Below are 114,117 nucleotides of genomic sequence, written 5' to 3' on the forward strand. Positions count from 1 at the left end.
CATCCTGCCCACCTGGTGGTCCCGCTCCGTCGTCGTACCGCTCGACACCGAGGTCCGCGAGCACGTCACCCGCACCTATCGGGACACGTGGATCGACCTGCCCACCCACTTCAACCTGTTCGCCGGCCGTCACCGCTTCCAGGAGGACGGAGCATGAGCGTGGTCGGATATCAGTACGGCGTCGACAACCTGTGCCCTTCGTGCACGGTCGGCAGGATGCGGGCCAACGGAATCACGGTCGCCCGCAGCAGTGACCACGAGGCAGCCATCAGCAGGGCGGCCGAACGGGTCGGGGTCGACTTCTCCGACGAACGCTCGTACGACTCGGACAGCTTCCCGAAGGTGATCACCAGCCAGCAGCCCATCACTGAGCTGACCGAGCTGCCGGGCGGTGAGCACGGCTACATTCAGGACGAGCAGTGCGGCAACTGCGGGAAGTGGCTGAAACTCGGGGAGAAGTCACCCAGCGAGGCCGGGCTGACGCGATACGTCCGTGACAGCTACGAGCTGCCGCACGCCCTGGCCCGCGAGATCGCCGGGGAGCTGCGCAAGTGGGGGCTGACGCACCCGGAGTTCATCGACGAGGGCAACGTGCGCCAGGCCGCCGCGATGTTCCCGCACGACTACGCCACCGTGCACGGGGTGGGCAACCCGCAGCGCATCGTCCTGCTGCCCACGCCGCAGTACGACGACGACCCGTGCTTCTACTGCGAACAGCCGTGGGAGAAGCACATGTTCACCTGCAAGACCTGCGGTGTCGACGTGCCGGCGGACATGCCGCACTCCCACCAGCCCCGGGTCAAGAGGCAGATCAAGTTCCGTGCAGTCAAGCCCACCTCATGAGAGGGACCACGCCCGTGAGCACCGAGGGATACAACACCAACGCCGCCTACCACATTCTGGTTGGCATGCTGGCCACGCTTCGGGGCGCCAAGGCAAAGGGACCGAGACTGTCGGCGACCGAGATCCTGTTCCTGAAGCACTTCGGTGCGATCGACGAGGCGGCCCGCGAAGGCGGCCGGATGCCGGACGCCTGGCACGCCAAACCCGGGATGCAGACCGACCACCCGCACATGACCGTGCGCGGCTGCTCCGGTGACCGTGTCATCTCCGAGGAGAACCGCACCATCCTGAAGGGCAAGGCGGCCGAGCTGCGCAACGCGCTCCAAGCGTGGAAGCAGCTCAAGCGCGAGGGCGACAACCCGCGCGGTCTCCGCGAGGAACTGGAGCGCGTGGCCGATGAGGCATCGAACCTCGCCAAGCATCTCCAGGTCCTGGGCGTAGTCGACGGTCTTTTCGAGGGTTGGGAGATCTGACCTTGATTCTTTTGATGGGCCGCTGGGACCACGGCGGAAATCTCCACATCGAGTCGTCGGACGAATTTCCCGACGACGTCCCGGACGAGACCATCACCGCCCTGGTGGATGGGCAGGATGACCAGTCGTGGTCCGCCTCATTCCTGGCCAACGGCCACGAGCGTGCGTTGCAGGAAGCATACGAAACGTTCGTCAAGGACGAGGGCGGCTCCCTCATCGACGAAGCCTGGGGCTTTCAGGTCGACGAGTAACAGCCGGGCCTGGTCAACGAGCAGCGGATGCCGTCCTCCCCGATGCGGTATTCGGCGGGTTCGATTCCCACACCGGGCACTCAGAGGCCATAAGTATTGAGGAGGGAAATTCATGAGCGGACACGGTAGCAAGCGCGCGGTTCACGACGTGATCATCGCGACCCTCGAAAAGGAAGGACGCAACCCCCACGCGTACAACATCGCCGGAATCATGCGCGACGCCTTCTACGACCGGGGACCTGGAAACGGCTACTCGGCTGAGAGCGAGGAGCATTGGCGCGCAGCCGTCACGAAGCACCGCCGGCCCTTCGGTGTCGGTGACCTGGTGCGCGTGGTCCTGGAGGTCGATGGGCAGACCGAGTTCCACTACGGTCCGATCGCGCAGTTCCGCAAGGCCAACGGGGGCAGCTACCGGGGCACGCCGGTCAAGCCGCACTCCGCGTATATCGAGCTGGAGCACCACCCGAGTTACGGCCGTACGGTTCCGCTCGCCGAAGTCACCCCGATCCAGGACGACTTCGAGTTCATCACGGACCCCGTCGAGGTCCACCGTGGCGCCTTCGGACCGGGCGGAATGCTGTGGTGCATGGGCTGCCCCCGCCCGTTCCCGAATCCCGCGGCCGTGAAGGTGGTCCACAAGGCAACCGGCGAGAAGACGCAGCTGTGCGACACGCACAACGACGACGAGCAGTTGGCCCGGCTCGGCCACCAGCCGCTGTGGAACGCGCGCGGTAGCCGGGACACGATCGAGGAGCTGGCGCAGAACCCCGAGGCCCTCGTCGGCCCGGTCGACGACTGGGACGCACACAAACTCCGCGAGTGGGCCGACCTGTTCCCGTACCTCGTGCCGGAGAAGGCGGCAGAGCTGTACACGCACTGGAAGGAAAACCAGAGTGCACAGGTCGCTGCCTGAAATCCGCGTCCGCATTCAGCACCCGGACGAGCCCGACGCGTACCCGTGGTGGGAATTCGACACCGAGGACGCAGCCGCAGTTCGCGAGTGCCGTCGATTCCCTTACACGGTGCAGGTGTTCAACGATGCTGGTCGCCTCGTGGGTGACCTCTCCAACCTGGTGGCCGGCCCGGGTATCGAGGGCACCTACCGCGTCGGCCCGTGGGCCATTCAGGACGCTGCGGTGGCCTACTACGTCATCGACTGCTGGACGTCCGCGTGCGGTATCGAACCGGGCAGCCTGTTCCGATTCGTCGGAGCCGTCTTCCAAGTACTGGGCGCCGAACACATCTCGCTGGGGTACGGCGATGTCGGCTACGCGACCGGCTACCTGATCTGCCAGGCAACCAGCGGCGGTCCGCTCATTCGGATCTCCCTCCTGCACGCCACGCGCCGGGTGCTGGGGCTGGAAGCGGCCAAGTGCGTCGAATGCGGAGGCTGGGCCACGCACACGCTGCGAACCGAGAACCCGGACCCTGTCCCGTACGAACCTGAGTGGGAGTGCGAGCACTTTTGCGAGCCGTGCGGCACGGTCCACGTCATGACGAACCGAATCAAGCGTCTCAACGGTGTGTTGCTGAAAGGAATTCTCGATGCGGACTGAGGCTCGGGGTAGCGGATCGACCACCCAGAAGCGCACGGAATGGCCGGGGGATACGACAGCGTATTCCTCGGTGAGCCCGACGGCCAGTGGTGGCGGGCCGCATGTTCCGAGGCAAGTGCATGTGCGACGGTTTCGGTGAGAACGGCAAGGTTCCACGCATCCGGATACCGCCCCCGTGTCGCGCTGAGCGCGGTTACAGAGGTGGGCCGCTTTTTCATGCCTGAATTCGAAAGGACACCCTATGGCGACTTCCCGTAACGCGAAGGCTCGGACCGTGAAGCTGGGCGAACGGCGCACCTTGCTGGAGGAGATGCCCGACGGCCGCCCGATCATCAACGGGTCGATCTACCAGATGCAGCACCAGGTGTGTGTGCCCGGTGGCTGGGAGACCGTAGCCGTACAGCAGGTGATTGGGGCGGAGAACCAGGCCGGCGAATACGGACCCGCCGGCCAGATGCTGGAACCCGGCCCGGTGCGCCAGCATGCGGCGGCGCTCTTCGACGAGGCAAGCAAGGCCCTGCGTAAGCACCCCTACGGCCGCCTGTCCGAGCTGGTGTCGAAGGTGCAGCTCCAGGAAGGCACCGGTGAGGTCGGCGGCTGGGACGACAACGGGGTGGTCGTGGAAATGGCTCACCTGCTGCGCGATCTCATCGTCTGACCTCACCGGAACAGCTCATGTAAGGCCCGTGGCTGACCCAGGAATTCGCTCCGGCTAGCCCGGCACGAGCGAGCCCATGCTCATCGACTGGCCCAGCCGGTTCAGCAAGCACGACTACGACATTCTCAGGACCACACTGACCTGGCTGCATGGGGGCGACCGGGTGTTCTCCTACACCTTCCCGCTCACCCGCGAGCAGGCCCTGTCGGTCGTTTACGACGACGCCGGTTCAAAAGGAAAGGGGAATCTCATGTCCGGACGAGACATCATCGACGTCCGCAAACTTCTGCCCTACTACAAGGCCGACCTCAACCATCTGCTGCCAGTGGAGCAGTCGTTGCACGGTCGCCATGAGCTGATCATCGGCGACATCACCCGGTACCGCGCAGGCATTGAGTATTACGCACCGATTGCCCCCGCCGAAGACGGCGGACTCCGGGGCGGCACACTCACCCTGGGCGAGGCGCAGGCCCGCCATATCTACGCTCAGCTCGGTGAGCTGTTCAAGCGTTGGGACCTGGAGAACGAGCGTGAGGCCGAATGGTCAAGCCGCCCACACTTCAGTGCCTGGATGACCTACGGCACCGGTCACCTCTCTCAGCCACACATGGATGTGTCGGTATGGCAGGACAAGCTGACTGGCAAGCACCCGGGGGACGAGCGAGCATGGTCGCCCGACTATGACACGCCTGCTGCGTTCAGCGAGCGCACCACGATCGCCGCCAAGGGCGGAGACCCCGAGGACGGCAGGCGCGAGGCTGAGCGGCTTCTGAGCGCTGCTGGGTGGCGAGTGATCGGCGATTGGCGAGACGCCGACGACATGGCACTGATCGTTAGCGTCGCCCGCACAGAGGCCTGAATCGCCGCATCTGTGGGCGTGTTGCAGCACCGACTAACAACAGTTGCCCACTGGCAGCGGCATCGTCTTCACATCCCCGTCCGCCGGGGCCAGCTCAGGGACCTCCACCATCGAGCTGGCCCGCGTACGGATCGAGCGCAGACGCACCGGATTCGCGTTGCGCCGCGCCTTCGCCCACTCGTATTTCCGTGTACGTTCCGCGTGTCACAGCAACAGGGCCTCACGCAGCTCGGCGAGCTGCACATGGGAGGACTGGACTGGCTGGCGCCGGGGAGTTCGGCGCTGCGCCGTCACGGTGACCTCCTCCTGGTTGCTGCCTATGACGCTACTCGGATCGAGCGCGTTGCAGGGAGAGTCCCCCGACAGCGGCAGCATCGGCCGGATGACGGCTCGGGAGGATTGGCCGTTCCCCTCGAACTGAAGGGTGGCCCGGTAGAGCGTCATCCGTGGGCCTAGCCGGCCGTGTCGCTCTCGTCGGCAAACGGGGAGGGAGAGTGGGCGACGATGTCAGGGTGCAGACCGGGTGCGAGTTCTTCGAGGTCGGGGTGAGTGGCGGCGACATCGCGCAACAGTCGGGTGAAGGTGACGTGGTCCAGGCCCCGCCCGGTGCGTGAGAGTAGCAGCGGGCCTTCGCCCGCGCTGGAGTGCGGCGCTTTATGGGTGCGCACGGGCAGATACTCGTCGAGCGCCCACACCAACGGCCGGGGGATGGGGGTGAGCGGGCCCACGGCGGAGGAGCTGTTGTTCTTCACCGGCAGTCTCCAGGCGGGAGAGGCCTGGTTGTCGCGCTGGAGGTACTGCAGGACGGCCGCGATGCACTGGCCCGGGCGCAGGCCTGCGAGCGCCATGTACGCGGCGAGGCGGGCGCGTTCGGGGTAGGGGCCGCGGTAGCGGTCGGCGGCGGTCCACAGGGCGTCGGTCTGGAAGCGGGTGAGGGTCTCGCGCTGTGCCGGCGGGGTGGGCCCGGCGAGCGCACGCCGGGGCGGCAGGTTCCAGCGGGCGGCGCCGAGGTCGTTCTCGCAGTGGGCATAGTACGAGCGGATGGCGGAGACGGCGCGGCCGCGGGAGGTGGCGGCGAGCGGGGTGCCGTCGAAGGCGGTGAGTCTCGAGGCCCAGTCCTGGATGTGCAGGGGTTCGAAGTGCCAGACGCGGTCGCCGATGTAGGTGAACCAGGCCTGCTTCCAGCCGGGAGGGGCGTCGATCCCGGCGAGGTAGAGGCCGTAGCGGTACTTGGTGTCCTCGTCCCAGACGCGCCCGATGACCTGCTGGCCGTCGGGCCGGACGTACGACCCGGCGAGCCAGCCGTACAGGATCGCGTAGGGGTCCGGGGCCTGGGTCTGGGAGTCCATCCCGTCACTCTACGAATCGGGCGTGCTGTCCCGGTCTGGAAGTCCCGGCTTGTCCTGCTGCAGCAGGTCACCGTCAGGGAGCAGATCGCCCTGCCGCAAGAAGGCGGCCATCCACAGAAATCCCTCCACGAACCCGTCCCGGTGCTCGGGGGACGCGGCGGCCATGTTGCTCGCCTGGTACCGCTTGGCACAATCGTCGGCCCACCGGGCGACTGCCAGATGGTTGCGGTAGATGTCCGCATACGGGCCAGCAAGTGCCGCGGCCGCCCTTTCAGGGCGCCAGTCGATCTCTGTTTTGTCGAAGTCGAGGAGCTGCTCGTCGCTCTTGTCCATGCCTGAAAGCTAGCCGTCATGCAGCCGGCAACGGCTCATCCTCCGGGCGCGGGTCGGAACTGCGCCCGGCCCCGTATCCGTGGAAGCGCTGAACTTTAAGGAACAGACCGGTGACCCTTCTGCTCCTACGACGAGACCAGCGAGCCGGGCAGGAGTGAGCCGGCGACATCGTCACATGCACCGTCGAACCCGCCCTGCCGCCCGAGAACTGGGATCCGGACTGGGGCCAGGGTCCGCTGTACGAGATCGCCTACCTCTCCTGCGGCCACACCCTCGCCGAATCCTGCGAGTCGGCGGCTCCCACGCTCCACTCTCCGAAAGGAACTCCTCCATGAACCCCCTGACGCCATTGCAGAGCCTGGCGTTCCTCTGCATCGTGCTGGCCATCGTCGCCTGCATCCTCTGGATCGCCCGTGAGATCAGCACCCAGAGCCGGTCGCCGGGCACTCAGCGCCCGGCGACCGACGGGTCCACGCCCGTCGTGCGCAGCGAGGTCCACCGGCCGAACGAGCCCTACGACCACGAGAAGCACGGTCTCTGAAGACCATTCAGCGTCTTTCCCCGTGCTAGCGTCCACCGCTGATCTGACCACCCGTGCGCCAGCGTCCCGCGCTCAACTCCCGCTACAGCCGCGCAAACTGGATCTCGCTGAGCTTCGGCCGGCCTGGTGAGCCCAGCGACAACAAGCCGGTTTCGCCGCGCTCGCGCCAGGCCCGGCGCCACCGCTCAACCGACCGCTCGCTCCCGCAACGCGGCCGCCACTCGCGGGTGCGCTCAGGCCACACGAACTCGACGAGGTCGCCGTCGCGCTCGATCCGGAAGTCGGGCAGCTCGGGCGCCTCGGCGCGCTCGAACCTGAGCACGGTCGACGGCACCGTGTCGGCGTTGCGCCGAACCTTGCGAACCTTCGGGGGCGGGCCGTTGCCTGCCATGACGCCTCCAATCCTTGGCCATCGCTCGACATAGCTGCGGCCAGGCGCTGAACTAATGAACTCTGGGGTAGCGCCCGGTCGCACACGGTTACGGGGGATGAATGCGCTGGAGCTTGAGAGTTCGAGTGGCCTGCACGGCACTGTGGCTGTTGGTAGCCATTCCTGCGGCGTTGCTGGTCTGGACCGCTGTTCAGGAAGCGGATATATCGGGCTGGTGGTGGCTCATCGCTTCATTGGTGGCCCTCGATGCGGCCGACGCATTCCGCGAAGTGATGGCACCTGAACCGCCAGAACCGGCCCGGCGACGGCCGTTGCGATCGAGGGACCGCAGTTACTACGAGACCCCGAAAGATGAAACTGGCCCCGGCACCCCGAGTCGCATCTTCTTGGGGGTATCAACCGTCGGCTTAGCGACGACGACGGTCTTCGTTCCGGAACTGCTATGGATTGAGGCATCTCTCGCTGCCGTCGTCGTCCTGTTGTACGGGGCAGCGGTCGTCACAGCGCTCTGGCACCAAGACCCCGTTCGGCGACTCGACGCGCGCTTGGTCATGGCACTTATGACTGGACGCTCCTATCTGCACAAGCGCAATGAGACACAAGCCGACGCTGTCGAACCTCCAGCCGCCGAGCCTGACACAGGAACTGCAACGCCCCCGAGTGGATCAAGCGGGCAGTAGCAGGTCGATCACTGCTGCAGATCGCCGAGGCGCTGCGGCGTGCCGCCGAACGTCCACCCCGTGACCGCGATGTACCGGCCGTCGCCGTACAGCTCGACCGAGACGCCGTCGACCGTGATGCGCCTGCCGTGCTGCAGGCCGCCGTGCCCCCAGACGTGCAGCCCGTCGCCGTCGAGGACGAACCCGAGCCCGACGCCGGCGTCACTCGCCGAGGCGTTCCGCTACCGCGACCAGGACGCCGGGTCGGTGCTGCTCGCGACCGAGCCGTCGACGGCGACGGGAACCTTCCGCGAGGTGCGCCGGATCCACAGCGGCCGGCTCGTGAGCTCGGCCGGGATCGTGCGTGCTTCTCGGTGCGCGGCCGCGCGGCACGCCGGCCGGCAGAACCGTGCGTGCGGCCGAGCGGTGATCGGCATCGGCCCCTCGCAGTGCTCGCAGTCGCGGCTCGTCGTCATGTGTCGGACAGCCGCAGCATCTCCCGAGCCTCAGGTGAGTGAGGAGGGGGAGTCACCCCCCACCCTCCCCGCCGTCACTGAGCCCGAGGACGACTTGTCCGCACCTCGTTGCAAGAAACCACGCCCACATCGCTGCGGCGTAGTCCGGCAGCCCGATCAATAGCGCAACCATGGAGGCAAGGAAAAGCAGAGAGCATCTCGCGCGGTCTGATAGGTCACCAGTAGCTCTCGCTGCGGCTCGCAGACTGTCGACCTGTCGCTGTAGCTCGGCTGCCTCGCCTTCACTCATCCTTTTCAGGTCAGCGATGATGCGATGCACTTTCCTCACGAGTCTGTTCGGCTCGGTCGGGGCGCCATCGAGGCCGTACCGCATAGCTTGCCGTGCCGCTCTGCCAACACGACGCACTAGGTATACCTCGACCTGGTTCAGCGCCTCTGTGCTGGTGAGGTGCAGCCACCCGTTGCGCAGCCTTGCGCCGTACTCCGCAGCTTCGCTCATCTCGTCGGGCTCCAGGCTGCCCCCAAGCCGCCGCGTCCAAAGCGCGTCCCTGCTTAGCACGTCGAATGTGTGAGTTAGCCAGCGCTGCATCGCTGCATTGTTCTCGAACTCGCCCACGCGCGCACTCCTGCCGTCATACCCGTTCTCTCACGGAAGCGTGAAGGGTGGAGCGCGGCGACCCGGAGTACGCCATATGGGTTGTCAGATGAAGCCCGTTTGAGCTGCTTGTTTCCTCTCCTGGAGGACTGTTCTTCGCGGATCGAGGACCCGGAACTGCGGGTTGCGGGGGCGAGTCCGGCGTAGGCGGCGAGGTGGCCGGCGGTCGGGAAGTTGCTGCCGTCGCCGACCTCGATCAGGATGCGGGCTCCGGTCCTGACGCCGACTCCCGGCATCGACGTCAGGACCTTCGAAAGAGGGTGGTCATGCAGCAGTTCCTCGATCCGTCCGGCCAGCAGTTGCGCTGGTCAAGGACGGCCGTCAGTGAGGCGGCGAGGCTCGGGACGATCAGCGCGGCCGCATCGGTCCCCGGGACGGTCACGGTCTGTTCGTCCAGCGCGGCAAAGATCTCCTCGACCAGCCACTCGGCCATCCTTGGCGCCTTCGGCCGCAGGAGGGTGACCAGCCGCCGACGGCCGGCCTTGATCCGTTTGAAGACGGGCCCTAGAACGCTCAGTCACAGCACGTTCCGTTCCAGTCCCGCGAGGGACCACACCCCTCGCGTGTTCGAATGGTAGTTCGATAACATGAGAGGGAGGAGGTGGGTGTGTCATGAGCGCAGGCCAGAGGAGCCCGAGTGCGTCGACGGTGATGCATGTGCGCTGTTCGGACCGGCTGCCGGAAGAGTCCTACCGTCAGGTCCTGGAGCAGATGTCCGAGCTGTCGCCGGTGGTGCAGGCACTGCCGCCCACCGCGGCCCTGGTGGAGTTGAAGGGCGCGCTGCCGTACTACGGCGTGGGCGCGAGCCGGCTGGGTGAGGTGCTGCGCATCCGCACCCTGTCCCGGCTCGGCGTCGACGTCCGGATCGGGATCGGGCCGTCGATCGCGGTCGCGGCCACCGCCTCCGCCCAGGTTCCGCAGCCCGGCGGCGTCCTGGCCATCGCCCCCGATCAGGTCGCGCAGTGGCTGGGGCCGCTGCCGGTCGACGCCCTGCACGGCATCGGCCCCCGCCAGGCAGCGATGCTGCGGGACTGCGGCATCCACTGCGTGGGTCTGCTCGCCGCCGTCCCGCCCGCGACGGTGCAGCGCCTGCTGGGCGGCCGCGCCGGCCGTACGGCAGCAGAACGGGCCCGCGGCATCGACCCGCGCCCCGTCGTCCCCCGCGCCCTGCCCGTCACCGCGAGCGTGCGCTACCGCTTTGATGAGCACACCCTGGACGGCGCCGCCGTCCGCGCCGCTCTCCTCCAGCTGGTCGTGGAGCTCGGGATCCGGCTGCGCAACCGCGGCCAGGCCGCCCGCGCCCTCACCCTGACCCTCACGTTCGCCGGCAACAGCAGCTGGGAGAAGACCCGCCGCCTGGCCGCGCCCTCCGGCCACGAGGACGACCTTCGTGCGACGGCCTACCAGCTGATCGACGCCGCCGCTCTGCAGCGCGGCCGGCTGACTGGACTCGCGCTGAAGGGCGAGGACCTCGTCGACGCCGAACGGGTCGCCCGGCAGCTGTCCCTCGAGGACACGCGCGAGGACCGCCTCGCCGCGGAAGACGCCATCGACCGCGTGCGCGCCAAGTTCGGGCCCCAAGTGATCGGCCCCGCCGCCGTCTTCCGCCGCGCCTCATGACCCCCGCCCCGAACCGCTCCTGCTGGAGGTAGATCAGTGCTGCTTGACCCGCCAGGACTGCGCGGCGCACCCCAGGGGATGCCGCACTGGCCCTACGTCCAGGCCGTCGACGACGCCCTCACCGCCCGCGGCATCCCACCGGGCACCGTCCGGGCCAGCCACCACGGCCTGGAGCGCGGCCTGACCACCTACATGACGCTCGCCTGGGACGTCAGCCGCACCAGCGGCCGCGGCGGCATTCGGCTCGACTGGGAGGAACGCCAGGGCTGGTACTACGCCCTGACCAACCTCAACTCCTTCGACGTGCTGCTCTACACCGTGGTCACGGCCCTGCGCGCGCCGGTCGCGGACCCGGAGCGGGTGGCCGACGTGGCGGAGGAGCTGGTGCGTTTCCGTCGTCTGCCGGATGCGGAGTACCGGGAGGAGTGGGAGGGCGCACAGGACATGCGCGATGCCGCGGACGATTTCCGCCGCAGGCACATGGGTCTTGGCCCGTTCCGGCTGCCGCAGGACGGCGCCGGCTCCGAGGGGACGGCCGGGAGCGGTATGCGCCTGACGATCGACACCCACACCGACACCTACGAGCAGGCCGTAGCGGCGCTTCAGACCGCGTATCAGCACGGATCACAGACATAGGAAGACGCGGTTCTGGTCAACGGGGGACTCCCGCCTCGGAACTCTCCATCAGCTACGCCTCCGGCATTTCGCCGCCTGCGAGGACGTGCCTCAGCTGAGAGCGAGCGTCCGCGCGTTCCGGTTCGGCGATCACACTCCAGAAGTCATGCCCGACGATCCTTGCGGCCAGTTCCCGCTCCCGCGCCCGCAGTTCGGCGACCTGCTGCTGCTCGGAGTCTGTCCAACCGGGAGAGTCCGGGTGGGCGGGGGAGGTAGCAAGCCAGTAGCCCTCGGGCCTCGCCCAGGCATCCATCGGTTCCACGCTGTACGGCAACGCCTTGAACAGGGCGGCCAGGTCGGCGCGCACTGCCAGGAGCTCGCGCTGCGCGGTCCCGGCGCACGTATCGGGTAATCACGCTCGGCCTGTCGCTCATCAGGGTGACCAGTGCCTCCGAAGTGCTGTTACAGGGCCCCTATAGGTACGCACGCGCCACAGCCACACACCTGTCGCCGGCCCATGCGGGCCGAGCCGCTCGCCGTGCCCGAATACGGAGGGCGGCTCCGTTCACTTCGCCCCAGCACAGAGGAGACCGCGTGATCACCATCCGTCGGGTAGCGCTCGTGACCCCCGCCACCCTGGACGCCGACGCCTACCGCGAGTTCTGCTGGGGCGCCGGTCTGGAGCGTACGGACGCCGGCTACGGGCTGCTCCAGGCCTTCGACGATGCCACCTGGGAGGAGGCCATCGCGGTCGTCGAAGATGTCGAGTACGTGCGTCTCCTGACACAGTCCTCCGGAGTCGTCGTGCCTGCCGACAAGGTCACCCACTTCCTGGCCGATTGGCCGGATCTGCGTCCAGAGTTCGACACCGTCTGGCCCTGATGTGCACCACGCCCGGTCAGGCAGCCGTCCCGGACGGCTCGTCGCGTAGCAGGTCGGGGCGAGCGTCGGCCAGGGCGAAGGCCCGCTGGAGAACGGCCACCAGGAAGCCGTCGATGCGGTACCGGCGGGCTCGCCCGTCATGTGGGAGGAGCGGGTCGGCGCCGTCCGGGCCGACGCGGCGCTGAACTGCCTTGACTCTGGTCAAGGTCCCGCCGATCTTCGACGGCGGGATCGGACCGGGCGGATGGTAGGCGAAGTGATGTACGCCGCTGCGACGGCCGTGCTGTCCGGCTGGGCACCGGCACATCAGAGAGCCCCGACGGCGTGGTCGAGGTGGTGAGGGTGCTGTGAACCACCCGCCGCCACCAGGCCCTGGACGCCGAGATCGGCCCGCCGGTCAAGCATGCGGACCCCAGGCTGCCGGAGCTGTTCGGAATCGGCACCGAGACCGTCGGCCAGATGCCTGCCTCAGCCGAAGACAATTCCGAACCCATGTGGTCCGAGATGGCGTTCGTGCACCTCGCCGGTGCCGCTCGGATCCCGACTTCTTCCGGCCGCACTCACTTCTACCGCCTCACCGCGGCGGTGATCGGACCGCTACCAACGCGCTGCACACCATCGCGCTGGTCCCGATGCGCTTCGACGGACGCACCGGCGCCTAAGTCGAACGCCGGGCCAAGGCCGGGCGGTTCAAGAAGGACATCATTCGCTGCCACAAGCGAATCGTCGCCTGCGAAGTCCACCGTGCTCTGACCAGCACACCGGCCACGCACATCATTCAAAACAACCCCGCTCCAGCTGTTTGACAGCTATATGGGCGTCCCGAGAACGGAAATTCCGATGAGCGTCAAGCTGTACGACGGGTTGCGGCTGACCGCGCACGCGCCCGACCTCTTCGAACTCACCCGCCTGATCTCCAAGCGCATGCGCGAGGTCTTCCGCGAGCTGGCTGTACCCATCATCGCCAGGAACATCGTCCGCGTCGTCGACGACACCGAGGTACGCGAACGCGACATGGGCGGCCCCCTGCACAACTATCTCGTCTACAGGGCCCGGAAGCTCTGGCTCGACGAGCAGTCAGGGCTCGATGACCGCATGACGTTCCACGATCCGCTGCGCTTCAGCATCGTCTTCGGTCAGGTCGACGACGGGTACGGCACGCGCCGGCTGGCCTACCCCTTTGCCGGGAACCGCGCGTACGCCGATACGCTCCTGGCCCTCGAAGCCGATGGTCATCCGGTCTTCGCCGACTACCACTACCAGGATCAGGCTGACCGACCGAAGGAGATCCGGAAGGACGAGTGGAAGCGCCGGCGCGACGACTGGAACTATCTGCTCGACGCCGACGACCGCGAGACGGACGGCACCTTCGGGCATCTCCCCGGTTGGCAGCTCCCGGACAGCATCGAGGGCGTCTTCGACGCGGTGCTGCTCGGCTACAAGGACACCACCATCGATCTGAACGCGCACCGCACCATCGAGCACCGCATGCGCCGGGCACTCAACCGGGCGGTGACCCTCGACCTGGACCTCGACGGGGCCAACGGCATCAACAGATTGCTGACTCGTAATCAGCGCATCGAGCGCGCGATCTCGCAGTTCCTCGACACTGCCGAGGGCAAGGCCATGCCGCGGCCCGCGCCAATGCCAGGTGCTCGGGAACTCGACGTCATGATCAGCGAGTTGCCGCCCGTCTATGAGCCTCCAGCTGGAGCCGTTGCCCGGATCGGCGAGCTGTATCGCGAGCAGGCGCTGGCAGGTGACTGATCTGGATCGACGCAGTCGATCCGGGAGTAGATCTGCAGAGGCATCAGCATCCCCTTCGCCCAGGAGCGCAATTGGTTCGTGGGTTCGAATCCCACCGTTGTGCTTGAACCCATGAGGCCGGTTGCGGCGGCGTGCTGGTGGGCGCGGACGATGGTGGAGTCGATCTGGACGAGCCAATCGATGTCGTCGGCCGCGTCGACGTGGGCCTGGATCTGCTGGAGAGCTCGCGTGAACACGCCGTCCAGCGCGTAGCGCCGGAAGCGGGTGTAGACCGTCTGCCATGGCCCGTAGTGTTCCGGCAGGTCACGCCAGGAGATCCCGGTCCGGATCTTGTAGACCATCCCGTTGACGACCTGCCGGTCCTCCACTCGCGGGCGGCCTGTCGCGGCCCGCGGTATGAGCGGAGCAAGTAACTCCCACTCCTGATCGGTGAGTTCATGGCGGCGTATCACCCCACCATGATCCGCCAACTTGATGATCTTTGAAGACGGACCTTAGTTCACCCTGGCAGTCGTCCACCGCGGAAAGAACGCCCATCTCGAACACTCCTACCGGCTCGCCTGCGAGGTCGGCGACACCGCACGAGCGGACCAACCGGAGGCCGAGTTGAGGGGTATCCGGACATCACGCCGGAGGTCTGGTCGGGGAAGTGGCCGGTAACTCACTGAAGAACACGAGCCTGATCGGCGAAGCCGATTCGGGACTCGGAATGACAAGGCATTCGATCGGCACAGCTGATTCGGATGAAGCATTGAAAGAGGACATCATCTGATCAGCGAAGCTGATCCGGATGGTGGCATGACAGACAACTGAACGTCTCAGCTCAGCTCAACCCAACCCAACTGCGTGCGGACGACGACGTCGATCCGGGCGTTGTGCTGTACTCGAGGAGAAGAACTGATGTCGAACCCCCGCAATAACGGACAGCTCATCGGCCGCCTCGCGAACGACCCCAAGGTCTTCGAGAACAAGGACGGTTCCAAGAAGGTCCTCTTTACGGTCTTCACCGACCGCGCTTACACCAACGCGCAGAACCAGCGCGACTCGGACGCCGTGCCGGTCGAGGCCTTCGTCCGGGCCCAGACCCAGGGGCTGGGCCCCTACGCCAACATCCACAGGGGTGACCTTGTCGCCGTGGGCTTCTCGCTCCGCATGGACCGGTACGCCAAGGGTGGCGAGCAGGTCTTCGACCTCAAGGTGATCTCCGAGGACATCACCTTCCTGGAGTCCCGCGCCACCACCCAGGCCCGCCTGGCCGAGCGCGTCACCAAGGCCGAGGCCCAGAACCAGAACATGCAGGCCCAGGCCCCCACCCCGGTCGCCGCTGCTGCGCCCGTCGCCGTCGCGCAGGCCAGCGCCGTACAGGACGAGCAGCTGCCCTTTGGCCCCGGTCCGCGCTAGTCGCTCCGGGGCCACCTGCACCTACCCGGCCCCGCATCGGTGCGGGGCCGGCCCTCGTTTGCCTCAAGACCAGATTCGCCGCGTGACGTCAACTGCACTCATAGCACGCCCTGTTGCGTGTGTTGCACCGCCGGTGGCCAGATACACCCACCATCCCGGGCGGTCAGCCTGCGACCCCGTCAACTCAACAGGAGCATCATGACCTCTCGGGTTCCCCGCAGCACGACTCCCTCGGCCCAGTGCGGCGCCTCTCCGGCCGCCAGAGTCGAAGAAGTCTGGCGTAGCCAAGGCTCCAACGACCCGGACCTGCTCATCGTGTGGCACGAGCCGACACAGCACGACCAGGACCGCAGAATGACCACCGCAGATGTCATCGCACGCTACCCCGAGGCTGAATTCGTCATCGCCGACCTCGCCTGGTTCCCCAGCGAGGCTGAACACCACAGGTTCTACCTCACCGGGCACGGCACATCCGAACCAGTCGCCTTCCCCGAAGACACAACCGCCGTCGCGATGTGGGCACACGGCTACCTCAGCGCCGCGAACGCGATGGGCGGATGGAGTGCGTTCGCGGCGGAAATCGAGGACCGTGACGACCGCGAGGCCGCCGACTGGGCCGACGAGGCCGCCAGCAACCCCCACCTGTAACCGCAGCCCCCGCGAGAAGCGAAGCGTCCCGGCTGGACGGCAGGTCCGGTTCCCGCGCCCGACCCGATCGACCTGATAGGCCCAACCCCTACACCGTCGGCATCATCCGACTGTGGCATCTACCGAGGTACCCGCCAGATCACTCACGACGCGGGCGGCGTGCACGGCACTTTCGGCACCATCCAGGTCGGTAAGACCAGCGGGAAGGTACTGCGCGCCGAGATCATCCACGGCAACGATGGCACCCGCGGCGCGCCCAAGGTACCAACGTCGTCCGCGCGCTCCTCAAGGCCGTGACGCTCACACCTGCCCCGAATGCCGCACGACCTCCATGCTCACCTGCCGCCCGTAGCAGTCCGGAGCGGGACGCGCACGCCGCCCGGGCCGGCCCGGCATGACAGAGCCCCACACCGCAGACTCTGAGCGCGCCTCCGCGACAACGCACCGGCCCGCTGGGGTCAACATTCCAACGGAGCACCGAATGGAAACGCAGTTCTACGCGCACCTCAACTACCCGGCAGCTGCGTGTGTCCTGGTCCGCCTGTTCTACTCGCCGGACACTCCCTACTGCGTCGATGTCACCTTCGACCTGGGCGGCGACCATACCCCAGTGATGTGGACCCTAGGTCGGGAGCTGCTGAGGGACGGACTGAGCGGGCCTGCGGGAATGGGTGATGTGCACATCGACCCCACCGATCTGCCTTCGCACACAGTGTGCCTTCGCCTGGATTCCCCGCACGGGAGCGCCGAGTTGAGCCTGCCTGGTCAGGCGCTCGGCGACTTTCTCCGACGGACCGCGAAGGCCGTCCCCTACGGCCGCGAGGCGGAAGCGCCCGGGTTTCTCACGAACCTGGACCGCGCGCTGGCCAGCATGCTAGCCGACCCACGATAAGCCAGCCGGGACCGACAGCCGGCCGCTGCCGCGGCGGCGAGACGTGCCGTCCGTCCGGTCTGCTGCGTCGACGTTGCCGGCTTCCGGTCAGGGATGCCGCGGCCGCATGGTGCGCGCAGCTCGCCCGGTGTGCCACCTCGCCGAACTGTTTGAAGTGCCACGACCGGCCACTGCGCCCCGCGTGGTGGCGGATCCGTCACCACGCTCAGAACGAAGGGAGCGACCGTGAGCAAGTCCCGCGTTCGCATCAACCTCGGCACAAGGGCCGACGACAAACCCATCTCCCGCGTCCGTATTCACCTGCGCGACGAGAGTCCGAAGGGTGCGGAAGAAAAGGAACCGAGCTCCCGCGTCCGGATTAATCTGAGAGATTAGAAGGGCTGAATGCCTGGCTGCGAAACCGGCCTCTGGCCAGGGGACCCGGCCGGGGCCGGTCTGGCCAACATTGGTTCAGCCGGACAATGCCTCGCACGCCCCCCCCGATGTGCTGTGAGCGACCGGTTCGAACCCGTGGTGCGTCGACTGATCCCCGGCGTACTCCAGTAAGCACACCTGAGGACTGCAGCTGATCCATGCGTTGCGCCCCTGGAGATCTCCGCGGTTCCGGCTTCTGTAGCACCCCGGTGCACGCTCTGTCTTCGGGCAGCAGCTGCGCCGGGGTGCCGTTTTTCTTCTTCGTGGCTCGCCTTGCTCGTCCCGTGACGGCAGTGAGCACAAGGGATCAGCGGAGCTGATCCGGATCTGGCGCTGAAGAACATCCTCGTCATGCCAGGAGCCGGCCATGAACTGCCCGAACTGCGCCATCGACATGGAGTCGAACGCCCACGGCGTCCGCGACGGCAAGAAGACCAAGAAGGTCACGCACACGTGCTCCGAGTGCGGCTACAGCGAGACTCGCTGACCAGTGGCTTCTTCGCCCTGTCTTTTCTCTCCCCCTCCACTGTGGTCTCGAAGGAAACCACGCCGATGAAGATGCTCTAGACCGCTTGCCCATGATTCTCATCGTCTTTGCCGCTGCCCTCGCGACGATGGGACTCGCCTTCCTCCTGCCGGACCTGATCGGACGGAAGCCGAAGGCCAAGAACCACGGCAGCACGACCGAGCAGCGTGTCTGGCCCGCAGTCGGCAACTACGTCCTCCTCGCTGAGACCAGCGGCTACCTCGAATGCGCGTTCGGCGCAGTCCCCCGCCGCATCGGCGTCATCGTCCGGCATTCCTGGAACCGCATTGACGACACCAGGGTGTTCGTCCACTGGCTGACGAAGTCGGACGACCTCGTGGGCCAGGTCCTCGCCGCCTTGGACACACGTCTACGGCGTGCGCTGCGAGCGCGACGGGCTCGTCTTCCTCGAACATGCCGGCGGTCCGAGCCGAGCACAAGCCACTGACCCAGGGAGTACTGACCGCCATGAGCTTCCTCAGCCGCATCGGCTTCATCGAGACCGAAGAACAGGAGCGGGCTCGGCTGGCCCAGGCACCCGATGGCTCGACGAACCACTACCTGTCCACCCTGCCCGTGACCATCGAAGAGTGGCCCAGGGACCTACTCGTCGAGCTGCCCTGGGAGCCGCCGCGCACGAACCAGTCCTATCGCGTCGTCGTAGTGCCGATCGAGTTCCGGAAGGACGCTCTGCCCGACGGCGTCGAGGAGGAGCCCGTGCCCCGTAAGCGCCACTCCGGTTCCTGGATGTGCGCCGTGGTGTTCTCGACCCACCCGAGCTACCCGGTCGGCGGCTACCGCATCGTCGTCCCGGCCGCCGAGCTGGCCCGCGGCCGGAGGATCGACCTCGCCGGAGTACCGGCCCAGGTCTGACGCCACGCCCCTCAACACCACCCAGCAGAAGGCGAGTTCCGCTGTGTCCACCGTCGGTGAAGAGCAGAAGGTCGACGCCGTCTACCGGCTGGGCGTGATGTCCGAGCGGCACCCCGAACTGAAGCGCCGCGTGGCGGACGCCCGGCTCGAACTCGCTGCCGCCATTCTCGCCATGGACGCCGTCGACGAGCGCATCCAGGCGGGGGAGGAGATCCACTCCCTCCAGGAGCAGGCTGCCGTTGAACAAGCGAAGAACGCCCATGCTCAGGCCTTGGCGGACCTCCTGCGAGGCGAGCACTGAGCCTGTAGGGGCTCGTCCCCGCAACCATCTCCGAACCGCACAGAGGCGCCCGGTCATGCCTGATGCACCCGAATACACGCTCCGCAGCGTCTACACGCTGGAACCGCACGCTGATCTTGTGACCGTCGAGAACGGACACATTGCGATCGAGGCCATCGCCGAGCGCGTCTACGGCAAGCAGTACAGCTCGCTGCGCGGATGCCAGCGGGACGACGAGCACATCGGCAATGACAGCGTGAAGCTCTACGAGCTCACCTCCGACGGGGACTACCTGCAGGCACTCGGCGACCTCGATAGCGCCGAGATCTACCTGGGCTGGGACTCCCGCACCGGCGAGAGCGCCTTCAAGACCGGCATGACGGAGCTGGACTACTGACTGAGCATCCGGATCACCGACGAAAACACACCAGCCACCGTCGAGGCGAACCCGCCGTCGACGCAAGACCTTGAGAACGCCGTGTTCGAGGACCGGTTCTTCGCCGATCGTGCCTTCTCGCCGTCGCTGCGGCTGGTCCTGGCCGATCTGATCCGCCGCTGCGAACTGCCGCGCGGTGACTACCTGTTCCGGCACTGGTGGTGACCAGAGCGAGATGACAGGTGAAGCGGTGGCCGAGTCCCTGACATCCGCCTTCGACGTCGCCGAGTACATCCTGCAGAAGCGCGCCGCAGCCGAGCCCGACCGGCCGGCGTGGACCGAGATGAAACTCCAGAAGCTCGTTCACTACTGACAGGCCTGGCACCTCGCCTGGGAGGGCAGAGCCCTCTTCCCGGAAGCGATCCAGGCCTGGGTCTCCGGGCCCGGCTGCCCTGCGCTCTACCAGCTGCATCAGGGCCACTTCGACATCGAGGCCGCTTCTTCGCCAAGCGGCTGCGCGTGCGCAGCGATCTCGGAACTACCTGAGCACCAGCAGAAAGAGAGAGACCACCACCATGTACAACATCCCCCTACGCAGGCGCTCGTTCCTTCGCGGCTGGGCGATCGCGATCGCGGCCATCGCCGTCCTGGTCGCGAGCCTGGTCATCTGGGGCAACCAGTTGAGAAGCCGGGAAACCCAGGACCGTGCCGTCATGGCCAACACGAAGATCGTCTACGCCGCGGACCCCGTTCAGAAGCTCGTCGAGCGTGCCGACGGCAGCTACTACAGGGCCACGACCGCCTCGGAGTATTCGTACGACATCAGCTACGACTACACGACGGTCCAGGACCGGGGCGTCGTCGTGCACGGCATGGTGACCACCCAGGAGCAGAGGCCGACGGGCTTCCTCTGGTCCCAGAAGACCTTCGCCAACGACATCACGGTCCGGATCATCGATCCGCACGAAGCGGACCGGACGCCGCGGCTGGAGCGGCTGCGCTGCACGGTCCAGCCCATCGACCCCTCGAAGCCGAGCTACACCGGCGACCCGCACGACAGGAGTCGGTTGAAGATCGGGCCCGACCAGGAAGGCACGGACGCAGGAAGCCTAAGTGGTCTCTTCTCGAACGGCGGCCAGCAGCTGTGCCAGGACCAGATCACGATTCTCGTGCCGGACGGCAGCATCCAGCCGTAACCGACTGGGGCTCACCTCTGGGCGTCGGCAGGTGAATTCCGCGGAGCCCCCGTCGGCTGAGCATGATGCTCGCCGGGCGGGGGTCTCTCTTTTTCTGCCTGATCAGCGGAGCTGATCCGGTCTGGTCTTCAGGGCATGAGGACCCGTGCACGGCGCGCGGCAAGGCGGCCCGCATCGCGGCGGTCGCCGAGCTGCACGACGGCAACGCCCCGAGGCTCCGGCCCCGTCGGAGTACCGCAACGGCGCGGGCGGCACCCTCGGGCAGACGGAGGCCGCGCCGGTCGAGGTGGAGGCCACCAGGAGCAGGAGACGGCCGAGACCGCGCGCACGGAGGCCACGGCGGAGGCTGCGGCCGGTCGGGCCGCCCCCACCCCAGAGGCACGGCCCCCGCGTGCCCTCAGCGGCGGGTGAGCCCCGAGCGCCGTATGGCGATCAGCGCCGGTCTGATCCCCGCCCCTTTGCACGGACCAGGACGCACCGCTCCTCTGATCCACCCGCGCCGCCCGGTAGGCCGGTTGCCCGGTCGAGCCGGGCCGCACGCACTCAGCCCCACCCACACCCCATCGGTATGAGAGGTACACCATGACTTCCTGGCCCCACGACCTGAGCAAGACCGCCCCCGCCGCTGCCGAGCGCACCGGCGCGATCCTCACGGCCGCGCTGACGGCGCACGGTGTCTCCTTCCGCGTGGTCAAGCCCTGGCGTTCCCTGCCTGGTGCCTCCCTGGTGACCACCGCTGCGGGCCAGCCGGGCGTGTGGATCGACGCGCACTCCTACACTGACCGCCGCGCCGTGTCCGGCTATGACGTGCCGCTGGCCGGACTGTTCGGCATCAGTGCTGTGATCACCGACGATTTCAACACCCGCCACGTGCACGGCGACTTCACCGAGGCGCCCGCCGACATCACCGACCCGGCGGCCGCCGCCGACGCCATGGCATCGGCCGTCGCCGCCCACCTGGCGGCCTATCCGTCCCTGGCCGGCGCGCAGTGGATCACCATCGCATCCCACCCGGCCAGCCGCACCGAATACCGGGAAGTCGTCACCGCACACGGCACGTGGGCCCACACATCCTCCCCCACCGGCTACACCACCGGCCCCAGCCTGGACACCGCAAGCGTCTGGGGCGCCTACCAGCGGCGCGTGGCCGACCTCACCGCCGAGCCCCGCTGACCCCGCGACCGGCCGCCCCACTGGCGGCCGGTCGCCTCCCACACACCCATCACATCAGACAAGGAACCCAGAGAAGATCATGAGCACCGAACGCATCCGGCCCAAGTACCGCAAAGACCGCAACGGCTACGTCTTCAGCCACCAGTACACCGACGCCGACGGAAAATCCGTCAGACGCTCGGTCCGCGTCTCCCGGATCACTCCCACCCGGTGGCAGTCGTTCGACTACTACAGCGACAAGCAGATCGAGGGCACCATCACCACCGGCCGCGACACGTCCGCCTTCGCCGCGATGGACGCCATCGACCGCGAAACCGCGAACGAGCAGCAGGTAACGGCTGGGGAGGGCTCCGGCACGGGCGACACCGTGCTCGCCGCTCCGGACGTCACCGGGCCGCCCCCGCTCGCGTCGTCCTCCCAGGCCGCGCCGGCCGTGGTCGCCGACGTCGAGGTGCGGCCGGTCCCGGCACCACAGGCGAACGTCCTGCCCCACCTGCGCCCTACCGACCAGGGGGCCCAGGACGAGGCGTGGCGCCGGAGCGACGCGGTTGAGGGGGTGGTGGTCGGCCGGTTCGCGAACGGCACGAAAGGCAGCCTGCCCAAGGACTCCGAACACGAGGACGTGAAGGCCGCGCTCCAGGTGCTCGCGGGCACCGAGAAGCACCACATGCGGCTGAAGGTGGCACTCCTGCGGGACGAGTACGACGCAGACGACCCCTCAACGTTCGACGTGGACGAGGCCCGCGGTGCCTGGGTAGTGCCCGGCGAGATGCCGGGCATGGTGAAGATCTACATCCTCCTCGCTGGTCAGTACATCCGCTACGCGCACCGCTACCCGCACGCGACGAAGAGGGCCGCCCAGGTCCAGGAGGACACATGGACGGTCGAGAAGAAGATCTACGCCGACCGCTTCCGCGAAGTCGGCTGGCACGTGGAGGACGGCCACAAGACCGGCCTGGGCGTGATCGTATGGAAGCCTGGCACTCGTCCCGCGCTCCCGGCCGCCCACGCCGCACAGGCAACTGTCGGCAGCGACGGAGAGGCGGCAGACACGGAGCTGCCCGAGCCGCCTAAGCCCCCGGCCCAGACACGCCCCGGAGCGTCACTGAAGGAACACGCCTACTCGGGGCACATGATGCTCTTCGACGCGGCCGTACGGCTGGAGGACTTCCGCCGCCACCGGGACCGGCAGTACCTCGCCCCAGCCGCGCACCTCACCCGCCATGCCGCCGCCACATTCAAGGCTCGCGTCGGCGACGGCAGCGAACTCACGTGGGATCTCGTCACCCGCTACCTCGTCGAGATCCGCTCGTGCTTCTACGCCGTCGACCGTGACATCTCGTTCGACCCGAACCCGCCCGCCGGGGACATGTTCGCCCGTGACCCCGCAACCAGCCTGCCCGACCTGTGCCCCGAAGGCCACATGGCGGTCATGAACGCCGCCCGGCACCTCGACTTCGCCGCCCGAAGGGACGACGGCTCGGCAGCCGACTGGGCGGACCGTCAGGCATGGCTTGCCGCCGACCACTTCCGCGACACACTCGCCAACGGAAACCGGGCAACGTGGGTGATGATCTGTCGCTACGCAGCCGAGCTGCACGCCGCGACCTTGCGCGCCCGCCGCGAACACCGCACCGGCGCCAGCTCCTGAACTCTTCTGGTGGTACCGGCTCGGCTCCACCTGGGACCTGATCCCTGCATATCGCACCGCGCGCGGCCTGACCGGCCAGGGCGCCTGACACCCCAACCCCCTTACGGCGCACTGCAGCTGGGCGGGGCGTCCACGGCCACGGAACCCGAACCAACCCGAGGAGAACCCCGCATGTCCACGTTCACCGCACGCCCCAGCCTCACCAAGACGCGCCCCGCGTACGACAGCCACACCGGCGCCATGCTCCGTGAGGCGCTCGAAGCGCTCGGGATCGTGCACCACGTGGACCAGCCGTGGCGCGGGCTGCCTACGGAGTACCTGGTGTGCAGCGTGCCGGGGCGTGCACGGGTGTGGATCCACTGTGTGGCCGACCCGTCCGCCCGCACCCCGGAGGGCCGCCGGTTCGCCGATCACTACGACCTGCCCACGGTCGCACTGTGGGCCGTGGCCGCCATGGTCACCGACGACGAGTCAACCCGGTTCGTGTTCAACGGGTTTGGTGACGAGCACAAGCCCAGGCCGAGCGCGGGCATGCAGGCCGGGCAGTGCGCTGCCGCCGTGGCCGACCACTTCCGGCTGACGCTGCCGGAGCCGAAGTACACCTGCCTTGATCAGCCTGCACTGCGCGCGCGTTATCGAGTGGATCGAGGCCGACGGGCAGGGCGCTTGGTACGACTCGTCCAACTGGATCGGGTGCGTGGACGGCGAGAGCCTGCACGCCCCGGAGCCGCTGTGCGGCTGGTGCGAGGACTACGGGCTTATCGAGATCTTCGACGACTCCACCGACGCCCTGAAGGGTCACACCACGTGCGACAACGCGCCGTGTGTCGCCCGGCGCATCATGCGCAGCGATCAGGCCGAGCGCGAGCGCCAGGCAGCGCAGGCGCAGGCCGCCGCGCACGAGTGCACCGGCCCCCTGTGCTGTCCCCCGTTCTAACCCTCATGGCGCCCCCGACCCTGCGACGAGTGCGGGCGGGTCGGCCGGTTCGAGACCGGCCGGGGGCACTCAGCACGAACCCGACCACGGCAGCAACCCGAGAGAGGAACCCCCAGCATGACCACGCAGGCCCGCAGCATCGTCCGGGAGATCGGCACCCGCTCGTACCGCCGGTACACCCCGACCAACGGCCGTGCGCCGGAGGGAACCGAGTACGGCGTAGACGGCTGGCTGTTCGACCTGCCCGGCGAGACGCTCAACGGCCTCCGGTTCCCGCAGCGCACCTATGCGGCGTACCAGGTGACCAGGAACACGGAGTTGGTTTGGATGGTGCGCGAAGTCGGTGGCGAGCGGCGGCAGGTCGGCAGCCACAGCACCACCCGTAAGGGCGCGCTCGCGCTGGCGGCCGGCGCGGTTGCCCACGAGCGGGAGAAGACGGCCGCAACCGTGACATCCGCGCCGGCAACTCGTGACCAGGGCACCCGTGCACACGGCGCCGCGCGGCGTATGGCCGCCGAGGGCGGCGAGCGCACCCAGGTGGCGGCCACCATGGACGAGCGGCTAGAGCGGATGCGTGCGGGCCAGCTCGCCGTCCTGCCGACCGTAGCGGAAATCCGGATGGCGTACCCGCTCGCCGGTGGGGGCGCCACTCTGCGGCTGATGACCGCCGAGGGCAGCACGGCGGAACGCCACATGATCCCGCTCACCGAGCGGGGCGCGGCCGGTCGGGAGAACGACCCGGCCGGGATCTACCTGGACGCCATCACCGACGGCGCGAACACGGAAGGGCTGAAGATCGCCGCCGGGTGGCACCTGATGCGGCTTGGCTTCAACTACGCGCGCGGCGCGGCCTGGGCGCCGTACACCGGCAGCGCGAGCAGCGAGGCGCAATGGAAGGAGTGGGCGCCGATGCTGCCCGACGGGCACCGGTGGCCGCACACGGTGCGCGTCGCCATCGTGCCGACCGCCGAACACCTCGCCTACATAGACCGCGCGTACGGTCCCGCGCCGGAACTGCCGGACCTTCCCGCCGGTGTGAGCGCGCACCCGTCCGGCCCGCGTTCCTGGCAGATCAGCTACGCCAACCGCCGGTTCTGGCAGCTCTCCTACTGGCCCCGTATGGGCGGCGACGTGTGGACCCTGTACGCCGACCCCGCCCGAACCAAGTCCCTCGCCAGGGCCGCGAGCCCCGGCGAACTCCTCGCCACCATCCCCGCCCGTGACGCCGAAGCACAGGCCCGCGCGGCGGCCCGCAAAGGCTACTGAGGGGCGGCACGATGACTTTCACGATCACCGCGGCGCGCGGCCGGTTGGTCCGGCGCCACACGGCCAGCATGCGTCCCACGGAGACGCGATCCTCCGCCTCGTCTGGGCCTCGGAGCACTTCAACTCGAAGCAGGAGCTGGAGAGTGAAGGAACTGAGTTCCGGCTGATCGGCTGGAGCGAGTGATCCCGCCCGCATCCCAGTGAAGCCCGCTCCCCCGGCGCACCGGCCCCACCACCCTGAGGAACCCGAGATGACCGAGGCCTGCCAGGAGCCATGATCGCCTTCCCGCGCACTACCAACCCGCCTACTGCCTCGCCGCAGCGGAGCTTGCGCTGGCTGCGTAAGGAGACTTCGATGCGTATCTCTCGAATCGTCCGCCAGACATCCGTGAAGCGCGGCGACGAGTGGACGCTGACCGTGTCCACCATCCAGGTCGACTTCCGCGCCTACGAGACCACCGTCTTCGACGACACCCCCGACAAGCGGCTTGAAGGCTGGCTGCTCGGCGACCGGATCGTCGAGACCACTGTCGACAAGGCCAGCACCCGCGAAGAGGCCATGGCCCAGCACCGCGAAGCCCTGTACGCGGCCCGCACCGAGACGCCGAAACCGCCCGCCAACTAGGAGACCGTCATGACCCGCCAGACCGCCGCCCCGTTCGACCACGTCAGCCTCAACCCCTCGTACCAGTCGGCCCGCTGGCTCGCCCGCCGCGTCGTCGAGGGTGAGATTGACGCCAACCCGCCCTACCAGCGCGGCAGCGTATGGACTGGACCCGCCGGACCTCAACCGATAGGAACAGCATGACCACCACCGACTGGCCGTTCGGCACCGACGCCGACCGCGACGACCCGCTGACCAAGCTGCGCATCCCCGTCGTTACCAGCTTCAACCCTGAGTTGAAGTACATCGCCGCCTGCATCGACGTCGACATCGACCCGTACAGCTGGGGCAGCAAGGAACGGCCCACCGACTGGGGATATCGCGTCGTCACCTGGCAGTGCGGTCCGCTGTTCGTGCCCGGCCCGCCCGGATCCGAATCCCGCCAGACCGTAGGCCCGCTGTCTCTGGAACAGGCCATGGACCGCGACCACGACATCTACCCGAAGCGGCGGCTGGACTGGAAGGCCGCGCACCCGGAGGTATTCCCGACGTGAGCGACCCCGACCCCGTCGGCTTCCTGGCCGCTCAGCTCGGCCCACGGCTCGCCGCCCGCCTCACCACTCCGCAGCAGCAGGCAGACGCCGCTCGCATCCTTCAACAGCTCGCCCAGGTGGAAGGCGAGGCGACCGCCCGCGCGTGGATGGTCGGCATGAACCCACACCTCGACAACATGGCGCCCATCCACGCCATCGCCGATGGGCGGATGCGGGACGTCGAAGCTGCAGCCCGTGCATACCTGAACGGAGACTGGACGTGAGACTCCGCCAAGCCCACGCCATCCTCAAAACCGTCACAGCGCTCGAAGCGGCCGCCCCCGGCATCGACATGGCGCCCTTCGACTGCGGCGAACCCGGCCACACCCCGCCCAGCGACGGCGTTCAGATGGAAGGCAGCTGAGAACTCACCGACCCCGACAATCCAGGCCGCGACGCTCGCCACTACAACTCAGCCTGAACGCCAGCCGTGACGGCCAGGTTATCGAGGCCGCTGGACGCCAACGCTCGTGGTGGTCCATCGACCGCAACCTCCCTTCGGCGCCGAGCAGCCGGCGAAGTCGCTGGAGGGTTGCTACCACTACGCCGCCGGGCCGCAGCGCTGAAGGATCGGGCCATGTCTGAGATCAACGCCAACCAGGGCGACCCGCAGCAGGAAACCGTCGCGTACCTCATGGGCAGTTTCTGGTTCTGCCCGCCCTGCGCACGGGAGCGGGACGACATCGAGACGTTGATGCCCGCGCGACGCGCGGACCTGATGGACGTCTACGCGTACCTCTGCGACCAGGGTGGGAAGCCCATCCGCTGACTGATCGTCACAGCAGAAGCGATGCCCGGGGTTGTGGCGGGTTCTATTGATCCCCGCAACACCCTGGAGTTGAGGTGGAGTGAGCCGCCCCGGTGCCGCGGCTGCAAACGCCAGATGAAGCACCGCACCCCATCCGGCTACGAGCCGGGCTGCGAACGCCGCTTCAACGGCATCCCGGCCCGGATCCGCACAAACAGCCGCGACGACCAAATACCCGGCGAGGAAGAACTTGTCTTCGAATAGTGCGCAGTGACCTTGTGGAGCCTCTGATGACCGACACCGATTCCCGAGCCGTCCAGCTCGCTGAGTCCCGCTACCGCAACGGCTACGGGCCGACCGTCGCCGAATCCTGGGACGAACTCCTCCCGAGCACCCTTCAGTTCCTCGTCAGCGAGGCCGAGTCATGGCTGGGCGCTGCCGTCGCCGCCGGACTCATGCCGCCCGCCGCCCCGACCGCCGATGATCTCGCGGCCGCCGACGACCCGACGCATCTCCGCTGGGGCCTGAACGATGTCCTGTGGGGCGACGACGACACCGTGATCGTCCTCATGTCCGACGAGGAGCGGTGCCCGTACTCGCTGGAGCTCGATACCGAACACGCGACCGTACTTTGCCGAAACCTCGCCGGACCCGACAGGGAACCGACCGATGAGGAGAACGGGCGCCGGCCGTGCGGCCACGACGATTACCACGACCCCCACGAGTGGCACGACCGGCCCGGCGTTTGGTGCCCCGGCATCGGCACCGACTGACCGTGACGACCGAATGATGCAGCCCCGCCGCTGCCGGAAGGAGATCCACCGAAAGGCCCTTCGGGTGACATGGCCTCGAATCGAAAGGTGATCCCAAATGGCCTGACAGGGGGGCGAGCTGGGGGAGAGGGAATCGGATGAGACGCGGGCAGTGCGCTGCAAAGCAGCGCCGGGGCTCTCACTGCCGAATCCATCACATCTTCCCGGGGGAGATCGCCATGCCTGAGCGCGCCGAGCACGCCCTGCTCTATATCAAGTATGTCGACGACGCCCTTGCCGAGCAGGGTGTCGCCGCTGTCGAAGGCGCGATCTCCGGCATCAGTCTGAGGATCCTGGCGCGGGCTCTACCTGACGGCCGGACGTCCGTTGCTGTCTCGCTCTACAGGCGCGTGCACCGCATGCGCGCCTCGGGCAAGGCATTCCACTACTGGACCTCCGAGAAGCTCACGTCGATGGCACGCACCAAGAAGAACCTCGTCGTCCTGCGCGAGATCGACCGCCGCACCGGCAAATCCACCACCCGCCACGTCTTCTCCGAGACCCTGGTCGAGTCCTGGATCCACGGGCTGTCCGAGACGCTGCAGCAGTGGATGCGCAGCAACCCTCTGGCCCGCCGGCTCGAAGGACCGGAGCCCGAGGGAGTCGACAACGCCGTGGACCAGGCGATCACCGCGATCCGCGAACACATCGGCGGGCTACCGAACTGGAACGACCGCTTCCCGCTGCTCAAGGACGGCTGGCAGGGTCGTCCGGCCTCCGCCTACCTGCCCTATCTCGATGCCCACGACCATGCGCAGGTCGCGAAGAACCTCTTCGGCGTGCGCGCCTACCGCCGGCCGCTGGCCCGCGAGGTGGAACGTCTGGACAACAGCACCCTGAGCTGGTTCGCCATGTTCCGCGGACTGGTGCCTGTGGACTGGCTCATCGACGCAATGCGCACCACGAAAACAGCCGACGGCCGCAGCCTGATGCGCGAGCTGTCGCTCACATCCCTGCAGCAGCGAGGCATCCGCTCGATCCTGCGCCGGACTCCGCAGCCGGTGCTGCGACGGATCCTCAACGAGCCCGTCCACCAGGCGCGGCGCACGCTGGCCGATGCAGCCGACTGCACGGCTCACCGTTTGGCCGTCACCCGTGACCTCGACCTCCTTCCGGAGATCATCGCTGCCCGCGGGCAGCGCCGGGTCCGCGGCTCCCGTGACCTCGAGCACCTGGTCCGGGACCTGCCCGCAATCGAGCGCTGGCACAACCCCCGGGGCCGCACGGCCCAGCGTGTCATACAGGAGGAGATCTACGCCCTTCGCGAGATGGAGCACTACAACCGCGAGATCCGGCTGCTTCCCGAGGGCACGGCCCAGGCCGCTGACTGGGACCTCTGGAAGGACGAGGCGTTCCGCGTGCAGGCGTTGGGTCTGATCGAGGACCGTCGGCGCGAGCTGATGGCTGCCCGCGATCGTGAGCGCTACGAACGCGAGACGGCCCGCCGTCTCGAGCGGATCACGAAGCAGGCCCGGCGCCACCAATGGGCACTGCAGACGGCCGCCCTGCTGGACGGTCGGGAAGCAGCCCCTGGTCTGAGCCTTGTCGTCGCCCGTGATGCCGAGACGCTCTCCCGCTGGGGTGCGATGCTCAACAACTGCATCGGCGGGTACGCCGGCGAGCTGGAGCTGGATGTGTTCGCAGCGGTCTGCGAACCTGACGGTCGCGTGCGTCTCAACCTGCAGATCACGCAGGCGCATGGCGTAGAGCAGATCCTCGGGAAGAACAACCGCGACGCCGTGCGCGAGCTCGGCGAAGCGGCCCAGCAGGTCGTCGACGGGTTGGTCGCCATGGAAGTCAGCTTCCACTCGGAGGCTCTGGGCATGGTTGGGCTGCGACTGCCCCAGAGGACTCACTGACGCCCAATCTGTACAAGAACCCCGGCCTGGTGCTCCGGCATCAGGCCGGGGTTCTCCTTCTCTTGCTACCCGGAACTGCTCCCATCTGCCCGGAGCGCGTGGCCGCCGGTCGGTGGCCACGGAGCGCGCGACAGGCGGAGCGCACCCTGCATGCCGCGGAGGTTTTGTGTCCGCCCGTCGGTTACTGGCCGGTAGCCCCAGGGGGAGGCGGAGTCTCTCGCCGGGCGTGCGGGGCTGATTGGCTGCAGGCTCGGAGATGTGGACTGGCCCGTCTCTGTCGCTCTTGCCCAGGCCGTGCAGACTCTGCCGGTCGGCAAGGATCTTCACTACGAACCCAAGCTCGACGGTCACCGGCTTGTGCTGTGGCGCGCCGAGGAGACCGTGCGCCTGCAGAGCCGGTCCGGTCGGGACGTCACCGCGGTCTGGCTGGATCTGGCGCTCGCTGGCATGAGGCTCCCCGCCGGAGTCGTCCTCGACGGCGAGGCAGTCGTCCACATCAACGGCCGCATCAGCTTCAGCGCGGCGCAGTCACGGGCGAACTCGACGCCTGCGCGGGCCCGGCTGCTCGCGGAGCGGCATCCCGCTCACTTCGCCGTCTTCGATGTCCTGCACCATCCAGAACACGGGGACACCCGAGGCTGGTCTTACGTACGTCGCAGGGCGCTCCTCGATCAGCTTCTTGAGGAGTACGGCATGGGCCCGCCGATCCAGTCGGTGCCGACGACGACGGACGCCGACTGGGCCCGGGTCTGGTACGAGGCGCTTCAGGCGCAGGGCGTCGAGGGACTCATGATCAAGGTGGGATCGTCGACGTACAAAGGGGGATCTCGGCAATGGCGCAAGCTCCGCCACGCGGAGACCATGGATGTTGAGGTCGTCGGCTACACCGGGCCGGCCGTCCGGCCGCAGCACCTGGCCGTTCGGCTCCCCGACGGACGTGTCGCACTGTCGCAGACGCTGACGGCTCCGCTGGCCACACAGCTGGCGCCGCTCCTGACGGCCGCGGGGCCGGGCCGGCGGGCGCGCACCGGGAGGGGCGAGCCATACGCCGCGGTCGCGGTGGGCGCGGTGGTGGAAGTCTTGTCGGGTACGACCAGGCACGCGGTGGTCACTGTGACGCGGGCGAAGTAGCCGCAGGCTCTGGGAGCGTGTCATGGTGTAAACGGCTGCATGCAGCCTTTCGGCTCCGGATCCCCTCCGGACGGCCAATCTTTCGGGGATCCGTCGCCTCCTCTCTGGCCGTCAGCAGCCTGGACCTAGTGCCAGGGGCTGACGGCCTGGTGCAGTTCTATCGCTGCCGCAACAACGCGCAGCGTCCAGTAGGTGGCCGCCATCGCGGCCCCCGTGATGACGCAGGCTCCTCGAACCTTTCGCCACCAAGGGCGCTGCTCGTCCTTGCGGTCCCCTTCGTTCCACACCATGCGGTACTTCCCTTCTGCCTGGCGTAGGGGCCAGGTCACCCGGTCCTCGAACTCTCGGGACCGCGGTGTCCGAGAGGGAGTGCCTGGGGCGGGCTGTATCGCTAGCTCTATGGAAGCACTACATGTGGGGATTGCCGTATGCACCGAGCCGCAATGGGCCGCAGCATCGTGACCGGTCGTAACAACATAGCCCTTTCGTAGGGAAACAGCTTTAAGTGTCCTCTGACCTGGGAAGATTCATCGCTGTTGTATTTGCTCAAACAAATCACAATCACTGCTAGTAACTTTGTGATGTGCGTTACTAGCCCTAGATGACTGTCTCTAATTATGATCTTGATTAGGCGAGGGTCGGGAGCTTTTGCAGTCCATCCATCACACTCCCCAGATGTGATCAATCATGAGGTTTTTGCCTGTCCGGCGTCGCGCTCTTTGGTGATTGGTACACCTCTACAGGGACTCCTAAGCCCGATGTGCCGCTCTCCTTGCGGTGGCCACTCGAGCCGGCGCGCGACGAGCTGTAACGGGCGCGCCCTGGACGTCCTCCTCCTTGGTGTAGCGGGCGGCGAGATCGTGCTCCTCGCCGATCGCGTTGATCATCACCACGTCGGGTACGCCCTGCGGGCTTCGCCACTGGGGCGGGCACTCCTCGTCGAGGATGTCGGCGAAGGCGTGGGCCAGGAGAAGGTTGACGTGCGTCTGCCCCTCGCGGGTGCCGCCCCCGAGGCGCAGCGCGGCGTTGACCGCGTCCTCTGGAGCGGCCTCGTCGGCGGAGGCGGCGAGGAAGGCGTGCGCCACTGGCCGGACCTCGTTCATCGTCGGGCGGCGACTCATGAGGCTCCTCTCCGCAGCGGGGCGCGGTCCTCAGAGCTGGTGGGGGTCAGGCGTCGCTGATGCCTTCGGCGGTGCCGGACACTCCGGGTCGAAGATGCTACAGGCCGTGCTGGTCGGGTCCGGCGGACTGCTGGTGTGCGGGGCACCGGGCGATGGGTTGACGGGAGCCGTGACCGACGGGCGGGCGTGGTGTCGGTCGAGGCACCGCGGTCGTGGGCGATGACGACGAGCACGGCGACGGTCAGGGCCAAGGCGAGGCGCCAGCAGACAACCATCACGCACAGTAGGCGTGTGCACCGCGTGCAGGTGTGTTCCTCGAGCAGGGGGAGAGCGGGGGGTAGGGAACGGGGTCGGACACGGGTGATCCTTCGGTACGGGGACTGGATGGCCGGACGGTGCCCGCCCCAGAGCCTTTGCGTCGCGCGGTGCCGATTCGGGTTGCCCGACGGGGGCCAGGCTTGCCGGGTATGGAGCTACACAGCCTGGAGTGAGGCGGGGCAAACCTGCGGGTTGCCACGACTACCGCCTCCGGTGCCACCGAGAGGGTCGAACCCCCGGCGAGCGCCGTGCCTCTTCCTTCAGCCGCGGATCTCGATGTCCGCAGGCAGGAACAGGGCACGGGCCTGGTGCTCGGCACGGAGGAACAGCAGGATGGCCGAGTCGTCGAACGCGTACTGGTCGCACAGTGCACAGTCAAGGTGCGGCTCCGTCGGCACACCCCTGCGGTGCTCCTGCAGAACGTGGCGGGCGAACAGACCAGAGCGCAGGTCGGTCAGCGGCACGTCGAGGGTGAAGCACAGATTCGATAGCTCATAGGCGGCGACCGCGCCCCGGTACATCCGGCAGCATTCGGCGCAGTGCGCCATCCAGTCCGGCACGTCGAGTCCATCCGCATGGGCCGACCGTAGGACCCGGCGCGGGGCGCGAGGGCGACGTTCACCGGCCCGGAGCCCGAATCGCCCGCTCAGGGCCTCCCTCGAACAGATGCAATTGCAGGCCCGTCGGTGTCACTCGGACCAGTGGACGGTGTGGCCTGATCGACCAGAGCGAGCGCCGCCGCGCCGGCCTCGATCCTGACGGGGCGCTCGGTCTCTTCGGCCTTGTCGTCATTGACGGGGTATACGCGCCCGTCAGCGGAGCGGTACAGCGTCCCGGCCTCGATCAGCACCAGCACCCGCTCGGGGCTGACCGTGCGTCCGGCGTGCGCGAACTTGTTGCCGTCGTGCTGCCACAGCAGACCAGCGGCGGCAATCTCGATGATCTCGGCATCGGTGCCCGGGGTTGCGGTGGGGATGAACTCGCGAGAGACATGGAGGAGTTCGCCGCCGTCGGCCTGGTCGTCGTCCTCATCGGAGGTGACATCGTCGCCCACGAACATCACAGCGTCGAGTACCCACGCGCGGGCCTCTGACATCGCCTTGAGTTCGGTTCGGTCCCCCTTTCCGTCGAGCGTGCCGCCCGTGGAGAACTCCCAGCCGTCCGGCGTCCACTCCCAAAGCATCCGCACGACCCGGCCGCGGTCCTCGTTCACGTCGTGGACTTGCACCACGGCTGCACTCGCTGGGTGAACCAGGGTGCGCGACGTCCACCGGCCGGACTTCTCGGCCTCGGAGATGAGCGCGACCGCTTCTGCCGGGAGTCGCTTGGACTCCTCATCAAGGCGGGCCGCCTTCTCCTCGGCCGCCGCCTTCTCGGCCTTCTCAATCTCCTCGTCCACCGGCGTTTCCCCCGGCCAGTACTGACGAGCGGACAGCAGCCGGTACGGCTGTCCCTTCACGCCGTTGTGGGCGGTGTCGGTCTCCGGCTCAGTGACGGCCTCCGCCTTCATCACCCGGGACCACAGGCGGTAAGCCCGCTCCCCGTCCTCCGTGAGGCCGAAGGCGCGCACGCCAGGCGCCACGGCGAACACCTTCACGTACCCGGCCGACCACAGCGCCGGGATACGGTTCCGTTTGATACGGGCCGACACGTCGGCACGGTCCGGGCTGACGTCGTACGCCTTGAACCCCCAGCGCGTCTCCTGGACCTTGCCCTCACGGATCCAGCCCAGCGCCCGCCACTGGTCGCGGGAGAAGCTCAGGGCCGCGGCCTGCTCGATCTCGGCCGGTGTGACCACACCCTCATCACGGCGCGCGTGGTCGTGGGCGTGCAGCTGGGCGGCGAGCTCGGCGTCGACCCGGTTGTCGAACTGCATCGCCGCGCTCTCGTACTCGGTTCCGTCGCCGACCTTGTCCACCCACACCGTCACCGGGGCGTGCCGGGTGCACTCGACACCCCAACGGGTCTGCGCCAGGTCGAACGCGGCGGCTCGGGCGAACGCCTTACCGCTGTACGCCTCACCAACGGCCATCGGCTCGGCCTTGTTGCCGTCGTCGGCCGCGGACGGCTCGGGGGCGGACGCAACGACCGGGACGGCCACCGGCTCACCGTCGGCGTGCCTGCGGACGATGTTCCGGACGTCTTCAACCAGGAACTCGCCGTCGATCACGGACGGGCTGCCGATCGCGTCGTGGCTGCTCTGCTGTGTGTTCGTGCTGCCTGCCGGAAGAGCGGGGAAGTCCTCAATCCCCCGCGCTGCCAGTTCCCGGCACTCCCCGCACCGCCGTTCCATCGGCCACACCCCCCTGCAGCACCGGCGCGGCGCCCTGGCCTCCGCCTCCCGGGCCGCCTCACGCTGGGCCTCCCGGCGGTCCCGGATCCGCGCACGCCTCATCAGCGCCTCGGTGCGCTTGCGCGTCTTCTCCGCCTCGACGGCCGCCCGCTCCGCGCACTTGCGGGCGACGGCCAGGCGGCGGCGTTCCTCACCACCCCCGGGGAGCACCGGCAAGGCGTGCGCGTCCTGCCCGCCGAGGCTGTCCCACTGGCGGGCACGGCGGGCCTTGCGAACGGACGCCATGACGTCGGCCTCATCGCGCAGCACGCCCGGCCCGGCAGCCTCGGCGAGCCTGAGCGCCTCGTATCCGTCCTCTGTCGCCACGACCAAGCCCGACGAGTGACGCGCGAGGTATCCGCAGCGGGCGAGTAGCCACACCCGCTCACTCTTGACCCGCCGGCCCGTACGGCCGTCCGCATCCACCGCGCGAAACCCGGAACCGTCGGCCTTCAAACCACCGGCTGCGGCCAGGCGGACCGTCGCCACGAACGCAGCGCTCCAACCGAGAGCGGCCATGGTCCGCGCGGCGTCGCTGTCCGGACCCTGCGAGCCGGCCGCGACCTGGGGGCTAGGGACCAGCGCCAGCCGGGAGCAGGGGGCCGCCCCGAAGGGGGCGGCCGTCGTCTTGCGGTGCGCCAGAGCGCCCCCCTCGCGCGCAGATTGCCGAATGAGCGTCCGGCCGTCGGCCGTGCCGGGGGCGTGCCCGGTGACCGGCGCGGAGACAGCCGACCCGCGCCAGGCCGGAACGTCGTCGTTCTCGACGTCAGAAATCGTCATCGCTGCACCTCCAGAGCAGCAGCTGGCTTTTCGGTGGTCTCCTGAGGTGACACGATCCTCATCCGCCGTGATCCACTGACGGCCTGGCCCAGCCAGAGCCTCCGACTCCAGCCGCCCAGGACATGGGCTGGAGTGGGCCACGTCTCGAAGATTTCCAGCGTGAGGACGTCGGACCGACGTACCACCGCGGGGATGTGGAGCAGTGTCAGGTGGATATAGATCATGTGCATGGCCTGCGGTGCTATGTCCTCTGCCGTCACATGCAGCTGCGTCTGTGGGTTCAGACCGTGCTCGAGCATCGCCTGCGACAGAGCAACCATGAACGCGCCCGCGCCGCAGGTGGGTTCATAGACATCGGCGAAGCCACCCCGCTGCACCTGCTCGACCACCGTGTCGATCTGCGTCGCGGCCATCAGCTGGGCGATGTCATAGGGCGTGTAGTACTGGCCGAGCCGCTCGTTGCCGAGCTCCAACTCCATGTAGAGGCGGCCGAGTACGTCGCAGGGCTCGCGCTCCATCTCTGTGGTCACCAGAGCCAGGGCGTGCGCGAAGCGGTCCAGCTCGGCGCGGTCGTAACGGCCGGCGATCTGGAGGTACTGAGCCTCGCGCGCCTGCCAGATCTCGCTCCCGCGGACGTCCACGGCGTTACGCATCGCCAGCGCCACCATCTCGACGAAGTTGTCGAAGACCTCACTCATCCGCCTCGCGCCGGTGTTCGCCGCCAACAGCTTCACGATCTCCCGGTAGCCGCTCATGCGCTCGGCACCACAACAGCCGGAGCCTCGGAGTCCGGACGACACGGTGGGCCTCCGGATCGAAAGGAAAGACGTGCAGGTTCCAGGCACCTTGAGCGGCGGGCCCGCAGGAACCCGTACGGGCGTCCGTGAGTCATACCGTGCCCTCGGCTGTCGTGGCTGATTCAGCGGGGGGCTGTGAGTCGTCCTTCTTCGCCTGCTCGGCGAGGATCTGTTTCACCAGCCAGGCCGGTGCCCGTGTTGCGATGGCGATGTCGCGCCTCGTGGTACGGCGCAGGGCCAGGGCGTGCACCGCGGCACGCAGGGCCTGTTCGCGGGCGTCATCGGCGGCCCGGAGCGTCTGCAGCTCCGGTGTCACCGGGGTGAGCGTGACCGCTGCACTCACGCCGACGAGTTCGAGCCCCTCCACGGCGTTCGTCTCCGTCGCCCGTAGCGTCCGCCCGTGTGCGTAAACACCGTGCTCGGCAAGGTGGGTCACCCAGGTCCGGCCGCGCCGGTGGGCCTGGCCCTCAATGGTTTCGCTCACTCCGCGCTCCTCAAGTCCTCGATGACCTGCTGGACGAGCGTGTCCGGCACCGGGGAGGGCAGGACGATCTGCCGGTTCCCGATCCGGTACAGCGTGTGCGTGGCGCTGCTGCTGACCGCAGTGACGGTGACCCCGAGCCGGGAGGCCGCGGCCCGGATCCGCAGCAGCGGTCCGCCTTCGACGCCCACGCGTAGTCCTGCGGTGACCTCCTGGGCCCGCGTCCACTCCTCCAGACTCACCACCGGCTTGTGCACGACCTTCGGCGACCACACCCACTGGGAAATGGGGTTGCGCCGCGAGAACCCGGCGCGGCCGGTGCGGTTCGCCCGCCGGTTGTACACCTGATATCCAGTCAGCTTCGGGTTCGCGACCAGACCCTCGACCCTGTTGTAGGTCCACTCGCCGTCGATCGGGTACCGGTCGGGCTCCGCCTTGAGGATCGCGACGATGTCCGGGCCCTTCAGGTGCTCCTCGCGCCGGAGGCGGCACAGTTCCCGGGCGGCGTCGAACCGGCGTTCGTCGGGATGCGGAACGAGCTTCTTCTTCGGCCGCATCTCACCGAACCGGCCCTGCCCCCGAACCGGGGCATCCTCGTCGATCACCGCGACGTAGGGGTAGGGAGGGTAGCCGTGGTTCCATCCGTTGATGGCGTGCTGGAACTGGCCGCCCATCGACATCTCGATCATCGTCGCGCGGTAGATCTCCGCCTCGGCCTGCCCGTACCTGCGGGTACGCAGCCGGCCCGACTCGGTGCCGCCCGTCGGCTCGTTGGCGTAGATCACCTCTGCCCCGAGGCGCTCCAGCTCGTGTTCCACGGTCAGGCTGGTCAGCATGGCACGTGCCACGCGGTCGGAACGTTCGGCCAGGACGTGCGTGACGCCCATCTGCTCTGCACGGTCCACGAGGTCTTGGAGGCCGCCGTCCCGGGGCGTTGGAACACCGAGCCCGTCGTACATCTCTTGTGGTCCCAGGCCCCTCAAGTGCGTGGGCAACATCCCGGACTCCACATCCCAGAAGTGCGCTACGAATTCTTCACCCGGATCGAGGCGTTCAGCGGCGAGGACGACTTGCCGCGGGATGGACGAGGCGGGAAGCTGCCGGTCCTTGGTGGAGACACGGCCGAGGAACACCGCCCGGCGAGGACGTGTGTCGGCCTGCCGGTAGTTCGGCAGGTGGCTGAGGTCGATGGGCGGGGCGAACGGGTTGGTCATGACGTTCCTACGGACTCGGAGCGGACAGTGGTGCTCTGCTGAGGCCGCGGCGGCCACCATGGGGGGCGTTCACCGTGCGGCGTAGGCGCACGGGTTCCAGGAATCCTGGACATACGGTTGGCGGCTCCGGATCAAACGTCACCCCGTGCGTCCAGTTGGGCGGGACGAGGTCGGAAGTCCTGGACCTCATCCAGGGAACTGCCGGTGTCGGGGACCCGAGGTGAGCACCGGTGGCGGTCGGCCATGAGATCGAGGCGTGCCAGCGTCCACCCCTGCCCCTCGTGTCCAGCCTGGGTAGTGATGGTGCTGCACTTCGTGCACCGCAAGCCCTCGGCCACCTGGCAGTTGTCGCTGAGCGCGGAGTTGACGACCTCGAAGTCATCCCGGGGGAGTGCCTCGGACTCACCCACCGCGGCGGTCTCGGCGCCGCCGGTGAGGAACTCCAGCAGTTCCAGGGGCAGGGCAACCTCGTACCCGCGCTGGTGAACGCTACGGATAGCAGCGCCAACCCCATCGGTGACAGCAGAGCGGAGACAGCCGTTGTTGGCGGCGGGAGCACGCTCCTCGCCCTCCGGTTCGCTGTACCCGTCCCAGGGAGCCGACAAGCACTCGAGGCCACCTGCGGTAAGGATCTCGTCCAAGCGCGCCCAGAGCCTGCGCACCGGGTTCGTCTCGGGCAGTTCGCGGATTGCCTCGGTCATCAAGGCGTGCAGCTCATCCGTGCCCAGTTCGTCAAGGGTGGGTTCCGTGATCACGTCTCTTCTCCTGGACCTGGGTGGTGAATTGGAGCGTGTCGGCGGCAGTCAGTCGGTGACGCGGTAGGGATGACCAACCTGCGGATAGTCCCCGTCTGCGGTGACGTTGTGCGGCCATCGGCATGCGACGGTCTCGATGTGCACGCCGGGATGCTCCTCGCAGCGGACCCGGTTGTTCGGGGCGACATGACCACAGTCGGCACGGATCCGAGTTCGGCTTCGTCGTGCGCGTGCTGCTCCAGGGCGGCAGAGAGCGCGGTGTCGCGGATGTTGAGGTTCTGGGTCTCGCCGTCGTGGTAGGTGACGAGGGCGGTGTCCTCGTAGCTGATCCAGCCCGAGTCACCCCTGGTCGGTTCGACCGTGACGGAGGTGACGGCCTTGCCGGTGAATTCACGGTGCTGGAGGGCTTCAACGGCCGCTGATGTGAGCTTGCCGATCTCCATGCCTAGTTCTCCCGTCTTGCAGTCGGGCGATGCGCTCGACGTGAGTGAAGGTCACGGTCTCGACAGCGTCACGGTCACAACCGCGTTTCACAGCGTGGTGGATGACCTGGTACGTCACGGGCCGAGCCGGCCCAGCGAGCCGGAGCCGCGTGCGATGCGGGCCGGTGGTTCGTGCGTACTCGTGGCAGCCACAGTGGCTTCGCGTCGCTGTCCCGGCCTCGTTGAGCGCCCGGGCTCACCGAGGACGAAGTCGCCGGTCTTCCCGGCCTCGGCCTTCGAGGTCGCATCCAGTGCCTCACACATCAAGCCACCTCGTTAACTGCGCTTGCCCGCGGGCTTCGCAGCGAGGGCCTGCTGCTCGACGTGGCGCGCCGCGATGTACAGGCCCTCGCGGTTCAGGTGCCGCGAGTAGCTCGAGTCGAGGTAGAGCACGGGCACGTCGCCGGCGGCCTTCAGCAGCGCCGGGTGCAGCAGGTGCTTGATCGGGCCCGAGCCGCCGCCGTAGACGTAGACGACTTCGGTCGTCGCGCCGGCCTGGGAGAGGACGTCACCGAAGGAGGAGACGATCTCGTCGACCAGGTAGCTGGCCTCGTCCTCGACGAAGCCAGAGGCGCGCTGGTGACGGTTCTTCACCAGCACCGACGGCTCCGCGTGCAGGAAGTCGGCCAGCTGCTTGCGCGAGGAGAACAGCAGCGTGGCGTCCGACTCGCTCATGCGCTCCATGGCATTCATCAGCGCGGTGCCGTAGCCCTCCTCGAGGGTGTCGGCAGCCTCGGGGTTGAACCGGCCGTCGGTGAAGACCGGGAAGTTCACGGTGCCCTCGCCGACGTCGACGCCGATGGTGTTCTGCACCGCCACCAGATCGGAGGCAGAGACACCTTCCACGAGGGACGCGTCACGGGCGCGCAGATCATCGAGCAAGGCCTGTGCGAGCGGCTCGCCTTTATCGGTGATGGCGAACTGGGCGGAGGCACCCTCGGCCATCACCTGCACGTCGACGAACTGCAGGCGCACCGAGACCGGGGTGCTGAAGTTCTTGATCGTCACCAGGTGTACCGTCGGATCCGCGCTGCCCAGCAGGCCGATGAACTCGGCGGCGTAGGCGTGGCGACGCGCGACGAACTCCGAGATCGGCAACGCCAGGCCGGCGCGCACCTGCACGCGCAGTTCGTGATCGGGCAGCGCGCCGTTCTCGCGGACGTAGTCGCGCAGGGCCTTCGCGGCGAAGACACCCAGGACCAGAACCTTGCTCAACTCCTGATCGGCCTTGGAGTGCTTGCCCAGCACCTCGAACTCGGTGAACTTCGAGCCGCGCACAGACAGCGCTGCGCGGCCGAAGATCCGGCGGTCGCTGGCCGCCACCAGGGGAGTGGTGAGCGAGCAGTCGATCTGATTGTAGAAGTCGCCGGCCAGCACGGAGGCCGCATCCGCGTCGGGGAGCGGCACCTTCGGAGAGGTACGGGAAGTCGAGACGACCGCGCTGGGCAAATCGATCTCGTCGAAAGTCCCCTGCTTCGTGTTCTGGATGACGCCCTTGACGTAGCCATTGCCGACGTCGATGCCGCCGGTGAGAGTGATGAGGTCGTTGCTGTTGGCGCTCATGAATTCGATCCCTCGGTATCTGTGGTGTCTGCCTGGAAAATGAAATTCACCGCGTCACTCAGCGCCGAGTACTCGCCATGATTTCGTCGATGGATGCCTGCTTTGGCGGCTCCGGCGGTGGAGAGCTGGGCGCGCTTGCCGCGGGCTCCTCGGCCGTCTCAACCGGTGCGGGAACCGGCTCGGGCTGGGCTACCGGCGCTGGTGCTGTCTTCTCGGCGATGGCCTCTGGATCGACCTCGACCTCGTCGGCGCCTGCGGGCTGTGGCTGAACCGGCCTGGCGGTCGGACGACGCTCGATGACTGCCTCGTCGTCCTCGCGCTGCTCGATGCTCTCCAGCGGCGGTCGGCCGCGACGCGGTAGCTGATCAACGGGCTTGTAGAAGACGTCGATGTATCCGTCGCGCTGAATGGACTCCCGAATGAGCAGTCGCAGCGACTGCGAGATGTTCTCCTGCTGATCGAGCCACTCGATCACCGAGGTGTCGGCAGCGGGCACGGTCCAGCGGATCTTACGAGGTTCACCCGGCTGATTCGCCATTGCCCTCACCTCGCTCCGACCCTCGTACCTGCGCTTCATCCGGTCGTTCGCCGGATGCCTCTCGCTGTGCCATATGGACTCACCGTCCTACGCGTTTGCTCTCGAATGCGAACCAACGCGAGCTCACTCTAGTGCCCCTATCGAGTCCTATGCAAGCCCTATTTGATACGCAAGGGAGACGCTGTCCGAGTCCCTGTCGAGTACCGGCAGGGGCACTTGTGAGACACCCCCATGCCTCCATCAGGGGAGACCGCACGCAGGCCGCCGGCACCGTACGCCTCAGCGCCCCAACTGCGACGCAGCAGGTGCTCACCCGGGACACCTGCGAGACACCTGAGGTGCCGACACTGATCCAGGAGAGGCGCAGCGAAGTGCGGATGAGGTTCTATTGGCGTCCCTGTGGCGCCTCCCGGGAGACGCCACCCGGCATCCCTGCACAGGTGAGTACTTCGCAGGCTCTGTGTGCGACGCCAGTGTGGCACTGACAGGGCGCGCGCGAGACACCGTGAGGACGTGGGCAGAACTCCAAGAGGTACACCGGCATCAATCGGTGTCCTATGTGTGTCCCAGTCGCGTCCCCCGCGTGTCCCGATGAGTCGCCCCAGAGACACGCGGGGGACGCTGTTCCATGGGTTCGAAAAGCCTGTCTGTGCCCCTCGCGAGAGCCTGTCGGTGGGCATGGCAGCGCAGCCACGGAAGCGCCGGCGGAGCGAGATCAGCACACCGGCCGGTGAGCCGTCGGCACGATGCTGTTGCGGCGGTCTGTACAGGGGTGCCATCGGGCCGTCCTGGTCGAGCAGAGGGTGAAGGTGCGAAGGGGGAATAGGTCCCCGCACGCACCGAGCGAGCGGGGAACGACTTGCTTCCGCAGCAAAGGCTCCTGGAGGAAGACGACAACAGCCCGATGAAGCTGCAGCTGCTCGCTGCGCGATGGTCAGCTGATCGCAGCAGTCCGGCCACTCTTCTTCTGGTGCGTCCACGAAGGACCACCCCGGGCTTGCCGCGCAAGCGCAAGACGGAGCACATCCCGGGGCCGGATCGTGCGACGACAAGGTAGTGCCGAACGCCCACCTCGGACGCGGTGCGTGAGGTGATGGCACTCTGCCGCGGCAGCACCGGAGCAACCACCGGAGCGAGGTGAATCCACGTCGGTGCAGCCAGCACAACGCGACGGGGCGAGGCCGGCTGCGCCGCCGCAGCGAGCGGTGGAGGAGAGCGTTGTCCTGTCGCGGGAGGACGGATCCGTGGTGCGGCGAAGGCGGTGTCGCCGACGGCAGCAGGGCGATGAACCGGGGCTGTGCCCCGTCGGGAGCGGACCCGTACCCCCGCCTCGCTCGTGCCTCACGAGGACGGATCAGCGTGGGGTACGGCCGTATCACGGACGTCGAAAAAGCAGTACAGCCAGAAGCTGCGATGACCAGGCGAAACAGCCGGACCCGTACACCCGCTACGCGGAAAAGGGGGAGGGGTACGGATCAAGAGGGTACGGACCGTTTCCCCTGATGTTCCAGGCTTCCGCTAAGGCTCCAGCCGTGGAACAGCGACAACGACGACAAGAAAGCAAAAGGGCATAAGGGAACCTGATAACACGTGTCCTGCGGACCCTCGCTTCGCTCGGCCTCTCCGCTGCGCTCCGAGGACGTGTTAGTCGGCATAGCCGACGGGTTCCACCGCTCGCTTCGCTCGCCGGTCCGTCGGTCGCTGGCGCTCCCTCCGGCTATGCCCAGCGCTGCGCTTGAGAGACGAAACCCCGCCACTGCCCCGCTGCAGTTGTCCACAGATGTGGACAGCGGCAAAGGGTGCAGCAGTGGTGGATCGCCTGGCGCTGCGCGCCTGGCTCCGGCGGGAAGTGACGACCCGTGCGACGGCTCGGTACGCGATCCATCCGGGAGCAGATCACGCCAGCAAGATCTTCCGGGGCGTCAGCCAGCAAAGCTGGCACGGGAGCTGGGTCGAACATCGAGATCACACGGACCCCACCGGGGTCCGCACTCGATGGTCGCCACCCGCACCCGAGTCCACGAAGAGGCACCACCATGACGCAGTCCCAGCCCGAAATCTCGCCCTACGACACCAGAGCCCGCTGCGAGCCGAAGTTGTGGCAACCGAACAGCGAAGCCGTCGCCGAGGTGATGCGCTCGGGCGAAGCCAGGGACATCGGCAACGTCGACTTCACCAACGGCGAGAACGGCACCGTCGTCGCCGTGCACGTCTCCCACAGCGATGACGGGATGTACACCGTCCACCTCATGCCGATGTGTGATGACGATCAGATCCGTGTCGAGCTCCACCGGGAGAAGGACCTGACCGTCATCGAGCCCAGTACCAGCCGACCGGTATGAGCCAGCGACATGCAGGCCGCCGCCTGTCCAGACATCGTGGCCACAGCTCTCGACTCCAGCTGTGGAGACCGCCGAGTCACAAGGAGAGGAGACTCGAATGATTGCTGAAATGATTCCAGAATCGTTCTCGCATGTCGTCCTCGTCACCGGTTCCCGCAGCTGGAACGACGAGCAGAGCATGCGCTCGGCGTTCAATGACGCCTGGCGCGACTGGGGAGCGGAGAACATCACCCGGCCGGTACTCATCTCGGGGCATTGCCCCGAGGGTGCCGACGCCATGGCCGAGCGCCTGTGGCGGGCCGCCGGCTTCGAGATCCGCACCTTCCCCGCCGCCTGGTCGGCTCATGGGAAGCGAGCCGGCTTCCAGCGCAACCAGGAGATGGTCGACGCCGCCCAGGTCTTCCGCGAGGCCGGGGCTCAGGTGCTGTGCACGGCCTTCCTCGACCTCTGCCGGAAGCCCGGATGCCCGCAGCGAGGCCAGGAGCAGCTCATGCCGCATACGCCGGGGCACTTCTCGCACGGCACGATCCACTGCAGGGCTCGCGCGCGAGCCGCGGGGATCGAGACGGCCACCGTGCTCCATCCGTCGCTGCCGCCGTTCTGAAGACGCACGAAGGGCCCTGCAGTGTGCTGCGGGGCCCTTCAAGGACGGATGGGAGGAGTCGGCCGGGAGGCGAACACCAGGCTCAGCGCTACTTGCTCCGATCGATGTCGTGTGCCTCGTCATAGGCCTTCATGACCTTCTTCGGGATGCGTCCCCGTTCGGCGAACTCATAGCCCTCCTTCTTGGCCCACTCACGGATCTTGTCGCGCTCCTCGGCAGTCGTCTCGGGCACGACTCGCTTCTTGGGCGCCGGCTTCCCGGCTTTCCGGCTGACGTCCAGGTACGACTTCAGCGCATCCTCAAGGCCTTTCTGCTCCTCAGCGGTGAGGTCGACTTCGTACCAGGTGTCACCCAAGCCGAAGGTCACGGTAGCCGCATCCGGCTTACCGCTGAGATCTGACTCGACAATGCTTCGAATGGCCATACCAGCGAGAGTAGCCGATACGCAAGGACCTTGGAAAGTCTGTCGCGGTCATTCGAGATAAGTGTGCCATTTAGAACCCGAATGAGACTCAGGGACACTGCTAAATGAGCAGAAGAAGCGAATGCTACTGCTAAAATCACAGCAATTGAGGGGTGCCACATACCCCCTTCTCCACCGACCAACAACCCCGATCGAGAGGTCCCCGCCATGTCCACGCTCCACACCGTCGACGACCAATCGCTCACCGACGAGGACACCGACCTCTTCGAGCTGCTGTGCCAGCGCAGGGGCTGGTCGGATCAGTACCTGAAGGAGATCGAGTCCACCGAGCACGACGAGCTCCTGGACCTGGCCGAGATGGTCGAGGCCCTTCATGACGCCCGGACCACGGGCAAGAAGATCACCATCGCCCCCGACTTCGACATGGACGGCATCTCCTCCGGTGTCCTCGGCTACGCCGGCCTGTCCGAGCTCGGCTTCGACGTCGAGCTGCACCTGCCCGACTACCGCCGCGGCCACGAGCTCACACCCGAGGACATCGCCGAGATCCACGCAAAGTGGCCCGCCATCCGGGTCCTGCTCACCTGCGACGGGGGAGTGAACTCCCACCGCGGTATCGCCGCCGCGCGTGCCCTTGGCTGGACGACACTGGTGACCGATCACCACGAGGAGCTCGCGCCGGGCTCGACCGCGGACATCACCGTCGACCCGTGCCGGATCGACGAGACCTACGCCCACACCGGGATCTGCGGTGCCCACGTGCTCTACCAGGTGATCGAGGCCTACACCCGCGTGCACCGGCCCGAGAAGCTCTGGGAGATCCACCTGCTGCGCCTGTTCGCCGGCCTGGGCACCGTCTCCGACGTCATGCCCGTGCTGTACGAGAACCGCCAGCTGGTGCGCGACGCCATCTCGATCGCCCGCCTGCTGCGCGTCGCCGCGCCGAAGACGATCCCCAATCCCTGGGGTGGGTTCGACGCTGATCCCGATGCCATCGACGTCGAGCAGTCGATCCTGATGCAGCTGCTGCGCACCGAGCCGCACCACCCGGTCTTCCTCCGGGCCTTCGAGGGCTTCGCGATCGTGCTCAAGGCCTTCGCGCAGATTGGCAAGATCCGAGAGGTCGACGACCTCGACGAGGGCTTCTTCGGCTTCTACCTCGCCCCGGCGATGAACAGCCCGCGCCGTACGGGGGCCTCGCTTGAGCCGTGCTTCGCGGTGTTCACGGCCGCCGGTGCTGACGTCAAGCTCAGGGCCGCCCACCAGGTGATCGGGAGCAACGAGCTGCGCAAGCAGCTGGTCATCGAACACATGGAAGAACTCACCACCGGGGACCAGCCCTTGGCCCCGTGGGTGTACTTCTCGGACGCCTACCCGGGCATGTACGGGCTGCTGGCCAACCGGATGATGGAGCTCAACGGCCACCCGGTCGTCGTCATCAACCGTCCCGTCAGCCCCGACGATTTCGTCAGCGGCTCCGGTCGCGCGCCGGGGTGGTTCGACATCATCACCAGCCTGGAACCGCACGACGGACTCAGCGCCATCGGACACCAGCAGGCCTGCGGCGTCCGCGTCGCGAAAGCCGAGAAGCTGGGCGACCTCGTCGCCGTGCTGCAGGAGGCCACCCAGGTCGCCCTGCTCGCCGTCAGCACCGATGGCCCGAACGGTGATCTCGTGCTCGGCCCGGACGCCGACTGCGACGCCGGCCTCGAGGATCTGCAGCCGTTGTTCGAGCTGGTGCGCCGGACCGAGGGGCTCAAGCCCTTCGGGCACGGTTTCACCGCGCCGGTCGTCGAGATCGCGATCGAGCCCCTGGGCCTGCGTGTGGACCGGATCGGATCCGAATCGCAGCACCTGCGCCTGGTCACCCGGTCCGGCCTGTCCTGCCTGTGGTGGAACGTCGCCGAGGAGAGGTTCGACGTGCTCCGGGGCTTCGTGCAGCGCGCCAGCCGCACCGAGCTCGGGACGCTGCGTTTCACGGCGACGTTGCAGCTGAACACCTTCCGCGGTGACACCCGCGTCCAGGCCGTCATCAACGAGCAGATCACCACGGCTGCTTGAGATCCATGAAGGAGGAGACCTTGACGACGTCACCGATCACCTCGCGTCTGCTCAGCATCGGGTGGTGCGTCCTCGTGCCGTTCGCCGCCGTCGCGGTCTACCTCGGTCTCGGCACCGTCACAGTCTTCCTCATCGGAGAGCCGATCGTCGCGACCGCCGTCCTGGGCATGCTTGTTGTCGTCCTGGTCGGTTCGGTGAGGATCCAGCGGCCCCGGTGGCTCGCGCATGCGCCGGCCCCGCGGCCGAGGCCGGAGATCCCAGGCTTCGGGTGGACCGTCGTCGGCTGCGCGGTCCTGGCCTTCCTCGCCGGGCAGTCGCTGGCCTTGTGGATCTACGTCACGGCCGGGTCCGCAGGCTTCGACGCGTCGAACCAGACCAGGCACGCGGCTGGAGCCCTGGCGACCCTGCTGCTCACCCTGGTCGCGGCTCCCGCGGGGGAGGAGGCCCTGTTCCGAGGGCTGATCTACCCGTTGCTGCGCAAGCGGGTGAGCATCCTCGCCTCGACGCTGGTCACCGCGGTGGTGTTCGGCCTGGTGCACGGCAACGCCGTGCAGTTCGCCTCGACCCTGCCGCTGGCGGTGCTCCTGGCCCTGGTCTACGAGCACACGCGCGTGCTGTGGCCCTGCGTGCTCCTGCACCTGGGCTTCAACCTCGCTGCGGCCCTCGTCCCAGCCCAGGCGCTCGGCGCTCTGGCGAATCCCGCGTCCGCGGTGCTCCTGTGCCTTGCCTTCGCTGGTTGTGCCTTGGGGCTCTACCGGTGGGTCGCCGGCGGGACTGCGCCTGGCGCAGTCCCGGGCGCGGGAGGCGAGTCCGCGATGCGGTGAGCGAGGTACTTAGCCTCTTCTGAAAAACGATGGTGCCCTCCGTGCGGGACCCGGCGGCCTTTCAGCCGCCGGTCCCTCGTGCGGAGGGCATGCTCGTGGTGACCGGGGTGATCCGGTCACCGGGGGTGTGACTGAAAGTAACTATGCAGTCATACTCATCAGGAGAGGAGAGGATCTCATCATGGCTATCGTCAGCACCTGCACGTACGACTCACGAGGACAGCTCGTCCGTCCCGACACGCTCGACATCAGCCGTGCGAAGATCCGTCTGGACCTCGACACTGGTGAGAAGCCCACCTTCGATCGCGGTCACACGCACGTCTTCGTCGTCTCCGACATGGGCATCACGGCCGAACAGGCCCGTGAGCGAGTGAACGCGAGGCTGCGCCGGTTCTTCGATCGCGCTGAGTCCGTTCGCGGCTTCCGCAAGATCACGATGGAGAAGAGCCAGAGCAAGAATCGGCTCAACCTCAACACCACGATTTCCTACGAGATCCTCTACGTCGTCGAAGCAGACGAGCGATCCCGTAGCCGCAGTCCCGAGTCCCCCAATGCGGGATGCCAGCGAGGCTGAGGCACGGTCACCCCTGGGTGATTCGCGCCATCCACGCCTCGCACTCATCAGCACATGCAAAGAGGCCGGAGAGCTCCCTTCCCACGGGGATGCTCTCCGGCCTCTCTGTTTTCACGTTCCAGTGCAACATCGATCACCTGGCATCAACGATAGCAGCTGTCGTGGATCACTCGCAATGAGCAGCGAATGTCAGTCCAATGCCCTCTCGCTTCCAGTGGAGCCTCATGGGCGAACGACTCGGACGGAGTTCTGGCTCGCGCTCGGAGGGCAGGTCAGGAGTCTTCTGCGAGCCTCGGGGCGCCGGGGATGTTCCATGCGGCTTCCAGTCCCGCTGAGGCGCGGCCGCGCCGCCTGGGGCCGCACTGCGGCTCGGCGCGGAAGTCTGCCTCGACTTGGTCGTCAGGGGAGTACGCCAGGCTTCCGGGCTGCCCAGTTGTACCACGAGACGTGGTACACCCCTGAAAACCGTCTGACCTGGGCAAACACCTGTACCGCGAGGCTCTTTCCCACATCGGGTGTACCACGTGGGAGCGCCGACGTGGTACGACGTTTCGCCTGGTCAACCAGCGTTTCCCGCCCATGTACCACGAGTACCACGTCTTTTTGACCGTTTACTTAGGGGACGCGTTCGGGAGCAATCCAGACAGCTCCAGCCCCAGCTCGCCAGTCTGCTCTCATATCCCCCCTGCGCGTGTATCTAGTCTCTGTTTCCTGGTACAAGTGGTACAGGGGGTATGTAAACCTCGCCTGACCTGGGCAAACACCTGTACCGCGTAGAAAATGCCACGTGGTACACCCTGCTCTTGAACTCCGAAATTCCTGCTCTGACCTGGGAAACAGGTGTACCACGTCAAGTGGTACATGTCACACATACCCCTAGAGGGTATGTGACCCTCGGGCCCCTCCTGGACAGCGTCCGGCTGATGCTCAGGTGGCGGCGGGCTCGGCCGGTCAGAAGAACTCCTCCGAACCTCGACCACAGGCCGGGCGGCTCACGCCGCCCGCGGGTGCGTGGTCGAGCACGAGAAGCCAGTGACTCCGTCGGGTGCATGCCCCACGGCGTCACTGGCTTCTCGCATCTCATCCAGGCTCGCGGCGCGTCTGGCATAGCCGCGGTGGTCGTGCGCGCCCTCTCCAGTCCCTGTCGAAGCCCCTTTCGTGGCCCCCTTGACAACCACCCCTGACCTCAGTCGGCTCTCTTGTTGACTGGTAGCTCAATCGTTGCGAAAGGACACTCTGATGACATAGAGTCAAGATCGCGTTCCATTCGATTACGAGTCCAATCGGCTTCCCACTCATCGCCGGCAGGAACTCGATCACGATCGAGAAAGCAGCAACATGACGCCTCTTGATGCCCCCACATCCGTACCTGTCGCCGGTTCCAGCGCCGGACCGCGCACCAACCCCGTCGCCGACGTCCTGGCCAGCGTCATGGGGTACTTCTCGAACCGCGACGACATGGCTCCGCAGAACGAGATTGTCACCTACGTCACCGCCGCCTACCTCGACCAGATCGACCCGACCGATCCTCCGACGCCTCGCGTGCTGGAGAAGGAGCTGCTGGCGATCGTGGGCGGCGTCATCAAGGCCGAGAACTTCAAGGCGTCCATGGCCGCCGAGAAGTACCCCCTGCCGAGATATCTGACGTACTGGCAGGTCGCGCAGATCCTCCTGCGTCTGCACCACGTCATCCGCATCGCGCCCAACGCCAAGGACACCGACCGCGAGTACGACCTGCTGGCGATGTACCAGGCCACGGGCCGCGCGCGTGGGACGTACACCACCAGCGAGGACGACATCCGCACGACGGCGCGCATGTACAACACCCAGCTGACCCTCAAGGAGTTCGCCGAGGTCCTGGCCGTCCTGCGCGAGGACAGCCCGCGCCGGCACCAGAGCACGAACCGCGACTTCATCGCCGCGCGCAACGGCATCGTCTTCTACGGCACCGAGCCGCTGGACGTCACGATCTTCGGCAAGGACTTCCACTTCGAGCCCAAGCAGGTCCACCCCTTCGACCCCGCCATCGTGCTGCTGACCAAGAACGATGTCGACTACGTGGACGACGCCCCGCAGCAGGTCATCACGCACCCCGGGGACGGAGACTGGGAAGTCGTTGCCTGGATCGAAGAGCTCTTTGACCAGTCCGGTGACGAGGGCCTCGCCGACCTGATCTGGGAGATCATCGGCGCGATCATCCGGCCGCACGTGCGCTGGGGCAAGACTGCCTGGTTCTACTCCGAGCAGGGCAACAACGGTAAGGGCACGCTCTGCGCGCTCATGCGCAACCTCGTCGGCAGCGGCGCGCATACCTCGATTCCGCTCTCGGACTTCGGTAAGGACTTCGCGCTCGAACCGCTGGTGCGCGCCAACGCGATCATCGTCGACGAGAACGACGTCGGCACCTTCATCGACAAGGCGGCCAACCTGAAGGCGATCGTGACCAACGACGTCATCCAGATCAACCGCAAGTACCGGATGCCGATCGCCTACCAGTTCTTCGGCTTCATGGTCCAGTGCCTGAACGAGTTCCCGCGCGTGAAGGACAAGTCCGAGTCGTTCTACCGCCGGCAGCTCTTCGTGCCCTTCACCAAGAGCTTCACCGGAGCCGAGAAGAAGTACATCAAGGACGACTACCTCCAGCGCCGCGAGGTCCTGGAGTACGTCTTCTGGTACGCGGTCAACCGCGCCGGCGCGTCATCTCCGGGTGACTACTACCAGCTCTCAGAGCCGGTGGCGACCAAGGCGGTCCTGGCCGAGTACAAGGAGGCCAACGACCCCGTGCGCGCCTTCTGGGAAGAGTTCCGCGGGCGGCTGGTCTGGGACCTGGCACCGTTCACGTTCCTCTACGACCTGTACAAGGCCTGGTTCGCCGACGTCTCGCCGTCGGGCTCGCCGGTGAGCAACAAGCAGTTCATCACCGACCTCGTGGCGATCGTCCGGCCGGATGCCCTGTGGCACTGCCCGGACAAGAACCGCAAGATCCGGCCCGGCCAGATGATGCACACCCCCGAGGTGCTCATCGCCGAGTACGAGCTGAAGAAGTGGATGCACCCGAGCTACACCGGCAGCGACCCGAAGAAGAAATCCCAGCCGGCGCTGCAGGCCAACTACCGCGGACTGCTCCGGCACACGGGCGCATCCGCCCCGACCGACGACACCACTGACGAACAGGACTGATGCACCCATGGCTAAAACTGCTGGCGCACTCGGCGAACTCACCCAGGCCGTACTCGAACTCGCCCGTGGCCAGGGCCGCCTGATCACGGCGATGTCCGAGGTCGCGCGCGAGCAGCGGATCACCAACCTCATCGTCCGCTCGCAGATCACGGCTGACCCCGTGGAGAAGGCCCGGCTCATGAGGGAGGCGTCCCGGCGCATGGATACCCCGCGCCGGCGCTCTCCTCACGACTCCCTCTGAGGCCACGCGCGCCTCCTCCCCAGACACCGGCCGTGATGGTCGGACCGACGAAAAGAGTTCCCCATCATGACCACACAGCGGACACCCGTCACGGCCTCGAAGGCGCGCTTCACCTTCTACGACATCGAGTCGTTGCCGGACGTCTTCACCCTGTGCGCCTACACCCCGTGGTCCGACAGAGCCGTCGACGACCTGGAGATCTTCTTTCTCGCCGACGACCAGCAGCTCTCCGACGCGGTGGACCCGCAGGCGCTCTATGAAGCCGTGGTGCGCTCCAACCCGGGCCTGCCCGCGGTGAGCGTCCAGCTGTGGAACCTGCGCGGCGAGCTGGGCAACCTCCGCCTCGCCGAGCTGATGGGCCTCTCGAACGCCGACCAGGTCAACGACCGCAGCGAGGTCTCGTCCTATCCGGCGAGCCTGCGCCCGGTCTGCGACACGGATCCCGAGTACGACCCGCTGAAGCACCCGTTCCTGGCCGGGTACAACTCGCTGAACTACGACATGACCATGCTCGCGCTGTACCTGATGGAGACCTTCCCGGCTCCGCACTCCGGTCGTCTTGTCCAGCCGACCACCGCGCGCGAGATGCGCGAGCACAACGACAAGCTGTTCAACGAGCACATCGAGTACATGCCCGGCTACCTCGGCTGGGACGGCCCGGCCGCCAAGATCCGCCGCGCCATGATGCACTCGGGCCGGCACCTGGACGTCGCCCGTCTCAACGAGCTGCAGACCAAGGTGAGCCTCAAGCGCCTGCTCGGGATGCTCGGCCGCCAGATCAAGGAGTCCGAAAAACTCAGCCACGACACCTCGATCGCCGCGATCGAGGATCTCTACGAGCTGCTGGCCTACAACGTCTCCGACTGTCTGGGCCTGGCCCAGCTCTTCCAGCACCCGGCCTACGCCAGCAACTTCGACCTCAAGGCCAGCCTACTGGCGAAGTACTCCGAAACCGTCTACGCCAAGAACGGCTCGGTGCGCCGGGACCGCCTGACCATCGACTCGTCCTCGGCGAAGTTCGTCGGCCGCATCCTCGCGCCGTACACCTCGCTGAACGACATCGAGGCCGTGTCGTTCCTCTATCCGGCCAAGGAGGTGGCCGAGGAGCAGGGCATCTCCCAGGTCAACGTACTCGACGAGTGCGTGCACTTCTTCGAGGAGAACGTGGCCCCCGACCCTGCCAAGGACCCAGCCGCAACGCCGGCACAGGCGAAGGCGCACCGCCAGTTCATGCAGGTCGTCAACTACTACCGCTCGATCGAGGGGCAGAACTTCAACGACTCCGAGGAGTACCGCGACCTGTTCGACCTCCCGGCCAAGTCCTTGCGCGAGCTGCCGAAGACACCGAACAACGTGCCCTACTTCCACCGTGACGCCTCCCCGTCGTCGTGCTTCGCCACGTTCAGCACAGGCGGCATCCACGGCGCGGAAGCGGACATGACAGTCTTCGACGCCGACTCCTTCGAGTACCGAGAACAGGCAGCCATGATCGGCCTCGCCAAGCTCTTCTACCCGGACGCGAAGGACTTCGTCGCCGAGGCCAAGCGCCAGCACAACCTGCTCGCGCTGCCCGACGGCACGACCGTCGACAAGCGGCTCGTGCTGCTGGGCTCGGACCCGAAAAAGGTGAAGTACCGCAAGCCGAAGAAGGACGACCCGGACCAGGCTGAGCAGCTCGCGCGTGCACAGGCCCAAGTGCCGGATCCGGCCCAGCTGCTGGACACTCAGCGCCCGGACACCGAGGCGATGCACGTGCGCCTGGCCGACGGGACCGTGCTCGACGGCAAGGTCGTCCTGGCCGTCACCTCGACGGTCAGGGCCGTCTATCGCGATGAGCCGGCGAGGAAGGCACCCGCGCTGTTCACTGCGAAGGCCGACAAGTCCACCAAGCTGCACCCGAGGTTCGCACGGACCTCGGCAGGCCTCGTCGTCCACGAGGACTTCACGAGCTACTACCCGAACCTGCTGCGCAACATGAGGGCGTTCTACAATCCCGAGCTGGGCGAGGACCGCTACACGACGATCTTCTTCGAGAAGGAGCGCCTGGGCTTCGAGATGAAGAAGCCGGGGATCTCCGCCGAGGAGAAGGACCGGCTCACGACCTTGCGCAACGGCACGAAGCTGATCCTCAACTCGGCCTCTGGAGCTGCTGACGCCGCGCACCGGACCCCGATCAGGATGAACAACCGCACCATCTCGATGCGGATCATCGGCCAGCTGTTCAGCTGGCGGATCGGGCAGGCCCAGACGCTGGCCGGCGCGCGGATCATCTCGACGAACACCGACGGCCTCTACTCCGTCGTCGGCGGCGAGAACGGCTTCGATGAGACCACCAACAACCGGGTGCTCGCCGAGCAGCAGGCCGCCATCGGCATCGACATCGAACCAGAGCTGATGTTCCTCATCAGTAAGGACTCGAACAACCGGCTCGAGCTGGAGTCGCCCAGTGAGGACCGGAGCGTCGCCGACAGCCCGATCATCACCGCCTCCGGCGGGACGCTGGCCTGCCATGCGGGTCCTACCCCGACGAAGTCGCTGGCCCACCCGGCCGTGATCGATTTCGCCCTGGCCCGCTACCTGCAGACCGTCGCCAACAGGGGAGAGGAGGCTCTCGCGGAGCCGTTCGATCCCGTGCTGGGCCGGAAGATGATCGAGGAGGCGATCGACCCGGCCGATCCCGTGCGGACGCTGCTGCTGTTCCAGAACGTCCTCGCCGCCTCGCGTGGATCGATCACCTACCCGTTCGCCGCCGACCCGGTCAGCGCCGGGCCCGACCGTGACGACAACGCGGACGCCGATGCGCAGCTGGTGAACCCGCGGGCCCTGCAGATGGTCAACCGGGTCTTCATCGTCCACGACGGCACCGATGGTGCCGTGAGCCTGCACAACGCCGGCGCATGGAAGGTGAACCCGGCCAGCCAGAGCAAGCGGCGCGAGTCCGGCAGCGCCGGGGTGCGACGTGACCCGATCGCGCTGGAGATCCTGCGCCACCACGGGTGGGCGAAGAACCGCAGCGAGGCCAGCACCTCCGACGGCCTGACGCTGCTGCCCGATGACCAGGACGTCGTGATCCGCCGGATCAACGGCATCGACCCGCACTGGTCGGTGATCGTCGTCAACGACGACCTCCGCGCGCTCCCGGCCGCCCGGATCGAGCAGCTCATCGGAGCGCTCGATCTCGACATCTACACCCGGATGCTCGACGAGACGTTCACCAAGAACTGGAAGAACGCCGCCTGATCAGCTCCCCGCACCACCATCGGACCGCAGGGTGCCGGGCCGTGCCGACACGACGCTGCTCGGTGCCCGAGTCGAATTTGAGAGGAAGGCGAGTCCAGCTCGCCATGGCAAGAGAATCGAGAGACGTCATGTTCCAGACCACACTTCCCGTCCGCACCGATGAGGGGGGCGACGAGTTGTGAGTGCCGCGACCGACACCTCCACCCAGGACGAAGACGCCCAGGCCCAGCAGAAGAAGAACACGACCCGCGAGGGCATCCTGGTCCGCCGGGGCCAGATCTGGGAGGACCTCGACACCCGGCAGAGCAAGCGCCGCGTCGTCATCGAGTCCGTTGCGGACGGGGAGGCCCAAGTCCGGGATCACTACGGCACGAAGCACTCCACCCTCAGCGTCTCCCGAATGCACAGGCACTCCACGGGCTTCCGCCTCGTCGCGCCCGGTGAGCTGAAGTACGGCGCGCCGACGGTCTCCTCGGACGAGAACACACAGCCCTGATGGCGCGCACGCGTGAGAGCACCATCGAGGACTACCTCCTCAGCCAGTGCCGGGCACACGGCTTCCTGTGCCTGAAATTCGTCTCGCCGGCACGCGGGGGAGTGCCCGACCGGATCGTCGTCGCCCCCGGCGGCACCGTGTTCGTCGAGGTCAAGCGCCCCGGCGGCCAGCTGCGGAAGCTGCAACAGCTCACGCACGCCAAGCTGCGCCGCCACGGGGCCGAGGTTCACGTCGTCGACGACAAGCCGAGCATCGACGTCTTCATCGGGCACCTCCTCAGGATCTCATCCGACCAACAGAGCGCAGCACCACGACCCACAGATACATAGGTGCGTCGTGAGCGAGCCTCGCTACGCGTGCCGCCGGTGCGGCACGTGGAACTGCTCCACCTGCGATGGACAGCGGGCGAACACGGACGTCCGGTACGTCAACTACCCCTGCAACCGCTGCCGGAGTCTGACCGGGACCTTCATCCCGACCATGCACACGGCCAAGATGTAGGGCACGCACAACGACGGCCCCCTGCCGATGGCGTACCCCTACGGCGAGCGCCCTCCGGCCGGGGAGTGGGGCCCTGGGTTCGGCAGCCGGGATGTTCCGCAGCCGCACTACCGGGGCGTGCCCGTCCCGGCGGACATTCGGTTGAATCTGGAGTCGTTCCGGCGAAGCGTGGACGCGGCGCTGGAGCGTTACGGCACCGGGGGCGCGTCATGAGGTACAGCGGAAAAGATCCAGGAGTCCGTTCAGAAGGTGGCGCCGCTCCAGGCTGAACGCCGTCTGCGGAACCGACTGGACGCACAGAACCTCCGCCTGCTGGATGAACTGCTGGCCGACGGAGGCCCCCAGGGTGCTGAGCACCCTCTGGGGCCGTCTGGGCGAGCCAGGGCCGACATGCGCCGGCTCATGGCCGAGCACCATGCTGACGTTCCATCGTCGGACTCCACTCATGAACCCATACCGGCCCAAGAGTTCACGGTGGCCCAGGCGTTCATCCAGCACAGCACAGCTTTCACCGCCTGGTTCGACGCCCAAGAAGGCAGCCTTCCTGCGGATACGCCGCTGAAGGTGACCTTCGACGGCCGCTATTCGAGGTCATACGTGCGGCTGAAGCCGAGACCGAAACCCAATACACGTCCCAGGCACAGGAGTTCAGGTACGAGGTCTGTCGGCGGCCCTTCAGCACTGCGGCTGCTCTGGGCTCGCGTCGGCGAGCCACCTCGATGGTGCCGCGTCGGTTCCCGCAACCAGAACGAACTCCGACATCACTCCCGAGGCTCCGCAGAAAGCGAATGAACACTCACTCGAAGAGAAGGGATGACCAGCGACATGACCGCGGCTACTGCTCCGTCTCCGATCTCGCTGATGCCGCATCAGCAGCAGATCCACGACTTCCTCGTTGACCACCCCTTCGCCGGCGCGTGGCTCGGCGTCGGGGCCGGCAAGACGCTCACGACCCTCAGGGTCCTGCAGACGGTCCGCCCGATGGGGCACATCCTCGTCATAGCGCCCGTGGCGATCGCCCGCTCCACCTGGATCGACGAGATCGAGAAGTGGGGCTTCCCCATCCGGATGAAGTCGCTCATCGTCGACGAGAACGACAGAACGCTCTCCAAGGCCAAGCGCCTGAAGCGCTTCCAGGAGGTCGCCACCGATCCGCCGACGATGTACTTCATCAATCAGGAGCTGCTGACTCAGCCGTCCCAGGAGACGAAGCTGATCACCCCGGTACCAGGCGCAGTGCCTGCCCCGACCGTCTCACCGGAGGCGATGGCGATCCTGGGCCTGCTCCAGGTACGGGGGCCGCTTGGCCGAGACGAGCTGGTCGACGGGTACCGTGCTCTGGTTGCCGGTAACGCCAACAACCGGGTGCCCGCCAAGGCAAAGATCCGCGCATGGATCCAGGAGTTGCTCAAGTCGGTCCTGGTGACGTGGGAAGCCTATTCCTGCCGGACCTGTTCCGGCGCAGGCTGCGCTCGATGCCGCTTCGGTCTGGTCGACCAGCTGCCGGTCCAGAACATCAACGGCCAGAACACCATCATCTGGCCCTTCCAGACGGTCATCATCGATGAGTCCCAGGGTTTCAAGTCGCACGACTCGCAGCGCTTCCTGGCCCTGGCGACAGTGCGGCCGGCCATGACCCGGCTCATCGAGCTGACGGGAACGCCCAGCCCTAACGGTCTTCACGACTTGTGGAGCCAGGTCTACCTGCTCGACCAGGGCCAGACGCTGGGACAGAACATCACCGCGTTCCGCAACCGCTGGTTCACGCCGAAGATGGTGCCCGGTACGACGACGCCGGCGAAGTGGATCCCCACGGCAAACGCCGAGGCTGAGATCCATCAGGCCATCTCGCATCTGGTGATGAGCGCTCAGAACACGAGCCTGCAGCTCCCGGCGCTCAGTATCCAGGACGTCAATGTCACGCTCCCGCCGGACCTGCTCCAGGCCTACAAGGACTTCAAGCGCGACCTGGTCCTGGACATCGTGCAGAGCTACACCGACGACGACGGGAAGCTGACGCAGAGCGTCGAATCAATCGTTGCCGCGAATCAGGCGGTGCTGACAAGCAAGCTGATGCAGTTCGCCTCTGGCACGCTCTACACCGCGGATCCTGACGACCCGACCACGAAGGGCCGGTACGAGGTCATCCACGACAAGAAGATCGAGATGACCGAGTACCTGGTGCGGAACAACGGCGGCGAGCCCGTGCTCATCGCCTATCACTTCAAGTCCGACAAGGAGCAGCTACTCACGCGGCTCCGGAAGGCCGGCATCGACGCGCAGGCCTTCGATGGCTCGCGCGACATGGTCCGCCGGTGGAATGCCAAGCAGATCCCGGTGATGCTGCTCCACCCTGCCGCCGCGGGGCACGGCCTGAACCTGCAGCACGGCGGCTCGACGATGATCTGGTACACGCTGCCGTTCTCGCTCGAGCACTACCTGCAGACCAACGGCCGGCTCTTCCGCACGGGCCAGACAAAGCCGGTGACCATCCACCGGCTCATCGCCAAGGGCACACAGGACGAACGGATGCCCTCGGTGCTCGCTGGCAAGCAGCAGGTCCAGGACGACCTCATCGAGGCCGTCTCCGGGGACTCCAACGCCGAGCAGGCGCTTCTCGCCGCCCTGGAGGAAGAGATCCGCGAGGACCTCAACGACCTCTGGGCTTCCGAGCGGGTCTAACCCACACCCATCCGACGACGGCCCGGCGCTCTGTACGGATCCCCACCTCGGGTGCGACGGAGCGGGCGGCACAGCCGCCCCGGACGACGGCATGAGATGCCGAGAAGCCCTGGGGGATCCGTGTTGCCCAGGGCTTCTGCATTCCTGCGCCCGCGACAGGCACCACAGAGTACTGAGCGTGCCAGCACACAACAGAGGAGTGACAGCACAATGCAGGACTTCACCGGTGGAAGGCCTCGTAAGGGCTCCAAGCCGAACCCGGCAGATCAGAACGCCAGGTTCACCGGGCTGGTCGTCGATGACGACGATCCAGATGTGGCGGCACTCAAGAATTCCATCGCGGACAGCCTCGCCCCGATGGGCGTCACCAGCATCACCTTCACCGAGCCCGGTGAGATCACCGATGCCCGCAACCAGATCCGAGGGCGCGAAGACGCCTACATGCACGTGAGCGACGGCACGTACCACGGTTGCCTGTGCGGCTACACCGTGCAGCGCAACGCGCCGTCCGGGGCACCTGAGTGCCCCGTCTGCGCGCTACTCGACGCCTGAACGACGCAGGGTCGGCTCTGCCGCCCGTTCCACGCTACGTCCCCACGGGCACCTCGTCTCCCCTCAGGGGCATCCCCGGGTTCCGGCGGTGTCCCTGAGGGGACGTTCTGCTGCCACCAGCCGGACGCGACAACGACGCTGATCGCCGAAGCCCCCAGCAAGACACCGATGAGACCCGTCAATGCACCAGCCGGGACGCGCATCGACCTCCAACCAGACCCCTGACGGCCTCTCATTAGCGCGCCCTGACAATGCGTCTGGTCATGGACACAAAGGAACAGTGCGCCTCCGTCCTCTGCGCCAAGGGCAGCGGCTTCCTCTACGTCATGAGCGGAGGCAAATCCGGCCAGGACGGAGGCCCTGTCCCGGCTCCCCGAGCGGGACCCGATCTTCAAGGACCAGAAGTGATGAAGCACAAGACCACAGAGACCGTCGACGCCGCGATCCAGATGTACGCCGACCTCCAGGAGATCGCCGGACTCATCTCGCGCGTGCTCGCGAAGTTCCCCGCGGAGACAGTACCTCAGATACTCAGGCCGTTCCTCGGCTCACCGAGCGTCGCGTTCGCACGACCGTCCATGACGGGCGACGGCAAAATCACCCTCCGACTTGAGCGCGGGCTGTCCCAGGCGCAGGCCCAGATCCCCACCACATGGCTGATGATGCACCAATCGGAACTGACGGCCGCCGTGCGTGAGATCTACTGGGGCGACAAAGAGCACAGCCTCCGCCGCGAGCTCAGCCGACTTGAGAAGTCGATCGGGGACCACAACCGACAGGCTGAGTATCACCGTGTCCGGGCGAGCGACGCACGTCGAGAGTACGACCGCCTCGCCGCCAGCATCCGTCGGCGCTCGGCCCGCAAGCGCAGCGCCATCGAGGGAGACTCCGATGGCTGACTCGACGGACCCCACAACATGTCCCAGCGGGAGCTGGAGGAGTACCTCGACGCCCTGGCCCACGCAGAAAAAGGTGAGGACCCTCCGAGTTCCGGCGTGCCTTCAGGGTGCGGGGGAGAGCAAGTAACCGCTGGCCACCTGAGGAGGACCCATGTCATCGACGACGTGCTCGTGCTGGGCCAGGTCCTGCCGCACAGCATCAACCCACATCACGCCCTTCGAGGAGGGACTCACGCATGGCCCGCAAGCAGAAGATCACGCAGTACCAGGTTGACCACTGGAAGAACGCGCTGGAGCAGATGCTTGAAGAGGGCAACTTCAGGCAGGACAGCGCAAGCGTTGGGCCGGCTCAGGAGCGAAAGAAGCACCCAACTGCCGGTGGGGCCGTGCTTGCACAACCAGCCCAGCTCCACCGGCAGTTTCGTTGCTGATTACAGCCAGCTGCCATACCCAACAAGCTCAAGGAGCAGCGCTCTCATGACTGATCACGACTGGGACAACCTCATCACCAGCGAGTTCGCCGGCGCGCAGCCACTCGAACGCGCGAACGGGGAAAACGCCGTGTCCGGCACAGCGATTCCCGAAAGTCTCATACGAACCGTCACTGACGCCTACCTGATAGCCCTCAGACAGAGGGATCTTCACGCAGCGCTCGGACTCATGATGCAACTGGCCAACGCCTACGGTCTGGTAGCCGTCCGTGGCCTCGCCGCCGAGCTCGCCATGAACCTTCACACCCAGTGCCCGTCACGTCTCCGTACTGCCTTCGGCGGCGCGAACCTCTCCGCTCTCGCCCCCGCGGCGGACGACGACGCGCTCACCACCCTCGATGTCGCTTCCAAGACCAACCGCCTCATGGGACGCGGGCAGGTCACAGCTGCCGACTTGGAGGACACCGAAGTCCAGATGCGCGTCACGGAAACCGTCCGCCATACCGTTCAAGCGGCACTCAATGCCGCTGCTGGGCAGAGCAGTTCGGCTGCAGTCGCTCAGCTAGGCGCGCTGACCACGCCCCGTGAGTTGTCTGCGGCCGTGGCCCTGCTCACCAACGGGCTTCGTGCCGTGCTGACATAGGCGTACACCATGAGTCCCCCATGTCTGCCGCAAGGGCCATAGCCGCCCGATCCCGTTCCGCTGCACGTCCGGCGCTGGACACCCAGGAACGTGCAGCGTCTTCACCCTCTGCCCCCCTGAGAACGCTGACGACTACGCTGCGCTCCTCGCAATGAGCAGGGAACACCCGGATCTCGGCCGGCGGCTCGAACGAGAGCCAGACCGGGCCGTGTTCGACCATCTTGCAGATCCACTCGGATTCCACGACGTCGGGCTTGGTGTCCTGGGCCGTGATCTCGGTCCACCGGGCTTTCAGGTCACAATCGTCTCGCCTGTGTGGATGATCATCCACGTTAGCCGGACCGCCGGTCCGCGCACCATGCCGCCGTTGACCGCCCCGGGCATGCATGGTTGAGTCCAGTCACAAGAACATGCTTGGTGTTTGCTCCTGTAGCCAACCTCGGGCAGGTTCAAGCCAAAACAACACATCCAAGTCTCGATGGTCGGCTTTTACATGCACGGTGTCTGCTACGAACGGGCTGAAGCGGCAAGAGGTGACTCCCGCCATTGGCTCGACCAATGTGCAGTCCCGGCAAGAAGTCGCTACGGCGCGCGCACCTCAGGGCCGTATTTAGTCGATGTGGTGCACGACCCATAGGCATGCCGGTCGGTTTGTTCATGCGCGCACGGTGCGCATTCGGCATCGGCATAGCGTCCCGTGCAAGCCCAGCCAGACCCGATCTTCCGAACTCAGGCACGGCAACAGCCGAGTACGACGGTGCATGACGGTTGAGGTTCGCTGCTTCGAGGCGTGTGTCGTAGCCAATGCGCCCCCTGGCATCGCAAACCTCCCGGATCTCGCATATGAAGGAGCGCACCGATGATCCACCCCCACACTGAAGCGGCCAACTCTGACGAGTTCAAAGGCTTCAATGAAGCCCGGCGCATCATGTGGTGCCATGACGCTCGTGCCCGCGTGTACGAGCGGTTCGAGCAGACGAGCTTCATCGGTGACACGAACATTGCAGCGGTCCACGTCGACAACACCACCAGGCCCGACCGTGTGTTCCTCGTGGCGTTCGACAAGGCCGGCCAGCAGGTCGGCGTTGACACGCTCTACATCGATGAGCCGGATCAACACCTCGACATCGCGCCCGAGTTCGACCATGCCTTCACCGGCATGGACGTCGTGCCGGGATCTCAGCTTGACCAGGCCATCTCTCGCGAGAACGGCTGGGTCGTCGACTTGAAGGTATTGCGCGAGTACGACTCCTTGGCAGATCGCCGAGCCACACAGCGCGCAGTGTTCCTGGCGCACCTGCAGGACATGATGAAGAACGGTGACGTCCGCGGATTCCTGTTTGGCCGGGGTGAGTCCGATGACACTGATGCGGCGTGAGAGACCAGACCTCGTACTCAGACGACCCCCTCAGCAGTCTGGCCGATGGGGCTTTCTGATCTCTGACGCTGGTTACAGTGCTGCATTTCGCAATAGGGGAGGGGATCAGCGCAGCTGATCCGGGTGTCGAACCCGGGCCGAGTGCTTTACGGGAAGACATGCCGTGGGCCGGCTTACGCCGGTCCCGGGTGACGCCTCGCGGTGAGCCGTACGAGGCCACGCAGGTCGTCTTCGGCGCCTTCGACTTCCAGGAGCAGCAACCATGAGCAAACCGCTAAGCATGGAAGGCCTCACGGTCAAGTTCCAGAGCAACCGCGCCAGCGGCCACCGCGCCGAATGCGGCGAGACCACGATCTGGCAGGCTCATGAGGGAGGTGCTCGAAGTCTCAACCATAGGTACGGGAGCCTTGTGGGCTCTCATCCTGCAGCACTTGCGTGCCGTGGTCGCTCTGGTGCAGCTGCCCAAGCCGGCGCGGGCATCGATCTCCTGGCCGCGCGGGCGCCCGGTCTGCTGCGTGCCCTGCGTGGGGCAGACCCCGAGTTCGTCCTGCTCGACGGCGCCCAGGCCGAGTGTGACGCCTTTACACGCCGGATGCCCCCCGTCCATGAGCGATGAGGTCGAGTAGCTGCACCAGCTGCGCACCCGCGACTGATGGACCTTCAGGCCAGCGGGAGGCAGAGTCCTCCGTCTGAGAACACGCCGATGCCCTGACCGCCTCGTGGCGGTCAGGGCATCGAATCAGGCTCGGTGCGGGGCAGTGCCGCCCTGCCGGGTCGCCACACCGGCGGGATGAGCAGCGAAGCCCCCGCGTAGATGAGATCCGGATTCTGGATCTTGTTCGTCTCAACCAGGATGCCGATCGGCACCCTCGTCGTCCCCGAGATCGCGGTGAGCGTATCGCCTGGCTTGATGGTGTATGGCTTCGCCGTTGGCGCGGGCTTCGCCTCGGCCGGTGCATCCGATCCGTTGGGCTTGTCCTCGTCGCCGCGACCCGGCGTCGGATCCTGACTTGCCCCGTTCTCGTCCTGCTTCTGCGTACCGCCCTCGCTCGGCTGCTGGGCGCTGCTGTCTCCGGCGTTCGTCTCGCCGGGATTCACCGGTGCCTCGGCCGGGCTGTGATTGCCCCGCAGTGCCTGAATGAAGCCGCCGTCGGACGTCGCGAGCTGCGTCAGGCCCCATCCGGCGAAGAGCGCCGCTCCGCCCACCATAACGCTGGCGGCGATGACGGGTCCGTTGCCGAAGCCCATCGGGCCGGCGTGACTCCCGGCAGCCGCTCTCATCTGTGCCGACGGCTTCAACGCCGTCCCCGCTGGCCTCTGAACCGTAGCCGTCATCCCTGTTTCGACTCCTCTGTGAATAGCACGCACAACCATTCATACCTAACAATGACATTCTACTCATAGTCGAACAGAAGTTGATACGATAGGAGACTGGATGGCAGTCAAAACCCTGTCTGATAGCTCCCCAATGGACCCCTGAGTCGCCGACCGCCAGACCGAACGAAGGAACCGCATCACCATGGCCAACTACTCCATCTCCGCCAGCCAGATCACCGAGGGCAAGAACGTCTTCATCCGCGGGAAGCTCGGCTTCGCCGTGCTCGCCCGCCTCATCCAGGGCGCGGAGCTCGTTGCCAGCGATCAGCGCAAGACGAAGAACGGCATGAGCCCCGTCGGCAAGCCGCACACCACCGCGACGATCATTCACGCCGAGGTCCAGTTCGCCGATCCGAACAACCCCACCCTCGAAGAGCAGTTCGTCTCCGAGCGCCGCTACGACTCCCCGAAGCGGCCCGAAACCGGACCCAACTACTCCATCGACTCCAAGGGCAGCACCCTGCCGGTCATCGCGATCCCCTCTCCGAAGGGCGACGGCACCTACGACCAGGACGAGTCCGGCCAGGAGCTCGCGCAGGGCCTCGATGTCACGCTCGTGCTGCGCACCTACAAGCCGAAGGACTTCAACAACCGCGGCCTGGCCCTCGAACAGGTGATCGTCCATGAGACGCCGCGCTACTACACTGCCGGCGGCATCGACCAGGCTGAGCTGGCTGCGCGTGGCATCGTGCTCAACGGCACGCCGCGCCCCGTTCAGGCCACTCCTGCCAGTGCTGCCCCTGCCGCCGCTGTCCCGGTGGCGACCGAGGTGGAGGACGGCCTGTCCTTCCCGGCCCCGCAGCCGGTGTCCGCACCTGTGGCCGTGGCCGCGCAGGCTCCGGTTCAGGCCCCGGCGACCGCCGTGGCTGCGCCCGTCGCTGCTGCTGCTCCGGTTGCTGTTCCGGCCGCGGCTCCTGCCCCGCAGGAGACCCTGGAGGAGAAGCTCGCGCGTCTTGAGGCCGAGAACGCCTCCCTCAAGGATGCCGGTTCGGCCGTGGGCTCGCCCGTGGCCACCGCCCCCTGGAACGGCTCCGGCCCGGCCCAGCATGCGGGGATCACCTACCAGGGCTGATCCCCGCTGACCATCGATGAGACCCCCGTACTTGCATCCGTGCAGTACGGGGGTCCTGTCTTTCGCTTCCCCTCCTGACGCCTCCGATCGAAAGCGTGCGTCCCACGATGACTCCAGCCGACCCCCATGCCTGGTTCCCGCAGTTCTACGGCAACCCCGCGATCCGCACTCTCGCCAGTGCCTGTCGGTGGACCATCTCCGGACAGATCGGGGAAGAGCCCCCCGACGATCCCACCAAGCCGCCGAAGCGCAAGGCCCCGATCGACGTACGGCACCTGCTCGCTGGCTGCACGTCCAGCTGCAAGCACGCCGGCCCACTACGCGGAGCCTTCGCCCTGGACGAGACCTGCTTGCTCACCCTCGACGAACTCACCGCGGCGATACCGAACGCCGCGAACACCGCGTTCTACCTTCAAGCCCAGACTGATGGGCTGCTCGTCCTCGACATCGAGGCCCACTGCCCGCCAGGTGTGGCCACAGACCTGCTGCGGCTGCCGGGCATCTTCTACTCGGAGCAGTCGATGTCTGGCCAGGGCTTCCATCTCGTCATGCCGCTGCCGAAGAACTTCCACGACTTCCCCGTGGCCGCCGGCAAGCGCGTCCTGCGTGAGGAACACGGCTGGTACGAGCTGCTCCTGGACCACTGGTCGACCTTCACCCGCCGGCCGGTGCCCGATCGCATCGTCGCTAGTGTCAACGCAGCAACTAGCGCGCCGGCCTTCACCTCCATCGAGGACCTCTACGCGCAGCTGGCCGTGAACGCCAGCGAGAGCTCCGGTGCTTCAGTATCAGCTGTCGATACCGCTGAGGACATGCCCGACATCCCGTACTCGCAGACGATCGTCGAGCAGACCCTGGCCAGTGCACACCATCAGCTCCGGGATCCCGGCGACTTCAACCACGACATGTCCCGCTGGGAGTTCTCGGTTCTCGCCTCGCTCTACGGCTGGATGCGGACGCAACTGCGCGCCTACAGCGCCCTCGGCGTCAAGTACTCGACTGGCGACACCGCATGGCTGCTCTACAAGGCAGCGCTGGACATCATCCCTGCGCGCCCCAAGCACAGCGAGCGGCGCAACGGCCGGCCCTTCCTCCTTGACCGCGCGGCTGCGCTCGTGGCCGACCGCGAGGCCCGTTCCTCGTCGACCAACTGACTGACGCTGTGTGCCTGTTCCTGCGGCTGATCCTGCGCCTGGTTCATCTGCTGCCTCCGGCAGCGGGCGGGGTGGGTGACGGGGTGTTACGGCGGGGTCGAGCACGGGTGGTGGACAGTGCTGGATCGCGCGGAGCGCGATCGGGTGGCGATGTGCAGCGGGGCTCCATCGCCACCAATGGCGGGAGTGCAGGGCTCCGCCGGGCTCCGAGGTCGCGGCCCGCGCCACAGGACCGTTCACGGCCTATGCAGCCTCGGTGACGCCGAGAGCAACAGCGCCGTCCTCCGACATCTCTTCTCTTTCTCTCTCTTCCTCGCCCGCCCACAGAAAAGACATCGACATGAAGTTCAACGACACCCTGACGACCCTCATCAAGCAGTCCCTTGAGGTCGGCGCGACGCCTGCTCTCATGGGCGAACCCGGCATCGGCAAGTCCAGCTTCGTCGAGGACCTGGCCTACTCCATGGGCACGCAGGCTTTCACGCTGCCGTGTAACCAGCTCGCCGACAAGGCCGACCTCACCGGTGCGCGTCTGGTGCTGTACACCAAGGACGACGGCAGCCAGAGCTACAAGCAGGTCTTCTACCCGCACCAGGTGATCCAGGAGTGCATCGACTACGCCGAGAAGAACCCGCGTGAGTGGCCGATCCTCTTCCTCGACGAGATCAACCGCACCACCTCTGACGTCACCTCCGGCGCCCTGACCCTGGTCACGCTGCGCCGCATGGGGCATGTCGAGCTGCCCAAGAACGTCCGCATCGTCGTGGCCGGCAACGACAGGGGCAACGTCACCTCACTCGACGAGGCGAGCTTGTCCCGCTTCGCGATCTTTCACGTCGAGCCCGACGCCGCCACCCTCATGTCCGTGCTCGGCGACAACATGAACCCCTGGGTGAAGACGGTGCTCACGCAATACCCGGGGCTCATCTTCCAGAAGTCGACGCCCGAGGCCATCGTCGTTGATGGCCAGGACGACGACGACAACGGCAACGTCACGATGGCCGATCTGTTCGACGGCGGTGAGGAGATGAACCAGCTCACCACGCCGCGCACCATCGACAACCTGTCGAAGTGGCTCAACGCGACCGACCCGCAGCAGCTGGCGCAGTACCTGGCCACCCCGATCCAGATCGGGGACCGCGAGACCTCGCTGCTGAACGAGGCCATCGAGGCCTACGTCGGGGACACCATGTTCACCACGCAGCTCGTGGCCACCATCTCCCAGGACCTGGCGAACAACGCCGGCGGCGTGCAGCAGAACCGGGTGAACGTCCCGAAGCCGAACTGCTACCAGAGCCTGAAAGCCGCAGCGACCATGACCGACATGGCCGCGGTCATCACGACGCTGACCGACAACGAGAAGTCCGGGTCGCTGCTGTACGCGCTCAAGGAGAGCAAGGACAACGCGCGCCTCATCGAGCAGCTGGCCCAGGCCATCACCCAGATCGAGCCGGAGCACACCCGCACGCTCATCGAGATGGTGACCAGCCAGCAGATCGACCGCCAGAACCTGGAGGCCTTCATGGAGATCGACGCTCCGATCGTCAACCAGGCCAAGCCGGTCCTCTCGGCCTTCCTCTGATCGCTCGCTCACTGGTGGTGGGGACTGCTGCGGGCTGCCGTCCTTGCTGCAACTCCCCACCGCCGGCGGCGCTCTGCCGCTGTCTCGTCCTCAGAAGGAGACCACGACCCATGACGATCACCGTCACGAACCAGAAGCCGGCCGTACTCGACGCATTGCACACCATCTCGTGCACCGGTGATTACGACCCGATGCCGGCGATCCAGCAGACCCTCATCGACCCGCTCCTGGAGCCGTTGAATCCCAGCGCCCCGACGACCATCACCGACGCTCAGGGTACTGATCTGACGGGGGGCATCCCGGACCTGATCCTGAGCTGCCTCGGCGACACGCTGAACGCGGCCAGCGAGCAGGCCGTCAAGGAGCTGCTCGGGCAGACCCTGATCAACTTCGACCAGGGCACACCGCTGCCGGTCGCCGAACTCTTCGCCGTCCAGGCCGGACAGCAGAACAAGATGCCCGCGCCTTCCCCGCGGGTGCTCTACACCGCACAGGCTGATGTCCTCCCGGCCGCGAAGGCTCTGCTGGCGGGTACCCGCAACGAGAGTGCCTTCTTCGCCTCGATCGCCTACACCTTCCACCCCGACACCCTCGGGTTCTGGTTCCAGTCCTCCGCGGCCTTCGACGACTTCAAGATCTGGCTGTCCCAGCAGACACAGACGATGGCCAGTGCGTTGCCGCCGGCCACCACCAAGCTGCTCAACGACTTCACGACCCTGTCCCTGAAGGGGCTCACCGAGTCGCTGCTGGTGCGTAAGGACGACGCTGACGCCAACGATGAGCACTCCTTCGCGCGCGTGCTCGTGCACATGCTCATGAACTACGCCGAGCGGCAGCGGGCCCAGGCCAGCCAGCAGAACACCGCCCTGGACACCGGCGTCCTGCCGTTCACGGTCGGGGAGTTGTTCTGCCCGCGCTCCCTCGTCCTGGTCAACGTCGAGGCCCATGCCCGGGCTACCGCGGCGAAGATCACGGGGGAGTGGAACCTCATCAACCAGTCGCTGGCTTCGCCGGTGAAGGTCGTCTCGAACACGTCGCTGTCCAAGCTGACGTCGCTGCCACGGGCCGCCGCCCGGGCGGCCGCCCTGGGAGCCACGCAGCAACCGGGCCAGCCTGGCAGCCGTAGCGCCCAGGTGGCGTTCCGCAAGCAGCCGCCGAGCAAGCTCGACTTGCTCAAGGACATCACCCGTGTGCTGCGCCGGATGGGCAAGGTCAACAAGTCACAGAACATTTTCCGCACGACGAAGGCGACCTTCCTCAAGGCCAACCGCAGGGACCCGGACGACTTCAACAAGCCCGGCCGGATCACCTCGGTGCAGTACATGCCCGACCTGCACATCTACATCGACACCTCCGGTTCGATCTCCGAGGAGAACTACCAGGAGGCGGTCATGATGCTCATCCGGATCGCCAAGAAGCTCAACATCAACCTGTACTTCAACTCGTTCAGCCACTTCCTGTCCCAGGAGGTGATGCTGCGCACGGAAAACAAGTCGACGGCTCAGATCTGGAAGGAGTTCCGCAGGATCCCGAAGGTGTCCGGCGGAACGGAGTACACGCAGATCTGGCGGTACATCAACGCCAGCCGCGTGCGCCAGCGCAGGCTCTCGCTCATGGTCACCGACTTCGACTGGCTGCCGCCGTCCACGCGCCAGGACCACCCGAAGAACCTGTACTACGCACCGTGCTCCGCCATGGACTGGTCGTACATGGTTGACCTGGCAAAACGCTACGCCGACTCGATGCGACACATCGATCCGAGCATCCGGCAGAGGCTCCTCGGCATGGTCGTCTGACCCCGCTGTCCCCAAGGACCGCCAATAGCAGTGCCGTGCAACCAACTCCCCTGGCCGGCACCGCTCTTGGTGACCCCTGGCTTCTTCTCTCACCCATCCCTATCCCTGCTCGGAGCCCGTGACACATCCACCCAGCGCGCCATCACGCCGAGCGACCCGCACCGAAGGAGGACCCGATGGGTCTCAGCAACTTCACGCCCGGTGGCTCCGACGACGACAAGGGCACCGGCGGTGGCCGACCTCCAGCGTCGTTGCCGCCCATGGGAATGCCGTCCGGTGGCAGCAACGACGATGACGTCAAAGAACTCCTCGTCGACTACAACGAGAAGTTCAAGAACGCCGGACCGACCATGTTCCGGGACTCGCTCATTGAGCAGGTGCTCTCGGTCATCATCAGCAAGACCAAGCCCAACACTCTGCTGGTCGGCTCCGCCGGCGTCGGCAAGACGAAGATCGTCGAGGACATCGCCCGGCGCATCGCGCTGGGCGACACCCTCATCCCCGATCAGCTCAAGGACCACACGATCTACGAGCTGCCCATCACCAACATCATCGCCGGGACTGGCGTCGTCGGTTCACTGGAGGAGAAGGTCAAGGCGATCGTCGAGTTCGCCTCGGACCCCAAGAACAAGGCCATCCTGTTCATGGACGAGATCCACCAGATCACCGGAGGCTCCGGCAGCCACGGCGACGCCGTCGGCCGCAAGATCTCGCAGATCCTCAAGCCGGCCCTGGCCCGCGGCGACATGTCCGTCATCGGCGCGACCACCAGTACGGAATCTCGGGCCTTCGACGAGGACCCGGCCTTCGCCCGCCGCTTCACCCGGCTCATCGTCGACGAGCTGAGCGTGGAACAGACGCTGGCCGTGATGACCACGGTCCGTCCCGGCCTGGTGGCGCACTACCGTCACCAGATCGGAGTCTCTGACGATGTCCTGGCCTCGGTGGTGCAGATCGCCGATGCGAACTCCCGGGCTGGCCAGCACCGTCCGGACAACGCCATCACGCTGCTCGACCGGGCGATGGCTGATCGGGTCCTGGAGCAGAAGAAGCTCATCGTCCAGGCAGAGAACGCCGGCGACACGGCACTCGCGCAGACCTTGCGGTCCATCCCGCAGGTGCCGCTGACGAACACCCGCGTGCTCGACGTGGCCAAGCGCCTGATGACCGGAAACGCCCAGCGCAAGGACCTCGACGCCGCCGCGCTGAGCGCCACGCTCACCAGCCGCCTGCAGGGTCAGGACGACGTGCTCGCCAAGCTCACGGACCGTCTGGCCCGCGAAGAGCTCGACCTGTTCCCGACGAAGACGCCCACGACGTGGCTGTTCGCCGGGGCCTCGGGGGTGGGGAAGACCGAGGCAGTCAAGATCATCGCTGAGGAGACGACCGGCACCGAGCCGATCATCCTCAACATGACCGAATTCCACAGCGAGTGGTCGACGTCGAAGATCATCGGCTCACCTCCTGGCTATGTCGGCTCGGACTCCAACCAGGAGCTCCCGTTCGACACGCTGGAGGCCAACCCCCACCGGGTGATCCTGCTCGACGAGTTCGAGAAGGCCGACAAGGCCGTGCAGCGCCTGTTCCTCTCGGCGTTCGACGAAGGCTACATCCGCAATGCCCATGGCAAGGTGCTGGACTTCTCCAAGGCCCTGGTCATCTGCACAACGAACGCCGCCCGTGATTCGCTCGACGGCAAGATGATCGGCTTCGGCAACAACCCGAAGACCATCTCGAACCTGAGCCTCAACAGGGCACTGGGGCAGTTCTTCGACGCCGAGCTGCTGGGCCGGTTCTCCCTGATCGTGGGGTTCAACCCCATCGACCGGCAGACCTACCGGCAGATCATGGCCGCCGACTACGAGCGGCAGCGTGAACGGATCGCCACGGCCAAGCCGCGGCTGGCTCAGGTACTGCCCGCGTCGATGCCTGACGACGAACTGCGCGCCATCGAGGAGACAACCTACGTGGATTCCCAGGGTGCGCGGCCGGCGCGCAAGGCTGTTCGCGCCTGGATCGAGGACTACCTGCTCGCTGGCCAGACTGGCGGCACAGCCTCGGTATCCCCGTCGGACGACTGAGCAGCCGTTCGCATCGCATCGAGGGCTCCTGTCCCGGGTGTTCCGGAACAGGAGCCCTCGGCGCCATGTCCGTCGACGACATCACGGCGGTGCTGGCCCGGGCCCTGACCAGCATCCTGGGGCCGAACACGCTCCCGCGTCGGGGGGCCGGGCCTGGATCAGACAGCGGCCGCCGCTGGCCCGGCCCCAAGGGGCCAGCCGGTGCCACCCCACTTGACAGGAAGTGACATGACCGAGGAGATCCGGACCACCGCAGGGCGCCCGATTGGGGCACGCGGTCTGAAGACCCGCAGCCAACTGCTGCGCTATCTCAAGGAGTTGCTGGCCGAGCGCGGCTATCACGCGACGAGAGTGATCGATGTCGCCCGTCGCGCGCGTACCTCGCCCGCGACCTTCTACCAGTACTTCGCAGACGTCGACGCGGCCGTCCTGGAACTGGCCCGGCCCGTGGCGCAGGAGGGAAGCGATGGACTGATCTACGCGGAGATCGGCAGTGGGTGGGACGGCGGTCGTCACGAGGCCGGGAGCACGGTGGACGCCTTCTTCGCGTACTGGCGGGAGCACGAGGTGGTCCTGCGGGTGGTCGACCTGCGGGCGGCCGAGGAGGACATCCGGTTCACCGAGATCCGCCGCCGCATGCTCTCCGGTCTCCTGGGGCACCTGGTGTACGCGATCACCGCTCGTCCGTCATCACCTGGCGCGACGGAGGAATCCTTCGCCGCGGCCGAGGCGCTGACGGTGCTGCTTGCCGCGGCCGCCGGGCGCCAAGACCCCGAGACAGCGGCCTCACAGGTGGTTCGCCAGATGCTGGTCGAACTCATCGCCCGGGCCGTGTCCGGCGGTACCGTCGCCCTCCACCTGCCGACTGCGTGACCCGTCAGGGACGCGAGGCGAGCACGCGATGTCCAACCGGTGACACACTCGCGGTCGTGATGTGTTGCGCCAACCCCCGCCCAGACGGGCGGGGTACCCGCCACAATCCTCTCGGGAGTACCGCGTTGGCCGTGACCGCCAATGTGATGGACACACAGATCGGGCGGCCACGGGCCAGTGACGGCTCGGGCCGGCCCGCACCTGGCCGGACCGCCTTTCCCCACCAGACGGCTTCGGCGCCCCGCCTCCCACCCAGGCGCCACTGATTCCACCGCCCATGGGCAGTGCAAAGGACGTCAGTCATGTCACTGTCTCTCTCAGCTCGAGAGGCACCTGCTGGGCGCCGCCGAGGTGCTGCGTGGCCCTCTGGGCCCGCACCCATATCAGGACTATCTGCTGCCGCTCGTCTTCCTGCAGCACGCCAGCGACGTACCTCGCCCCCACGCCCTCATTGCTCAGAAAGGGGGACAGTCATGGCCACCATGCTCCCCGAACCTCTGCGCCCCGCTGGTCTCCCGGAGCGCCTGCGTGACGACCGGTCGTACGCCATCCAATGGGGGACGGACGACGGGCAGTGGCACGGCAGCATCGTCTCCTCGGCGATATCCAGCCCCGACGAGGCCGACGCGTACGTAGCTGACGTGCAGGCCCTCGCCGCTCCCGGTGTCACGGTCCGGGCGGTGGAGATCCGGCTGACGCACACCGTCCTCCCGGCGCCCAGCACGGCGAAGCCGGTCGATGCCGACCACGGGCCCGTCGCCGCCCGCACGCTGCACTCCGGGTGCAGCATCAACTTGTTCGACATCGACCGCCTGATCTACCGGGTCGAGTACCTGCACGCCGGCAACTACCTGCGGCTCCACACCGTCCCGCCGGCCGGCGAGCACTCGGGCTACTTCGTCTTCACCAAGTCGCCCCACGACCTGGTCGAACTGATCTCCCGCGGCCCCGCGGTCGACATCACCGGCAACCCCGTCGACGACGCCAGCTGATTCCGGGCACTGGTCGCTCGACCCGGTCCGCGCCCCTCACCCTCGGCCCGCCGCGGTGCCAGGCATGCCGGACCGGCCGCCACCACGAGGGTTACGGCATGCTGGCCACGGACACCTGCTGGCCGAAGCCCCCTCGGCGTCGACCAGTCGCGACGGTCGCATGTTTCTCCATGAACGGCCTCGTGTGTAGCTACCCACATGGGTCCCTCGGATCTCGACGCCGCGATGCTGCCATCGATGGTCCCGGCCAGCGCTCGGACTCGCCCTCGAAGTGAGGTGAGTTGCCGCTGATGAACGACCGCGCGCCTGGGTAGCGCGCGGTGTCCGTACCCGGACTCAGGGGCCTAACGGCCCCTGACGGGTGGGTTGAGAGGAACACGGGCGGGGCTCGTCGGCTGACGAGAGCCCCGCCCTGTTCGTACCTGCGCCCATGACCCAACCCCGTCGCTTTTCGCTCACCTCCGAGCATTCGATTGACTATTCACCTCTAGTTGGGATTGCCGTGCGGCCTGATTCGTGCTTTCTTTCAATCCGCCTCTCGATCCACTGAAGAAAGGCAACGACATGCCTGTCCTGCTTGATGAGCTCGACCTCTCGGCCGATGCCGTTGCTCAGAAGGCCGTCGACCCGAAGTTCTTCTCCTCGAAGCTCACCGGCAACGGCAAGAAGATCGGCTTGCTCAACGAGTCCTTGCTGCCGATCAACACAGCCACCAACACCGCCTACGCCGTGGCCACCGACATCGAGGTCAAGCAGAGCTCGACACAGCACGACATCACCACGACGTCGATCCCACTCGCGCCGATCACGCGCCGTGCCCTGAACGCCGGCGGGTCATTCACCCTGCCGAGTCCACACCCCGACGACCGCTTCGCTGTCGACGCCTCGTCCAGTCGATTCGACGACTGGGACATCGTCTTCGACATGACCCCGCAGGCCCTCGTGTTCTACGAGGACAAGTCCGGCGGCAAGACCACACGCGACCTCGTCATCCAGTACCGGATGGAGCTGTACTTCTTCAAGAAGGGGCTGCCCGAACCGGAGTGCGCGACCACCGTCTCGCGCTCGGTCGGCTACGGCAATCACGACGCCGCCGTCTTCCTGCAGTGGGACACCAGCCCGCTGGAGAATGCCCGTGACTACGTCCAGGACGTGCTCACATCCGTCGGTCTGGCGGCCTCCAACCTCGACGATGAGTTCGATGAGTGGATGCGCAAGTACTCGATCTACGAGCGCATCACGCGCCTGGCCCAGATCTGGGACTCCGAGGCGATTGCCGACGAGGTCTGCCGCTACATCCGGGACATGCCCGCGGGCCCGACGGAACAGCAGCTGAACATGCTCGCCGTCCAGCTGCGCTACCTGGAGAACTACAACGTTCCGCTGGAGGCCTACCGCCAGATCCACAAGCAGGTGGATGCGGCCTTCTCCGACCAGATCGCCACGAAGCTGTCGAAGCAGAACCTCAGCCTGCTGATGAACCACACGCTCGACCATCTGGAGCAGATGAAGCCTCAGCTGATCGTGCCTGCCCAGCCGGCCACGCCTCCGAATTTGCCGCCCCACCTGTCAAAGCAGCAGCTCGACGCGCTCACCACACACGAGCCGTTGGTGATGACGCAGGCCGGAGCCGGCACCGGCAAGTCGACCGTGATCCTCGAACGGATCAAGTACCTCGAAGCATGCGGTGTCCCCGCCTCGGACATCACGGTGCTCTCGTTCACCAACGCCGCTGCCGACAACATCACGGAGAAGAACCCGGACGTCGGCTCGATGACGATCGCCAAGATGATCATCGACATCTACTCGATGAACCACCCGAGGCACAAGGTCTCGGCGATCGACACGATCATCAACTCGATCGACATCTTCTACCCGAACAGCCAGTTCGCGGCGACGTTCCGCCACCGCCTGCTGGAGGTTGACCAGAACAGGACCGGCGCGTTCACGGCCCTGAACACCTTCGTTGAGAGCCACTTCGACGAAGTGATCGCCCTGCTCGACCGCATCGAACAGACGTCGCTGGAGCTGCAGATCATCATCTGCTACCAGAAGATCGACGACATGGTCGAGCCGGCCCACGTGCAGTCGAAGTACCTCATCATCGACGAGGTGCAGGACAACAGCGTGTTCGAGTTCATCTACGTGCTGAAGTACATCACCAAGCATGCTCAGTCCCTGTTCATCGTCGGCGATGCGTCCCAGACCCTGTACGAGTTCCGCTCAGCGAACCCGCGCGCGCTCAACACGCTGGAGGGCTCGGGGGTCTTCGCGACCTTCAAGCTCACGACGAACTACCGGAGCAACCAGGAGATCCTGGACTTCGCGAACGTCGTGCTCGGCGGACTGGAGACCAACCAGTTCGCCAACATCCAGCTGCAGGCGAACTCGCTCGCAATGCCCACGGCCGACTCGTTCCAGGAGAAGGTCATCCTGGAGTACCGCGAGGTAGCCAGACTCACCGGGTTCGTTACCCAGGACCTGCCGGCGATCGTGCGCAACACGGTCATCCCTGACTACGTGGACAAGTGCCTGGACCGGGGCGAGCAGGTGGCCTTCCTGGCCTACTCGCGCCGCGAGGTGTCCTTGATCCACGGTGTGCTCGAGCAGCGCTACCCGGACCGCCGCGTCGCCTCTCTGGTCAGCGATCGGGTCTACGCCACGGACATCTTCTCGAAGTACATCAAGTGCTTCTGGAACGACGTCCTGCAGGCACCGCCGGCCAACGCTGCCTTCGTGGTCTCCCAGGGGATCAAGGCCAACATGGACAAGCTGACGAAGAACGCTGCCAACGCCAACGTGGAGAAGGCGATTCTGCGCACGATCTCCGAGTGGTGGATCGACAACAGTGCGGCCATAAACGGCTGGGTCGCGCTTTGCCACCAGGGCACGCTCACGCACGAGGCGTTCTTCGACCGGCTGCGCGACAACCTGCTCTCCTTCGAGATTCAGCGGAACCAGCAGAAGCTGAACATCAACAAGCAGAAGAACCAGGAGCGCAAGCGGAAGAACCTCGAGTCCAAGGCCGACTTGGTCGTTTCGACGATCCACGGTGCCAAGGGTCTCGAATTCGACAACGCTGTCGTCCTCTACAGGGAGGACACGAAGATGACCCAAGACGCCAAGCGGATGTTCTACGTCGCCTTCACCCGTGCCATGAAGAGCCAGTACGTACTCGGCTACGGCACCGTGAAGAACCCGCCGATCCAAAGCAGTTATGAGCAGATCGTGACGGCTCTGACCGAGCGCGACAAGAGGAGCGCCGCTCGCACCCTCGGCATCGATCCGGATCTCCTGGACGACAACGACAACGACAGCGCTGCTCCCGGCAGCGCCGACGACCGCTCCGCGGTCACCGCGGCCGTCTGACCAACCGCCGCCACCACCCCATGCCGTAGGGGCGGCTGTCTCGCTCGTCGAGAACACCCGCCCCTACGGTCTTCCACACTTCACACTCCTGAATGACGCAGCCCGAAGGGGCACGCCATGACCACGCGTGGCGCACAAGGCGACGACTTTGACGAGTTCGCCGGTTTCACGACCACTGCGAGTCGCCCGAGCAGCGGCTGCGCTGGCTGCGTTAGCCGTCCGGCATGACGGCCAGAAGCCGCCGTGCCCAACAGATGGCAGCGCTCCAGCCCGAGAAATCCTGACACCCCTTGTGACGGAGAGGAAGCGGACATGAAGCAGACGGCCGACAGCCCCTGCGCGCCCGTGTCGTTCACGCCCTCACTGCGTGCGGAGCGGTACGACGAGCTAGTCAAGTACGACGACGCGGGGGCGGCCAAGCCGCCGCTGCGGACGTACGAGAAGGTGTGGCAGGGGCAGTGCGGCCCGGACTTCACCATCGAGGACGGCGAGGGCAACCACCGCGTCCGGCCCCGTCCGCCTGCGTATCCGCTGGTTCCAGGACGGCGCTGTCGCGCCCCGCTGGAACAGCATCGAGGTGACGGGCCACGTGATCCTGCCAGACGAGAGCCTGGACCGTCGCCCCGTCCGGGAAATCTGGACCCACTACCACGCCGAGCTGGGCCAGGTACCCGACTGGTTCCTCCAGTTCGTCAGCGCCAACCCCGCGGTGCCGCAGACCGTCCCGGAGAGCTGACGCACAACCCGCCCCCGCCGCTAACGACGTCCGTCTCACCAGCACGGTGACGCTGGAAGGCGTCGATGCGGGCACGGCCTGCGCCGTCGCGAACGCGCGCGACGGCTACAGCATGAGACAGGCTCTGGAGGAGGTCCTGCGCGACGCCGTCACCGACGTCCGCCGTACTGCCGTCCGCCTGAGCGCCCGTGTGGAGCAGACCGACCGCGCGCACAGCGCGCAGCAGCTTCACCACCCCGACAGAGCACGAAAGTTGGTCCCCGCGAGCAGCACCTGGCCGCGCTTGTCCCAACGCTCCGCATGTCGACACCGTCACCCTCACCAAGCCCGCGCTCACTGAGAACGAGGGCGTCTACCGGCCGACCGGCGGCGTGCTTCCGATCCGCTGAGTGTCGCTGCCCCGCCGCCTTCTCCACCCACATACTCCCGCGAAAGCGAGAAGTCTTCATGCCCGCATCCACGATCGTCGCCTCCGGCGGGGAGTTCCGCCTCTACGGGGACTCCGTGCAGACCTTCGCTGATCTGCCCGTGGCCACCTACACGCTCGCCTTCTCTCAGATGACCGGCTACAGCCTGCGCCAGACGGAGCCGCTGGCATCCGCCGAGGAGACCGTCTACGGCAGCCACGCCTCTCGGGTGCAGCGGATCGTCACCGGCTACTCGGCCATGGACCGCTCGCTCGGCGTCATCCTCTCCGGCGACAAGGGCATGGGTAAGAGCCTCATGCTCCGCCTGCTCGCCGAGCGGATGCGCGAGGAGCACAAGCTGCCCACCGTGCTCGTGCAGCACGACACGCCAGGGCTGGCCGCCTTCCTCGACGAGCTGGGTGAAGTCGTCGTCGTCTTCGACGAGTTCGAGAAGATCTTCTCCAACGAGGACGACGAGTCGCAGAACCAGTTCCTGAGCCTGTTCGACGGGCTGAGCACGACGAAGCGCCTCTACGTTCTGTCGGTCAACGAGCTGCAGCGCGTCAACGACTACATGCTCAACCGCCCCGGACGCTTCCACTACCACATGCGCTTCGCCTACCCCGAGCCCGAGACGGTTGCCACCTACCTGCGCGACCAGGTGCCCGGAGTGGCCGAGAAGCAGGTAGCCGAGATCGTCGACTTCTCCCGGAAGTACGACATCAACTTCGACCACCTGCGCGCGATCGCCTTCGAGCTGCGCCTGGGCGAGTCGTTCGCTGAGGTGATCGGGGACCTGAACATCAAGCGCAGCGAGAACGCAAGCTCGCGGGTCGAGGCTCACATCGTCTGGGATGACGGCAACACCGACGTCTTCGACGGTCGTGTCGATCTGTTCGACAGCGACAGCTTGCAGACCATCAACGACTGGGACGCCGCTACCGGGCTGCAGTTCCGCATGCGCGACGCCGTCCCGTCCGAGGACGGCTACCTGCTCCTGGCGGGTGCCTTCACCCTCACCGACCTCCGCGACGAGGACGACAAGTCGCCCGACGACAAGAAGGACTTGAGCGCCGCCTCGGTGACCCTGCGCCGTCCCCCGAAGTACTCCATCGACTTCTGAGGACGTCCCATCCGAACCGCTGAGGAGCCACTCCGGTCCCCTCGGCAGTTCGCTGTCCGGTACGCCTCCCAATGCAGAAAGCAACCTTCGACCATGCCCGAGTGTCGCATCGTCTCCCAGCTCGACATGAGTGCAGAACACCGTAAGCCCCACGAGGAGATCACCCGGGCCCTGAAGAGAGCAGCTCTCGCAGGCATTCCGCTGATCGATCCCGATGGTTTCGAGGACGGCACCACACCGTTCTGTGACTCGGAGAATTTCAACACCACCGTCCAGCTGGTCGCGATGGCCCTGCGTGAATCCGGACTCGTCCCTGGGCTGGACACCTCCGTCCTCGCCAACGAGAACGACGAGCCCTACGTCATGGTCGAGGTCCACGGTGGAGCCCGCAGCGTGTACCTCTCGCGGGGCCCTGAAGTCCGGCGGCTCACCGACGACTGCGAAGCAGCCGGCTGGGCCGGCGTCCTGGCCGTAGCCCGTGAGCTGATCTCCTTCAGCAACGACCTGCACTGAGCGCCATGCTGCCTGCCCCGACTGTGGTGCTCGCCTGCCTGGCCGTTGCCGCGCTCGGCATCCTGTGCCTCGCCGCCGGCGTTGGCCGTAAGCGGCGCTGGCGTGATCCCACCCGGCTCTTCAGCTGGCCCCAGAAGCAGCAACTCATCCGCCAGGCCAACGGCCGGTGCGAGCACAAACCGCCCCTCTGGTTCCGGTGCCCGGCACCGGGAACCGAGGCCGATCACATACACCCCTGGAGCCGCGGCGGGGCGACTGAGTTGTGGAACGGCCAACTGCTCTGCCGCCAGCACAACCGGCGGAAGTCCAACCGCGTGCCGAGCCCCCTCTACCGCTGGCGTCTCGCGCGCCGGCGCAAGAAGTACTGACCACCCCGACACACATCAGGAGCAACTCATGGCCTGGATCATCTGCCCGAACTGCGACGCGAAGCACGACACTTCCGGTCGCTACACCTCCCCGGGAGGCACCAGGTGAGCCGCGCGGAAACCTCACGTCGAGGCAGTCGCCCCGGTCGGGCGGGCATCAGAGACGTGGCGGCCACCGCCGGGGTCTCCATCACGACCGTCTCCGACGCCCTGAACGGCAAGGGCAGGCTCCCGGACGCCACCCGCCGCCATGTCAGGGAGGTCGCCGACCGACTGGGCTACCGGCCCTCGGCCGCGGCCCGAACACTCCGTACCGGCAAGTCGGGACTCATCGGCCTGACCGTGACGACCTATGGGGATGAACCTTTCACCTTCACCGAGTTCGCGTACTTCGCCGAGATGGCCCGCGCCGCCACCTCGGCCGCGCTCGCCCGCGGCTACGCCCTGGTGATCCTCCCCGCGACCTCGCGCCACGACGTCTGGTCCAATGTCGCCCTCGACGGCACGGTCGTCATCGATCCGTCGGACCAGGACCCGGTCGTCAGCGAACTGGTCAGACAGGGGCTGCCGGTGGTCTCCGACGGCCGTCCGGCCGGCTCGCTCCCGGTCACCGCCTGGGTGGACAACGACCACGAGGCCGCCGTGCTCGGCATCCTCGACCATCTGGCCGACGCGGGCGCCCGCCGGATCGGCCTGCTGACGGGCACCACGACGGACACGTACACCCATCTGTCGACCACCGCGTATCTGCACTGGTGCGAGCGCGTCGGCCAGGACCCGGTGTACGAGGCCTACCCGGCGCACGACCCGTGCGCGGGCGCCGTAGCCGCCGACCGGTTGCTCGCCCGCCCCGACCGGCCCGACGCGGTCTTCGGGCTGTTCGACCCGAACGGCACCGACCTGCTCGCCGCCGCCCGGCGCTACGGTCTGCGCGTACCGGACGACCTGCTTCTGGTGTGCTGCAGCGAGTCCCCGGTGTACGCCGGCACCGAGCCGCCCATCACCACGCTCTCCCTGAAGCCGCGCCGGATCGGCACGGCGGTGGTCCAGCTCCTCATTGACGCCATCGAGGGGCTGGAGTCGGAGCAGACGGTCGAGCAGGTGATACCGACGGAGCTGATCGTGCGTACCTCGTCCCAGCGACGTCCGTCGCGCATGACAGTAAGCCAGCCGCGGTCGCCGGAGGAGGGGTAGGGCACGGCGGTCACCGACGGGCCCAAGGCCCGCGCGAGCGGTGGTGCGCGGGCGGTCGCCGGATGGTCCCTCAGCGACGGCCTCGACGGCTCAGCCAGCACGAAGGCCTTCTTCCAGGAGGGCATCAGCGACGCCGTGAGCCGAGCCGCCAACGACGTGGGCGATCTCGCGCCCGAGAACGAGCAGGTACGTGACGCGGTCAACGTCATCGACAGCGCCGCGCTGCACTACCTCGAGAACCCCGGCGCGACCCTGCGCCAGTCGATCGAGGCCAGCTGCGACCAAGACGTCGATGACGTCCTCGGCTGGATCCAGGACTGATCCGACCCGCAGCTTCCCCCACCACCGAAGGAGTAGATCATCATGGGCGCGAGCATGCTCACCGCCACCATCGCTTTCCCTGCCGAAAGCGCCGAGCTGCCGAACTTCGACCGAGGCCGTCAGCTGCTCGAAGAGATCACAGAAGCCTCGCTCTTCACCTTCGACGAGCCTGAGGCTGAACTGGAGGAGCTGCTGCCGGACCTGGACGACGAGTCCAACCTCGTCGACGAGAACGGCGAAGTGCTCATCGAGTACGCCCGGCGTGCCGGTCTCGTCATCATCAACAACCTCGAAAAGGCCCTCGACTCCCGTGAGACGACATTCCTCACGGTCGCCGACTACAGGCTCTATATCTCCGGCGGGCCCTCCAACGGCGACAACCCCACGAACGCGACCCAAGCGATCTGGGACGCCTACAAGCTGCCCGAGAGCGTGCTCCTCGCCATGGAGTTCATCCCTGACTACGAGCAGCCGCTCTCCCGCGCGAACAGCCGCGGGGCCAGCACGCCCCTCACTGACACCGACGTGGTCGACGCGATCGCGCTCGGTCTGGGCACCTAGCCGGAGTGGCGCGGCACGGACACCCTCAAGTGGATCGCCGAGGCCATCGGCAAGGTGCGTGACGAACCCGGCAACGCTGAGCCCGTCGAGTACCTCAAGCGCTGGTCAGAGCGGTACGGCTTCGACCCGCTGTCGAGCAAGTTCCTCTCGGCGTACATCGCCGAGGAGATCGGCAAGGCCGGCGAAGAGGAGAGCGAGGACTGACAGCGCTCGCACGACCCATAACCTGCAGCACTTGGTCAACCAGCTCAACCACCACCTCGAAGAGGCCGGATACGAGACCCCCCAGGCCGCCGTTGGAGGAGTTCGGCTACCTGAAGCGGACCAGGGAGCCCACCGACAAGGGCACCTTCCGGCACGAGCAGGTGGTGTGGGATGACCCGGAGCTTCAGGGCGAGCCACCAGCGCCCGAAAATCCGGCGCCGGAGAATCCGCCGGAATCGGGGCCACCAGGGACGGGAAATCCGGCGCCGGTATGCCAGTGACAACCGCCCCTGCAGGAGACGCATGTCCGCGCCCATGACCACTCTCCACGTGACCCCGGACGACCTGTATGCCGCAGCTGTGGAACTGGAGCAGACCGGCCCCGTCGAATGGGTCGACCAAGGCGGCGAAACAGGCGTACTGATCCCGCCCGCCACCAACTACGACTGACTTCACAACGCACCCGCGACCGACACGGGATGCGGCACCCCAGGTTGACGACGCCAACGTGTGCGGCTGGTTCTTGCGGGAGGGCTGCTCCCAATGGCTGTCCGAGACGGATTTCGACTGATCGCCCGCTGTCGACCACCACGCCCGCCTGCCGCACGCCCCTACTGGAAGGACCCTGTGATGACGCTCCCCACCCCCGGCCGGTTGCGCACGCTCATACATGACGCGCTCACCACAGCGCTGACCCGCGACGCCGCCACACTGCCGGCCTCCATGCTCTACACGCCCGGCTGCCGCCCCGCGCTGTTCATCGACAGCAGCGTGGTCCGCGGCGGTCCCGGAGTCGGCAAGACGTTGTGGGCCCGGGTCCTGACCGACCCTGACCTCCGCGCGGCAGCCGCCCATGACTTGAAGATGCCGCGGCTGGAGGATACCCGAGTGATCTCCGCCCCTGGAGCCACAGGAGACAGCGACGGCTATCCGGCCGCGCCGGAGCTGGAGGCACTGCTCGGCGAAGGAATCCGCCCCGTGACGGTGTGGACCGCTGTCGCCCTGACCGCCCTGGGCGTCTGCGACCTCACACACCTGCCCAGCTGGCGCGACCGCGCGCAGTGGCTGCTGCGTAACCCCGACGCCCTGCGCCAGGCCGTGACCGACCTGAACTCGCAGGGCCGCACTCATCTGGTTGTCTTCGACAGCCTGGACCGGCTCCACCCCGATCAGCGCACTACGGATCGCCTCGCCTCCGGAGTCCTCCAGCTCGCTGCCGACCTGGCCCGCCTCGGGCCGCGCGTGAGGGCGAAGGTCTTCCTCCGCCCCGACACCCTCGACGCGGCCCTGTGGGCGCTCACGTCTGAGGCCCGACGTGCTCTGCGTACGGCCGACTTGAACTGGAGCACGCCGGACCACTGGGGCCAGGTGACCGGAACGCACCTCTATGGGCTGCTCTTCCAGCTCCTGGCGAACCACCCCAGTGAGGGTGCCGCCGCCTTCCGTTCTCTGACCCCGGGCTGGAGGCTCACCCCCGACGGTCGCTTCAGCGCCCCCGAGCAACTGACCTCCGATCCCGCCGCGCAGGAACGCCTCTTCACCGTGATCGCGGACCCGTACATGCGCGCGACCGCCCGCAGGGGCTCCACGTACCGGTTCATGCTCACGTATCTCCAGGACGGCGTCGGCGGACTCAGCCCGCGCCCGTTCCTCATCGCACTGAGGCAGGCCGTGCGCCACGCCCTGGACGATCACCCCGACCACCCGCGCGCCCTTCACCACCGGGACATCCGCCGGGGCGTGCCGGAGGGAGCGCGTGCGCGCGCCGCAGAGGTCGAGCAGGCCATGCCGTGGGTGCAGGCGGCACTCGCTCCGCTGGCCGGGCAGCAGCTGCCGATCGACTCCGACCAGCTCATCGCCCAGTGGGACCACGCGTGCCTGCCAGACCGTCTTCGCCGTCTCGGCTCCCGCGCGGCGGACCCGTACCCCAGCGGCATGCGGCACCTGGCCCGCTACCACGACCTCCTCGAAGAGCTCACTGCCGCTGGCGTCGTGCACCCCAGGACCGATGGGTCCTGGGACATGCCCGAGCCATTCCGCATCGCGTACGGCCTGGGACGCCGAGGAGGCGTGAAACCGGCCTCGGCCCCTGTCTAGCCCCGGCTGAGGCGCGCCCGGACTCCGGCCACGCACCGGCACCCGCACCCGCCATCGCGCTGCCCCGCCGCCGGATACCGACTAGTGGGGTGCGCTTCCCGTCGGCTGCGACGAGTGGTCGCACAGCGTGAGCGCAGGCGCTGGTTGGCTCGATTCCTGAAGCCGAAGGCGTTGCGCGCTTCGAACCTCGCATCACCCGCGCCCTCAAGGCCCTCGCCGAGGCGGGCAAGCCCGTGACGCTCGGCACCTCGCGGTGGGAGCTGGAAGGGCCGCCGACGTTCGAGCGGCAGCCGCGCACGGTCGACGACCCCGGCACCTCGGTCAACGACCACGGAGTGGACGAGGTGCTGTGGTGAGCGAGGTCCCCGACTACGCCCGCGGCCCCGGCCCCCAGCGGCCCCGCCGCCCGCAGAGCACCACTTCGGCTGGCCGGGCACCGTGCCCGTGGGCCGAGTGCAGGTGCACGCATGAGCCTCCGTGCGTGGCGGGCTGGATCGACACCGACGAGCAGGAGCCCGAGCGGGGCGCCGACGGCCGACCCCGTACCCGGGACAGCCAATCCGTCACCCACCAGACGACGCGCCCGTGTCCCAACTGCCGCCCCGAGGCGGCCCAAGCCCTGGCCGACCTGATGCTCACGCGCGGCCGGCAATTCTCGAAGATCCATAAGCGCAAGGAGCGCTGACATGTCCTCAGCTCAACCCACCGAGACGCGCCCCCTGACCTGGCGCGAGGAACTGACCCACGACCTGGCCGACGCCACAGAGAAGACACGGGCCGCCTGGCTGTCGCAGCGCACCGTCGTCGCCACCTACCTGCGCGCCGTCGTCCCCCACCTGGAGGCGGCGTTCCACCGGGGCAGGATCGGCCACCTGCGCGACCGGGGGATGCTCCCGCCCTCGTTGACGCATCCGCTCACCGGCCGTGAGAAGCAGGTCATCGTCCGCGTGGCGCGCGGCATGTCCAACGCGAAGGTCGGCGCGGACCTGTTCCTCGCCGAGGACACGATCAAGACCCACCTGCAGCGCATCTACAAGAAGACCGGCGCGCACGACCGGGCCCACGCTGTCACCCTCCTGTTGATCCGGGGTGACATCACGGCGGCCGACGTTCTGGAGCCCCTGGAGGACGACCGTTGACACCCCTCTCCCGCACCGGGTGTCCGGTCCACCTCGTCGAAATCCGGCGGCGCGGCGACGAGTACCCAGCCGCTGAGCTGGCGGGCATGGTGCGGCCGCTGCCAGTTCCACCCTGCCACGGTGAACGCCGGACTCCCGGACGGCTCTCATCCCATCGAGGCGACCACGCTCACCGACAGCGCGGAGGTACAGGTCCTCTCACGGGGCCACGGGTACGAGTCCGAGATGCCGGTCAACACTCCCGCGGAGGAAGTGGCCAACGCCGTCCTTGCCACGCTCCCGGCGCAGAAGAAGCCCAGCGCGCTGGTCAGCTGCCCCCTGTACGACAAAGCCGGGGTCTCCGCTCAACGGAGGCCCCGGCTCCGTCATGCCGTTGTGCCCGCAGCCATATCCGCAACATCACCCCCGTACGTCAGAGAAAGCGCAGTACACCTGCCATGACCAAACCGACCAACCCCTGCTCCCAGGCCTACCAGACGCAGCACTTTTCCCTACTGGAGTCCACGCGCCTCAGCAGCCGCGTCTTCGGCTTCCTGGTGCGCGGCTTCCGCGCGCTCGGCCGTCCGCGACGGCGGAGCAGCCGCCCGACGACCGAGGCGGTGCAGTCATGAGCCGCCGTCCTGTCCAGGACCCAGTGATTGACGCAGCGCAGGGCGATGAGATCCACCCCGCCTTCGGCGTCGCGGTCGTGACGCGGAGGAGCGGCGGAGGTCGTTCGCTGTTCCAGTCCGACCTGCTCCACAACGAGACCATCTCGCTCTCGGTCCACGAGGCCACGCGCAAGCGCGACCTCAGCCACGACTGGGTACACCCGGGCCGAGAGCTCGTGGAGATCGAGATGAGCCTCGCCCAGTGGGGCTCGCTCGTGTCCTCCATGGGGCTCGGCAGCGGCGTGCCGGTGACCATCCGGCGTTCCGAGCACGACCCTTTCGTGCCCGAGATCCCTCATCAGCCCCGTACGGCCGAAAACCTGAGGGAGGTCCGCGAGGTCACCGACCGGATGTACGCCAAAGTCAGAGCCGCCACCGCGGCGCTGCACGAGGCGATCCACGAGAAGAAGGGTGTGAGGGCCACCAAGGAAGCGCTCAACGCACTGGAGCGCGCCGTCGCCGGCGCAGGTATGAACGCTCAGTTCACCGTCGACTCGCTCGTGGAGGCCGGCGAGCAGGTCGTTGCCCAGGCCCGCGCCGACATCGAGGCCCACGTCCTGGAGGTTGTCCGGCTGACAGGCGCCGAGCCCTCCATCGAAACCTCGTCATTCGATGCCCCGGCGCTGCCGGGGTCCGCTACCAGCCGAGAAAAGCCCACCGATGTCTGAACCCACCGTGCCTGACGAACTGTTCGACGCCGATCTCGTCGCCTCCGACGAGCACAGACTGGCCGACCGCTTCGACTGGATCATCCAGGACGGCCAGATCATCCACGCGCCCGTCGTGGGGCAGCGTCGGCGCATCCCACCCGGTGAGAGGGAAGCCGTGCATGCCCAACGCTGAACTCGCTGCCTGCATCCGGACCGCGATCCTCACCCGTCCCCGCCACTACGACCCGGCCGCCTGGCTCCGCGGAACCAGCCTGCTCCACCCGGACACCCCGCTCGGCAGCACCAGCCCCCTGTCCAGGACGACCCTGCGCGTCGCCGTATAGGCCGGAGCGCCTACTTCACCGGCCACACCCTCGAAAGTCGTCCGCGACCTGTCCGGCTCCCACGGCATCCGCGCAACCCACACCGTCGCCCACAAGCCCGGCAGCCAGGCCCTGCAAGTCTGGGTCGTCGCCGGGCGGGAACTGCACCTGACCGGCAATGACGCCGACGGCTCTTCGCCTCCTGCACCGCGGCAAGCACGGTGCTTGCCGCGCTCGGCCAACTCGCGGGTGGTGCACCCCGAATCGACTGGGCGGCGATCCAGCAGTAGCCGCCCACGACCGCCCGGCTGTTACCGGGCCCGTCATCTGCCTGCGCGTTTGTGCGCAGACGATTCCATCGTCCGTCGCGCCATCACCGTGTGGCGGGGGCGGTGCCCCGTTGCCAGCCCTGACCCGCGGCCCGCCCAGCGCCGGCGTGGACCGGTCCGGGGGCTATATCCGACCGCTCGTTAGGAGAACATCTGCTATGTCCAGCCGTCTCGAATTCGTGTGTGTCGCCAGCGACCAGCCCATTGATCTCCTCTACCCCGGCACCAGCATCGGCGGCGATCTTGTCAGTGACGGTGAAATGGCCGTCGCCCTGTGGAACCGCAGCAACGGCATTGCCCTGCACGGCACGCAGCAGGACCTGCTCAACCGCCTCGAACAGCTCGCCGCCGTCGTCCGCGCTGCTCCGCCGCTGCCGACCGAGTCCTACCACCTGCCCGCCCACCTCGACCCCGATGGCGTCATCCCGGAGCCTGGCGACGTCTGCTTTGACCACGTACACGACAAGACCCGCTGCGCTACTCCGGGCATCACCGTCCGTGACCCCCGCCGCGCCACCTGCGCCGTCTGCATCAGCGACTGGAACGACGCTTGGCACACGACCATCGCCACGGTCCTGTACGTACCGGCCAATCCAACCAACCACACGATCAGCCCTAGCCTCCCTTATTCCCTCACTGGCTGGGTCACCGACATCAGCGACACCCGGCCCTCCCGGACCGCCAACCGCTCCTAGGGAGACATCATGACCGTTACCGACCCCGCATCCTCCGCGGGCGCCTACCTGCTCAACGCCCTGCACGCCGCCGGATGGGCCGCCGTCGAGGACGGCGACAGGGCCAGCGACTACGTCGAGGTCTCCTTCGGCACAGGCGGGGCAGTCATCCAGGTGACCGCCAGCGGCGCCCACGAGAGCGAACTCGCCTACCCGCCCGCAGAGCACGCCGGATGGCACGCCGTCTGCTACCCCGACGGCTACTCCGGTGACCTCCCCGATGACGCGTTCTATCCCGCCGGGATCCCGGACCTTGCCGAGGACACCGCCCGCCTGATCACCGCGATCCGCGCCGCAATCACCCGGCACGCCACCCCCTGACCCCCACCACGTGTCAGCGGCGCGTCCCCTTCTGAAGTCGCGACCGTTCATCCACCAAGGCCCGTGCCCCGCTCCGCACCGTGCGGGGCTGGAGTACGGGACTCCTCTTTGTCTTGCCCGTCCCGCCTCTGGGAGACGGAGTAATCCACCATTCGATTCACTTGGCGACTCGGTGAACGCGGTCGTATGTGAGTCGATAGGGATCTATTCTAGAATGATTAGACTGAGGCTATGACTCACAACAGTAACGCTCACGACAACCACACTCCCGACACCGAGCTCCCGAAGTTCTCCGTCAACGTCGTCCCGGCGAACCAGCTCAAGTACGAGGACCTCCGCACGCTGCTGATCCTCTACCGCCGCGGCGAGATCGCTCCGCTGATCTTCGGTGACAACAACAAGCCCGAAGCGGCCGTCATCCCCTTCGCCGCCCTCGTGCGCCTCATGAAGTACGACCATGCGGCTGAGGTGCACGAGAAGCACGCCTTCCAGGCCGAGCTTTCTCGTCGTATCCAGGCCTCGGATGCTTCTGGCGATCCTGGCATGACCCTCGAAGAACTCGGTGATGAGCTCGGAGGGCCTGCGCAGACCATGATCCGCAAGGTGCTCGACGATGAGGCATAGCCTGCGCATCAGGGTCCATCTGAGCCCTGGCGCTCGCGCCGACCTCCAACAGCTCAACGAGCGAGCCCTCAAGCATCCGCACGGGAAGGAGGAGGCCCTGCTGGAAGCGACCATCGTGATGCTGCACCGGCTGAACGGGCGTCGCCATCCGACGAAGCCGCTCGACTACAACCCGCGTTTCGCAGATCTCTCAGACTGCGACACGACCTACGTGGGAGCCGATCCCTACGAGAAGCCCCCTTTGCGGATCGTTTCCCGGGACATCCGGCCAAGGCGCTCCGACGGGATCACCCGCCGCGAGATCGTCGCGATTGCCGCTCGGCAGGACAGCAAGGTGTACCGAGTTGCGGGCCAGCGTTTAAAGCGCGTTGCAGAATGCCGTGATCTGGGCATTTCCCTTGTATGCGTGGGGTGTTGAGGGCTGAGCCGTTGTGGGTGGAGACGTTCACGGGGCTACGGATGAAGCAGTTCGAGGGATTGTTGAAGGCGGTGCGGGAGCGTGGTGGCGACGGGCCGCGTGTCGGGCGACCGTGGTGTCTGCCGCTTGCCGATCGGGTGCTGATGGTGGCGGTCTACTACCGGACCAACCTGACCATGCGTCAGCTCGCGCCGCTGTTCGGGGTCTCGGCGGCCACGGTGTGCAGGGTCATCCAGCGGCTGCGGCCGCTCCTCGCACTCGGGCCGGTCTCCCGCCCCGCCGATGCTGCGGACCGGTTGTGGATCGTGGACGGCACGCTGGTCCCGGTCCGTGACCGCAAGGTCGGCGCCTCGAGCCGCAACTACCGGTTCTCGGCAAACGTGCAGGTCATCATTGACGCCGACACACGCCTGGTCGTGGCCACCGCCCGTCCGGCCCCGGGCAACAAGGCCGACGCTCATGTCTGGCGCAACTCCGGCCTGCCGGAGCAGTGCGAGGGGGTCACGGTGCTCGGCGACGGCGCCTACATCAACACCGGCCTGGTCGTCCCGCACCGCAAACGACCCGGCCGGGCGCTGCTGGCCGGCGAGGAAGCCGACAACGCGGAGCATCGCCGGGTTCGTGCGCGGGTCGAGCATGCCTTCGCCCGCATGAAGCACTACAAGATCCTTCGTGACTGTCGACAGCGTGGCGACGGCCTCCATCACGCAGTCCAGGCAGTCGCGCACATGCACAACCTCGCCCTGGCCGCGTGATCAGCACAGCCGTAAGCGGGCCCTGACCTGCAAACTCACGGCATTCTGCAACGCGCTTTAGGCCGACCCGTGGGCGTCACCCTCGCCGATCTGGCCGCGCAGCGCGAACCGACCGCGGATCCCTCGCGATCCCCCGAGCGCTCGGTCAACAGCTTCGACTCTCCGCCCGTGGATGAGCCCGACCTCCTCTTCGAGTGACCTTTAGTCGACGACTCTGTTCATCATTGAGGGCTTCTCGTGGAATGGGTGCAATGGCAACTAGATGAGGGCGAGTTGATGACGATGTACGACTACGAGGCGGCGGCAGGGGCTGTTGCCCCTGATGCCGATTCCCAGTACGACTCGGGACCGTGTTCAAGAGCGCCCGCGGCGAAGTCGCCAGCGCTCGGCGACGCTGCGGCCGAGACGGAGCAGGTGGCTGGAGCATCGCCCGGGGCCGGCCAGCTGAAAGATATCGACGGAGTGGGAGGCAGGGTCACGATCCGCCAGGTGCTGAAGGTGTGGCGTTCGGCATCGAGCGGCGCGCCGCGAGTCGTCGTACTGCGGCTGCGGTACCGAAGGTCGGCAACGACTGGGGACACGCGGGGGGCGGTGGCCGCACACCCATGCGGATCAGCGAGCAGGGCGTGGGCGCCGACGAGTGCGCGGTAGCCGCCCTGTGCGTCGCACTGGCCGCCGTCGAGCCGGACGATCAGGTGTTCATCATTGCGCCGTTCAGCGTGGCTGCGCTGATTCGGTCACTTGTCGAGGCGCGCAGCGTGGTGGCGCTGGCAGCCTCACTGCGCCCGTACGTGGCCCCGTACCTCGCCCGGCTGGGCTCCGCCTCGATTGAAGTGAGGAACCGGCAGGGGATGCGCGACATGTTCCGCAAGGTCTCTGCGAGTACACCTGCACGGGCGTTCGTCTCGCTTGAAGATGCGATCCGTCGGGTTGCCACGGGGGTCGCCTCCCGCCCTGCGCTGCCGACGGCGGCGGACATCGGTGAGCTGGGGTGGGTTACAGACTGGGGCCGCTCCCGGAAGTACGACGGTGCGGCAGTGGCATTTGTCCTTGCCTCCAGCGAGGGTGTGCAGGAGGCCACTACGCGAGTAATGGTCATTCCGCAGGAGCCGGAGATCGTCGACGGCGAGCTGGCGGCTGTCCTGGCCGCCCATGCCTACGGGCAGGTGACCGGGCAGAGCATGCAGGCGTTCTACACCGACTCGCGCGACACCAGTGTTCACCTGCGCCGGTACATCGAGACCGGCCGACCCGCCCGGTACGGCACCCTGCTCGCTGCTCTGACCGCACCGTTCAGCGACGCCGAGCTACTGGCTCTGAAGGTGCGCTGGATCCACCGAGGGCTGACGCGGGCGCAGCGGCTGGCCGATACCGCTGCCCGCCACCTGAGCCGGCATGAGCAGGTCCCGCCCGAGTCCATCATCGACCTAGATTGGCTGTTGCAGGAGCTGGGAGCGCTCTCGGCAGCGTGACGGCCGCCGGGTTGCCCGCGCACTGTGGGGACCGATTCGGCGTGTCCTTCGCCAGCCGCCCCATGATCGTCTGATCGTTCTGCCCCGGAAGAAATGCGGCGTCCAGGACGCAGACCTTGTTCAGGTCGACGAACGAGGCTCAGGGCCGCCGGTCGGGCGCCTCGACGTGCGGCGCAGCAGACCCGCCAGCGCACCCCGGAGGGCGGTCCGCTGTCGCCCGCTCCCGCTGGAGCACCTCGGTCAGCGCAGGCGGCAACAGACACTCGCGCTCACGGCGGGCGTGCTCGTCGTCCGGCACATTGTGCTCATTCTGATCCTCGCGATCGACGACGACTAAGCCTCTCAACTGGGCTCGCCCCGCCACAAAAGAGCCCCCGCGATGCTCGTGCTTCGCGGGGGCTCTCTTTTTCTGCTGGCTCCTCGTTGCTTACGACGCGGCTCGCAGCTCACGATCCTCCATAGCGTTCTTGATCATCCCGCAGGTCTCCGGTGACATCTCATCCGCATTGTCCCCCAATCGACGGTTGAAGCTGCTCGACGCGGAGAACTTCAGCACCACGTAGTCGTCGATGTCGCTCTTGCCGAAGCGCACCTTGTGGCCCTTGTGATCCTGGCGGTAGAACCGACCGAAGCTCGTGAGTACGACCGTCTCCCCACAGCTGACCGCGCCCGTGAGCTCGCCGAGCAACGACTCGTACACCTTGTTCACCACCCGGACCGGCAACTTGCTGCGCATCGCGACCCGAGAGATGAACTCGCGCTTACTGACACGCGGATTCGTCGTCGTCTCCATACCCACGCCCTGTCCTGTCGTCCTTCATGCCGCGGTTTCGCTTATAAACCAGTCTATCGGAGGCCGTCGTGAGTCTGGAAGGAGGGGTGGGCTTATCAAATGGCGCTATCTAAGTTTGTCGTGACCCATTCGGCTAGAGCTCCAGATCCCGGTCGATCTCCTCCCGGTTGTCCTTGGGCTCGTAGTCGACCGACTCGATGATGTTCCGCGTGCTCGGATCGCGGCGCTGGTTCACGACCTTGTCGTGGGACTCCTCGAACCGCTGCTGCGCCGCCACACGGTGGGCGGCGTCGAGCTTCGCGCCGATATTGCGCTCCCCGAACTCCATCAACGAGCCCAGCACTGCTTTCGTGCCTTGCTTGGTCGCACTGACGTTCGGCTTGTTCTGGGCCCGCATCTGCTCCCATCGGCTCCTGTCCTCCGGGGTGACGTAGCCGAACATCCGCGCGAAACGCGATCCGAACCTGACCTGCTGCCCCTCATCCTGTTCCTGGCTCATGGCCCTTCTTCCTGCTCCTTGTTCGTGTTCTCGGATCGCCCTCAGGCGGGCTGGCAGTCCTCAGAATCGGTCTCAGCGTTCGGGCTCTCGTTCTGCGGGCCGGCCTCCCGCTCAGGCGACGGGCCCGCAGGGCGCGACCGCGGCTTGAGCCGCTGCTCCTCGAAGAAGGCACCCGGATCGTCGACCGCCGTCTGCAGCGTCTGCTGCCAGTTCTCCCCAAAGCTTCGCTTCAACTCGGCTTCGAGATCTGGGTACTTCTCGTTCACTGCCTCCATCGCGTCGACGTAGGCGTTGGAGTAGACCCGCCGCTGCTCCTCGGGCGGCAGGCCGTCGATGTCCATACTCGCGATCATCACCTCGGACTGGTCCAGGCGGTGCTGGAGCATGTTGGGGAGCCCACCGGTGTCCAGACCCTGCCTCTGTGCCGCGAAGCCGACCAGGTAGCCGAGCATGTTGCCCCCGTAGCCCTCTTGGTCGCCGCGGCCCAGCGCGTCGAGCATCGAGGTCTTCATCGTCTCGGCGAGATGGACCTGGTGGGCGTCCGCGTCCATGAGCCGGCGCAGCGTGAACATCCCGTCCTCAGGCAGACGCTGGCCCAGCTGGTCGTCGAACTCACCACTCCAGACCGTGCGAAGCCGGTCCGAGCCCGCGATCCGCTCCTCATGCGCAGGGGCCTTGACGATCCGGCCGTGGGCCACGCCGTTGAACATCGTGCGCAGCTCGGGCTCATACTCCATCCGCTCGCCGATGATCATCCGCGCGCGGTGGACGACCTCCTGACGCTCCAGGCCGTCTTCACTCATCTGCTCGCGCAGCCGCTTGCGCATCGCCTGGTAGCTGTCGCGGATCAGGCCAGCGTCCGCGCCCGGCTCACGCATTTTCCAGAAGGCGTTCTCCATGAGCGCGACCTCGGTCATGGCCGCCGAGTCCGGAGTGAACATCTCCCGGTGACCGCGCTCACGGTGTCGCATGGCGTCGAAGCGCTTGCGCCACTTCTTCGTCAGGTGGTCACGCGGATCCGTGCTGCCGATGAGGCGCTCGCGCCGGGCGCTGCTCGGCACGTCCTTGAAGATCCTCTGCCGGTGCGCGATGTCGCTCTCAGCGGAGGCGACCATACCGCGGGTCCGGATATCGATGCGCTCCTGGATCTTGCCCTTGAAGGGCCGGAGGTAGCTGCCCATTTCTTTCTTGAAGTCCGGGGCAAGCATCCGCATCGCCATCACCATGCCGACGGCCTGGACGACCGAGTTGGCATTCACCCCGCGCGCGAGCGGCTTGAGACACGACTGCATCATCATCTGCATGTAGACGTGGTGCATGACGCCGAGCTCCTGCGTCCGCTCCTCGTCGTTGAAGCCGGGCACCAGCAGCTTCGAGTCCCGCAGCGAGGCCATGTACTTCTCGCCGGCCAGCCGCGTCTCCGCCCGGAGCTTGAGTAGCTGCTCGCGCTGGCCCAGGCCCTCGGCCTCGTCCTCGGCCCGGTCGACGTCGATCCAGTGCACGCGCTCGCGGTCGGCCATCCGAGCCTGGGTCTTCGCGCCGAAGAACCCACGGGCGCGGTCCCGGAGCCGCTCGCGCCAGCCGTGCGAGCCGTCGTCCTCCGATCCCCGCTTGTCGATTACCTCGGCGTCGATCGGCTCGTCCGAGGGCGAGTCCCGGTAGGTGTACGCAGTGCCCTGAGGCTCGTCGGCCCGCTGCCGATCCTCGTCCACCGGAAGCTCCTTGGTCGCGCGCCGACGGCCCGCACGGCCCGTTCCCAATTCCTTGGACTGTGGCATCTCAGTACCCAATCCCGTGCTCGTCGTCATTGCCCTGCGGCTGATCGATCTCGATGCTCGGCGTGTAGACGGGGCGCGACGTGCCCACGCCCACGGCATGCGCCGAGCGGCGGTGCGAGCCGCGGGTGCGGGAGGTCCCCGCGTCCTGAGAAATCACGTCGCGCTTGACCACCGAGTCGTCGACGACGATCGCAGCGTTGTCATGGCTGTGCGCTTCAAAGGAGCCCAGCTGATCGAGCTGCCGGGACATCTCCGCCCGGGCCTTCAGGGTCCCCGAAGACGCGAACTGCTCGTTCTTCTCGCCGTCGTAGACGCTCTCGCGGTTCTTGGCCGCCTGCACGAGCGCCTCGAAGCCACCGCCGTAGGCCATCCGGTCCATCACGGTGCCGCGCAGCGACGGGTCCTCTTCGAGGTTGCGGATGAGCCCGGTCTCCGGGTCCTCCAGCGCACTGGCCACACGGGCCACGTAGTCCGGGTTGACCGTGACACCGAAGCCCTCTTTGGACTCGTAGAACTCGATGAACTGCTTCTCCCACTCCTCGGCCGTGGCCTGGATCGGCTCACCGTCGAGGAACGCCGTGCGCCACTGGCCGGGGCCGACATGTTCGATGCTGCGGCCCCTCCAGAGCTCGCGGCCGGGGCCCTGGAGCATCGCGTACTTGTGCCGGGCCTCGGCGGCGTCGTGCTTGGCCTGCAGGATCGACTGAGTCACCGGGTAGGTGACCTCCAGGACGGCCTTGAGGTCTTCGCCGCGCAGGGCACGCACGGCGCGCTGACTGAACGAGCCGCCCAGGCCAGTGCCGTGGGCCTTGATCGCCGTAGCGAACATCGAGGCTTCTTGGTCGTCCTGCGTGATGCCCGGCTTACCCTGCGCATCGCCCAGGTTCCGGGCGTAGTCGGCGAGCTTCTTCTCGCTACCCTTGGCACCGGTCTCGACACAGACCTCGCGCACGCTCTGCAGGTGCGCCTCGCGGTCCGAGAACGTCAGTGCCGCGCCGAATTCGCCACGCTGCGCCTGGCGGTACAGCGCGCTCAGCTCCTCCGTCACGACCTGCTGGCCGAGCTTGATGTCCTCAGGGGACTCTGCGCCCGTGCGCGCCTGCAGCCGGAGCCGGTTCGCCTCGCTCCGCGTACTCTCCAACTCCTCAGCCAGTCCGGCGTCTTTGGAAAGCGCGACCTGGGTGTCCAGCGAGACCTGCATGGCCAGCGGGTGCGAGCCGTCGCTCTTGACCACGCCGGTGTCCAGCAGGTTGGCCGGCACCGAGAGCTTCGCCAGGGCTTCCGCCTTGGCGGCCTCGCTGTGCAGCTTCACCACAGCGACCGCATCACCGTCGAAGTCGCCGTCGAAGCAGGCGTCCATCACGGGGTTGATCGCGGCACCGGTGAGCCGGTCGTCGATCTCTACCCGCATGTAACGCACGCCGGCGTCACGGAGCACCGGGTCACGCCACACCAGCGCGTGGTCACCCTCGGCCAGCCCCAACTGCTCGGCCTTGACCGAGCTGAGCGCAACCTGGTCGACGTCCAGCCGCGGGTCCGCAGTCCACACCATCGTCGCCGAGTCGGTCAGCCGCGAGGCCATCAGCCCGGTCTTGAAGATGTTGTTCTTGCCCGTGAGTACCCGGTTCTGCACGTCGGTCGTGATCGCCTCGAAGGCGCGCTGAGCGCGCGAGACCGACTCGCTCATGCCGCGACGCACCTCGGCACGCTTCTCCGCGGACAGACCCTGGCCGTTCAGCTGCTCGGTCATGTAGCGGTAGCGGCAGGCCTCGACGAAGACGTCCTGGTAACTGCGGGTGTAGTCGTGCGTGACGGAGGACCCGTCCTCGAACTCCTGGCCACTGCGCAGATGCGAGGACATCACCGGCAGCTTCCACGAGCTCGCGCTCACCGTCTCGGTCTGCTCGCCAGTCGGATACGTGAGCGGGAACGGGATCTCCATGTCGCCGCCGCGGTCACCGATGAGACCGCCGAAGGACTTGCGCATCGCCGTGGTGTTCAGTCCCGGGAGCTGGCCCTCCTTGCGTGGCTGAGTACGCAGCAACTCGGGCATCGGGATGAACCGGCGCTCGGGGCGATCGTCGACGCCCTCGGCGTGACCGACCACCCGCAGCGTGCCGTCAGCCTCCATGTCCATGCCGGTCACCAGCAGGTACTCGCGCAGGTTCGACTCGGCCCCGCTGTTGTGGCCGTAGAACTCGCGCATGATCGCTGGGCAGTCCTGAGACTGCAGCGCCCAGGCCAGCTGTGAGGAGGCCCTGCGGCCCTTGCCAGCACGCACCTGCTCGTCGTCGTAGATCTTCGTCTTCTCATCGACGGCCATGTGGGTGACCACGAAGCGCATCTCGCCCAGGGCACTCGGCCGCAGTTCTCCGTTGGGGGAGTGCAGGTCGGAGACGTTCCCGCTCATCAGCTCGCGCGCCGAGCCCGCGTTGCGCCGGGAGATCAGGCTGAACGGGCTCATCACCACGTCCAGGCCCGGGTTGGCCCGGAACCAGTTCACCTCTTCGACGACATCCTGTTCCTGCGCGTCCTGCGGCGGCATGTCCCGGTCGACGATCATCGAGATCACGCCCTTGTTGCCGTGCAGATCCGAGATCTTGTCACCCACGACGAGATCGCGCTCCTGGCCACCGGCCCCACGGATGCGGTGGCGCTCGGCGAACTCCCTCGACACCACGATCGGGTCATCAGCCGTCCAGCCGCCGAAGGTCATCAGCGCCGTCTTCGCCGGCGCGGTGACCTCAGAAGACTGCATGATCGTCGAGGCTGTCATCTGCTGTCGGTCGAACGGGTCGTACCGCAGCGTCTCGAGCTCGGGGAGAGCCATGAGCGGCGCGCGCTGTCCGGCCACGCTCTCGTCGCCCGGCACGATCCGGCCGTGGGCGTCGACCTGGGCCTGAGTGGTCAGGTACCGCACGATGCCCTGGTTGGTCGCACCTCCGGTCATCACCGGGTCGAAGTAGCCGCTGGGCGCAGCGACGTTGTTCCGGTCCTTGCCGGTGAGCACCGTCATGTTCCGCCCGCCGGTGAGCCGCCAGGGGTCGAAACGGTTGTCGTCTGCCGGGTCAGTTCGGTCGCGTTGGGCCCGGTACTCGGCGTAGATCGTCGAGCCGGCCTTGATTTCGTTGGAGTAGCGCACGCGGCGTGCCTCGGTCTGCAGGATCGCGGCCGTCCACTCGTCCAGGTGCTCCTTGATCTCGCCGGTGGACTCGTCGAGCTGGTACGTGGTGGCGCGCTCGATGAAGTCGATCGGGTGCTTCGTGCTGTACAGCTGCGAGTAGACGGTGTTGAGCGAGGAGGCCTCGCCGGTCTCGCTGCGCCCGGCGATGAGGTCGCCGGCGATCTGGTACTGGATGCGTTCGTGCATGAGCTGCTCGTAGCCGCGAAGGCGCGTGCGTTCCTCGACCGAGGTCGGAGTTTCGCCCGGAGTCTGGGCCGTGATCGTGGCCTCGTAGCCCGGCACGACCAGAGCGTTCTCCCCGCTGGCGAAGGCGGTGGTGATCTCGCCGTACTTGCCGACATCGAAGACCTGGCCGATCTCACCCGAGATCGGAGTTCCCTTGCCGTCACGGCGCAGCTTCTCGCCGCTCCAGCGGATGACGCCCTGCTCGTCGACCAGGATCTCGGAGACCGTCGCCGCGTTGCGCTCGATGCTCTCGCGCACGGTGACCCCGATGCGCCGCATGAACGCAGATTCGTGCTCGGTGATCGGCATGGAGCGCTGGGCGTTGAAGCGGACGAGCCGGTCTTTGAACCGGGTCGTCTGGAAGGTCGAGCCCATCATCTCGTCGGGGGAGATCTCGCAACGACGCAGCGCCGAGGCGAGATTGTCGAGGTTCGACCACTGTCCGGTGGGGCTGGTCATGTACCGCGCCACTCGGTCCGGGTTGAAGCGCTGATCGACCCACTCGCCGTCGACGTCGTGAGGCTCCGCCTCCCAGGTTCCGATGAGTTCGAAGGGGACGTCCTCGGCGTGCTGCCGGACTTTCTCTACGGCGGTTCCGCCGTAGACGAGGTTGCCCATCTCGGGCACCTCCTCGGCCTGCAGCTCGCCGATCTCTTCCAGTCGTTCCTGGTACATCTCCTCGGTCGCGCCCGGGCGCAGCAGATCGCTGTGGGCGCCGGTGAGCACGTCCCAGTAAGAGCGCTGGATCGCAGCGACCTCGGGGTCAGCCGAGTACTCCGGCGGCTCGATCGCATCCAGATTTCCGCCCGTTCGCTTCAGCTCAGCCGCAGCACGAGCGATCAGGTCTTCGACGCCAAGAGCTGCCTGCAGATTCTCCCGCGCGCTCTCGACGGCGCTCTTCGCGTAGGCCTCAGCAGGCTCGGCGTCGACGAAGAAGGTCGGCAGGGAGCGGTTCTTCGCGTCCCGGCGTAGCATCACCTTCGACCCGGGCCGCGGACCGGACTCGCCGGGGGCCACGTAGTCGCCGACCACGAACATCGACTCCCGGTCGACGTGGTAGCTGTCGGGTACATCCACCAGCGTGCGGCCACGGCCGCGCTCCTGGTGGGTCGTGCCGATCTCGCCTGCGGCGTGCCCCGGCAGATCCGAGCGCTCGATGCGGTGGCCCTGGGCGAAGCGCAGCAGCTGAACTGCCTCCGCCGGCGAGGGGGAGTAGACCGCCATGCCACCGGGGACCCGGTAGTTCGTCGAGTAGCGCAGCACGGTGCCGTTGTCATAGATCCGGGCTCCGGCGTACTCCTCCTGGCGCGTGTCGGTGAGACGGATCTCCATGCCGGTCCCGGCGATCTTCGCCTTGATCTGCCCCGGCTCGCGGTCGCGCATCACCTCGTAGGACACGCCCTGGGCCTTCAGCTCTTCGAGCAGTGCTGCCGAGCGTGCCACGGCGCGCTGGGACATGAAGCGGTTGCGGTCGACACGGTTCGTCTGGGGATCCCGGCCGCCGTCGATGACCCACTCGCGGACCTGGTCGTACTCTTGCTGACTCATCTTGTCCATCAGCGCGGTGAGCCCAGCGGCGTCATCGTTCGTCATCGCTCGGCCGGCTTCGAAGGGCTTGCCCTCGTCGTCGATGCGCCAGAGCACCATGTTCCCGCGCCGGGGATCGGCCAGGGTCGCCACCTCGCCGTCGGCCACACGTCCGATTGTCTCGTCCGGCAGGTACACCAGTGCCGTCCCGGCGCGCTTCACCGTCGCGCGTTCCGACCAGTCGGGGGCGTATGGGCTGATCGGCAGCCGGGCCGACTTCGGGTCGGCCTGGGCACCGACGCCGGTGGCGCGGGTGAACTCCCGCTGCGACTGCTGGTAGCGCTCGTTCTGCGGGGAATGGTCACCGAACTGCGGCTCGTAGCCGGACACCTTCTCCGCGAATGCCTGGTCGATGGTGGTGAGGCAGTCCGTGACGCCCAGCCGCGGGTCGGCCAGAGCAGTGCCCCGCTGGCCGAGGATCTCGTCGACCCGGGCGCGGATCACCTTGGCTTGAGAGATCGGAATGACCTGTCCGGTCTGATCCCGGGCCTGCTCTACTGCCTTGTAGTAGAGGTACTCGTAGAAGTACTTGCGCAGCCCGTGTGCCTTCTTCATTGCCAATCAGCTTCCTGTGGATGCTCGGGATTACATAAGCGTGTATAGAGCCTACCTCGCCTACCAAAAGGAGTGAGGGGTCATTTGGAAAGGCCAGTGCCGAGGCGCCCCCTCCTAGTCGAGAGGCGACCTCGGCACTGGTCGTGATCCTTCGCTGGCCCCTAAGTGGCCGCCGGCTACTTCGAGTTCATCTCGATGGCCATGGCTCGGTCGAACCTGCCGTCGGCCAGCACCTCCCAGCTCGGCAGTGAGGCCAGGTATTGGTAGAAGGCCGAGTGGACCTTCACCGTCGCCAGCGACTTCAGGTCCTCCGCGGTGATGTCCGCCTCCGCGAACACCCGCGAGTCTCCGTCGTTCACCTGGCCGTTGATCCGCCGGGCCGCATTGGCGTACGCGTCCGAGCGGATCTGGCTGATGTATGTATGAGACCCATCGGCGCTGCGCAGCTCGCCGTCGCCGCCGACCGAGAAGTGCTCGTGATCCTGTTCCAACTCGGTCTGTGCCGACTTGTAGGCCTCACCGATCTCGATGTCCAGGCTCTTGACCTTCGCCGAGCCGTCGGGGTTGACGAGCATCTCCTTGCTGATCGTCCCCTCGGCGTAGAGCAAACGCTGCCGCTCGACGCTGGCCGCCTGACTCTCGGCGACCGCAACCCCGAGTTCGACGTTCTCGATGAACTGGTCCTCGTCGAACATGCTCATCCCCTCGTACGCATCGGGGTCGACGACCACCGGAGCGTTGGGGTCCTGGCCCTCGTCGACCGTGGTCATCGTCGTGATGACCTCCATGACCTCGTCGGCGTAGACATCCGGGTCCAGGCGCTCGATGTCGACCTCCTGGTAGCCGTAGATCTCTTTGTACTGCGCCTTTGCGTCCGCGGCCTTGACTGCCTGCCGCATGCGCTTCTCCAGCATCTTCACGAAGTCCGGCTGGTTCATCCGCACGTCGAAGTCCATAGCGCTGGACAGGGTCGGGATCGTCTGCAGCGAGTAGGTGTGCCCTGGGTGCTTGATCGTGTTTCCCAGCAGCCGGAACGACATCGGCAGGATCGTCTGGTTGCGGTTCCAGATCGGCGCGTCACCGGCCCGGAAGACGATCGAGTTGCGCGGCGAGAGGAAGGCCATGTCGTTGTAGCTGATCAGCGGCTCCTCCTTGGTGCTCATCGTGTAGGAGACCCGGCCCTCGGTCTTGCCGCCGATGACCTTGTCGAGATCCTGGCTGATCTGCTTGCTGTCCCGGTACGACCGGTGAGTCTTGCCGCTCATCTTCTCCAGCGTCTCGATCATCGAATCGTCCGTGGACTTCAAGAAGACGATGTTCGAAGTGTTGCCCTGCACGATCTTGTCGACGCTCTCGCCGTAGACGTCGCGCAGCTGCTGCAGGGTCTGCAGGATGAGCGTGAATTGCTGCTCCTGGCCCAGGCCGATGGAGAGCATCGTCTCGAAGCCGTCGATGCCCTTGCCCTCCGACTGCAGGTTGCCGAGCTCGTCGAGCATGAACCGCGTGCGGTAGAGCGGCTTCTGGTTCGACTTCGTCATGTACGCCTGGTCGGCGCTCACGTCGAACAGCTGCTTGACCAGGATCAGGATCAGCTTCGCGTACTTCATCAAATGAGGCGGAGTCACCAGGAACAGCGCCTTCGGGGACTCCGAGTAGCGCGACAGCGTCTGTGTGATCGCCCGTGCCTGATACGAGACCTTCTCCGGATTGCCGCCGCCGGAGAAGTCGAGTCGCGAATCCGGGTAGAGCGTGTCCCCGGCCTGGAAGGAGAGGATCTTCCCGTCCCGGGTGCCGCCCTCACGCACCGGCTTCAGTTCACGCATCACGCCGTTCTTCACGATCTTCTTGCCCGTCACCGGCTCCACCACGTAGTGCCGGCCGTTGAGCGAGACCTGGTAGTTCTTCGTGAAGCTGAAGTAGAAGGTCCGCACCAGCATCTTCGTCTGGGGGTTGACCAGCTCCAGCTTGAGCCAGGCTTCGTCGCCGGGGAACTTGCCCTTGAAGTTGTACCGGGCCCAACCCTCGCGGCCGACGATCTCCTCGTGTTCAAAGTCCGCCCCCAGGTTGTCGGTGAACATCGGGTCCGCGTAGGCCGACCAGACGGCCTGCTGGCCGACGAGGTGGTCGCGCTTGACGTAGTTCGGAGCGAAGCGCACGCCGAGGCGACGCGGGAAGCTCAGGCCGGCCAGGTCGGTGTTCTGCGAGGGCTTGCCCGAGGTCAGCGTCGAGATCGTGGGGTCGGTGAAGAATGACATGGCGGTGATCGCGATGCCGTACACCGAGGCCAGCATCTTCTCCGCCCCGGCCATCGAGCGCAGCGCGTTGTGGGCGTTGCCCACTAGCGTGCGCATGTTGTTTCGGGGCAGCTCCTCACTGGCGTTGAAGTACAGGCTGAGCATGTCCTGATCGGCCTTGCCCTCCCACATGAAGGCCTGGGCCGCCGCCTTCTCCTGCTCCTCGGCCAGGGCGTCCTCGTTGTTCTCGAACTCGCCGGCCTTGACCCGCTTCTCGAGCTCGGCCTCAGGGTTCTTGATCTTCTTCGAGCTCATCTGCACGAAGAGCTGGTAGCAGTTGTAGAGCGTGACCTTGCCCCAGAGGTCATCGAGCTTCTGCTCCAGCAGCGCCGGGTCCATATTCAGCACGGCTGCGGCGCCGCGCAGCTCCCGCTCCTCCTCCAGGTAGAAGTCGATGAGTCCGTAGGCCGCGCGCTTGAAGGCGTTATTGGCGGCATTGGGCCAGACCGGGTCCTCGCCGCCGTCGAGCGGAAAGAAGATTCCGGCGATGTTCTCCACGTACAGCGCACACTTGGTGAAGTTGCCCTCACGCGCCGCGTCGGCCGCCAGCCCCAGGGGGTTGTAGATGTCGGTCTTCATGGAGTTGATCAGGTTGAACTGCACCGGCTCGAACCCGCGTGTGACCAGGGGGACGTAGTTCTTCACCAACAACTCGCCCTTGGGGTCGTTGATGACCATGTTCGAGGGCTTCTTCTCCCGCGACCACATGTCGATGACCGGCTCGATGTACGTCTGGCCCTTACCGGCTCGGGTGATGGCCAGCACCATGGTGTTCACCGGCGCGGTGTCGACCACGTACGCCCCGGCCGGACGCTGGACCTCGTACGACGGGAACGTCCAGTCCGTCTTGATCAGGTCAGCGACGGTCTTGTACGTGTCCGCCCCGAAGCCGAGCTTGTCCCGGTTCTTGCCGTCAGGGTTGTACGGGATCCGCGTCGTGTCGTACTTCTGACGCAGCGTCTTGTCATCGGGGAGCCCGGAAGCCTCGAACAGCTTGTCACCGAAGTCTTCGTCGATGATCGGAAGGGTCTGCGTCAGCGAATCGCCCTCGTCGTCGTCCATGACCTCGCCGGCGTAATAGACGAGGGTCCCCTCCTCATCGATGACGTCCTTCTTGGCGCGCTGGGCGACCTCGACGGTGCCCAGACCCTTCTTCTTGAGCATCATGTGGCTGAGCATCGAGCTGACCTGCACACTCGAATGAGCACCGGCGTCGGGGAACCAGTCGTAGTTCTGCTGGATCTCTTCTGGCAGAGCGATGTGCTGGTCGTTCTGGTACTGGTTGATGTCGCTCGTGGTGTTCATCAGGTTCGCCGCGGCGACCTTCCGCGAGAACCACGTACCGATGATGAGGGCGACCATCAGTCCCGAGCCGAGCGTGATGAAGAGCTTGAACCCCGAGACGTCGGCCAGCTGCCCGCCGACCGTCGTCGCGCTCTTCTTGGGCTCAGCCGGCCTCTCGGCGCTGGGCTTGCCGTCCTTCGCCGCGGTGTACCAGCTGGGGACCGGAACAGCCTCAGCGCTGGGGTAACACTTCGCCTTCACGTCCGGGTTGCCGTCCTTGGTCAGAGGTCGGTAGCACTTCACGACCGAGCCGCCCGCACCCGTCGTGGTGTCCTGGATGTAATAGGCGCTCGGCGTGCCGGTGCTGCTGCCGGGCACGCCTGAACCCACGGACAGGGCTGCCGAGAACACTGCCGTGGCGATGAGCGAGTAGAAGACCCAGGCGACGATCGTCACCAGCACGCCAGTCATCACCGCGACGACGATGCCCGGTCTGGTCGACCTCAGGGTCAGGAACTCGCTGCGGTCCAGCTGCTGGTTGTCGTAGACGTCTCGGTTCGTCAGAGTCTCGCCGGGCGTCCGTGCCGAGATCTTGTCCCAGCTGCTCGCCTTCGGCCGTGCCGCCTTCCGCCTGTTCGTGACCATTGTGATTCCTTACTCTCGGGCCTCGCTCGCTTTGCTGTCCTGGTGTCCAGTGCGCCTGCCTGCACAGACGACGACGGCGCAGGGGGAACGCGCCCCATGCGCCGTCGGATCACCCCGTCGGTCATGACCGGATCGCTCAACGGGTCAAGACCACTCCGACGATGAAGCCGGCCGCGCCCATCAGGAGCGAGAGCGTGATGATCATGACGACGAGGATCTTGTTCGAGCGGCTCTGCATCTCGGAGGCCCGTGCCAGCTCGTTGGCGTAGGACTCCTTGTCGGCCTGCATCTCCGTCAGGCGCGCCGCGTACCGCTTGGCCACTGAATCCTCGACCCTCGACAGCTGCTGGAGCAGGTCGGTGACCCGCGCCACCTGGGAGTTGGCCAGGTCGAGGTTGTGCTGCCACTCGGCGTCACGAGCCGTCATCTGCGTGATGGCGTCCTTGCGGTTGCGTTCGAGCTCGTCCTGCATCCGGCAGATCCGGTCGGCGTGCTCAGAGCGCACCGACTCCAGGAGGGCCTGCTGCTCCCGCCGCAGAACACCGATCTCGTCCGTGGTCCGCAGGTGCTCGGCCAGCGCCTCGGACTGGGCGATGTCGGCCTTGCGGTTGTCATCGACGATCCGCTGGATCTCGGACTTCCACTGGTTCAGGCGCTCTTCCTCGGCCGCCAGATACTCCGACTGCCGTTCGGCCAGCACCTCGAAGATCCGCGTCTGCCCGGTCTGCATCTTCAGCGTCGCGTCCGAGCGCCGGACCCGCAGGATCTCCTGCTGGTTGTGCGCGTGGGTGTCTTCGATGTCCCGCTCGATTCCGGCGACGGAGTCGATCTGCTCGCGCTCCATCTTCGAGCGGTTGCGCTCCTTGTACTGCAGTTCCGCCGAGAGCGCCGCCTGCTGGGCCACCTTGGAGGCCTGCGACTCGTAGTCCTTGGCGATCTCCGCACGGCGGACCCGGATCTTCTCGTCCTTCTCCGTCTGCCGCTGGTGGTGCTCGGCCTCGGCGGCGTCCTTCAGCAGTTTGTACCGGGAGCCCGCACGGTCGGTGGCCACATCGCGGATGACCTGCTCGGTGTGCGCCGACATGAGGTTGACGTAGAGCGCTCGCAGTTCATCCTCATGCGCGGAACGGAGCTGCATCAGGTCTGCGTTGGCCTGGCGGTTGAGCTGGGCGACCTGGTCCCCGAGCCACTCCGTCGCGCCCTCGGGCACAGCGATCTGCACGACCGGCGCGCCGATGGCGAACGTCGCGTTGAACTCACCGAGCCGGACGTCCAGATCCAGCTCCTCAGAGAGGAACCGGCGGGCGATGACGTCGCGCACCTGGGCCTGATCGGCCAGCAGCACAGTGTCGTCGGCCTCCTGGTAGCCGCCCTCGATGCCGTAGTCGGCGTCGGTCTCGTCGAACCCCTCGTAGCCGGCCACCTCGTCGCCGTCGTAGTCCGGCTCCGACTCGACCGGAGTGATGCCCGAGTCGTCGATACCGGAGGCGTCCTCCTCGAACATGGGTGCGTCCGCCCCTCCATCGTCGTTGCCGACGTCGCTGAGGAGCGGCTCGTCGTCCAGGCCCTCGTCAGCCCCCTCGTCACCTGGGATCTCGTCGAAGATCGCATCCCCCTCGTCCTCTCCGAGGACCGCGGTGACAAGGCCAGTGGTCCCAGCCTCGGCGACCAGGCCGCTGTGCTCTTCCCACGCCTTCTTGCCCACGGCTTCTTCGAGGCTCGTGGTACCTGCAGCGACAAATCGCGCTTGCGCGAAGGTCGCATCGTTCACCAGATCGACGAGCAGGTCGCCGCTGGGCTTCTGCCACACGACGGCCCAGGCGTATATGGCACCGGTGAGCAGCGAGTACTCCTCCATGCGCGCGAGAGTCTCGTCGGTGGGGATGATGCCGAAGACCTCCTCTTCGAGCATCTCCGCCGTGGCCACCGTGCGGATCTGGTCGGAGCTGATGAGCTCGATGATCGAGCCCTTCGCCTCGTCCCGGCCGTGCCGCTTGCTCAAGCCGCCGATCGAGTCGGCTGCGAGCACGAGCATCACCCAGGCCGTGCCGCTGGGAAAGACGAACTGTGTGTTCGACCGCAGCAGCTCGACTGCCGCCGGGATCGCGGTCTCTCTCACTACGGAGGCCAGAAGTTCGTCGGGCTTCCTCTTCCGCTCCTTCCTGCGGCTTCCCGTTGCCGTACCCAGAATGCCCATTGATGCGCGATCCCTCCGCTAATAAAACACAGTTCGCCTGATTTATGAGTATCCTATCGCCTCTCTATTGCGATAGGCAATCATAGAACATAAATGGGCTATCGATTCGCGAGTTGACTAGGTCCAGCCGTCCTCGACCGGCTCATCGCGCCGCGCTGACCTCGATACAGGCGTCGGAACTCAGCAGGTTCTTGTCGTCGCTGACCAGGTCGCCGACGACGTCGATGCGGATCCGCCGTTCCGAGGGGTGTTCGTTGAGGAAGGTCGCCACCGCGGTGGTGACCTCGTCGGTCAGCTTCGCAACAGCCGCACGCGCACCGCCGGCATCAGAGTCGGTGTCACCCTTGTCCTCGATGAGGTACTGCAGGACCCTCGCATCGACGTCGACCCGGACGTTGTGTTTGACGAACACCTCCTGCACCAGCTGGCGCAGCTTCTTCCGCACGATCTTTTGCTGCGTCAGCAGCGACAGCGGCTGGAAGGGCACGATCGCGTCGATACGGCCCAGCAGCTCGGGCGGAAACCGGTTGTCGCCCGTCGTCGAGGAGATAGAGCGACGGATGAGCTTCTCGTACTCCATCAGCTGCTTGCCCGACCCGGTGTCATCCGCCGCGTACTGCGAGATGTCCTTGTAGATCTCCGAGCCCGCGTTCGTCGTCAGCACGATGTAGGTGTTGAGGAAGCTCACCTCACGGTTGTTGTCGTCGTTGAGCCGGCCGTCGTCGAGCACCTGCAGCAGCACGCGGGTCACCATCGCCGAGGCCTTCTCGACCTCGTCGAAAAGAAGCACCGCGTGAGAGAGATCCCATACGCGCTTGGTGAGCTCAGAACGGAACGCCGCGAACGACGAGTCCTCGGCGTACTCCGTCATGTCGAACCGGATCAGGTGCCGCTGGTCATCGCCGAACAGCAGTCGCGCCAGTTGCTTCGTCAACTCGGTGTTGTGCGTGACCACGAAGTCGCCGGCCTGGTAGAGATGTTCGTCGTCGTCGACGTAGATGCATGACGAGCTCTGCTGCTCTGGCAGCTTCTCGATCGACGTGATGCCGACCATGTCGAAGTTCTTCACGCGCTTACGACCCGAGGTCTCGATGACCGCCCGCCGTGCGATCTCGTGCTTGCGGGGGAGGGAGAAGAACCGGGCCTTATCCTGGTTGCCGACCTTCACGTGCACGTCGTACTCGGCCAGTTCGCGCCCGCCCTCCTTCGTGCGTGTCCACGATTTGATTGTGTTCGAGACGCCGAGCGAGAACAGCACCTCCCTGAGGTCCTCCGCGAGTCCCTTGGAGTACGTCGAGTACGAGACGTTGAAGCGGTCGTTCGAGCCGCCGATCGATCCGTCGGTGTCGAAAAGGCCCCGCACCAGCGCCCACCGCTGCTGTACTGATCCGTGTTTGTACCTCTCCGGGATACGGCGCTCCGCCGAGCGCGCACCGATCAGATCAGGAACCGAGGCAAGCACGTCCTTCGTCTGGTACAGCGAATCGCGGCGGTCCTCCACCGGGCCAACGCCGACAGGGAAGACCCAGCTGTAGTTGTGCCCGTACGACTTCGGTGCCGATCCCAGCCATTCGCCCACCGTCCACACGGTGTGGTCGGCGTCGTCCCCGTCAGACGAGAGCGTCAGCTGCGTCTCAGTGAGGCACCCGTTGCCGATGAGGACGCCCAAGACGTACGGGTCGATGTCGGAGTCCTGCTCCGGCCAGTGCACCGGTCCGTTCGCCGGGATGAAGAACTTCAGATGCTCCCGAGAGTCGCCGGGGTAGGTTCGCACGACGCCACGCTCGACCATTTCCTGCGTGCTCAGAACCATCGGCGCGACGTCCTTGCCCGCATGCTTCTTCGACCGCTGCTTGGCTGTGTAGACCGTCCACAAGTGCGGTCCTCCAACGTCGAGAGTCCGGTCGTCCCAGAGCGTGACCCGGTAGACGTCCTGCATGCCCTGCGGGAAGTGTCCGAGTACCTCGACCGGGCGACCTTGACGACCGAACACTCTGTCGCCCGGGACCAGGTCGCCGTGCAGCTTCCAGGTGGTCTCGCCGTCGCTCGAGTAGACAGGAACCTGCGTCGAGTCGATGCAGAATTTCCCCACACCAGTGGAGCCCGTAAACAGCAGGCTTGCCATCGGCTTTCCCTTGTCGTTGAGGTCCGCCACCGACAACTGCAGACGACGCGCCACCGCGCCGGTCGCCCAGTCCTGGCTGAACACCTTGGCGTCCAGCTGCTGCTTGATCTTCGCGCCGTCGACCCGGAACGCGACGTTCACGTTCAGCGACTCCATGAGCACGTCCGAGAGCAGGTCCCGGTCCATCGGTCGGTGCGTCAGGCGATGCCAGCCGACCATGGAGTCGAGCACGAGGATCGACTTGCGCGGCTGGGCGCTGGCCGGCATGTAGCGCTGGGTGTACTCGTAGATCTGCCGGAAGACGTGGTCGTCGTAGAACTCGCCAGCCACCCCGTACCGTTCTGCCATGCCCTGCAGGATCTTGATGGTCGTCGCCTGGTCCGGCGGGTTGAGGTTGATGCGCTGCAGGCGCTCGACGAGCGGCTGGTTCGGCGCGATGTGCTTGTGGAACTCGTCGTAGGTCGTCGCCGCGATGATCCTGATGCCTCGGGTTCCGGAGGCCGCGAGGACCGGCTTGATCGCCTCGACGGCGGCGTCGGAGAGCTGGATGATCTGGTGGAACTCGTCGATGAAGAGCACCAGTTCGCGCTTCTCGTCCTTGACGAAGTCCTCGGCCTCGTCGAAGAAGCCCTTGAACTTCGCGGCCATGTTCTCGGCGTTGCCCGCCTCGGAGATCATGCGCGCCGGGTCTACTTCGAGGTAGAGGCGGTCCTTGTCCACCAGCATCGTGGCCTGGACCAGGGCCGTCTTGCCGCTACCGGCTTCGGCCAGCAGAAGCGCATTGCACAGCTCGGGGCGGCTCATCGAGGCCAGCAGCTGCATCATCTCGTGCTCACGGCCGAGGATGTCGCGCTCAGCCTCCTTCAGCGGCTTCGAGAGCCTGGACAGGAGGGGGTAGCGCTCGTTGAGCTGCGCCTCGTCGAACATGCCGCGCAAGACCTCTCGACTGGACTGAAGATTCAACTGGGAATTCAGTCAAAACCTATCATGAGTGGCATTCAATAGGGAATTGAATGGATAACCTGAAAGGCCCCGGAGTGTACTCCGGGGCCTTTCGTTCCGTGCGCTGGTCGCGGGTCGCTCACCTGCCGTATTTCGGAATCGTTGCCCTCCGCCGTCTGGGGCTGCTCGAACTGGAAGTTGAAGCGCTCGCTGGCGGGGGCCTTGTTGCTCCCCGCCGCGCCGGCCTTACCCGCCAACGCGCCCATGCGTCCGACCAGGTCCGCGCCGAACGAGGGGGAAGCCTTCGGCGCGTCCGCGGAAGGACTCATCCCAGGAGCGGGAGCAGCTGGCTGCCGAGTCTGCGGCTGGCGCTCACGCACCACTGGGTTGAACCGCGATCCCGGCTCGCCTGATGCCGGCGCCGACGGAGAGCTGTGACATGGTCCGCCGTGCGTGCTGAGCCCGGCCTGCGAGTTCGGCGCCGATGCCCGCAGCTTGTGATCATGCACATGGGCGTGCCCCGGTGTGGTGGGCGGAAGGCAAGGCAGAAGCGACGTCGGCGGACGAACCAGGCGACGCGCGGGATGGCTGGTGGTGGGCGCCGCGGCAGTGGGGGCGGTGAGGTCAGTCGGGTGCCGCAGGCGAGGACTGCGCGGCGGTGGGTCGCGGGGCGCGGCCGATCGTGACCCCTTCGCGGGTGGGGCTGAGTAGGTGTGTGATCTCGTCGATGACGGCTGCGCTGCTCACCTGGTAGCCGGCGGAGGAGGGATGGAATCTGTCGTCCGACAGGAGGTCCGGGTTGGCGGCGTATGCGGGGCAGGCCAGCTCGGCGAGTGGGACGGGAATACCTCCGTTGCGGAGGATGTGGGCGTGCTGGAGTTGCGCGAGACGTTGTGCGGACAGCCGCAGGATCCAGCGCAGTGGCACAGGGAGTGCTGGTGCCACGCTGAGGTCGGGGCAGGTGCAACAGATTACCTCTGTCGCGTTCTGCTTGAGGCCCGCGATCGCCTGCCCGAGGTTTGTTGCCGAGCTCTTCAGCGTCCGGTCGCGCACAGACCCGGGCGTGGCGAATGCGGCGTCATTCGCGCCGACAACGAGGACGGCAAAGTCCAGGGGCCCCTGGGCCAGGACCCGGTCCGTCTGCCGGGCCAGGTCCGAGGCACCGGATCCGGCACGGGCCACGTTGACGATGCGGACCGGTCGCTGGGTTCGGGCGGCAACTCCGGTGCCGATCAGTGCACTTGGCGTACCGGATACGTCGTCCGCTCCGAGACCGGCGGCCAGTGAATCGCCCAGGATGCCGATCGTGACCTGGTCGCTGTTGTAGTCCTCGCCATAGGTTCCGCTGGCACAGAGCACGATCGAGGGACGTCCACGGTTGGTCATGACGATGCGGCGGAAGGCGCTGCGCGCCTGCGCGGCCAGGGCCAGGGGCGGCACGGCCAGGGCGATGGCCACGCCGGCGGCGCGCGTGAGGAGAGTCAGCACGGGGCAGCCTCCGCCCGGTCACTGCCGGTGAGCGTCGGGGTGGTGCCGTGTGAGGCGATCTGGGCGAGGGTTTCCGGCTCCTGACGCGCGCGCAGGCGCAGGCTCTCCAGTTGCGCGGCGAGATCCTCACGTTTGTGCTCGGCTGGCGGGGTGAGGCCCTCCCGGGAGAAGATCTTCCAGTGCGCCAAGAGGGGGCTGATGACGCTTTCGTAGTGGACAGAATGGTTGTAGATGCCGGCCCGGGCGATGACGAGCGCTCGCTCCTGGAAGTCAGGAAGGTGGTCGGCGCCCGGCATGGCGAAGTGCATGACCTCGCTGCAGATGGTTGCGTTGCAGATGGCCTCGACGGTCTGAGACGGTGCCATGTCGAGAGCCGCTGTCAGCAGACCGCGGAAGACCAGGTGATGGTGATGCTTGTCCTGGCTGATGCGCTGCAGCAGAAGCCACGCGATCTGGTCATCCGGTTGGGCTGCCTTGCCCGCGTTCTGATGGGAGACCTGGGCGGCGAGTTCCTGCACTGTGAGGAAGACGAGGGACTCCAGCAGGCCCGTGTCGCCCACACCGTTTCTGGCTTGCATGGCGGCCATCCGGTCCGATTCCATCTGCCGCGGGTCCAGTCCGCGGGTGGCGGCCAGGAAGCTGCGCAGCGCGAACGCGTGCCGCTGCCCCTCGGCCTTCCAGCGGCCCAGCCACGCGGCCCAGGCCGCGTGGTACTCGAACCCGCTGGTCAAGGAAAGTGTCCAGCGGTTCGTCTGTGCGTCTGTGGCCAGGCTGAGGCCCAGCGCGGCCTGGACCGGGGCGCTCAGCTTCGAGTGTGCGGGATCCCAAGGGACTTCCTGGAAGTCCATCCCCTCGCCCCAGGGGACGTAACTCGTCACCGGGTCCCAGTCGGTGACGGTGTTCAGATGGTCATGGAGAGCCTTTTCTACGTACGGCTCCAGCTCTGTCAGCCAGTTGGTGTGCACTCGTCGTCTCCGATCAGGATCGTGTAGGTGTTCACGCCCGGGTGAAGGCGAGGATCACGTTGTGGCCGCCGAAACCGAACGACGAGGACAGTGCTGCCTGCGGGCTGGTGACGCGGTGCGTTTCCTGGACCAGGTCGAGGTCGATCCGGCCGTCCGCACGGACGAGGTTGCGGATCCGCGGGACGATCCCCTTCCGCATCGCCAAGATCGTCATGATGGACTCGACGGCTCCTGCGGCCCCCAGTAGATGACCGGTGTAAGCCTTGGTTGCCGTGACGACGGGGTGCGTACCGACGGCCCGGGCCAAAGCCTGCGCCTCCACGTAATCCCCGAGCGGTGTCCCGGTCGCGTGCGCGTTGACGTGCTCGATGTCCCGCGGGCTCAGATCGGCGTTCACCAGGGCCTGTTTGATGGCACGGATCTGCCCGTCGATGTCAGGGTTGACCGACGACGTAGCGTCTGCGGTCAACCCGGATCCGGCCAGCACCGCGTGGATGCGCGCGCCGCGCGCCCGAGCATGGTCTTCACGCTCCAGTACCACGACCCCGGCGCCCTCGGCCATGACGAACCCGTCCCGGTCCTGGTCGAAGGGCCGCGAGGCGCGCTCGGGTTCCTCGTTCAGACGGCTCAGGGCCCGGATCCGGTCGAACGCGGCAATGGAGATCGGCGCGATGCAAGCGTCGGTGCCGCCCGCGATCACCACATCCGCCATCCCCTGCGCGATCAGGAGACTGCCCCACACCAGTCCCTCCGCGCCCGACGCACAGGCGCTGGTGGGGGCGTGAGCTCCTGCCTTTGCGCCCAGCAGGATGGACACGGCTCCGGCGGCGCCGTTGGGCATCAGTCGCGGCACTGTGTGAGGGGAGACTTTGGCGCTGCCTTCGGTGCGCAGTAGGTCGTGTTGATCGAGCAGCGTCGCCGCGCCGCCCACACCGCTGCCGATCACCGCGGCGAGCCGCTCCGGCTCGACTGCGGGGGCGCCGGCGTCATCCCACGCCTCGAGGGACGCAGCCACGGCGATCTGCTGGGAGCGGTCCAGCCGCCGTGCGGCCACCCTGCCGATGAGGTCCGCCGGGTCGGTGGGCAGGACGCCGGCGATCTTGACGGGCAGGTCCGCGGCCCAGTCCGTGTCCAGTTTGGTGATGCCGGACTCCCCGCGTATCACGGCGGCCCAGGTGTCCTTCACGGTTGCGGCCAAGGGAGTCAGTGCCCCCATCCCCGTCACCACAACGCGGGGGCGGGTGGCCCGTTTCGAGTTCGATGTCGATGGCATGGCGCTACCTCCCTTGGCTGAGGCCGCTGTGTGCGTGGCGGATGGGTAGCGGGCCGGTGATCGACACCGTGGACGAGGTGGGTTTGGGCACCGTGATCTGGAGACGGCGCAGGATCGCAAGCATCCAGCTGTTGGTGGCGCCGACTTCGGCGGTGAAACTGCTGTAGCCGTGCAGTGCCGCGAGACCGGCCGCGTAGCCGACCAGACAGCTGCCCAGTCCCAGGCGCAGCTGCCACGCATCCTCGACAAGGACGGCCAACTCAACGCACCCGGGCGTGTCGGTTTCG

General features: G+C 66.8%; 119 protein-coding genes and 2 pseudogenes (2 of these 121 running past the window's edge). 87 read left to right on the forward strand and 34 right to left on the reverse strand.

The annotated features are described in order from the left end of the window. From AB0D34_RS08190 to AB0D34_RS08225, 8 genes are all read left to right on the forward strand, one after another. Positions 1-157: the 3' end of a hypothetical protein gene (locus AB0D34_RS08190; protein WP_362658295.1), read on the forward strand. Its footprint begins 431 nt before the window's first position; 157 of the gene's 588 nt are visible here — the last part of the coding sequence; its start codon lies beyond the left edge, outside the window; the stop codon is at positions 155-157. Further along, a complete protein-coding gene (locus tag AB0D34_RS08195; RefSeq protein ID WP_362658298.1) occupies positions 154-843 on the forward strand; it encodes a hypothetical protein in 690 nt (229 codons plus the stop codon). The genes AB0D34_RS08190 and AB0D34_RS08195 overlap by 4 nt, the downstream gene beginning before the upstream one ends. Positions 844-857: 14 nt before the next feature. Further along, entirely contained in the window at positions 858-1,316 is a 459-nt protein-coding gene (locus AB0D34_RS08200) for a hypothetical protein (protein WP_362658301.1), read from the forward strand. A gap of 2 nt (positions 1,317-1,318) precedes the next feature. After that, positions 1,319-1,567, forward strand: coding sequence for a hypothetical protein (locus AB0D34_RS08205; RefSeq protein WP_362658303.1), 249 nt, complete (start codon positions 1,319-1,321; stop codon positions 1,565-1,567). A gap of 112 nt (positions 1,568-1,679) precedes the next feature. Continuing rightward, positions 1,680-2,480 (forward strand): hypothetical protein, encoded by an 801-nt coding sequence (locus AB0D34_RS08210; protein WP_362658306.1) that lies wholly within the window; start codon positions 1,680-1,682, stop codon positions 2,478-2,480. Further along, on the forward strand, positions 2,461-3,123 hold the full coding sequence (locus AB0D34_RS08215) for a hypothetical protein (RefSeq protein WP_362658308.1): 663 nt from the start codon (positions 2,461-2,463) through the stop codon (positions 3,121-3,123). The genes AB0D34_RS08210 and AB0D34_RS08215 overlap by 20 nt, the downstream gene beginning before the upstream one ends. 241 nt (positions 3,124-3,364) lie before the next feature. Beyond that, positions 3,365-3,781: a hypothetical protein gene (locus AB0D34_RS08220; protein ID WP_362658311.1), complete on the forward strand. Its 417-nt coding sequence runs from the start codon at positions 3,365-3,367 to the stop codon at positions 3,779-3,781. 76 nt (positions 3,782-3,857) lie between these two features. Further along, on the forward strand, positions 3,858-4,640 hold the full coding sequence (locus tag AB0D34_RS08225) for a hypothetical protein (RefSeq protein WP_362658314.1): 783 nt from the start codon (positions 3,858-3,860) through the stop codon (positions 4,638-4,640). A 204-nt stretch (positions 4,641-4,844) separates the two neighbouring features. Here the strand turns inward: AB0D34_RS08225 and AB0D34_RS08230 are convergent, their stop codons facing one another. From AB0D34_RS08230 to AB0D34_RS08240, 3 genes are read right to left on the reverse strand one after another with little or no spacing between them, the layout of a single operon-like run. After that, on the reverse strand, positions 4,845-5,084 hold the full coding sequence (locus AB0D34_RS08230) for a hypothetical protein (RefSeq protein WP_362658317.1): 240 nt from the start codon (positions 5,082-5,084) through the stop codon (positions 4,845-4,847). A gap of 8 nt (positions 5,085-5,092) precedes the next feature. After that, positions 5,093-5,989, reverse strand: a complete 897-nt coding sequence (locus AB0D34_RS08235; RefSeq protein ID WP_362658320.1) for a hypothetical protein — start codon at positions 5,987-5,989, stop codon at positions 5,093-5,095. A 9-nt stretch (positions 5,990-5,998) separates the two neighbouring features. Further along, entirely contained in the window at positions 5,999-6,322 is a 324-nt protein-coding gene (locus tag AB0D34_RS08240; RefSeq protein ID WP_362658323.1) for a hypothetical protein, read from the reverse strand. A 331-nt stretch (positions 6,323-6,653) separates the two neighbouring features. On the opposite strand from AB0D34_RS08240, the gene AB0D34_RS08245 reads away from it, so the two are divergent. Beyond that, positions 6,654-6,863 (forward strand): hypothetical protein, encoded by a 210-nt coding sequence (locus AB0D34_RS08245; protein WP_362658326.1) that lies wholly within the window; start codon positions 6,654-6,656, stop codon positions 6,861-6,863. 82 nt (positions 6,864-6,945) lie between these two features. On the opposite strand, the gene AB0D34_RS08250 is transcribed toward AB0D34_RS08245, so the two are convergent. From AB0D34_RS08250 to AB0D34_RS08265, 4 genes and pseudogenes are all read right to left on the reverse strand, one after another. Beyond that, complete coding sequence (locus tag AB0D34_RS08250; protein WP_362658329.1) at positions 6,946-7,254, reverse strand: hypothetical protein; 309 nt, start codon at positions 7,252-7,254, stop codon at positions 6,946-6,948. Positions 7,255-8,155: 901 nt separating this feature from the next. Next, on the reverse strand, positions 8,156-8,389 hold the full coding sequence (locus AB0D34_RS08255) for a hypothetical protein (protein ID WP_362658332.1): 234 nt from the start codon (positions 8,387-8,389) through the stop codon (positions 8,156-8,158). 52 nt (positions 8,390-8,441) lie between these two features. Continuing rightward, complete coding sequence (locus tag AB0D34_RS08260; protein ID WP_362658335.1) at positions 8,442-9,005, reverse strand: hypothetical protein; 564 nt, start codon at positions 9,003-9,005, stop codon at positions 8,442-8,444. A gap of 92 nt (positions 9,006-9,097) precedes the next feature. Then, positions 9,098-9,528, reverse strand: a pseudogene (locus tag AB0D34_RS08265) (transposase); the annotation flags it as partial. Positions 9,529-9,656: 128 nt separating this feature from the next. Between AB0D34_RS08265 and AB0D34_RS08270 the strand changes: the two are divergent. Together AB0D34_RS08270 and AB0D34_RS08275 are read left to right on the forward strand one after the other, a co-directional pair. Continuing rightward, complete coding sequence (locus tag AB0D34_RS08270; protein WP_362658337.1) at positions 9,657-10,664, forward strand: hypothetical protein; 1,008 nt, start codon at positions 9,657-9,659, stop codon at positions 10,662-10,664. Between the two features lie 36 nt (positions 10,665-10,700). Next, positions 10,701-11,300, forward strand: a complete 600-nt coding sequence (locus AB0D34_RS08275) for a DUF6292 family protein (protein ID WP_362658340.1) — start codon at positions 10,701-10,703, stop codon at positions 11,298-11,300. 52 nt (positions 11,301-11,352) lie between these two features. On the opposite strand, the gene AB0D34_RS08280 is transcribed toward AB0D34_RS08275, so the two are convergent. Beyond that, entirely contained in the window at positions 11,353-11,646 is a 294-nt protein-coding gene (locus AB0D34_RS08280) for a nucleic acid-binding protein (RefSeq protein ID WP_362658343.1), read from the reverse strand. A 227-nt stretch (positions 11,647-11,873) separates the two neighbouring features. Here AB0D34_RS08280 and AB0D34_RS08285 point away from each other — a divergent pair, with 227 nt between their 5' ends. Then, a complete protein-coding gene (locus AB0D34_RS08285) occupies positions 11,874-12,161 on the forward strand; it encodes a hypothetical protein (RefSeq protein ID WP_362658346.1) in 288 nt (95 codons plus the stop codon). A gap of 16 nt (positions 12,162-12,177) precedes the next feature. On the opposite strand, the gene AB0D34_RS08290 is transcribed toward AB0D34_RS08285, so the two are convergent. After that, complete coding sequence (locus tag AB0D34_RS08290; protein ID WP_362658349.1) at positions 12,178-12,366, reverse strand: hypothetical protein; 189 nt, start codon at positions 12,364-12,366, stop codon at positions 12,178-12,180. 635 nt (positions 12,367-13,001) lie between these two features. On the opposite strand from AB0D34_RS08290, the gene AB0D34_RS08295 reads away from it, so the two are divergent. Continuing rightward, positions 13,002-13,928 carry a hypothetical protein gene (locus AB0D34_RS08295; RefSeq protein ID WP_362658352.1) on the forward strand — a complete coding sequence of 309 codons (927 nt, stop codon included), beginning with the start codon at positions 13,002-13,004 and terminating at the stop codon, positions 13,926-13,928. Here the strand turns inward: AB0D34_RS08295 and AB0D34_RS08300 are convergent. Next, complete coding sequence (locus AB0D34_RS08300) at positions 13,856-14,380, reverse strand: IS5 family transposase (RefSeq protein WP_362658355.1); 525 nt, start codon at positions 14,378-14,380, stop codon at positions 13,856-13,858. The genes AB0D34_RS08295 and AB0D34_RS08300 overlap by 73 nt on opposite strands. A gap of 448 nt (positions 14,381-14,828) precedes the next feature. On the opposite strand from AB0D34_RS08300, the gene AB0D34_RS08305 reads away from it, so the two are divergent. From AB0D34_RS08305 to AB0D34_RS08420, 24 genes are all read left to right on the forward strand, one after another. After that, complete coding sequence (locus AB0D34_RS08305) at positions 14,829-15,329, forward strand: single-stranded DNA-binding protein (protein ID WP_362658358.1); 501 nt, start codon at positions 14,829-14,831, stop codon at positions 15,327-15,329. A 354-nt stretch (positions 15,330-15,683) separates the two neighbouring features. After that, the gene (locus tag AB0D34_RS08310; RefSeq protein WP_362658361.1) at positions 15,684-15,977 is read left to right on the forward strand and encodes a hypothetical protein; all 294 of its coding nucleotides are present in this window, start codon (positions 15,684-15,686) and stop codon (positions 15,975-15,977) included. Positions 15,978-16,458: 481 nt separating this feature from the next. After that, positions 16,459-16,869 carry an SsgA family sporulation/cell division regulator gene (locus tag AB0D34_RS08315; RefSeq protein ID WP_362658364.1) on the forward strand — a complete coding sequence of 137 codons (411 nt, stop codon included), beginning with the start codon at positions 16,459-16,461 and terminating at the stop codon, positions 16,867-16,869. A gap of 992 nt (positions 16,870-17,861) precedes the next feature. After that, positions 17,862-18,257 carry a hypothetical protein gene (locus AB0D34_RS08320; RefSeq protein ID WP_362658367.1) on the forward strand — a complete coding sequence of 132 codons (396 nt, stop codon included), beginning with the start codon at positions 17,862-17,864 and terminating at the stop codon, positions 18,255-18,257. Between the two features lie 20 nt (positions 18,258-18,277). Beyond that, positions 18,278-18,682, forward strand: coding sequence for a hypothetical protein (locus tag AB0D34_RS08325; protein WP_362658370.1), 405 nt, complete (start codon positions 18,278-18,280; stop codon positions 18,680-18,682). 43 nt (positions 18,683-18,725) lie between these two features. Next, positions 18,726-18,983 carry a hypothetical protein gene (locus AB0D34_RS08330; protein ID WP_362658373.1) on the forward strand — a complete coding sequence of 86 codons (258 nt, stop codon included), beginning with the start codon at positions 18,726-18,728 and terminating at the stop codon, positions 18,981-18,983. Positions 18,984-19,038: 55 nt separating this feature from the next. Next, entirely contained in the window at positions 19,039-19,359 is a 321-nt protein-coding gene (locus tag AB0D34_RS08335) for a hypothetical protein (RefSeq protein ID WP_362658376.1), read from the forward strand. Between the two features lie 81 nt (positions 19,360-19,440). Further along, positions 19,441-19,563: a hypothetical protein gene (locus AB0D34_RS08340; protein WP_362658379.1), complete on the forward strand. Its 123-nt coding sequence runs from the start codon at positions 19,441-19,443 to the stop codon at positions 19,561-19,563. A gap of 10 nt (positions 19,564-19,573) precedes the next feature. Next, positions 19,574-19,711: a hypothetical protein gene (locus AB0D34_RS08345; RefSeq protein ID WP_362658382.1), complete on the forward strand. Its 138-nt coding sequence runs from the start codon at positions 19,574-19,576 to the stop codon at positions 19,709-19,711. Positions 19,712-19,913: 202 nt separating this feature from the next. After that, positions 19,914-20,534: a hypothetical protein gene (locus tag AB0D34_RS08350; protein WP_362658385.1), complete on the forward strand. Its 621-nt coding sequence runs from the start codon at positions 19,914-19,916 to the stop codon at positions 20,532-20,534. A gap of 582 nt (positions 20,535-21,116) precedes the next feature. Next, positions 21,117-21,707: a hypothetical protein gene (locus AB0D34_RS08355; RefSeq protein ID WP_362658388.1), complete on the forward strand. Its 591-nt coding sequence runs from the start codon at positions 21,117-21,119 to the stop codon at positions 21,705-21,707. A 79-nt stretch (positions 21,708-21,786) separates the two neighbouring features. Further along, positions 21,787-23,358: a hypothetical protein gene (locus AB0D34_RS08360; RefSeq protein WP_362658390.1), complete on the forward strand. Its 1,572-nt coding sequence runs from the start codon at positions 21,787-21,789 to the stop codon at positions 23,356-23,358. A gap of 607 nt (positions 23,359-23,965) precedes the next feature. Further along, positions 23,966-24,295 carry a hypothetical protein gene (locus tag AB0D34_RS08365; RefSeq protein WP_362658393.1) on the forward strand — a complete coding sequence of 110 codons (330 nt, stop codon included), beginning with the start codon at positions 23,966-23,968 and terminating at the stop codon, positions 24,293-24,295. A 117-nt stretch (positions 24,296-24,412) separates the two neighbouring features. Further along, on the forward strand, positions 24,413-25,561 hold the full coding sequence (locus AB0D34_RS08370) for a hypothetical protein (RefSeq protein WP_362658396.1): 1,149 nt from the start codon (positions 24,413-24,415) through the stop codon (positions 25,559-25,561). Positions 25,562-25,916: 355 nt separating this feature from the next. After that, on the forward strand, positions 25,917-26,186 hold the full coding sequence (locus AB0D34_RS08375; protein ID WP_362658398.1) for a hypothetical protein: 270 nt from the start codon (positions 25,917-25,919) through the stop codon (positions 26,184-26,186). A 9-nt stretch (positions 26,187-26,195) separates the two neighbouring features. Continuing rightward, positions 26,196-26,369 (forward strand): hypothetical protein, encoded by a 174-nt coding sequence (locus AB0D34_RS08380; protein WP_362658400.1) that lies wholly within the window; start codon positions 26,196-26,198, stop codon positions 26,367-26,369. Further along, positions 26,366-26,719, forward strand: coding sequence for a hypothetical protein (locus tag AB0D34_RS08385; protein ID WP_362658403.1), 354 nt, complete (start codon positions 26,366-26,368; stop codon positions 26,717-26,719). The genes AB0D34_RS08380 and AB0D34_RS08385 overlap by 4 nt, the downstream gene beginning before the upstream one ends. After that, the gene (locus AB0D34_RS08390; protein ID WP_362658406.1) at positions 26,716-26,982 is read left to right on the forward strand and encodes a hypothetical protein; all 267 of its coding nucleotides are present in this window, start codon (positions 26,716-26,718) and stop codon (positions 26,980-26,982) included. Before AB0D34_RS08385 ends, AB0D34_RS08390 begins: the two co-directional genes overlap by 4 nt. After that, complete coding sequence (locus AB0D34_RS08395; RefSeq protein WP_362658408.1) at positions 26,979-27,122, forward strand: hypothetical protein; 144 nt, start codon at positions 26,979-26,981, stop codon at positions 27,120-27,122. Before AB0D34_RS08390 ends, AB0D34_RS08395 begins: the two co-directional genes overlap by 4 nt. Positions 27,123-27,335: 213 nt before the next feature. Then, positions 27,336-27,527 (forward strand): hypothetical protein, encoded by a 192-nt coding sequence (locus AB0D34_RS08400; RefSeq protein ID WP_362658410.1) that lies wholly within the window; start codon positions 27,336-27,338, stop codon positions 27,525-27,527. Between the two features lie 114 nt (positions 27,528-27,641). Next, complete coding sequence (locus tag AB0D34_RS08405) at positions 27,642-27,770, forward strand: hypothetical protein (protein ID WP_362658413.1); 129 nt, start codon at positions 27,642-27,644, stop codon at positions 27,768-27,770. Between the two features lie 26 nt (positions 27,771-27,796). Continuing rightward, positions 27,797-28,279 (forward strand): hypothetical protein, encoded by a 483-nt coding sequence (locus AB0D34_RS08410; RefSeq protein ID WP_362658416.1) that lies wholly within the window; start codon positions 27,797-27,799, stop codon positions 28,277-28,279. 218 nt (positions 28,280-28,497) lie between these two features. Beyond that, on the forward strand, positions 28,498-30,177 hold the full coding sequence (locus tag AB0D34_RS08415) for a hypothetical protein (RefSeq protein ID WP_362658418.1): 1,680 nt from the start codon (positions 28,498-28,500) through the stop codon (positions 30,175-30,177). A gap of 258 nt (positions 30,178-30,435) precedes the next feature. Continuing rightward, positions 30,436-31,308 carry a DNA ligase gene (locus AB0D34_RS08420; RefSeq protein ID WP_362658420.1) on the forward strand — a complete coding sequence of 291 codons (873 nt, stop codon included), beginning with the start codon at positions 30,436-30,438 and terminating at the stop codon, positions 31,306-31,308. Between the two features lie 125 nt (positions 31,309-31,433). Here the strand turns inward: AB0D34_RS08420 and AB0D34_RS08425 are convergent, their stop codons facing one another. The 11 genes from AB0D34_RS08425 to AB0D34_RS08475 form a co-directional block, all read right to left on the reverse strand. Next, a complete protein-coding gene (locus AB0D34_RS08425; protein WP_362658423.1) occupies positions 31,434-31,598 on the reverse strand; it encodes a hypothetical protein in 165 nt (54 codons plus the stop codon). A 459-nt stretch (positions 31,599-32,057) separates the two neighbouring features. Next, entirely contained in the window at positions 32,058-32,429 is a 372-nt protein-coding gene (locus AB0D34_RS08430) for a hypothetical protein (RefSeq protein WP_362658426.1), read from the reverse strand. 578 nt (positions 32,430-33,007) lie between these two features. Continuing rightward, positions 33,008-33,307, reverse strand: a complete 300-nt coding sequence (locus tag AB0D34_RS08435) for a hypothetical protein (protein ID WP_362658428.1) — start codon at positions 33,305-33,307, stop codon at positions 33,008-33,010. An 86-nt stretch (positions 33,308-33,393) separates the two neighbouring features. Further along, entirely contained in the window at positions 33,394-35,859 is a 2,466-nt protein-coding gene (locus tag AB0D34_RS08440) for a hypothetical protein (protein WP_362658431.1), read from the reverse strand. Then, positions 35,856-36,614, reverse strand: a complete 759-nt coding sequence (locus AB0D34_RS08445) for an N-6 DNA methylase (RefSeq protein WP_362658433.1) — start codon at positions 36,612-36,614, stop codon at positions 35,856-35,858. Before AB0D34_RS08445 ends, AB0D34_RS08440 begins: the two co-directional genes overlap by 4 nt. A gap of 133 nt (positions 36,615-36,747) precedes the next feature. Then, positions 36,748-37,140: a hypothetical protein gene (locus tag AB0D34_RS08450; RefSeq protein ID WP_362658436.1), complete on the reverse strand. Its 393-nt coding sequence runs from the start codon at positions 37,138-37,140 to the stop codon at positions 36,748-36,750. Then, positions 37,137-38,351, reverse strand: coding sequence for a recombinase family protein (locus AB0D34_RS08455; RefSeq protein ID WP_362658439.1), 1,215 nt, complete (start codon positions 38,349-38,351; stop codon positions 37,137-37,139). The genes AB0D34_RS08450 and AB0D34_RS08455 overlap by 4 nt, the downstream gene beginning before the upstream one ends. 131 nt (positions 38,352-38,482) lie before the next feature. Next, positions 38,483-39,106, reverse strand: a complete 624-nt coding sequence (locus AB0D34_RS08460; protein ID WP_362658442.1) for a hypothetical protein — start codon at positions 39,104-39,106, stop codon at positions 38,483-38,485. Then, positions 39,103-39,549 (reverse strand): hypothetical protein, encoded by a 447-nt coding sequence (locus AB0D34_RS08465; RefSeq protein ID WP_362658445.1) that lies wholly within the window; start codon positions 39,547-39,549, stop codon positions 39,103-39,105. The genes AB0D34_RS08460 and AB0D34_RS08465 overlap by 4 nt, the downstream gene beginning before the upstream one ends. A gap of 315 nt (positions 39,550-39,864) precedes the next feature. Next, entirely contained in the window at positions 39,865-41,151 is a 1,287-nt protein-coding gene (locus tag AB0D34_RS08470; RefSeq protein ID WP_362658448.1) for a ParM/StbA family protein, read from the reverse strand. Positions 41,152-41,209: 58 nt separating this feature from the next. Further along, positions 41,210-41,689 (reverse strand): hypothetical protein, encoded by a 480-nt coding sequence (locus AB0D34_RS08475; protein WP_362658450.1) that lies wholly within the window; start codon positions 41,687-41,689, stop codon positions 41,210-41,212. A 2,036-nt stretch (positions 41,690-43,725) separates the two neighbouring features. On the opposite strand from AB0D34_RS08475, the gene AB0D34_RS08480 reads away from it, so the two are divergent. Together AB0D34_RS08480 and AB0D34_RS08485 are read left to right on the forward strand one after the other, a co-directional pair. Next, complete coding sequence (locus AB0D34_RS08480) at positions 43,726-44,031, forward strand: hypothetical protein (protein ID WP_362658453.1); 306 nt, start codon at positions 43,726-43,728, stop codon at positions 44,029-44,031. A gap of 109 nt (positions 44,032-44,140) precedes the next feature. Next, positions 44,141-44,635: an SLOG family protein gene (locus AB0D34_RS08485; RefSeq protein WP_362658455.1), complete on the forward strand. Its 495-nt coding sequence runs from the start codon at positions 44,141-44,143 to the stop codon at positions 44,633-44,635. An 88-nt stretch (positions 44,636-44,723) separates the two neighbouring features. On the opposite strand, the gene AB0D34_RS08490 is transcribed toward AB0D34_RS08485, so the two are convergent. Further along, a complete protein-coding gene (locus AB0D34_RS08490; RefSeq protein WP_362658458.1) occupies positions 44,724-45,059 on the reverse strand; it encodes an Lsr2 family protein in 336 nt (111 codons plus the stop codon). Positions 45,060-45,266: 207 nt separating this feature from the next. Between AB0D34_RS08490 and AB0D34_RS08495 the strand changes: the two genes are divergently transcribed. The 15 genes and pseudogenes from AB0D34_RS08495 to AB0D34_RS08565 form a co-directional block, all read left to right on the forward strand. Beyond that, a complete protein-coding gene (locus AB0D34_RS08495; RefSeq protein ID WP_362658461.1) occupies positions 45,267-47,120 on the forward strand; it encodes a DHH family phosphoesterase in 1,854 nt (617 codons plus the stop codon). Between the two features lie 20 nt (positions 47,121-47,140). After that, positions 47,141-47,944, forward strand: a complete 804-nt coding sequence (locus tag AB0D34_RS08500) for a CPBP family intramembrane glutamic endopeptidase (protein ID WP_362658463.1) — start codon at positions 47,141-47,143, stop codon at positions 47,942-47,944. Positions 47,945-48,125: 181 nt separating this feature from the next. Next, the gene (locus AB0D34_RS08505; protein WP_362658466.1) at positions 48,126-48,518 is read left to right on the forward strand and encodes a hypothetical protein; all 393 of its coding nucleotides are present in this window, start codon (positions 48,126-48,128) and stop codon (positions 48,516-48,518) included. Positions 48,519-49,856: 1,338 nt separating this feature from the next. Then, a complete protein-coding gene (locus AB0D34_RS08510; protein WP_362658469.1) occupies positions 49,857-51,698 on the forward strand; it encodes a phage/plasmid primase, P4 family in 1,842 nt (613 codons plus the stop codon). 7 nt (positions 51,699-51,705) lie between these two features. Then, on the forward strand, positions 51,706-51,939 hold the full coding sequence (locus tag AB0D34_RS08515; RefSeq protein WP_362658472.1) for a hypothetical protein: 234 nt from the start codon (positions 51,706-51,708) through the stop codon (positions 51,937-51,939). Between the two features lie 66 nt (positions 51,940-52,005). Then, a complete protein-coding gene (locus AB0D34_RS08520; protein WP_362658475.1) occupies positions 52,006-55,179 on the forward strand; it encodes a hypothetical protein in 3,174 nt (1,057 codons plus the stop codon). Between the two features lie 178 nt (positions 55,180-55,357). Further along, positions 55,358-55,675 (forward strand): hypothetical protein, encoded by a 318-nt coding sequence (locus tag AB0D34_RS08525; RefSeq protein WP_362658477.1) that lies wholly within the window; start codon positions 55,358-55,360, stop codon positions 55,673-55,675. Further along, positions 55,675-56,004 (forward strand): VRR-NUC domain-containing protein, encoded by a 330-nt coding sequence (locus AB0D34_RS08530; protein ID WP_356597972.1) that lies wholly within the window; start codon positions 55,675-55,677, stop codon positions 56,002-56,004. Before AB0D34_RS08525 ends, AB0D34_RS08530 begins: the two co-directional genes overlap by 1 nt. A gap of 1,180 nt (positions 56,005-57,184) precedes the next feature. Next, positions 57,185-58,858: a DEAD/DEAH box helicase gene (locus AB0D34_RS08535; protein ID WP_362658480.1), complete on the forward strand. Its 1,674-nt coding sequence runs from the start codon at positions 57,185-57,187 to the stop codon at positions 58,856-58,858. Between the two features lie 210 nt (positions 58,859-59,068). Continuing rightward, entirely contained in the window at positions 59,069-59,410 is a 342-nt protein-coding gene (locus tag AB0D34_RS08540) for a hypothetical protein (RefSeq protein ID WP_356597970.1), read from the forward strand. Between the two features lie 407 nt (positions 59,411-59,817). Continuing rightward, positions 59,818-60,309 carry a hypothetical protein gene (locus tag AB0D34_RS08545; RefSeq protein WP_356597969.1) on the forward strand — a complete coding sequence of 164 codons (492 nt, stop codon included), beginning with the start codon at positions 59,818-59,820 and terminating at the stop codon, positions 60,307-60,309. A gap of 236 nt (positions 60,310-60,545) precedes the next feature. Beyond that, positions 60,546-60,740, forward strand: coding sequence for a hypothetical protein (locus tag AB0D34_RS08550; protein ID WP_362658483.1), 195 nt, complete (start codon positions 60,546-60,548; stop codon positions 60,738-60,740). A gap of 46 nt (positions 60,741-60,786) precedes the next feature. After that, positions 60,787-61,383: a hypothetical protein gene (locus tag AB0D34_RS08555; protein WP_362658486.1), complete on the forward strand. Its 597-nt coding sequence runs from the start codon at positions 60,787-60,789 to the stop codon at positions 61,381-61,383. A gap of 859 nt (positions 61,384-62,242) precedes the next feature. Continuing rightward, positions 62,243-62,761: a hypothetical protein gene (locus AB0D34_RS08560; RefSeq protein ID WP_356597966.1), complete on the forward strand. Its 519-nt coding sequence runs from the start codon at positions 62,243-62,245 to the stop codon at positions 62,759-62,761. Between the two features lie 484 nt (positions 62,762-63,245). Then, positions 63,246-63,338: pseudogene (locus AB0D34_RS08565) on the forward strand (IS5/IS1182 family transposase); the annotation flags it as partial. A gap of 149 nt (positions 63,339-63,487) precedes the next feature. On the opposite strand, the gene AB0D34_RS08570 reads toward AB0D34_RS08565, so the two are convergent. Beyond that, positions 63,488-64,009, reverse strand: a complete 522-nt coding sequence (locus tag AB0D34_RS08570) for a LysM peptidoglycan-binding domain-containing protein (RefSeq protein ID WP_362658489.1) — start codon at positions 64,007-64,009, stop codon at positions 63,488-63,490. A 271-nt stretch (positions 64,010-64,280) separates the two neighbouring features. Here AB0D34_RS08570 and AB0D34_RS08575 point away from each other — a divergent pair, with 271 nt between their 5' ends. The 33 genes from AB0D34_RS08575 (at position 64,281) to AB0D34_RS08735 (ending at position 91,996) form a co-directional block, all read left to right on the forward strand. After that, positions 64,281-65,210, forward strand: coding sequence for a hypothetical protein (locus AB0D34_RS08575; protein WP_362658492.1), 930 nt, complete (start codon positions 64,281-64,283; stop codon positions 65,208-65,210). A 107-nt stretch (positions 65,211-65,317) separates the two neighbouring features. Next, positions 65,318-66,364 (forward strand): hypothetical protein, encoded by a 1,047-nt coding sequence (locus AB0D34_RS08580; protein WP_362658494.1) that lies wholly within the window; start codon positions 65,318-65,320, stop codon positions 66,362-66,364. Positions 66,365-66,704: 340 nt separating this feature from the next. Next, positions 66,705-67,946, forward strand: a complete 1,242-nt coding sequence (locus AB0D34_RS08585; protein WP_356597962.1) for a MoxR family ATPase — start codon at positions 66,705-66,707, stop codon at positions 67,944-67,946. A gap of 110 nt (positions 67,947-68,056) precedes the next feature. Beyond that, positions 68,057-69,742, forward strand: coding sequence for a hypothetical protein (locus tag AB0D34_RS08590; protein ID WP_356597961.1), 1,686 nt, complete (start codon positions 68,057-68,059; stop codon positions 69,740-69,742). A gap of 176 nt (positions 69,743-69,918) precedes the next feature. Beyond that, positions 69,919-71,823 (forward strand): AAA family ATPase, encoded by a 1,905-nt coding sequence (locus tag AB0D34_RS08595; RefSeq protein ID WP_362658497.1) that lies wholly within the window; start codon positions 69,919-69,921, stop codon positions 71,821-71,823. Between the two features lie 228 nt (positions 71,824-72,051). Further along, a complete protein-coding gene (locus AB0D34_RS08600) occupies positions 72,052-72,696 on the forward strand; it encodes a TetR family transcriptional regulator (protein WP_362658500.1) in 645 nt (214 codons plus the stop codon). A 473-nt stretch (positions 72,697-73,169) separates the two neighbouring features. Then, a complete protein-coding gene (locus tag AB0D34_RS08605) occupies positions 73,170-73,688 on the forward strand; it encodes a hypothetical protein (RefSeq protein WP_362658502.1) in 519 nt (172 codons plus the stop codon). 564 nt (positions 73,689-74,252) lie between these two features. Beyond that, positions 74,253-77,057: an ATP-dependent helicase gene (locus AB0D34_RS08610; RefSeq protein WP_362658505.1), complete on the forward strand. Its 2,805-nt coding sequence runs from the start codon at positions 74,253-74,255 to the stop codon at positions 77,055-77,057. Between the two features lie 589 nt (positions 77,058-77,646). Next, positions 77,647-77,793 (forward strand): hypothetical protein, encoded by a 147-nt coding sequence (locus AB0D34_RS08615; RefSeq protein WP_356597956.1) that lies wholly within the window; start codon positions 77,647-77,649, stop codon positions 77,791-77,793. A gap of 447 nt (positions 77,794-78,240) precedes the next feature. Continuing rightward, positions 78,241-79,323 carry an AAA family ATPase gene (locus tag AB0D34_RS08620; protein WP_362658508.1) on the forward strand — a complete coding sequence of 361 codons (1,083 nt, stop codon included), beginning with the start codon at positions 78,241-78,243 and terminating at the stop codon, positions 79,321-79,323. Positions 79,324-79,416: 93 nt separating this feature from the next. Further along, entirely contained in the window at positions 79,417-79,836 is a 420-nt protein-coding gene (locus AB0D34_RS08625; RefSeq protein ID WP_362658511.1) for a hypothetical protein, read from the forward strand. Positions 79,837-79,841: 5 nt separating this feature from the next. Further along, positions 79,842-80,204, forward strand: coding sequence for an HNH endonuclease (locus AB0D34_RS08630; RefSeq protein ID WP_362658514.1), 363 nt, complete (start codon positions 79,842-79,844; stop codon positions 80,202-80,204). A 105-nt stretch (positions 80,205-80,309) separates the two neighbouring features. Further along, positions 80,310-81,398 (forward strand): LacI family DNA-binding transcriptional regulator, encoded by a 1,089-nt coding sequence (locus AB0D34_RS08635; RefSeq protein ID WP_362658516.1) that lies wholly within the window; start codon positions 80,310-80,312, stop codon positions 81,396-81,398. Between the two features lie 135 nt (positions 81,399-81,533). After that, positions 81,534-81,719, forward strand: a complete 186-nt coding sequence (locus AB0D34_RS08640) for a hypothetical protein (protein WP_362658518.1) — start codon at positions 81,534-81,536, stop codon at positions 81,717-81,719. A 42-nt stretch (positions 81,720-81,761) separates the two neighbouring features. Continuing rightward, the gene (locus tag AB0D34_RS08645; RefSeq protein ID WP_362658521.1) at positions 81,762-82,280 is read left to right on the forward strand and encodes a hypothetical protein; all 519 of its coding nucleotides are present in this window, start codon (positions 81,762-81,764) and stop codon (positions 82,278-82,280) included. A gap of 54 nt (positions 82,281-82,334) precedes the next feature. After that, positions 82,335-82,484, forward strand: a complete 150-nt coding sequence (locus AB0D34_RS08650) for a hypothetical protein (protein WP_362658524.1) — start codon at positions 82,335-82,337, stop codon at positions 82,482-82,484. Between the two features lie 315 nt (positions 82,485-82,799). Further along, entirely contained in the window at positions 82,800-82,934 is a 135-nt protein-coding gene (locus AB0D34_RS08655; RefSeq protein ID WP_362658526.1) for a hypothetical protein, read from the forward strand. 180 nt (positions 82,935-83,114) lie between these two features. Further along, complete coding sequence (locus AB0D34_RS08660) at positions 83,115-84,581, forward strand: hypothetical protein (RefSeq protein ID WP_362658529.1); 1,467 nt, start codon at positions 83,115-83,117, stop codon at positions 84,579-84,581. Between the two features lie 233 nt (positions 84,582-84,814). Beyond that, the gene (locus tag AB0D34_RS08665) at positions 84,815-84,937 is read left to right on the forward strand and encodes a hypothetical protein (protein ID WP_362658532.1); all 123 of its coding nucleotides are present in this window, start codon (positions 84,815-84,817) and stop codon (positions 84,935-84,937) included. Between the two features lie 125 nt (positions 84,938-85,062). Then, positions 85,063-85,266 (forward strand): hypothetical protein, encoded by a 204-nt coding sequence (locus tag AB0D34_RS08670; RefSeq protein ID WP_362658535.1) that lies wholly within the window; start codon positions 85,063-85,065, stop codon positions 85,264-85,266. Position 85,267: 1 nt separating this feature from the next. Continuing rightward, on the forward strand, positions 85,268-85,720 hold the full coding sequence (locus tag AB0D34_RS08675; RefSeq protein ID WP_362658538.1) for a helix-turn-helix transcriptional regulator: 453 nt from the start codon (positions 85,268-85,270) through the stop codon (positions 85,718-85,720). Positions 85,721-85,840: 120 nt separating this feature from the next. After that, positions 85,841-86,161, forward strand: coding sequence for a hypothetical protein (locus AB0D34_RS08680; RefSeq protein ID WP_362658541.1), 321 nt, complete (start codon positions 85,841-85,843; stop codon positions 86,159-86,161). Further along, entirely contained in the window at positions 86,158-86,331 is a 174-nt protein-coding gene (locus AB0D34_RS08685) for a hypothetical protein (RefSeq protein ID WP_362658544.1), read from the forward strand. The genes AB0D34_RS08680 and AB0D34_RS08685 overlap by 4 nt, the downstream gene beginning before the upstream one ends. Before the next feature lie 23 nt (positions 86,332-86,354). After that, the gene (locus AB0D34_RS08690) at positions 86,355-87,038 is read left to right on the forward strand and encodes a hypothetical protein (RefSeq protein ID WP_362658546.1); all 684 of its coding nucleotides are present in this window, start codon (positions 86,355-86,357) and stop codon (positions 87,036-87,038) included. After that, positions 87,031-87,213 carry a hypothetical protein gene (locus AB0D34_RS08695; RefSeq protein ID WP_362658549.1) on the forward strand — a complete coding sequence of 61 codons (183 nt, stop codon included), beginning with the start codon at positions 87,031-87,033 and terminating at the stop codon, positions 87,211-87,213. Before AB0D34_RS08690 ends, AB0D34_RS08695 begins: the two co-directional genes overlap by 8 nt. Then, a complete protein-coding gene (locus AB0D34_RS08700) occupies positions 87,200-87,364 on the forward strand; it encodes a hypothetical protein (protein WP_362658551.1) in 165 nt (54 codons plus the stop codon). The genes AB0D34_RS08695 and AB0D34_RS08700 overlap by 14 nt, the downstream gene beginning before the upstream one ends. A gap of 466 nt (positions 87,365-87,830) precedes the next feature. Then, positions 87,831-88,367, forward strand: coding sequence for a hypothetical protein (locus AB0D34_RS08705; protein WP_362658553.1), 537 nt, complete (start codon positions 87,831-87,833; stop codon positions 88,365-88,367). A gap of 9 nt (positions 88,368-88,376) precedes the next feature. Continuing rightward, positions 88,377-88,727 (forward strand): hypothetical protein, encoded by a 351-nt coding sequence (locus tag AB0D34_RS08710; protein WP_362658556.1) that lies wholly within the window; start codon positions 88,377-88,379, stop codon positions 88,725-88,727. A 231-nt stretch (positions 88,728-88,958) separates the two neighbouring features. After that, positions 88,959-89,351 carry a hypothetical protein gene (locus AB0D34_RS08715; RefSeq protein WP_362658559.1) on the forward strand — a complete coding sequence of 131 codons (393 nt, stop codon included), beginning with the start codon at positions 88,959-88,961 and terminating at the stop codon, positions 89,349-89,351. Then, the gene (locus AB0D34_RS08720) at positions 89,341-89,769 is read left to right on the forward strand and encodes a hypothetical protein (RefSeq protein ID WP_362658561.1); all 429 of its coding nucleotides are present in this window, start codon (positions 89,341-89,343) and stop codon (positions 89,767-89,769) included. Before AB0D34_RS08715 ends, AB0D34_RS08720 begins: the two co-directional genes overlap by 11 nt. Then, positions 89,754-90,524, forward strand: a complete 771-nt coding sequence (locus AB0D34_RS08725; RefSeq protein WP_362658564.1) for a transposase family protein — start codon at positions 89,754-89,756, stop codon at positions 90,522-90,524. The genes AB0D34_RS08720 and AB0D34_RS08725 overlap by 16 nt, the downstream gene beginning before the upstream one ends. 69 nt (positions 90,525-90,593) lie before the next feature. Continuing rightward, entirely contained in the window at positions 90,594-90,722 is a 129-nt protein-coding gene (locus AB0D34_RS08730; protein WP_362658567.1) for a hypothetical protein, read from the forward strand. A gap of 302 nt (positions 90,723-91,024) precedes the next feature. Beyond that, entirely contained in the window at positions 91,025-91,996 is a 972-nt protein-coding gene (locus AB0D34_RS08735) for a hypothetical protein (protein ID WP_362658570.1), read from the forward strand. Between the two features lie 427 nt (positions 91,997-92,423). On the opposite strand, the gene AB0D34_RS08740 is transcribed toward AB0D34_RS08735, so the two are convergent. The 11 genes from AB0D34_RS08740 to AB0D34_RS08790 all read right to left on the reverse strand — a co-directional run. Then, a complete protein-coding gene (locus AB0D34_RS08740; protein WP_362658572.1) occupies positions 92,424-92,789 on the reverse strand; it encodes an HU family DNA-binding protein in 366 nt (121 codons plus the stop codon). Positions 92,790-92,922: 133 nt separating this feature from the next. Then, complete coding sequence (locus AB0D34_RS08745) at positions 92,923-93,288, reverse strand: hypothetical protein (protein WP_362658575.1); 366 nt, start codon at positions 93,286-93,288, stop codon at positions 92,923-92,925. A gap of 41 nt (positions 93,289-93,329) precedes the next feature. Further along, entirely contained in the window at positions 93,330-95,000 is a 1,671-nt protein-coding gene (locus AB0D34_RS08750; protein ID WP_362658578.1) for a hypothetical protein, read from the reverse strand. A 67-nt stretch (positions 95,001-95,067) separates the two neighbouring features. Next, complete coding sequence (locus AB0D34_RS08755; protein WP_362658581.1) at positions 95,068-100,617, reverse strand: hypothetical protein; 5,550 nt, start codon at positions 100,615-100,617, stop codon at positions 95,068-95,070. A gap of 176 nt (positions 100,618-100,793) precedes the next feature. Next, positions 100,794-104,840: a type IV secretory system conjugative DNA transfer family protein gene (locus AB0D34_RS08760; RefSeq protein WP_362658584.1), complete on the reverse strand. Its 4,047-nt coding sequence runs from the start codon at positions 104,838-104,840 to the stop codon at positions 100,794-100,796. 136 nt (positions 104,841-104,976) lie between these two features. Beyond that, a complete protein-coding gene (locus tag AB0D34_RS08765; RefSeq protein ID WP_362658587.1) occupies positions 104,977-106,959 on the reverse strand; it encodes a hypothetical protein in 1,983 nt (660 codons plus the stop codon). Positions 106,960-107,179: 220 nt separating this feature from the next. Further along, positions 107,180-110,089 carry an AAA family ATPase gene (locus AB0D34_RS08770; protein WP_362658590.1) on the reverse strand — a complete coding sequence of 970 codons (2,910 nt, stop codon included), beginning with the start codon at positions 110,087-110,089 and terminating at the stop codon, positions 107,180-107,182. 639 nt (positions 110,090-110,728) lie between these two features. After that, positions 110,729-111,562 carry an SGNH/GDSL hydrolase family protein gene (locus AB0D34_RS08775; protein WP_362658593.1) on the reverse strand — a complete coding sequence of 278 codons (834 nt, stop codon included), beginning with the start codon at positions 111,560-111,562 and terminating at the stop codon, positions 110,729-110,731. A 23-nt stretch (positions 111,563-111,585) separates the two neighbouring features. Continuing rightward, positions 111,586-112,557 (reverse strand): acyl-ACP desaturase, encoded by a 972-nt coding sequence (locus AB0D34_RS08780; protein WP_362658596.1) that lies wholly within the window; start codon positions 112,555-112,557, stop codon positions 111,586-111,588. 31 nt (positions 112,558-112,588) lie between these two features. After that, a complete protein-coding gene (locus AB0D34_RS08785; protein WP_362658599.1) occupies positions 112,589-113,830 on the reverse strand; it encodes a beta-ketoacyl-[acyl-carrier-protein] synthase family protein in 1,242 nt (413 codons plus the stop codon). Between the two features lie 4 nt (positions 113,831-113,834). Beyond that, positions 113,835-114,117 carry the 3' portion of an N-acetyltransferase gene (locus tag AB0D34_RS08790; RefSeq protein ID WP_362658601.1) on the reverse strand. Its footprint extends 278 nt past the window's final position, so the window shows 283 of its 561 coding nt (coding positions 279-561); its start codon lies off the right edge, out of view; its stop codon occupies positions 113,835-113,837.

It is taken from the genome of Streptomyces sp. NPDC048420, assembly GCF_040651535.1.
Lineage (GTDB): Bacteria > Actinomycetota > Actinomycetes > Streptomycetales > Streptomycetaceae > Streptomyces.

Bases quoted from the DNA above. Each gene is read 5' to 3' on its own strand.
- AB0D34_RS08195 (WP_362658298.1), top strand. From the start codon at position 154: ATGAGCGTGGTCGGATATCAGTACGGCGTCGACAACCTGTGCCCTTCG.
- AB0D34_RS08210 (WP_362658306.1), top strand. From the start codon at position 1,680: ATGAGCGGACACGGTAGCAAGCGCGCGGTTCACGACGTGATCATCGCG.
- AB0D34_RS08220 (WP_362658311.1), top strand. From the start codon at position 3,365: ATGGCGACTTCCCGTAACGCGAAGGCTCGGACCGTGAAGCTGGGCGAA.
- AB0D34_RS08225 (WP_362658314.1), top strand. From the start codon at position 3,858: ATGCTCATCGACTGGCCCAGCCGGTTCAGCAAGCACGACTACGACATT.
- AB0D34_RS08230 (WP_362658317.1), bottom strand. From the start codon at position 5,084: ATGACGCTCTACCGGGCCACCCTTCAGTTCGAGGGGAACGGCCAATCC.
- AB0D34_RS08235 (WP_362658320.1), bottom strand. From the start codon at position 5,989: ATGGACTCCCAGACCCAGGCCCCGGACCCCTACGCGATCCTGTACGGC.
- AB0D34_RS08240 (WP_362658323.1), bottom strand. From the start codon at position 6,322: ATGGACAAGAGCGACGAGCAGCTCCTCGACTTCGACAAAACAGAGATC.
- AB0D34_RS08245 (WP_362658326.1), top strand. From the start codon at position 6,654: ATGAACCCCCTGACGCCATTGCAGAGCCTGGCGTTCCTCTGCATCGTG.
- AB0D34_RS08250 (WP_362658329.1), bottom strand. From the start codon at position 7,254: ATGGCAGGCAACGGCCCGCCCCCGAAGGTTCGCAAGGTTCGGCGCAAC.
- AB0D34_RS08255 (WP_362658332.1), bottom strand. From the start codon at position 8,389: ATGACGACGAGCCGCGACTGCGAGCACTGCGAGGGGCCGATGCCGATC.
- AB0D34_RS08270 (WP_362658337.1), top strand. From the start codon at position 9,657: ATGAGCGCAGGCCAGAGGAGCCCGAGTGCGTCGACGGTGATGCATGTG.
- AB0D34_RS08295 (WP_362658352.1), top strand. From the start codon at position 13,002: ATGAGCGTCAAGCTGTACGACGGGTTGCGGCTGACCGCGCACGCGCCC.
- AB0D34_RS08305 (WP_362658358.1), top strand. From the start codon at position 14,829: ATGTCGAACCCCCGCAATAACGGACAGCTCATCGGCCGCCTCGCGAAC.
- AB0D34_RS08310 (WP_362658361.1), top strand. From the start codon at position 15,684: ATGACCACCGCAGATGTCATCGCACGCTACCCCGAGGCTGAATTCGTC.
- AB0D34_RS08315 (WP_362658364.1), top strand. From the start codon at position 16,459: ATGGAAACGCAGTTCTACGCGCACCTCAACTACCCGGCAGCTGCGTGT.
- AB0D34_RS08320 (WP_362658367.1), top strand. From the start codon at position 17,862: ATGATTCTCATCGTCTTTGCCGCTGCCCTCGCGACGATGGGACTCGCC.
- AB0D34_RS08325 (WP_362658370.1), top strand. From the start codon at position 18,278: ATGAGCTTCCTCAGCCGCATCGGCTTCATCGAGACCGAAGAACAGGAG.
- AB0D34_RS08335 (WP_362658376.1), top strand. From the start codon at position 19,039: ATGCCTGATGCACCCGAATACACGCTCCGCAGCGTCTACACGCTGGAA.
- AB0D34_RS08345 (WP_362658382.1), top strand. From the start codon at position 19,574: ATGACAGGTGAAGCGGTGGCCGAGTCCCTGACATCCGCCTTCGACGTC.
- AB0D34_RS08350 (WP_362658385.1), top strand. From the start codon at position 19,914: ATGTACAACATCCCCCTACGCAGGCGCTCGTTCCTTCGCGGCTGGGCG.
- AB0D34_RS08355 (WP_362658388.1), top strand. From the start codon at position 21,117: ATGACTTCCTGGCCCCACGACCTGAGCAAGACCGCCCCCGCCGCTGCC.
- AB0D34_RS08360 (WP_362658390.1), top strand. From the start codon at position 21,787: ATGAGCACCGAACGCATCCGGCCCAAGTACCGCAAAGACCGCAACGGC.
- AB0D34_RS08370 (WP_362658396.1), top strand. From the start codon at position 24,413: ATGACCACGCAGGCCCGCAGCATCGTCCGGGAGATCGGCACCCGCTCG.
- AB0D34_RS08375 (WP_362658398.1), top strand. From the start codon at position 25,917: ATGCGTATCTCTCGAATCGTCCGCCAGACATCCGTGAAGCGCGGCGAC.
- AB0D34_RS08380 (WP_362658400.1), top strand. From the start codon at position 26,196: ATGACCCGCCAGACCGCCGCCCCGTTCGACCACGTCAGCCTCAACCCC.
- AB0D34_RS08385 (WP_362658403.1), top strand. From the start codon at position 26,366: ATGACCACCACCGACTGGCCGTTCGGCACCGACGCCGACCGCGACGAC.
- AB0D34_RS08400 (WP_362658410.1), top strand. From the start codon at position 27,336: ATGTCTGAGATCAACGCCAACCAGGGCGACCCGCAGCAGGAAACCGTC.
- AB0D34_RS08405 (WP_362658413.1), top strand. From the start codon at position 27,642: ATGAAGCACCGCACCCCATCCGGCTACGAGCCGGGCTGCGAACGCCGC.
- AB0D34_RS08410 (WP_362658416.1), top strand. From the start codon at position 27,797: ATGACCGACACCGATTCCCGAGCCGTCCAGCTCGCTGAGTCCCGCTAC.
- AB0D34_RS08415 (WP_362658418.1), top strand. From the start codon at position 28,498: ATGCCTGAGCGCGCCGAGCACGCCCTGCTCTATATCAAGTATGTCGAC.
- AB0D34_RS08425 (WP_362658423.1), bottom strand. From the start codon at position 31,598: ATGGTGTGGAACGAAGGGGACCGCAAGGACGAGCAGCGCCCTTGGTGG.
- AB0D34_RS08430 (WP_362658426.1), bottom strand. From the start codon at position 32,429: ATGAGTCGCCGCCCGACGATGAACGAGGTCCGGCCAGTGGCGCACGCC.
- AB0D34_RS08440 (WP_362658431.1), bottom strand. From the start codon at position 35,859: ATGACGATTTCTGACGTCGAGAACGACGACGTTCCGGCCTGGCGCGGG.
- AB0D34_RS08445 (WP_362658433.1), bottom strand. From the start codon at position 36,614: ATGAGCGGCTACCGGGAGATCGTGAAGCTGTTGGCGGCGAACACCGGC.
- AB0D34_RS08455 (WP_362658439.1), bottom strand. From the start codon at position 38,351: ATGACCAACCCGTTCGCCCCGCCCATCGACCTCAGCCACCTGCCGAAC.
- AB0D34_RS08465 (WP_362658445.1), bottom strand. From the start codon at position 39,549: ATGGAGATCGGCAAGCTCACATCAGCGGCCGTTGAAGCCCTCCAGCAC.
- AB0D34_RS08470 (WP_362658448.1), bottom strand. From the start codon at position 41,151: ATGAGCGCCAACAGCAACGACCTCATCACTCTCACCGGCGGCATCGAC.
- AB0D34_RS08475 (WP_362658450.1), bottom strand. From the start codon at position 41,689: ATGGCGAATCAGCCGGGTGAACCTCGTAAGATCCGCTGGACCGTGCCC.
- AB0D34_RS08480 (WP_362658453.1), top strand. From the start codon at position 43,726: ATGACGCAGTCCCAGCCCGAAATCTCGCCCTACGACACCAGAGCCCGC.
- AB0D34_RS08485 (WP_362658455.1), top strand. From the start codon at position 44,141: ATGATTCCAGAATCGTTCTCGCATGTCGTCCTCGTCACCGGTTCCCGC.
- AB0D34_RS08490 (WP_362658458.1), bottom strand. From the start codon at position 45,059: ATGGCCATTCGAAGCATTGTCGAGTCAGATCTCAGCGGTAAGCCGGAT.
- AB0D34_RS08495 (WP_362658461.1), top strand. From the start codon at position 45,267: ATGTCCACGCTCCACACCGTCGACGACCAATCGCTCACCGACGAGGAC.
- AB0D34_RS08505 (WP_362658466.1), top strand. From the start codon at position 48,126: ATGGCTATCGTCAGCACCTGCACGTACGACTCACGAGGACAGCTCGTC.
- AB0D34_RS08510 (WP_362658469.1), top strand. From the start codon at position 49,857: ATGACGCCTCTTGATGCCCCCACATCCGTACCTGTCGCCGGTTCCAGC.
- AB0D34_RS08515 (WP_362658472.1), top strand. From the start codon at position 51,706: ATGGCTAAAACTGCTGGCGCACTCGGCGAACTCACCCAGGCCGTACTC.
- AB0D34_RS08520 (WP_362658475.1), top strand. From the start codon at position 52,006: ATGACCACACAGCGGACACCCGTCACGGCCTCGAAGGCGCGCTTCACC.
- AB0D34_RS08530 (WP_356597972.1), top strand. From the start codon at position 55,675: ATGGCGCGCACGCGTGAGAGCACCATCGAGGACTACCTCCTCAGCCAG.
- AB0D34_RS08540 (WP_356597970.1), top strand. From the start codon at position 59,069: ATGCAGGACTTCACCGGTGGAAGGCCTCGTAAGGGCTCCAAGCCGAAC.
- AB0D34_RS08545 (WP_356597969.1), top strand. From the start codon at position 59,818: ATGAAGCACAAGACCACAGAGACCGTCGACGCCGCGATCCAGATGTAC.
- AB0D34_RS08550 (WP_362658483.1), top strand. From the start codon at position 60,546: ATGGCCCGCAAGCAGAAGATCACGCAGTACCAGGTTGACCACTGGAAG.
- AB0D34_RS08555 (WP_362658486.1), top strand. From the start codon at position 60,787: ATGACTGATCACGACTGGGACAACCTCATCACCAGCGAGTTCGCCGGC.
- AB0D34_RS08560 (WP_356597966.1), top strand. From the start codon at position 62,243: ATGATCCACCCCCACACTGAAGCGGCCAACTCTGACGAGTTCAAAGGC.
- AB0D34_RS08570 (WP_362658489.1), bottom strand. From the start codon at position 64,009: ATGGGCTTCGGCAACGGACCCGTCATCGCCGCCAGCGTTATGGTGGGC.
- AB0D34_RS08575 (WP_362658492.1), top strand. From the start codon at position 64,281: ATGGCCAACTACTCCATCTCCGCCAGCCAGATCACCGAGGGCAAGAAC.
- AB0D34_RS08580 (WP_362658494.1), top strand. From the start codon at position 65,318: ATGACTCCAGCCGACCCCCATGCCTGGTTCCCGCAGTTCTACGGCAAC.
- AB0D34_RS08585 (WP_356597962.1), top strand. From the start codon at position 66,705: ATGAAGTTCAACGACACCCTGACGACCCTCATCAAGCAGTCCCTTGAG.
- AB0D34_RS08590 (WP_356597961.1), top strand. From the start codon at position 68,057: ATGACGATCACCGTCACGAACCAGAAGCCGGCCGTACTCGACGCATTG.
- AB0D34_RS08595 (WP_362658497.1), top strand. From the start codon at position 69,919: ATGGGTCTCAGCAACTTCACGCCCGGTGGCTCCGACGACGACAAGGGC.
- AB0D34_RS08600 (WP_362658500.1), top strand. From the start codon at position 72,052: ATGACCGAGGAGATCCGGACCACCGCAGGGCGCCCGATTGGGGCACGC.
- AB0D34_RS08605 (WP_362658502.1), top strand. From the start codon at position 73,170: ATGGCCACCATGCTCCCCGAACCTCTGCGCCCCGCTGGTCTCCCGGAG.
- AB0D34_RS08610 (WP_362658505.1), top strand. From the start codon at position 74,253: ATGCCTGTCCTGCTTGATGAGCTCGACCTCTCGGCCGATGCCGTTGCT.
- AB0D34_RS08620 (WP_362658508.1), top strand. From the start codon at position 78,241: ATGCCCGCATCCACGATCGTCGCCTCCGGCGGGGAGTTCCGCCTCTAC.
- AB0D34_RS08625 (WP_362658511.1), top strand. From the start codon at position 79,417: ATGCCCGAGTGTCGCATCGTCTCCCAGCTCGACATGAGTGCAGAACAC.
- AB0D34_RS08630 (WP_362658514.1), top strand. From the start codon at position 79,842: ATGCTGCCTGCCCCGACTGTGGTGCTCGCCTGCCTGGCCGTTGCCGCG.
- AB0D34_RS08645 (WP_362658521.1), top strand. From the start codon at position 81,762: ATGGGCGCGAGCATGCTCACCGCCACCATCGCTTTCCCTGCCGAAAGC.
- AB0D34_RS08655 (WP_362658526.1), top strand. From the start codon at position 82,800: ATGACCACTCTCCACGTGACCCCGGACGACCTGTATGCCGCAGCTGTG.
- AB0D34_RS08660 (WP_362658529.1), top strand. From the start codon at position 83,115: ATGACGCTCCCCACCCCCGGCCGGTTGCGCACGCTCATACATGACGCG.
- AB0D34_RS08675 (WP_362658538.1), top strand. From the start codon at position 85,268: ATGTCCTCAGCTCAACCCACCGAGACGCGCCCCCTGACCTGGCGCGAG.
- AB0D34_RS08685 (WP_362658544.1), top strand. From the start codon at position 86,158: ATGACCAAACCGACCAACCCCTGCTCCCAGGCCTACCAGACGCAGCAC.
- AB0D34_RS08695 (WP_362658549.1), top strand. From the start codon at position 87,031: ATGTCTGAACCCACCGTGCCTGACGAACTGTTCGACGCCGATCTCGTC.
- AB0D34_RS08700 (WP_362658551.1), top strand. From the start codon at position 87,200: ATGCCCAACGCTGAACTCGCTGCCTGCATCCGGACCGCGATCCTCACC.
- AB0D34_RS08705 (WP_362658553.1), top strand. From the start codon at position 87,831: ATGTCCAGCCGTCTCGAATTCGTGTGTGTCGCCAGCGACCAGCCCATT.
- AB0D34_RS08710 (WP_362658556.1), top strand. From the start codon at position 88,377: ATGACCGTTACCGACCCCGCATCCTCCGCGGGCGCCTACCTGCTCAAC.
- AB0D34_RS08715 (WP_362658559.1), top strand. From the start codon at position 88,959: ATGACTCACAACAGTAACGCTCACGACAACCACACTCCCGACACCGAG.
- AB0D34_RS08720 (WP_362658561.1), top strand. From the start codon at position 89,341: ATGAGGCATAGCCTGCGCATCAGGGTCCATCTGAGCCCTGGCGCTCGC.
- AB0D34_RS08725 (WP_362658564.1), top strand. From the start codon at position 89,754: ATGCGTGGGGTGTTGAGGGCTGAGCCGTTGTGGGTGGAGACGTTCACG.
- AB0D34_RS08740 (WP_362658572.1), bottom strand. From the start codon at position 92,789: ATGGAGACGACGACGAATCCGCGTGTCAGTAAGCGCGAGTTCATCTCT.
- AB0D34_RS08745 (WP_362658575.1), bottom strand. From the start codon at position 93,288: ATGAGCCAGGAACAGGATGAGGGGCAGCAGGTCAGGTTCGGATCGCGT.
- AB0D34_RS08755 (WP_362658581.1), bottom strand. From the start codon at position 100,617: ATGAAGAAGGCACACGGGCTGCGCAAGTACTTCTACGAGTACCTCTAC.
- AB0D34_RS08760 (WP_362658584.1), bottom strand. From the start codon at position 104,840: ATGGTCACGAACAGGCGGAAGGCGGCACGGCCGAAGGCGAGCAGCTGG.
- AB0D34_RS08770 (WP_362658590.1), bottom strand. From the start codon at position 110,089: ATGTTCGACGAGGCGCAGCTCAACGAGCGCTACCCCCTCCTGTCCAGG.
- AB0D34_RS08785 (WP_362658599.1), bottom strand. From the start codon at position 113,830: ATGCCATCGACATCGAACTCGAAACGGGCCACCCGCCCCCGCGTTGTG.